Consider the following 115343-nt stretch of genomic DNA (forward strand, 5'->3'; position numbering starts at 1 on the left):
CCAGCCAACCAGACACCCGATCACAGGACCAACCGAAAGCAGCTGATCGTCCCTACACCGTCAAGTGCGAAGAGCCACTATGACCGGCTTTTCAACAACTCGCCGGGCCAGGCCGACAACGAGGAAGCCACGCGAACCGTCGACCATGCGACCCTTGCTGCCGCCGCGCAGATGTCTGCCTCCGCGGCCGCTGCCTCGGCTGCAGGGGCCGAATCGCCGTCGGGCCCGCCCGTTGCCGGCCAGCCACAGCAGCCGCCGGGCATGGTCCCGCCGCCGCGGCCGTCTGAAGTGACGACTCAAATGCCGCCTACGCCACCGCAATTCATGCAGAACGGCCTGATGCGCTCGCCGCAGGGCGCGCCGATGGCCGGCGCGCAGTACGAGCAGCCGCAGCACGCCCCGATGATGATGCCGCCCCCACCGCGGCACATGCAGCCGCCGCCACAGCACTACGCCATGGATCCCCAGGCCGACATGCAGTGGACCGAGCAGCACATGCCGGACCAGACGTCGGCCGCCACCATCGGCGACCACCGCGCCATCGACGCGCTGTCTCACGTCGGCGTGCGGGCCGGGGTGAAGATGCCGTCGCAGCGTGGTTGGCGCCACGTGCTGTACCTGCTCACGCGGATCAACCTGGGCCTGTCGCCCGACGAACTGTACGAGTTGGACCTCTACACCCGGATCCGACGTAATGCCCGCGACTCGTACCAGATCGGTGTGCTCGGGCTGAAGGGCGGCGTCGGCAAGACGGCTGTCACGGTCACTCTGGGATCTGTCATGGCGAAAGTCCGCGGTGACCGAATCCTGGCTGTCGACGCCGATCCGGACGGTGGCAACCTGGCCGACCGGGCCGGCCGGCAGTCGGCCGCGACCATCTCGGATCTGTTGTCCGACAAGGAACTTGCGCGCTACAACGACATCCGCGCGTACACCAGCATGAATGCCTCCAACCTCGAGGTGCTGTCGTCGGCCGAGTACAGCGTCGCGCGCCGCGACTTCAACGAAGAGGACTGGTCGGCCGCGGTCAAGATCGTCTCGCAGTACTACAACCTGGTGCTCGCCGACTGCGGCGCGGGTTTGTTCCACCAGGCATCGCGAGCCGTGTTGTCGACCGTGTCCGGTCTGGTGATCGTCGCTAGCGCCTCGATCGACGGTGCCCGCCAGGCAGCGGTGACCATGGACTGGTTGCGCCAGAACGGATATCAGGATCTGCTGGGCCGGGCGTGTGTGGTCATCAACCACGTGACACCGGGCAAGACCAACATCGACGTCGACGACCTGGTGCAGCAGTTCGAGCGGCACGTGCCGGCCGGCCGCGTCGTCGTACTGCCGTGGGACAAGCACATCGCCGCCGGTTCCGACATCCAGTTCGACCTGTTGGGCAAGACCTACCAGCGGCGCATCACCGAACTCGCCGCGGCGCTGTCCGACGACTTCGACAGGCTCGAGCGCCGGTGACCGCATCGGCCGGCCCCGCAACCGCCGCGCCCACCGCGGCAGCTGACAATCCGACAAGGCAGTCGACCACCCGGGTCACCATCCTGACGGGTCGACGCATGACCGATCTGGTCCTGCCGGCGTCGACGCCGATCGAGACCTACATCGACGAGACGGTCAACGTCCTCGCCGATCTGCTCGACGACACCCCGGCCGATGTGTTGGCCGGGTTCGACTTCAAGGCCCAGGGCGTCTGGGCGTTCGCGCGCCCGGGGTCGCCGCCGTTGAAGTCCACCGAGTCGCTCGACGACGCCGGGGTCGTCGACGGTGCCCTGCTGACCTTGGTGTCGGTGAGTCGGACCGAACGCTACCGGCCGCTGGTCGAGGACGTCATCGACGCCATGGCGGTGCTCGAAGAGTCCCCAGAGTTCGACGGCGCCGCGCTGAAACGGCTTGTCGGACTGGCCATCCCAGTCGCGACGCTCGCAGTTGCTGGTGCGTCGTTGTGGTCGTGGTCGCAGTCCGGCCACGGTTGGTGGTGGCCGGTCGCGCTCGGCCTGCTGGGCGCGCTGGTGTTGGGCGGCAGCTTCGTTGCCAAGAGCCGCTACGACAACGTCGATCTGTCCGAGAGTCTTCTCGTGGCCTCGTTGCCGCTGTTGGGTGGCGCGGCCGCATTGGCGGTTCCGCTCCCTCGGGGCATCAACGACATGGGTGCGCCGCAGCTCGCCGGGGCGGCGGCGGTGATTCTGATCGTCGTGCTGGCGACCCGCGGCGGGCCGCGCAAACGTGCTGCGGTGGCAGCTTTCCTGGCGGTCATCGCGGCCGCGGTGACCGGCGCCGCCATCGCTTACGGATATGGCGGAGCTTCGTGGGTTCCCGCCGGTGCCATCGCCCTCGGACTGATCGTCGTGACCAACGCGGCGAAGCTCACGGTCGCGGTGGCGCGGATCGCGCTGCCGCCGATCCCGGCCCCGGGTGAGGTGATCGCGAACGAGGAACTGCTGGATCCGGTTGCCGCGCACAGCAATGTCATCGACGAAGAGTCGGCGACATGGCGCGCGATCATCGATTCGGTGCCTGATTCCGCGGCCCGCCTGACAGAACGCAGCACGCTGGCACGACAGCTGTTGATCGGCTTCCTGAGCGCCGGTGTCACGGTGCTGACCTACGGTGCCATCGCGATCGTGGTGCAGGGACACTTCTTCGTGCACTCGCTGATCGTCGCGGGACTGGTGACGGTCGTCTGCGGCTTCCGGTCGCGGCTCTACGCAGAACGGTGGTGCGGCTGGGCACTGTTGGCGGCGACGGTGGCCATCCCGACCGGGGTGATGATCAAGTTGGTCTCGTGGGATGCCGACAGCGCCTGGCTGGTGATAGTGCTGTACGTCGCCCTTGCGCTGGTGGCGCTGATCACCGTCGGTGCGACGGACGGCGTCGGCCGCGTCTCGCCGGTGACGAAGAGGATCTTGGAGCTGACCGATGGAGCGGCGATTGCCGCGGTGATTCCGTTGCTGCTGTGGATCGCCGGGGTCTACGACAACATCCGGAACATCCGGTTCTGACGGGTCTTTCGGCCGCGCCCGGAGCGCGATACCGCTGCAGGACCGACATGTTGGCGCCCGTACCGTGTCTTGAGTAGTCAATTTTTAGGGAGACCACGATATGTCCGAAAATCACGAGGCCGGCCCGGCGAGTGAGCAGCCGCCGACGGCCGGTGATCTCGAGGAGAAGACCCAGTTCGTCGATCGGTCGGCGTTCCAGTCGCCGAGCGCAGCCTTGCCGGGGACGGGCGACCAGACCCAGGTCGTTCCCTCGACCGCAGCCGCCCCCGAGACGGGTGACCAGACTCAGGTCGTTCCGCCGACCGTCGCGGCCCCGCAGTGGCAGCCGCCGCAGCCTCCCGCCGCGCCGAACCCTTACGGCCAGCAGGTGCCGCCCGCGGCCCCGCAGTGGCAGCCGCCGCAGCCGGGCTATCAGCCGCCGCAGTCGCAGTTCGGCCAGCCCGGAGCACCGGTGCCACCGCAGCCTGAGCAGCCGTGGAACCCCGCGGGTGCGCCCGTGCCGCCGCCGCCCCCGCCCGGGTTCGGCGCTCCGACCTACGGTGCCCCCGGGTTCGGCGCTCCGGGTTTCGGCGCTCCGATCCCGCCGGGATTTGGTCCGGGCGGCGCCCAGCCTGGTTTCGGCGCGCCCCAACCCGGTGGCTACCCCGGCCCGGGTGCACCGCAGTTCGGCGGGCCGGCCGGTCCGCAGCAGACGCCGGTCGACATGGCCAAGTCGCTGCTCACCAAGGGTGATTCGTTCATCTTCCGGTTGATGACGCGCGGTGTCCGCGGCGAACTGATTCAGCAGCCGTGGTTCCAGAACATGCGGAACAACCCGCAGGGTTCCAACCAGTTCGTCTATCTCGGCTATGGCGGAGCGGTGCTGATCGGGCTGTTCCTCAGCCTGTTCGGTGGCATCGGTTCGCTCATCGCCAGTGTGGTCTGGCTCGGGTTGGCCTACTGCTTCCTGGCCCTCGGCACGAAGCTGGCAGCCCAGTTCGTGGCCTACGGGATTTGTGGTGTGGGTGCGGCCGCCAGCCTGCTGGGTCTGTTGATCGGCATCATCGGCCTGGCGGGAGTGAGCAGCAGCCCCTACATCAGCGGTAGCCTCACGGCAATGTTGATACTGGCTGTGGTGATCAACGGTGTCATCGCAGTTGTGCTGGGCTACATCGGAATTCAGGTCCACAAGGGTATTCAGAAGATCGCTGCCGGTCAGTTCTGACAGCCCGACCGATGAACGGTGCACCCTGACATCGGGGTGCACCGTTCGCTGTTCTGAAGCTGCCGGCAGGCCATAGTCTGAATCGAACGTCAGGGGGCACGATGACAGGCGGTTTCGGATTGCGGGTGATACGCGGAACGGCGCTGCGACGTTCGGTGGCGGTATGCGTGGTGACGCTGCTCGCCGGCTGTGCGCCGACCGTCGCCGGCACCGCGGTCTCGCCTGTCAACGACCCCTTCCACGTCGCCGACCTCCCGGCCAAGGATGGCCCGAGTGGGTTGCGCGACAACGCGCCCGCAGCGGTCGGCAAGGTGCAGAACACCAACAACAGCGACGTCGACCGGCTGGCGTTGCAGGCGATCAATGACATCGCCGAGTACTGGCAACACGACTACAGCGCATCGGGTTTGAAGGGCTCATTCAAACCGATCGAGAAATTCCTGTCGTATGACGCCCGCGATCGGAGCAGTCCGGAGGCGTGCGGCGAGGACACCGCCGGCCTGGTGAATGCCTTCTACTGCCCCAGCGAGAAGCTGATGGCGTGGGACCGCGGCATCATGGTGCCGACCGGGCGAAAGTACTTCGGCGACGTCTCAGTCGCGGGTCTGATCGGGCATGAATACGGCCACGCGATCCAGTACATGGCGAAACTGGTGACCCGCAGTACGCCGGTCATCGTCCGTGAACAGCAGGCCGACTGCTTCGCCGGCGCGTATCTGCACTATGTCGCGGCCGGTGATTCCAAGCGGTTCATGATGAGCACCGGTGACGGCCTCAACCATGTGCTCGCCGGATTGATCACCGTCCGGGATCCCACGCTGGGGCCGCACGACGACGACATGCTCACCGACGGCCACGGCACCGCGCTGGACCGGGTCAGCGCGTTCCAGCAGGGCTTCACCGTCGGGCCGCAGGCCTGCGCGGCCATCGATCTGAACGACATCAAGCAGCGCCGCAAGGGTCTGCCGATGGAGCTCGAAGATGAGCCGATGGACGACGATCACCGGTCCGCAGACCTGGCGATCGACAAGGACACGATCGGCACTCTGGTCGAGTTGCTCGGGGTGATCTACTCCCCGAAGCAGCCGCCGAAGTTGACCTACGAGCCGGCGAAATGTGATATCTCACAGGGTGATTCGCCTGCCTCGTACTGTCCGTCGACGAACACGATCTCGGTGAACCTGCCTACCCTGCAACAGATCGGCACACCGGCCGACATGGCCGAAAAGACGCTCATCCAGGGTGACAACACGGCGTTCTCGATCATCGTGTCGAGGTACATGATGGCGCTCGAGAACCAGCGTGGCGTCAAGCTGGACAATCCGACAGCCGCGCTACGCACGGCCTGCCTGACTGCGCAGGCCCAGCGCCAGATGGCCAAGCCGCATGACCTGCCCAGTGGTGCCAGCCTGCAGTTGACCGCAGGTGACCTGGACAAGGCCGTCGCCGGGCTGCTCACCAACGGTTACGTGGCCACGGCGGTCGACGGGCAGGGTGTTCCGGCGGCATTCACCCGGATCGCGGCGTTCCGGGCGGGGCTGGCCACCGACGACGAGGGCTGCTACAAGCGCTACCAGTGAGGAGAGTGCATTCGTGAGCTCCGTCCCGCCGCTGATCGTGACGCTCGGTGGCGCCATGTTCACCTTCCCGCCCGGCAAGGAGGTCACCGTCGGCCGCGGCGAGGCCTCGGACGTCAGGATCCCGGACGCCGGCCCCGGTGCCAAGCATGTGGTATCTCGGTTGCACCTGATCATCCGGGTAGACCCCGGTGTCGGTCAGTGGGTGGCAATCGACAAGTCCCGCAACGGAATCTTCGCCAATCGGATGCGCGTGCCGTCGGCCGTCATCAGTGACGACCTCGTGCTGGCCGTCGGAGCTCCGGACGGGCCGCAGCTCCACTTCCGTACGGCGACCCAGGTCATTCCGGTCGCCAAGTACCGGCAGCCACCGGCGCAGATGGCATCCCCGCGTCCGACGCAGCGGATCCCTCAAGCGCCACGGCCGGTTCCGCCGCAGCCGCCGCCTCCGCCGCCGCGCCCGCCTGCAGCCGCCCCACAACGCTCGTCGGGACCGCCCGCGGGCGCCGTCACCATCGGGCGGCATTCGACAGCGACCATCAGAGTCGACGATTCGCTGGCCTCCCGAATCCACGCCTACCTGATACCCGCCCCGACCGGAACCCAGCTGTACGACAACGGCTCGGGCAACGGTACTTTCGTCAACGGTCACCGCGTCGAGGCGGTCACGCTGCGCCCCGGGGACGTCATCACCGTCGGCAACACCGACCTGGTGTTCACCGGAGGTACCGCGGTCCAGTCGCGGCAGGCGGTCGCGACCGGTGGCATCGAGGTACGCCAGGTCGGCCTCGCCATCGAGGGCCACCAGCTGCTGACCAACGTGTCGTTCGACGCCCGGCCCGGCACTCTCACGGCGGTGATCGGCCCCTCGGGCGCAGGCAAGTCGACGCTGATCAGGCTGCTCGGCGGCGTCACCAAACCCACGTCCGGGCAGGTCACCTTCGACGGACACGACGTGCACGCCCACTATGCGTCGTTGCGGTCGCGGATCGGCATGGTGCCCCAGGACGACGTGGTCCATCGGCAATTGACCGTCAGTCAGGCGCTGAACTATGCCGCCGAACTCCGGTTGCCGCCCGACACGAGCAAGGATGACCGCCACGCTGTGGTGGAACGGGTGCTCGCTGAGCTCGAGCTCGCTGCGCACCGCGACAAGCGGGTGGACAAGCTTTCGGGCGGGCAGCGTAAGCGCGCTTCGGTGGCGCTTGAATTGCTTACCGGCCCATCGCTTTTGATCCTCGACGAGCCCACTTCCGGTTTGGACCCGGCGCTGGACCGACAGGTCATGCAGATGCTGCGCCGCCTGGCCGATGCCGGGCGCACGGTGCTGGTGGTGACGCACTCCCTGACGTACCTGAACATGTGCGATCAGGTGCTGCTGCTGGCGCCCGGCGGCAAGACGGTGTACGCGGGGCCCCCGCAAGCGGTCGGATCAGCGATGGGTACACAAGACTGGGCCGACATCTTCGCCTGGGTTTCGGCCAATCCCGACGCGGCGCATGCGGTGTTCCTGCAGAACAATCCGGCCGCCGACCGACCGGCGGCGCCGCCGGAGCCCGCGGGTCCGCTCGGTGCACCGGCCCGTACCAGCACCCGCCGTCAGCTGCTCACCGTTGCGCGCCGGCAGTTGCGGCTGATCTTCGCCGATCGGATCTACACCACCTTCCTGTTGCTACTGCCGTTCATCCTGGGCGCGATGTCGCTGATCGTGCCGGGGGACACCGGATTTGGGGTGGCGACTGTAGGCCACTCCCCCAACGAACCGAATCAACTGCTCATCGTCGCCAACATCGCGGCAGTGTTCATGGGGACCGCACTGACGATCCGTGATCTGGTCGGCGAGCGCACCATCTTCCGCAGGGAGCAGGCTGTCGGTTTGTCGGCCGCCGCCTACCTTTCCGCCAAAATCGTTGTCTACAGCGCATTTACTGCCATTCAGACAGCAATCGTGGTGGCGATCGTGGTGATCGGCAAAGGTGCACCCACCCAGGGTGCCTTGCTGTTGGGCAGCCCGACTCTCGACTTCTATGTGAGTCTGACTGTGGCAGCAATTGTTTCGGCGATCCTGGGTCTGCTGCTGTCCTCGGTGGCGCGGTCCAGTGAGCAGATTCTGCCGATGCTCGTCGTCGTCATCATGCTGTCGATCGTGTTCTCCGGCGGCATGATTCCTGTCACCGGACGTGTCGGTCTGGATCAGGCATCGTGGTTCCTGCCGGGGCGGTGGGGCTTCGCAGCGTCGGCGAGCGTGGTCGACCTGCTGAAGATTGCTCCGCTCATGTCGGTCGACGATCAGCTGTGGCACCACGAATTACGTTGGTGGGCGCTGGATATCGGGGTGCTGGTGCTGCTGGGCGCGGTTGCCGGATTCGTGGTGTACCGACGGCTGCGGCTGCCGAGCTGCGGCGCCGAATCAGGTGCGCCGAAAGCGGCGCTGATCGTGGGCGCCGTGGTCCTGGCCGCGGGATTTGTGGCCGGCATGACCTACGTGACCCGCGACTCCGGAAACCGGCCGACGCAACCGACGGCACCCACAGCACCACCCAAAGCTGTTGCGCCGCCGGGGCACCGCATCGACCTGGCGACCCTGCTCCCCGACGGCAAGGCGGTGAGCGCCGCCATGCAGTCGCCGCCGATGGCGACCGCGACCATCGTCACCGCGGAAACTCCGCGAGCAGGGACAGCCACTCCCCCGCCGTGCGCCGGTGTCGCGGACGCAGGTGGCGCCACAACCTTCGGCCCGGGGTTCACCGGGATGTCAGGTATGGAACTGCGTAACCCGGCGGACCCGAATACCTGGATGGTTGCTTATGCCGTGGGCTATCCAGGACCGCAAGCAGCGGAACGGATTCCGGCCGCCGCGACATGGTTGGGATGTGCGAATACAGGTGTGACGTTCACGGCCGACGGCCGACCGGCGCGGCAGCTGGCCGTCGGTGGGGTCACATCCGACGACGGCACCCTCACCGCGGAGTTCACCGAACCGGGGCGCAGCTGCCAGCACGTGCTGACCACCAAGGCCGATGTGGTGGTCGACGTGCTGGCGTGCAGCCCGGGCGGCGGCACGCAGGCGGCGGAGCTGGCCAAGCAGATCGCTGACAAAGTCAGCTGACGGAAGGATCAGATGAATCCCTGGCGTACTGGAATGCTCATCGGAGCGGTCGTCGTTGTGGCGGCGGGTTGTTCGGTCACTGACCGGAAAGTGTCGGGTACGGCCACGACGGCCACAGGTGCCGCTTCCCCGGCGACGTCGACATCAGCTGTAGCCAAACCGATCGATGATGCCGGCCTGCCGAGGCTGTTGGGCTCGCCCTCGGAGATCAGCGACCTGGTGGGCGTCGCGATGACGCCGGAGGCGATCTTCAGAAAACCGGATACGAAGCTGCGGGTGGAACCGATCCGCTGTCTCGAAGCGGTCATGCCGGCTCTCGACACCATTGGGTACTACGGCCGAACAGGTTTCGCAGGGCAGCTTCTTCACGGGGATCAGCATGCGCAAGTGGTGCAGGTGGTGGCCGCATTCTCGACGGACGCGGAGGCGGCGGGCTTTCGTGAGGCGACTACCGGACATTGGAGGTCGTGCCAGGACCAGCAGGCGACTGTCACGGGTGGTCGGGTGCCCCTGACGTATGCGTTGGAAAGAGTTGAATCGGTCGATTCCGTCGCGAGCGTTCCGGTGTCGGGGACAGCCAGCGACGGGACCCGGGTTCCATGTCAGCACGCATTGGGTTCGCGCAGGAACGTGATCATTGACGTGCGGGTATGTGCTCCGAACGTGGCAAACAAGGGGCGCGACCTAGTCGCGAAGATCGCCGCCGGCCTGTGAATCAGCGGATGACACTCATCAGCGGAACGAAGTTGGCGTTGAGATACTCGGTAGCCAGGTAGCCGCCGGGATCGGCAAGTGCTGCAACGCTATTAGGGTCATCCACGATGATCATCGATCCGCGGTAGGCGGCCAATTGGTAGGGAAGCCCCGCTGCCCCACCGTTACCGGCGGCTTTGTCGGTGCGGACCACGACCAGTACTTCGCTGTGAATCAAGAACAATTTTCCAAGGTCGGGCATCGAACGGGTTGAACTATTGTCGCCTGGCTTGCGACGCAATTCGGGGTCGTAGTTCAGGCCGAGCGAACTGAGATAGTCGGCCGCGTTGGACGGCGTCAGCGTCTGGCTGACGCCATCGTCCGACACGTGGATCACCTGGACGCTCTTCCCCGCGGCTCTCGGATTCTGATTCTTCAGGTCGGTCTGCTGGGACGACACCTGATCAATGAGGTTGTCGGCGTCCTTGTAGCGGCCGAGAATCTTGCCGATCCATTTGAGCTGGGTCTGCCAGTTCCATGCTCGGCTGGTGTCTTTTGGCTGAGTCACGGTCGGGGCGATCGCGGCGAGGCGCTGGTAGGTCGCGTCATCGATCTCGCCGGTCGCGATGATGACGTCGGGTTTGGCGGCCTGAATGGCGCTGGTGTCGATGAAACCGACGGTGTCCTTGACCGACGGGGTTCCGGTGATCTTGGACTGCAACCATGAGGGCAGGGAAGTGCCTGCGCCGGCAATGGCCACCGGTTGTAGGCCGAGCGACAGCACGGCGTCGGCGTCGCCGGGGCCCAAGGCGGCGACAGCTGTTGGCGCCTTTGTGATTTCGGTGGTGCCGTGGGCGTGCGTGAATGATTGCGCCGTGTACGCCGGGGCGTCGGGCTTGCCGATCAGCATGATGGAGGCGACGACCGCGATGACGGTGATCACGGCGGCGCCGGCGGCACCGATGACTATTCGACGCTTGCGTGGACTCTTTTGTCGAGCAGCCGGAGGTTGGGGTGCCGCCATCTGGCCAGGCAGCGGGCCGGGCGGGTAAGGACCGCTGAACTGTCCGCTCGGATAAGTCAATACGCCATCGGGCGGTGTTGGCTGACGCGGCGGCCATGACTGCGAACCCGGAGGCGGTAGCCGACTGGGCGGCTGTAGCGCAGGGCCCGGGTTCGCGACGGCCGCGGTGGCCGCGGCCGCGAGTTCGCGGGCAGTCTGGTAGCGCGCGTTGGGGTCCTTCGCCATGCCGCGGGCGATGACTTCGTTCAGCGCCCACGGAAGAGTAGGCACCCGATCCGTGACGCGCGGTATCTCTCCTGTCACGTGTGCTGCCGCGATCGCGGCGATGCCACCCGGCAGTCCTCCATACGGTGTCCGGCCGGTGAGTAGCACGAACAGGCTGCAGGCAAGCGAATAGATATCGGCTCGAGAGTCGACGTGCTGCCCACTGAGCGCTTCAGGTGGCGCATAGGCGATGGACGCCATGACCGAGCCGTCGGTGGTCAGGTGCGCAGCGTCATCAAAGGCGCGAGCAATCCCGAAGTCCGCCAGGAAGACTCGTTCGTCATCACCGGGATCTTCGGCGTTGGCCAGCAGAAAGTTGGCGGGCTTGACGTCGCGGTGCATGATGCCCCGCCGATGCGCGTAATCGAGAGCCTTGGCGACCTCGGTGATGATGCGGGCCGCCCGCGCGGGTGACATCCGCCCGGACCGGACTTCCTGGTCGGCGTCGGTGCCCGCGACGTATTGCATGGCGATCCACAGCTGACCCGCCTCGGTTTCGCCACGGGAGTAGACCGCGACGATATTGGGGTGGTCGAGCGTGGCGGCGACATTGGCTTCGCGGAGGAAGCGCTCCCTGAACTGGCCGTCGCCCTGGATGGAAGTGGTGAGAACCTTCAGCGCGTCGCTGCGGGGCAGCTGGGGATTCTTGGCCTTGTACACCACACCCATGCCACCGACACCCAGGACGGATTCGATGGTGTAACCGGCCACGATGTCGCCGGGGTTGAAGGTCGAGGTCATTGTGGTCCGATTATTTCGCAGTCAGCAGCAGATACTGGGACGCCATTCGTTGTGTGGCGTCGAATGGTTGCAATGATGCTGCCGTATAGACCCACCGGTCCAGCGCTGCCGCGCAGGAGTAGACCCGGGCTTTGACGTCAGCGACATCGGTTGCCTGGCACTTCGCTGAGGGCAGGCCGGGCACGGCGGGACCAGGTTCACTTGGGTTCTTGGCGTCAGGCTCGGCGAACTTTTGCGCCAGCTGCGTCGCTGCGGCGGCGTCTTTGGCCCGGTACAGATGGGTGCCGCGTACCGAAACGACGTCAACGCCGGCTGGTGTCAGGGCGGTGCTCGTGAGTAACGGGTCGTCACTGAAATGAAGGATGCCGCGTGGCCCCCATAGGCCCTGATTGCTCTTGTGTTCCTTCGTGGGAACTGTCCGGCTGAGTAGGCCTTCGGGATCGGTTTGCATGGTGGCGAACTGCGCTGGATCGGTTGGCTGGAACTTGTCGATGCGTGAAGTCTGCATATCCAGCACCTTTGCAACGAATTGTGTTGCGGTGTCGCGGTTTACGTCACTCGAAGCGTATTGATACAGCACGTATGGCCCGTGCGGAGTATAGGAGCTGACTGTGAAACTTCGCTCTGACGTGGTGGCTGCGTGCGCGAGCGCCTCGGGATGTCCTGGAATTGATATCGGTTGATTGGGTGAGGCTGGATCTATTGTCGGGGCCTGTGCCGCGAATTGGCGGGCAGCGTCGTTGGCCAGGTCGGCTGTTGGGAATCGCAGTACCAGAATCACTAACTGGTTGTCGTGATCCGCGCCGCGAATGGTGCCACGACCTGAGCCGAACCCGTTGATCAGCTGATGATCTTTGGCGATCTGCTTCATCGGGCCGGGCTCGACGCTGTTTAGGCGGTCGGCGTCGAGAAATACGCCCGTCACGTTCACCCCGATGCTGATCAGGGTGGGATCGACTTCCCACGGTCCGACGACAAATTCGCCAAGCCGTTCGGCATCGATGAGGCGTCCAGATTCGGCGCCTGGTTTCAGCGCGGGCCCGGGCTTGGGTGCCGTCGGATAGTTCCCGGGGTTCAACAGGCTGACGATGGCGTCACCAGGCCTGAACGAGGGGTCTTTCGTCGCGTCGCCGTTCGTTATCGTTGTGCAGGCGGCCAGCAGTGCCACTGCGACCGTCGCTACGGCCAACTTGGCGGTCTTCATGACGTTCCCCATCGTCTCCCGACTGCGCCGGCTCCCCGTTGCGTTGCGCAGTGACTCTCCGCGAACTGTACGCACTCGAGCGCCTGAGTGCCTCAGCCCGCCGCGGCAACGGCCGGACGGCCTGAAGGCGGCCGAACGCGAGTTGAACCAGGTGCCGCTATTTCGCGGTCAGCAGCAGGTATTGGGATGCCATTCGTTGTGTGGCGTCGAACGGCTGCAACGAGGAAGCCACGTACACCCACCTATCGAATGACGCGGTGCAGTCGTAGACAAGCGCTTTCACTTCCGCATAATTGATCGCCCGGCACTTGGCCGCGGGGAGTCCGGGTACGGTCGGGCCAGGTTCGCTGGGGCTGCTACCGCCAGGCTCGGCGAGCTTCTGCGCGAGCTGCGCCGCGGTCGTGGCGTCTTTGGCCCGGTAGAGGTAGGTACCGCGTACCGAGATGACGTCGACGCCGGCTGCCGTCAATGCCGCGGCGGTTTGGACTGGGTCGTCTTCGAAATGAAGGAGGCCGCGTGGCCCCCACAAGCCCTGGTTTGCCTTGTGTTCCTTGGTGGGCACCGTCCTGCTCAACAGTCCTTCTGGATCGGTCTGCATGGTGGCGAACTGACTGGGATCGGTGGGCTTGAAGTTGTCGATTCGACTTGCCTGAAGGTCTAACGACTTGGTCGCCAGTTGCAATGAAACGCCGGGGCTTTCCTGTGCTGTGCCGCTTTGAATCAACACATATGGGCCATGCGGGGAGATGATCGAGGTGGCGAACGTTCCATCAGGCATGGTGACTTGGAGCGCCTGCGATTCCGGATGTCCGGGTATCGGGAGATTGAGTTTCGTCGAGGGATCGTGGATGCCCGGGTGCCGTGTGTAGAAACCAGATGCTGCGGCAGCCGCTTCGTCGGGGCTTGGAAAGCGCAAAACGGTGTTCTGCAGTTTGCGGAGGTGGTCGGCGTCGACGTCCGTGTGGCGGCCGGAGCCGAATCCGTAGATCAAGTGGTGCTGTTGCGCCAGTTGGTCGAGCTCGGGCGACAGGAGCGATACGACACTGAACAACAGACCGGTCGAAGTGAAGCCGACGTGCAGTAGCTGCGGGTCAATCTCCCATGGCCCGACCACGTAGTCACCCATGCGTTCGCCGTCGATAATCCGGCCGCTCTCGGGCCCGGGTTTCATGGCTGGTCCGGGCTTCGGCACCGTCGGGTAGTTGCCCGGGTTCAGCAGGCTGACTATGGCGTCACCCGGCTTGAATGACGGGTCTTTCGTGGCATCGCCGGTCGTCACCGTGGTGCAGCCGGCCAACAGTGCCACGGCCGCGGTCGCCGCGGCCAGCTTGGCGATCTTCATTCAGTGACCGCTACGGCTGGGCGGGCGGATTACCGGCCGTGATCTCGGCGACGAGCTCGTTGAGGCGGGCCCGGTCGGCGTTGATGGACTCGGTGGCCTTCGCCGTCGCGTTGCCCAAGGCCTCGTTGATGCGGGCTTCGACGGTTTCCGCGCCGAGGCGCAGCAGGCCGTCCTCGATGAACAGGTCCGTCAGCCAGTGGTGGCCGTTGAGCGTGACCTCGACGGTCTTGGCCTCGTCGGTCGCGGTGAACGACTCGGTGTTCATCTTGGCGAGCTGCTCGTCCATGACCGACTGCAGACGCTGGGCCTGCTGGAGAACCGCAGCGACCTCGGGGTGCATCTCGATCATTTGGTGTCCTTCTTGTCATCGATCTTGGTGCGACGCCGGTGTCCGATGACGCCGTCGGTGAAGGCCCGGTCCTCCTTGTACAGGACCTCGTCGGGCGACAGGTTCGCGTTGCGCTTCTTCTCCTTGCCGCCTTCGCGGCCAGCGCCGTGGCCGCCCATGCCGCCACCCATGCCGCCACCCATACCGCCGCCGCCGACCGGAGGGCGGCCCGCGGCCTGGCTGGCGCCACCGGCTGCCGCACCACCGGCACCCACCGCGGGCGCGACGGCTGCCGGCTGCATGGGCTGGCCGCCCAGCCCACCGCCACCGCCTCCGGACCCGCCGCCCGCGCCGCCGCCCGCGGACGCCGGGCTCACGCCGGGGCCGTCGGGCAGACTCGGCATCTCCGGCTTGTCGCCGCCCAAGCCGCCGGGCATGCCACCGCTCGGTGAACCCTGTCCGGAGCCGCCTGACGGCGAGCCGCCACCGGAAGGTGAACCGCCAGAGGGTGATCCGCCGCCTGCGGGCTTCTGCTCACCGGCAGAAGCCGGGCTGACGCTCGGCGACTCCGGAATCGATGGCGTCGCACCACTCGGGGTGCCACCGCCGCCACCGGCCGATGGTCCACCTCCACCAGGTCCTTGGGGCGCGCCTGTGCCGTTGCCGTCTTTCTTCGCCACGTCTCCCGGCTTGACGGCCGGCCACGGGCTCGACCCGAAGTTGGGTGGTGGCGGGGTGACGAGGGATCGGATCGTCGCCTGCTGCGCGTACTTGGCTCGTACGGTGTCGGATTCTTGCTGCTTGGTGGCGTGGCCGGTGAAGAAGTCGTATGCCGCCTGACCGACTGTCGCGAGCACGCTGGCGTTCTCGTAGTCCGCCACGTCCTGCATGCTGGGATGCTCGGGTCGCCTGCCGCCATGGATCGTGGATAGTTCGATGGCCTGGACGGCCAGGTTGTTCGCTGCCGCGGTCATCGCCGTCAGCCACGTCGAGTAGTCCTTCAGCGCCGTCTCCGCGGCTTCGGCAGCGTCGCCTTCCCACTCGACGCCCGCCATGTTGAACTTGCCGTTCAGTTCAGCCAGTTTCGCTGCCACTGCAGTCATTTTCGCGCCGAACTCGATCATCGAGGCGCCCTGGTCGCCGCCGTTGATCTGCTTGGCGGCCACCTCCCAGTCCATGCCGGGATTGCTGGGGTGCGATTCGGCTCCGCCAAGCGATTCGAGCATCCAGGGCAAGCTGCCGACCGGGTCTGAAGGGGCTGGTGCCGGGGGCAGGTTGGGCGTGATCGGTGCACCACCGCCAGCGCCCAGCTCGGTGGCATTGATGCCGGATTTCCCGGCTGCGTCGGCAGCGTCGTAAGCCGCGGCGGCCGCCCGTAGGCAGGCCGCCAGTCGCCGATTCTGAGCCCGCCCAGCCTTGAGTGCGGCGTCGAGCTGCTGCAGGTTGTTCTTGAGGAAACCGGTGGCCTCTTGCGCGATGGTCAACTCGCATGGCGCATTGGGCGCCGGCGGCAAGGTCGGCAGGTCTACGTCGACTTCAGCGGCCTTGGCGTTCAGCGTCTCCGAGGAGACTTTCAGTTTTCCAGCCATCTACTTGCTCCCCCTCACTTCTCCAGCGCCATCTGGAACCGGCTCTCCTCGCGCGGGTTGATCAGCTGGATGGGCAGCTGACGGTGGCGCGGGGTATCGATGAAGTTGTGGCGCAACAGAATTCGTGAAATACCCGGGTGTGGACCGAGGTAGGTGGTGGCGTTGGGCCACACCACCTTCGGAACGTTCCCGATCCGGGCGTTGATGAACCCCGCGAATTCCTTGAACTGCGGCGCCAAGGTGACGACGGCCCCTGCCGCCGCCGAGCGGACCACGAACTGGGTGAACACGTGTGCGTCGCCGAGGTTGATCGTCGAGTCCACGTTGTCGAACGGCATGTACACCGGGTAGCGGTCGGCGGTCTCCCCCACGAGGACGCCGGCCGAGCCGATCGGCAGCTCGTAGTGCCGGTCGGTGATCGGGCTCAGCCCCTCCAGCGCGGCGCGTTGGCCACCGAACAGACACGAGAAACCGCGCGGCGTCGTCGGCGTGGCCAGCGTGGTCAGCAGCACGGTCGCCGTCGGCGCTTGACCCGGCTTGACCCGGACGCGGGTGATCGTGTGGTCGGCGCGCGCCGACCACCACATGTTGGGACCGCCGGGTGCCGAGTAGGCCGCGGTAAATGTGCTGCGGCCCTTGATGGTTGACCACGTCTCGCGCTCGAAGCTGATCGCGGTCGCGCGGTCGTACTCCTCGAAGCTGCGGGCGGGGCGGGCGTCGATGCCGTGGCTGGCCAATTGATCGGCGATGCGGGTGGTGGTCGCCACCAGGTAGCTGGCCAGGCCGGAGACCCCGGTGCCGCGGCGCAGGGCCGACCGGCGGGTCTCGTCGGGGTCGGCGCGCAACACGATCCAGGTCCGCCGGTTGGCGGGGGCGGCGTAGGGGCCGACCACCTGCTCGTACAGCGCGACGACACTCGAGGGCGCGGTCTTGCCGACGCGGTAGCCGGCCGAGACGATGTCCGCCTCGAGATCCGGTGCGTGCGCCGCGAGCAGCTGCTCCACCAGTCGGGTGTCGAGGTTGTCGTCGGTGAAGGCCTCGCCGTTGACGATGACGGTCGGGGTGAACGAGCGCGGCACCAGTTCGACAAGCGAGACCAGGTGGTCACCCAGCCAGCGCACCGCGACGTGGTCGCCGGGCATGACCGTCGCGCCGACGGCCGGTTCCGACGGTGCCGGCGGGGCGACCTTGCGTCGGCGCTGCCAGGCGAACATCGCGGCGATCCAGCCTGTCAGCCGCCGCCCGCGGATGGCGAGGACCGAGAACAGCGCGATCAGGACACCGAGGGTGATGCCCAGCCACAGCAGATTGAAATGCATGCACAGCAGCACGACCGCCGGCACCAGCGTTGCCGCCCACAGCAGGTGCCCCGTGGTGAAGCGGAGCCCGAAGTGCCTCATCGGCGCCTCAGCGCACGGCGGGTCACCGCACCCAGGCCGAGCAGCACGATCAGCGCGGCACCGGCCACGACGACCATCGTGATCGGCCCGCGGTCCGGCGGCGGGATGTACACCGGCGGCGGAATGCTCTTGACCTGGTAGGGCGCCTGCTTGGGGCCGGCGGGAACGTCCCACGTCAGCGCCGCCACCGGGTCGATGACACCGGCGCCGACGTAGTTGTCCACTCCCCCACCGGGATGGCGTGCCGTCGCGGTGATGCGGGTGACGATCTGTGCGGCGGTCAGGTCGGGGAAACGCTGCCGCAGCAGGGCCGCCAGGCCCGAGACGTACGCCGCGGCGAACGATGTGCCGTTGATGGGGATGGGGCCGTCCTGTCCGTTCAGCGCGTTGACGGGATTGCCGTCGTAGCCCAGTGCGGTGTCGCCTTCGGCGGGGGCGGCGGCACCGACCCAGGGGCCGGACATCGAGAAGTTGCTGGGCTGGCCCTGCGGCCCGATGCCGCCGACGGTCAGCACCAGCGGCGAGTACCAGGCCGGCGAGACGATGGTCTGCACCTGCTTCCAGCCCCGCGGGTCCGACGGCACACTGACGTCCGGCGGCGGGTTCTGGTTGCAGTCCTGGCCGGTGTTGCCGGCGGCCACGATGACCACGGCGTTCTTGACGTTCACCGCGTAGGCGATGGCGGAACCGACGCCGGTCTCGTTGATGGCCCGGGTCACCTTGTAGCAGGCGGCCTCGGAAATGTTGATGACCTGTGCACCCAGGTTCGCCGCGTGCACGATGGCGCGAGCGAGGCTGCGCAGCGACCCGGCGGTCTGGGTGGTGTTCGGATCGTTGGGATCGCTGCGGGAGTCTTTCGGCTGAAATGCCTCCGAGGTCTGGCGCAGCGATAGGATGCGGGCTTCGGGCGCGACGCCGATGAACGCGTCCGTCGGTGCCGGACGGCCGGCGATGATCGACGCGGTCAGGGTGCCGTGGGCATCGCAGTCCGACAGGCCGTTGCCGCCCTTGTCGACGAAGTCGCCGCCGGGCTCGGCGGGGACCCGCGGCGAGGCGTTCACGCCGGTGTCGATGACGGCGACGGTGACGCCTGCTCCCGTCGCAAACTTCTGTGCCTCGGCGAGGTGCAGATAGTCGGCCGCCCACGGCTTGTCGGCGAAGTTGGTGTTCGGCAGCACGGTCGGTGCGGAGCAGATCTTGCGCTGCTCCATCGGCTGATCGGGGCCGGTGTCGTCGGGCGGGACGGCGCCGGGGTCGATGGCCGGCGGTTCGATGGCGAGTGCGGGCGGGGCGCTGGCGACAGCCAGCAGCAACGCAGCAGCTACGGCGGCTAGACGACGCACGAGCAACCGCCCCCACCATGGGGACGACCGCTCGTGATGTTCCGAGTCCCCCGTGACATTTTTCCCGCTACGACACCGCCGCGAACCGCGATGCCCTCCCCATACGCATGTAGCACGAATTCATACTAGTGGTGCGTAGTGGGGGCTCTGTGCGCTTTCTGTGGCTGCTGGGAGTGACCCCGAGCCGTGCCCGTCAGGCGTCGAGGTCCTGTGCCACCAGGTCAGCGACGGTGGCCAGGGCGGTTTCGTCGTCGGAGGCCACCGTCACCTGCGCTCCGTTGCCTGCCCCGAGCGTCATGATCATCAGTGCCGAGCCGGCGTCCACGGGTTCCCCGCCGTCGACCGCGAGGGTGACCTGGGCACCGGAATTGATGACGGCCTCGGAGATGACGGCCGCCGGACGGGCGTGCAGGCCGATGGCGGATCCGACGGTGACGGTCTTGCTGGGCATTGCTTCTCCTTGTGATTGTTGGGTTTGTTGCTTGATCGGGACGTTCTAGCTGTTGGCCGGCTGCAGGGCCGCGGTGGTGTCGACCGGCGGGAGCGACCGGCCGGCGCTCTTGGCGGCGATCACCGCGAGCGCGCTGCAGACGGCGCCGACGACGACGGCCACCACGAACCAGATGAGGTTGCCGATGGCGAAGAAGACGAAGATGCCGCCGTGCGGTGCCTTGGAGGTCACGTCGAACGTCATGACCAGGGCGCCGGTCACCGCGCCGCCGAACATCATCGACGGGATGACCCGCAGCGGATCGGCGGCGGCGAACGGGATGGCGCCCTCGCTGATGAAGCATGCGCCGAGAAGCCATGCGGCCCGGCCGTTTTCGCGTTCGGGTTCGGTGAACAGCCGGGGCCGGACCGCCGAGGCCAACGCCATGGCCAGCGGCGGCACCATTCCGGCGGCCATGACGGCGGCCATGATCCGCAGCGACGCGACGTCGGTGATGTTCAGTCCGGCGGCGGCGAAGGAGTAGGCGGCCTTGTTGACCGGTCCGCCCAGGTCGAAGCACATCATCAGGCCGAGGATGACGCCCAGCAGGATCAGTGAACTGCCGGACATGCTGCCGAGCCAGTGGGTCAGCCCGGAGGTGACGGCGGCCAGCGGACGGCCCAGCAGCAGGAACATCGACAGGCCGACGATCAGCGAGGCGCCGAGTGGGATCACCACCACCGGCATCAGGCCGCGGAACCACTGGGGCACCTTGAACGAGCTGATCCACAGGGCGGCGAACCCGGCGATCAGGCCGCCGACGATGCCGCCGATGAATCCGCCGCCGACGGTGACGGCCACTGCGCCCGCGGTGAAACCCGGTGCGATACCGGGGCGGTCGGCGATGGCGAACGAGATGTACCCGGCGAGCGCGGGGACCAGGAAGCCGAAGGCCAGCCCGCCCAAGGTGAAGAGCACGGCACCGAGGTACTGCATGAGCCCGCCTGCGGGCAGGTTGGTCAGCGAGTTGGTGGTCGCGATGATGTGTGCGAGCGAATCCGATTGCCCGGCAGGCTTGTTGGCGATCTCATATCCCGCGAACAGGAAGCCGAGCGCGATCAGCAGACCGCCGGCCGCCACGAACGGGATCATGTAGCTGACGCCCGTCAGCAGGATCTGGCGCAGCCGGGTGCCCCAGCCCAGCCCGCCGCGAGTATCGGTGGTGGCGGCCCCGGCGGTCTCGCCCTGGACTCGGGGGGCCTGCGGATCCTTCGCCGCGGCAACGGCTTCGGCAATCATGGTGTCGGGTTCGTTGATGGCCCGCTTCACACCGGAGGCGACGACGGGCTTGCCGGCGAAGCGCTGCTTGTCCTTGACCCCGACATCGGTGGCGAAGATGACGGCGTCGGCCGCGGCGATGGTTTCGGGGGACAGTGGGGTGGACCCGGACGAGCCCTGGGTTTCGACGCTGAAGTGCACCCCGGCGCGGTCGGCGGCCAGTTTCAGGGCATCGGCGGCCATGTAGGTGTGGGCAATTCCGGTGGGACAGGCCGTGATCGCGATGATCGAGGCCGTGGGCGCCGGTTCGGCAGCAGGTGCGGCGGGGGTCGGCGCCGGGGGTGTGACCGCGGCTGCCGGTGTCGGGGCGACCACGCCTTCGACGAGTTCGACCACCTCATCGGCGGTGCCCGCGCCCCGCAGCTGTTCGACGAAGTCCTTGCGGACCAGGGCCCGGGCCAGGCTGGACAGCAGCTTCATGTGCTCGGCACCGCCGGAGTCCGGGGCGGCGATGAGGAAGGCGAGGTCGGCGGGGCCGTCGGGTGCGCCGAACGGGACCGCGGGCGCCAGGCGGGCAAACCCGATCGTCGGTTCGTCGACGTGGGGCGATCGGCAATGGGGGATGGCGATGCCGCCGGGAAGCCCGGTGGCGGACTGGGCTTCGCGCGCCAGGGCGGCTTCGACGAGTCCGTCTCCGTTGGTGGCGCGGCCTGTTTCGGCCATCCGGGCGGCCAGCAGTTCGATCACATTCTGCTTGTCGGGGCCGGCGTCGACGTCGAGTGCGACGAGGTCCGAGGTGATGATCGGCATGGGTGTTCCTTTTGAATAGAACGGATCAGAGGTGGGCGGAGGCGGACGTGACGGCGTGGACCTGAACGGCTTTCACGTCGATCTGGTCCGGGCCGGGCAGTGCGGAACCCGGCAGGGCGGCAGCGGCGCTGCCGTACGCGACGGCGGTCTGCAGCCGCTGCGCGGGTGCGGCACCGGCGATGGTGGCGGCGAGATAGCCCGCGAGCGACGCGTCACCCGCTCCGACGGTGCTGCGCGGCACGATCGACGGGGCCGTGGCGGCCCAGGTGCCGTCGCGGTCGACGAGGACGGCGCCCGCGCCGCCGAGGGTGACGAGCACGGTGCCGGCCCCGCGGTCGACGAGCTGCCGCGCGGCGGATACCACCGGCATCGGATCGCCCTGTGCGGCAGCGTCTTCCAGCTCCGATGCGGAGCGCCCGGTCAGCCAGGCCAGTTCCTCGGAGTTCGGTTTGATGAGGTCGGGCGCCGCGGATTCGAAGGCTTCTGCCAGGGCGGTGAGCGGACGTTCGGAGGTGTCCACCGCCACGCCGCATGGCAGTGCCGCCAGCCGGGCCGCGATGCCGGCGTACCAGTCGTCGGGCACCCCGGGGGGCAGCGATCCGGACAGCACGACCCAGGTGGCCCCCGCTGCGTGGTCGCAGACGGCGGCGGTCAGGGTCGCCAGTGCGGCGGCATCCAGGTGGGCCCCCGGCTCGTTGAGTTTGGTTGTGGTGCCGTCTTTTTCGGTGATGGTGAGGTTGCTGCGCACGGTGCCCGGGATGGTGATGTTGTGGAACGGCACGCCGCGCGTCGTCAGCCCTGTCAGGATCGGATCGTGGTCGGCTGCCGGCAGCAGCGCGAGGGTGTCGACACCGTTCTGGGTCAGTGCGCGAGATACGTTGACGCCCTTACCTCCTGGCTCGGTGGAGACGGGGGTGAGGCGGTGCACCGCTCCCCTGGTCAGCGGCTCGTCGAGCGTGACGGTGCGGTCGAGGCTCGGGTTCAGGGTGACGGTGACGATCATGATTCACTCTCCGCGCAGATGACGTCGACGCCGGCGTCGATGAGCTCTTGGCGCTCGTGGGGGCGGATATCGGTGTCGGTGACGACGGTGCGAACCGCCGACAGCGGCGCGAAACTGACGAGGTCTTCCCTGCCGAACTTGCTCGAATCCGCCGTCACCACAACATGGTTGGCGCAGTGGACCATGGCGCGCTTGATGGCGGCCTCGTCGCTGTCCGGGGTGGAGAAACCGTGTCGGACGCTGATGCCGTTGGTGCCGAGGAAGGCGACGTCGACGCGCAGTGAGTCGAGTGTCCGCAGGGCCTGCTCCCCCACCACGGCCTGGGTGAGGCTGCGGACGCGGCCGCCCAGCAATTGCAGGGACACCGTCGGGTTGGATGTCAGCTTTGCGGCGGCGGGAATGGAGTTGGTGATGACGACGAGGTCGCGGTCGGTGGGGATGAGCTCGGCGATGCGCGCGGTGGTGGTGCCGGCGTCGATCAGCACCGTCCCGCCGGTGGCGGGCAGGAAGGCGACGGCTGCGGCCGCGATGGCGGCCTTCTGCTGGGTCTGCGTGGAATCGCGCTGGACGACGCCCTGCTCGACCAGGTGCAGGGTGCGGGCGGGCACCGCTCCCCCGTGCACGCGCCGGATGACGCCGGCCTTGTCGAGGACGTCGAGATCGCGGCGGACGGTTTCGGTGGTGACGTCGTAGGCCTCGGCCAGGTCGTTGACCGAGGCGCGGCCGTCGGCGAGGACTCGCGCGGCGATGGCTTGCTGCCGCTCTTCCGCGTACATGACCCTCCAATTGTGTGGGAATCCATCCGGTTCGATCTTTGTATTGTTTGTTTTACGCTTGGATGTGTTGACTTGTCAACGGTTCGGAGTAATCTACATCACATGAGCCAGACATTTGTGAGCCCGTCGCCAAGGGTCGTCGACGTGGAAACCAGCAGTGCACCTGTAGTCCTGCGCGGCGTGCCCGCCGTCGGCGGAGTGCGGTACGCGCCGGTGCTGTGGCCGGGTCCCCGGCCCGCGCCGGAGGCCGATGACGGCGCCGCCGAGCTGGAAGAGCCGGAACGGGCGGGGGAGCGGGAGCGCTTCGCCGCGGCTTCGTCGGCGGTCGCGGACCGGCTCCGCAACCGCGCGGCGCGCGCGACCGGCGCGGCGGCCGAAGTCTTGGCCACGACGGCGACGCTCGCGCAGGACCGGGCCTGGGCGGCGGCGACGGAGAAGCGCATCGCCGACGGCATGTCCGCAGTCCGCGCCGTCGTCGCGACCGCGGACCAGTTCGTCGAGATGTTCACCCGCATGGGTGGATTGATGGCCGAGCGGGTCGCCGACCTCAGGGATATCCGGGATCGGGTGATCGCGGATCTGCGTGGCCTTCCTGAGCCGGGGGTGCCGGTGCCGGATGTGCCGTCGGTGCTGTGTGCCGAGGATCTGGCGCCTGCGGATACTGCCGGCCTGGACCCGAATCTGGTGGTCGCGTTGGTGACCAGCCTGGGTGGGCCGACCAGTCACACCGCGATCATCGCCCGTCAGCTCGGCATCCCGTGCGTCGTGGCCGTTTCCGGGCTGGAGAAGGTGCAGCCGGGAACGATGGTGCTGGTGGACGGCACCAACGGCACGGTGGAGATCGAGCCCGACGCGACCCTGGCGGCCGCGGCCGTGGCCCAGGCGCGCCGCGAGGCCGACCTCGCCGACAGCTGGCGTGGCCCGGGCGTCACTGCTGACGGCCATCGAGTCGCGGTGCTCGCCAACGTGCAGGACGGTGCCGCGGCGCATGCGGCGGCGCAGACGCCTGCGGAGGGCATCGGTCTGTTCCGCACCGAATTGTGCTTCCTGAACCGCGATCTCGAACCGACCGTCGACGAGCAGGCGCAGATCTACGGCGACGTGCTGGCGGCATTCCCGGACCGGAAAGTGGTGGTGCGCACGCTCGACGCGGGTTCGGACAAGCCGCTGCGTTTCGCCGGGCACGCCGATGAGGCCAATCCGGCGCTCGGTGTCCGCGGCATCCGCATCGCCCAGGGCAATCCGGAGCTGCTGACCCGCCAACTGCAGGCCATCGCGGCCGCGGCCGACGCCACCGGCCAGCGTCCGTGGGTGATGGCCCCGATGATCGCGACGCCCGCCGAAGCGAAAGCCTTTGCGGCACAGGTGCGGTCGTTCGGCCTGACGCCCGGAGTGATGATCGAGGTGCCCGCCGCGGCGTTGTTGGCGGATCGGATTCTGCGACACGTCGACTTTTTGTCGATCGGCACCAACGATCTGACGCAGTACACGATGGCGGCGGACCGGATGTCGGCCGACCTGGCCACGCTCAGCGACCCGTGGCAACCGGCGGTGCTGGCGTTGGTGGGTACGGCCGCCAAGGCGGGTGCCGAGCAGGGCAAGCCGGTCGGGGTGTGCGGGGAGGCCGCGGCCGATCCGGCGCTGGCGTGTGTGCTTGTCGGATTGGGCGTGACGTCACTGTCGACGGCGGCTGCTGCGGTGCGTGCGGTCGGCGCCGCGCTCGCCGGGGTGACGCTCGAGCAGTGCCGGGCGGCCGCGGAAGCGGCGCTGGCGGCCGAGTCGTCGGCGGACGCCCGCAGCGCGGCGCTCGCTGCGCTGGCAAGCCGCTGACCAGCGGTTATCGGATGCGCACAGCACCCGGAATTAATCGGACTGCAGTCCGGTTATAGGTGACATGCCTGCTATCACCGCTGACACGATCAGCTTGCCGCGTATTGCTTCCGCTGCGCCGAGTGACACAGAACGCCCGGTGCGGTCCATCACCACCGGCCCTCGTGGCTATGAGGGCGAGGGCTTCCCGGTGGTCCGAGCCTTCGCCGGGGTCAGCCCGGCCGACCTCGACCCGTTCGTCCACCTGGACCAGATGGGTGAGGTCGAGTACGAACCCGGTGAACCGAGGGGCACCGACTGGCACCCGCACCGCGGGTTCGAGACGGTGACCTACATGATCGACGGCCGCTTCGCCCACCAGGATTCCCACGGTGGCGGCGGTCTGATCACCGACGGTGCCACGCAGTGGATGACCGCCGGGTCGGGCATCCTGCACATCGAGACGCCGCCGGCCGAACTGGTCGAGAGCGGCGGACTGTTCCACGGCCTGCAGCTGTGGGTGAACCTGCCCAAGAAGGACAAGTTCGCTGCCCCCAGGTACCAGGCCATCGAGGGCCCCGACGTCACCCTGTTGTCGTCGGACGACGGCGGCGCGCTCGTGCGCGTCATCGCCGGCGAGATCGGCGACGCCAAGGGCCCGGGCGGTACGCACACACCGATCACCATGGCGCACGCGACGATTGCGCCCGGCGCGCGCCTCGACCTGCCGTGGAACCGCAACTTCAACGCGCTCGTCTACATCCTGTCCGGACGTGGCAGCGTCGGACCCGTCGGCCATCCCATCCACCAGGGTCAGCTGGCGGTGCTGGGGCCGGGCGACCGGATCACCGTCGCCGCCGACGAAGGCCAGGATTCCAACCGGCCCGCGCTCGAGGTGCTGTTGCTCGGCGGTCAGCCGATCCGGGAACCGGTCTTCCACTACGGCCCGTTCGTGATGAACTCCAAGTCGGAGCTCATCGAGGCGTTCGAGGACTTCCAATCCGGCAAGTTCGGCACGATTCCGCCGAACGCGTTGAAGCCGCACCGCCCCGGGCACTGATCACGCGGGCGCGGTCTCCGGGTAGAGGAGTTCGAGCTCGCCGAGGCTGGCGGCGACGGTCACCAGAGGCAGCGCGGCCTCGACCGACAAGTTTCCGCCGCCGGTCTCGGCGCGCAGGGCGAGCACGAAATCGTCACTGATGGGTGTGCGCGCTGCGGCGTCGGCGTCTTCGGTGCCCATGATCCGGGCGCAGATCGACGCGGTGTGCGCTTCGAGGACCTCGCGGGCGGCGCGATACGGGGCCAGGGGCGGTGGCACGACGTCAGCGATGAGGTCGGCCGCCGCCCGCAACCGGACCGTCTGATTGGCCGCCCGGACCACCGGCGCCCGCAGTTCTGTCGCCCCGCTGCTCTCCGAAAGGAAGTGGCGCACCGCATCATCCACGGTCCGGGAGGCCGTCAGCGCGTCGAAGCTCAGGGCGTGCACCCGGTCTGTGGCAGCCTCGGAGGCGCCGCGGGTCACTCGCCGCACGGCCGCGGTCAGATACCGGGTACCGGCGACGCGCGCCGCTTCCAGCGCGCGCTGAACGACCGCCGCCGACCCGCGCGGCCACAGCAGCAGCGACACCACGATGCCGACCGCGGCACCCACCAACACGTTCTCGAGCCGGATCAGCCCGACGCGCCAGCCGGCCGGGCTGATCAGGTTGTAGATGGTGAGCACCAGCATGGTGAACATCGCCTGGCCCGCCACGAACGAGAACACATCGGGCACATAGGCCGAACCGAACGCCACGATGGGCAGGACGAACCACAGCAGGACGGGGTTCGCGCCGATCAGGTGGATCACCACGGTGCCGAGGAGGAATCCGATCGCGGTGCCGCCAACGGCGCGCAACACGCGGGTCCCGGTGGTCAGCGCGCTGCTGCGCAGTACCGACAGCGATGCCATGGCGATCCAGAAACCGTGCTGCAGGGGAAACAGATGGACGACGGCCACCGCAACGGCCAGGCCGATGCCGGTACGAAGGCTGTTCTGAACCACCACCGCTCGTGTCGCGACGAATCCCGACGGGATGGCTGACACGGCCTGGGATTCGGACAGCACGCGGTCGAGGTTCCCGGCCGCCGGCAGTCGCCGACCCAGGACGCGGGCCCACACCGGCCGGGCGTCGGCGTCGGCTGCCAGTCCGATGACGCGTCCGGTCGCCCCGATACAGGCCGAGAACGTGCGCAGCCGCAACAGCTTTCGGCCCGTCGCGACGGCCAGCAGGTCGTCCGGTTCGGCGCGGATCAGCTCGATGTCCTCGCGGTAGCGCCCGCGCGTGGCGGCCCGATGCGCGGTCAGGGCGTCGGCCAGGTCGGCGCGGTAGCGATCGCGGCCCGCGGCGCGCGGTGTGCTCAGCACCCGGGCGCAGTCGTTCAGTACCCGGATGGCCGGTTCGCGGGTCTCGGCGAGCAGGGAGCCGGTGGCGTCCGTGGCACGGTCGCACAGCCAGCGCAGGTCGTCGACGACCCGCACCAGGGCGCGGCTGCCGGCGGTCAGACCGACCGGGCGGAAGTCGGCGCCGAGGAAGTTGTCGCCCAGCACCTCCATCGCATCGAAGAGCTCCTGCGCCGTCGCGGACCCCTCGAGCCGGGCGGCCAGCAGGCGGCACACCTGCGCGGCGTGCTTGCGCAGGTCGTCGTGATGCGTGGGTGGCAACAGGAACAGCGCGGCCGGGACGGCAATGGCCCAGGCCACGGCCCAGCCGAGCAGTCGATCGGGGACGGGTCCCGCCGGCGTGCACACCGGCAGCACGAACGTCATCAAGGTGGAGCGCTGCCCGGCGGCGATGATCTCGCTGAGGACACCCGAGAACGTCACGAGCAGCCCGATGGCGAACATCGCCGGCACCGCCAGCCACGGATGGGGGGACAGCAAGGTGCCCAGCGTGATCAGGACCGCGCCGTTGAAGCCGAGCCCGGCGTAGGCCAGCGCCCGCGCCGGCCGGTTGCCGGGGAAATCCACCACCACCAGCAGCGCGACGGCGCCGAAGATCGCGAACATGGTCGTCTGCGACCGGCTTCCGACGGCGGTACCGACGGCCAGTCCGACGATCGCGACGACCGGGAGCACCACACCTGCGCGGGTCGCGCGCCGGAGGGCGTCGTATTCGGGGTCCTTGTCGCGCAACCGGCTGACGAGCTGCTGCCGGCGCAACGCCGGCGACTCTCGCGACACCACGCCCGCCATGGCGCCCAACATTAATTTGGCTGACGTCGACATGCGCCGGCAACAACACGCCTGTGGCCGCGGTGTTTCGCAGGCGCCGGCACACCGGCGGTCGTTCCTGGCCGGGCTACCGATCGGCGCCGGCCCGCGGCCGGGAACCGCACGCCGTGCAGCTTTCGGTTGTTGACAGATCTGCAAGTTTGCTGGGAGCAGCAATTTCGACGGCTGTCCCGCGCATACGAGCAGGGTCGGGCCGAGATCTATGGCACAATTTGACGATGCCGTACATCGCCACCCGTGGCCCGGGTCGCCCTCCCGCGGCGAAGGCGGCCGAAACTCGTGAGCGCATCCTGCGCGCCGCACGCGAGGTTTTCAGTGAACTTGGTTATGACGCAGCAACATTCCAAGCCATTGCGATCCGTGCGGATCTGACGCGCCCAGCGATCAACCATTACTTCGCGAACAAGCGTGTGCTCTACGGCGAGGTCCTCGATCAGACCAACGCCATGGTCGTCGCTGCGGGCCGTCGCCGGGCCGAGGAAGAGACCACCTTCATCCGGCGCCTGTCGTCGTTTTTCGTCGCCGCCATCCAGGCCGATTCCGAGGACCGGTCCGCTGCGGCGTTCCTGGTGACCTCGATCCTCGAGGCACAGCGACATCCCGAATTGCGCCAGGAGGAACACGACGCGCTCGTGGCCTCCCGTGACTTCGTGACCTGGGCCGTCACCGACGCCGTCGAACGCGGCGAACTGGCCGTCGACACCGAGGTGTCCACGGTGGTGGAGATGCTCATCGCGGTGATGTGGGGCATGGGGTTCTACGCCGGCTATGTCGGCAGCCACCAGGAGCTGACCGCCGTCATCGAGCGGCTCGAACTATTGCTGGCCAACAAGCTGTGGCAGGTCACCGAATAGACCGGCATCAGCTGGTACACCTGGTACATGGGCAGCGAGCGCTCCGACGACGACACCTGGGATATCGCGAGCAGTGTGGGTGCGACGGCGGTGATGGTGGCCGCCGCGCGGGCCGGGGAAACCGAACGCGATGACGCGCTGATCCGCGATCCGTTCGCGAAGATCCTGGTGGCCGGCGCGGGTACCGGCGTGTGGGAGACGATCCTCGACGCCGATTTCAACAACCGGATGGCCGGCGCCGATCCCGAGGTGGCCGCGGTCCTCGAGCACATGGGCAACTACCAGGCGGTGCGCACGCACTTCTTCGATGCCTACTTCGCCGACGCCGCCGCGGCCGGTATCCGTCAGGTGGTGATCCTGGCGTCCGGGCTGGATTCGCGGGCCTACCGATTGGACTGGCCGGCCGGCACGACGGTGTTCGAGATCGATCAGCCGAAGGTGCTCGAGTACAAGGACGAGACCCTGAAGGCGCATGGCGCGACGCCGGCGGCGACGCTGCATCAGCTGCCGATCGACCTGCGTAACGACTGGCCGAAAGCATTGCGGGAAGCCGGGTTCGACGATTCGGCGCCGACTGCCTGGCTGGCGGAAGGGCTGCTGATGTACCTGCCGGCTGACGCGCAGGACCGCCTCTTCGAGAACATCACCGCGCTGAGCGCGCCGGGTAGCCGCATCTCGGTCGAGACGGTCGGCGAGCACGCCGCCGAACGACGCCAGCGGATGCGGGACCGGTTCGACAAGCTCGCCGGCCAGTTCGGCATGGGGCAGGTGATGAACGTGCAGGATTTGATGTACGAGGATCCCGATCGCGCCGACGTGGCCGAGTGGCTGGACGCGCACGGCTGGTCGTCGACGTCGGTCACCTCGCAGGAGGAGATGCGCCGGCTGAATCGTTGGGTGCAGGTCGATACCGTCGATGACAAGGCGTTTTCCACCTTCGTGACGGCGCGCAAGGGCTGATCGCCAGCAGTTGACCCTTCTGCCCAACCGGCTGGTTGGTTAGGATTCCGGTGTTGCCTGGCTCACGTAAGGACGTTCGTCATGACCACCGAATCTGTCGCACCCGTCGCGACCACTGATATTCCGGCTGTCGTGGCCGGTCTTCAAAAGACTTACGCCACCGGGCGCACCCGCGACCTGCAGTGGCGCAAGCGCCAGCTACTTGCGCTGGCCCAGGCGATGGAGGAGAACGAGACGGCCATCGCCAAGGCGCTGGAGGCCGATCTCGGCCGCAAGCCATTCGAGGCCTGGCTCGCGGACAGCGTCGGCACCATCGCCGAGGCCAAGGACGCCGCCAAGAACTTGCACAAGTGGGCGAAACGTCGCTACCGCCTGCTGGAGCGCTCGCAGCTGCCCGGCCGCGGCTGGGTCGAGTACGAGCCCTACGGCACGGTGCTGATCATCGGCGCCTGGAACTTCCCGTTCTACCTCACGCTGGGCCCGCTGGTCGGTGCCATCGCCGCGGGAAACACGGTGGTGCTCAAGCCATCTGAGTTCGCCCCGGCCTCGTCGCGGCTGATGGTGGAACTGGTCGAGAAGTACCTGGACACCTCGGCGATCGCGGTGGTCGAGGGCGACGGCATGGTCAGCCAGGAGCTGATCGCGCAGGGCCTGGACCGCATCATGTTCACCGGTGGCACCGAGATCGGCAAGAAGATCATGGCCGCCGCAGCCGAGCACCTGACGCCGGTGACGCTGGAGCTCGGTGGCAAGAGCCCGGTGATCGTCGCGGCCGACGCCGACATCGACGTCGCCGCCAAGCGCATCGCCTTCGCCAAGGTGATCAACTCGGGCCAGATCTGCGTCGCGCCGGATTACGTGGTGGCCGAGAAGCCCATCCGTGACGAGTTGGTCGCCAAGATCCGGGACGCCGTCGTGGCGTTCACCGCCGACGATGCCGACGGTCTGCCGATCGTCACAGAGCGGCAGTTCAACCGGCTCAGTAGCTACCTCGGCACGGGTGGCGAGGTCGTCACCGGTGGCGGCACGAACCCGGCCCGGCTCACCATCCAGCCGACCGTCGTGGTCGACCCGCCGCTCGACGCACCGGTCATGACCGAGGAGATCTTCGGGCCCATCCTGCCGGTGATCACCGTCGACTCGCTCGATGACGCCATCGCGTTCGTCAACGCCCGGCCCAAGCCGCTGGCGGCGTATCTGTTCACCAAGGCCAAGGCCGTCCGCGAGCGGTTCATCCGTGAGGTCCCGGCCGGCGGCATGCTGGTCAACCATCTGATCTTCCAGGTCTCGACGGCGCGCTTGCCGTTCGGCGGCGTCGGACCGTCCGGCATGGGCGCCTACCACGGTCGCTACGGCTTCCTGGAGTTCAGCCACGCGAAGTCGGTCATGACCAAGCCGACGCGGCCCGACCTGGGCAAGCTCATCTACCCGCCGTACACCGACAAGGCGTGGAAGATCGCGCGCAAGTTCTTCTAGAGATCGCAGACCCGGCGGCACGGCGGTCAGCCGGTCGCCGTATACACAAGGGGTGGCCCCACCCGAAAATAGATGGGGCGGGCTGTCCAATTTCTGTTCCATGAGAGGAAACCCATGCCCGGAGTGCAGGATCGCGTCATTGCCGTCACCGGAGCCGGAGGCGGCCTGGGTCGTGAATACGCGCTGACGCTGGCCCGCGAAGGCGCTTGTGTCGTGGTCAACGACCTCGGCGGCGCCCGCGACGGCACCGGCGCCGGCCACAACATGGCCGACCAGGTCGTCGAGGAGATCAAGGCCGCCGGCGGCCGCGCCGTCGCCAACTACGACTCGGTGGCCGAGGCCGAGGGCGCCGAGAACATCGTCAAGACCGCGATCGAGGCGTTCGGCAAGATCGACGGTGTGGTGTCCAACGCGGGCATCCTGCGCGACGGCACCTTCCACAAGATGACCGCCGAGCAGTGGGACATCGTGCTCAAGGTGCACCTCTACGGCGGCTACAACGTCATCCGTGCCGCCTGGCCGCACTTCCGCGAGAACGCCTACGGCCGCGTCGTGGTCGCCACCTCGACCAGTGGTCTGTTCGGCAACTTCGGTCAGGCCAACTACAGCGCCGCCAAGCTGGGCCTGGTCGGCCTGATCAACACGCTGGCCCAGGAAGGCGCCAAGTACAACATCAAGCTCAACGCCGTCGCGCCGATCGCCGCGACCCGCATGACCGAGGACATCGTGCCGCCGGAGGTCTTCGCCAAGCTGTCGCCGGAGTACGTGGCGCCGGTGGTGGCGCAGCTGTGCAGCGAGGAGCTGCCCGAGACGGGCTCGATCTTCATCGTCGGCGGCGGCAAGGTGCAGCGCACCGCGCTGTTCCAGAACGACGGTGTCACCTTCGACCACGTGCCCAGCGTTGACGAGGTGGCCGCCAAGTGGGGCGAGATCACCGACCTGTCGGCCGCCAAGGCTGCTTCGTTCGCGCTCGGCTGATAGGTGAAAGCGCTTGTCGCACAGTCGCTGACGGGTCCATCGGGCCTCGCCTACACCGATGTCGATGACGCCGCAGACCCCTCGGGCAATGCGGTCGTCATCGATGTCGGTGCGGCCGGCGTCTGCTTTCCCGACCTGCTGCTGATCCGCGGCGAGTACCAGCTCAAGCTCCCACCCGGGTTCACCCCCGGCATGGAGGTGGCAGGTACCGTCCGGTCGGCGCCGGAGAGTTCTGGTTTCGTTGCCGGCCAGCGGGTTTCGGCGTTCACCATGATGGGCGGCTACGCCGAGCGCGCGCTGGCGCTGCCGGATTCGGTGATCCCGACGCCCGACGGCTTGGACGACGCCACGGCGGTCTGCCTGCTCGGCAACTACTACACCATGTACTTCGCGCTCGCTCGCCGCGGCAAGCTGCTGGCGGGGGAGACGGTGCTGGTGCTGGGCTCGGCCGGTGGCGTCGGGGTCGCGGCCATCCAGATCGCAAAGGCCATGGGCGCCAAGGTGATCGCCATGGTGCACCGGGTCGAGGCGCTGGACTTCGTGGCCTCTGTCGGTGCCGACGTGGTGCTGCCATTGGCCGACGGCTGGCGCGAAGCCGCGCTGGCGGCGACCGACGGTCGGGGAGTGGACCTGGTGGTCGACCCGGTCGGCGGTGAGGCGTTCGATGAAGCGATTCGGGTGCTGGCGCCCGAGGGTCGCCTGCTGGTGCTGGGTTTCGCTGCCGGACAGGGCATCCCGTCGGTGAAGGTGAACCGGCTGCTGCTGCGCAACATCAGCGTCGTGGGTGTCGGGTACGGCGAGTTCATCCGCCAGGTGCCCGGTTCGGCCGCCGAGGTCGGGGCGGGCCTGGCGAAGCTGGTCGAGGCCGGGTTGCGGCCGCCGGAGCCGATGCGCTTCGCGTTGTCCGACGGTGCCGCCGCCCTGCAGGCGTTGGCAGACGGCAAGATTCACGGCAAGGCTGTCCTGGAGCCGTAAGTGAACACCTTGGGAACAGTGCTGGTGGCGCTGGTCATCGCGATCGGCCTGGTCGGCATCGTGGTGCCGGTACTGCCCGGTGGATTGCTCGTGTTCCTGGCGATCGCGGTGTGGGCGGTGGCCGTCCACACCGCGACGTCATGGGTGGTGCTCGGTGTGGCGGCGGCGTTGTTCCTGGCCGGTGAGGTCATCAAATATCTCTGGCCGATGCGCCGGATGCGTCGCGCCGACGTGTCCACCCGCAGCCTTGTCGTCGGCGGAATCCTCGGCGTCATCGGGTTTTTCGTGATCCCGGTGCTGGGCCTGGCCCTGGGCTTCGTACTGGGCGTCTACCTGTCCGAGTACTCGGCGCTGCGGGACACCAGCCGGGCCTGGACGTCGACCAAGCACGCCATCAAAGGTGTCGCACTGGCCATGGGGGTGGAGTTGACGGCCGCGCTGCTGGCCGCGGCGGCGTGGGTGACGGGATTGGTGGTCGGTAGTTGAGCGCAGAGAGACGGACTTTCGACGCGTCGGCCGGTGAGCTGCTCCTGCACACCGGCGTCACCGGCAGTGCGGCGCGGATGGGACACCGGTTGACCATCGCGATGCGATCGTGGGCGGCGACCGTGGACGTGGACGGAGACGAACCCGTTGCGGTCGAGGTGACCGTCGACCTGGACTCGCTGGACGTGCTGACGGGCGAGGGCGGTATGACGCCGCTGTCGGGTGCCGAGAAGACACTGGTTCGCAACAATGCGCTGAAGACGTTGCAGGCCAAGCGCTTTCCGCGGGCGACGTTCCGCTCGTCGTCGATCGAGCGGGATGGCGACTCGTGGCGGCTTGTCGGGACCCTGGACCTCAGCGGTCAGAGCCGCGAGCAGAGCGTCGTCGTCCACGCGGTGGGGGACGACGCGGACCTGCGGATCACCGGTGAGGCGGTGGTACGGCACAGCGACCATCGCATCAAGCAGTTCTCGATGTTGATGGGCGCGATGAAAGTGGCCGACGAGGTCCGAGTGACACTCACCGCGCAACAGGCGAACCCGACCTAGCCCCTCAGCACCGTCCGCAACCGCCTCACCTGCTCATCGGTAACACCAATGGCGGCAAGGTAATTCGATAGCGAACCATACTCGGCTTCGACGACGGCCAGGGCCGCGTCCAGGTACTCCTCGCGGACGCCGAGCACCTCTTCGGTGAGCCGGGCTTCGGCGAACGTCACGACCTCGGCAGTCTCACCGGCCCGGGTCCGGATGGTCTCGAGGATGCCTTCGCGCAGCTGCGGTACGGCGTCGTTGCTCCGCAGGAAGTCGGTGAGGATCGCGTCACGCTCGATGCCGACGGCCCCCAGCACCGTCGCCACCGTGAAGCCGGTGCGATCCTTGCCGGCGAAGCAGTGCGCGATCACCGGCCGCGAGTCGGCGAGCATCGAAATGACCTGGCGTATCGCAAGATGCGCGCCGGGCAGGGTGGGGAAGCGGCGGTACTCCTCGACCATGAAGCGACCGGCGGCGACGGCGACGTCCTCGTCATCGGGCTTCGCGGTCATCATCTTCTCGAAGGCGTTCTCGTGCGGTGCCTCGGCGGTATCGGTGCCTGCCGCGGCCAGCTCGTGGAACGGCAGCAGGTGGATCGCGACGCCGTCGGGCACCTGGCCTGGGCCGCGGCGCTCGACCTCACGCAGCGACCGGAGGTCGGCTACGTCGGTGATGCCGTAGTGCTGCAACGCTTTACGGCCGTCTTCGACGAGCCCGCTGAGCTCGCTGGAGCGGAACAGCCGGCCGGGGGCGATGCCCGTCTCTTCGGCGACGTCGCGGAAGTTCCAGGCGCCGGCGAGTTCCAGACCAGTGGACCGCATCACTGACCCAACACCGCGGCCGCCAGTGCGGACTTCTCGCGGCCCAGTTCGGCGCGCGCGATGGTGCGCATGTGCACCTCGTCCGGTCCGTCGAACAGCCGCATCGCGCGGTGCCAGGCGTAGAGCCGGGCCAGCGGGACGTCGTCGCAGATCCCGGCGGCGCCGTGCACCTGGATGGCGCGGTCGATCACATCGCACGCGACCTGCGGGGCCACCGATTTGATCTGTGACACCAGGACATGCGCGGCCTTGTTGCCCTGCTGGTCGATGGTCCAGGCGGCCTTCTCACACAGCAGCCGGGCCTGGTCGATCTCGTTGCGGGACTTGGCAATCGACTCGCGCACCACGCCCTGCTCGGCCAGCGGCTTGCCGAACGCCACGCGCTTCTGCACCCGGTCGATCATCAACGCCAGGGCCCGCTCGGCGGCGCCGAGGGCGCGCATGCAGTGGTGGATGCGGCCCGGCCCCAACCGGGCCTGCGCGATGGCGAAACCGGAGCCCTCTTCGTGCAACAGGTTCTCCGCCGGTACTCGGACGTTGTCGAAGACGATCTCGCAGTGCCCGTGCTGGTCCTGCCACCCGAACACCGGCAGCGACCGCTGGATGTCCACACCCGGGGTATCGGCCGGCACCAGGATCATCGACTGCTGGGCGTGCGACGCGGCGTCGGGATTGGTGCGGCCCATCACGATCAGGATTTTGCAGCGCGGGTCGGCGGCGCCGGTGATCCACCACTTGCGGCCATTGATGACGTAGTCGCCACCGTCGCGCAGCATCGTCGTCTCGATGTTGCGGGCGTCGGACGACGCGACGGCGGGCTCGGTCATGGCGAAGGCGCTGCGGATCTCACCACCCAGTAGCGGATCGAGCCACTGCTTGCGCTGCTGCTCGTTGGCGAACAGGTGCAGGGTCTCCATGTTGCCGGTGTCCGGCGCCGCGCAGTTGATGGCCTCGGGCGCGATTTCCATGCTCCAGCCGGAAATCTCGGCCAGCGGGGCGTACTCGAGATTGGTCAGCCCCGACTCCGACGGCAAGAACAGATTCCACAGGCCACGCTTGCGCGCCTCGATCTTGAGCTCCTCGACCACCGGCGGCACCGTGTGGTCCTGCGGGCCCTTCTCCTCGCGGTAGGCGTGGTAGGAGGCCTCGGCCGGCAGCACGCGCTCGGTCATGAACTCGGTGAGCCTGTGCTGGTAATCCTGCGCTTTTGCCGACAACGCGAAGTCCATGACCGCCACGATAAGCCACTTGGTTAGACATGTGGAAGCGCGGCCCACTCCTCGGGAACAACGCGGACGTCACTGAGGTCGATGGCCACCATGAGCTCGTCGGCCAGCGGTCGGCCGGCGGCGTCGCACCGGTAGGCGCGGCGCCGTGTCGGCACCATGATGCCGTCGGCTTCGACGATCTCACTGACATAATGGTGGGCGGCGAACCCGCCGGCGATCTCGACGCGGTAGTCATGGCGCCGGATGAGGAAATCGCTGCCGAAGAAGAAGTCCTCCTCCCGGCTGTGACTGGCGAAGCCATCGGGATAGCGCACCCGCAGGCCGCGCCACCGCTCGCCGTGATCGAGGACGGGTTCGATTTCGGTGACGTCCATGCCCGGCAGTGCCATGAAGAACGGCGTGGTCAGGTACATCCACAACGCGTAGCCGTTGAAGTAGGCCCGCTGTAACGGATTCCACGGTGTGCTCAGCTCGTGGTCGGCGAAAGTTGTTCGCGGATCCGTCTGCACGGCCACCACCCGGCCGTCGAGCTTCTCGATGGCGACGCGAGCCGGGGTGAAGTCGGTGCGCTGATCCGGTGCGCCGAACGGCCGCACCGACGCCCACTGGCGTTGCGTCGCAACGGACATCCGTCGTGGCGCCGGGTCCTGCGGCAGTCCCTTGATGCCGAACAGTTTGCCACCGGTGACGATGGTCGCCTCCACAGAGCTCAGACTGCGCCACCGGTCCAGCCCGCCGTGCGCTTCCAACACCGAGCTCAGCAGATCTGTTGTCATCTGAGGCCTTTCGCCGCCGTTGCCTCCTATGCAACACAACCCGTCGCGGCGTGGCGTCCGCCGAAGGTGGCCCTGTCACTACCAGGAGTCGCGGGGACGGACTGGCGGGCCGTGGGCCGGAATGGTGTCCGGGGTATCCGGCGCTGTGTGAGGCGAAATCTCCCCACCACGGAGCCCGCCGTGCCGCCGAGTGGCAACTGAATTCGATCAGAGGAAAACGAATGTCTACGTATCGCGCCTTTCAGGTGACTGGCCAGGCCCATTTCGAGCTGGTGGAGCGGCCCTTGCTCGAGCCACCTCCGGGTCAGGTGCGCTTCCGCGTACAGAGCTGCGGGGTGTGCCACAGCGACGTCCTCGCCGTCGAGGGCCAGCGGCCCGACCCGCACCTGCCTGTGATACCCGGTCATGAAGCCGTGGGCGTCATCGACGCCATCGGCGCCGACGTCACCGGTTGGCACGTCGGTGACCGCGTCGGCGTCGGCTTCCTCGGTGGCCACTGCGGCGTCTGTTCATCCTGCCGCCGTGGTGATTTCGTCAACTGCAACGATCAGCCCTGGTTCGGCACCAACACCGACGGTGGCTATGCCGAGGTGGCGTATGCCCGGGCCAGCGGACTGGTCCGCATCCCCGAGGGAATCGACTCCGTGGCCGCCTCGCCGCTGCTGTGCGCCGGCATCACGACCTACAACGCTGTGCAGCTGGTCCATGCGGCGCCGGATTCGCTTGTGGCCGTGCAGGGTATCGGCGGTCTGGGACATCTGGGCGTGCAGTACGCCCGCAAGCTCGGCTACCGGGTTGCGGCCATCGCCCGGGGCACCGACAAGGCCGCGCTGGCCGCCGAGCTCGGCGCCGACCACTACATCGACAGTGCGGCAACCGATCCCGCTGAGGCGTTGCAGGAACTCGGCGGCGCTGAAGCCGTCGTGGCCACGGCGTCGAGCGGCTCGTCGATGGCGCCGCTGCTGGCCGGACTGAAGCCGCGCGGCCAGCTGATCGTCGTGGGTGTCGCCGGAGACCCGATTCCGGTGAACACCGTGGATTTGGTCACCGCCAGCCGATCGATCGTCGGCAGCCTCACCGGCACCCCCGTCGAAAACGAGGACGGCATGAACTTCAGTGCCGCGCACGGGGTTGCCGCGATGACCGAGGTCCTGCCGTTCGACGAAGCACCGAAGGCCTACGCGCGCATGATGTCCGGGGACGCGCGTTTCCGCGTTGTGCTCGATATGCAGGACCGGTAGCGCCTGCGTGCTCAGGCAGCTGTCGCGCGGTCGAGGTACGGCGTGATATTGCGCAGTGCACGGGCGACGTAGTCGTCCTTCTCGCCAACGGGTGCCACGTAGCGCAGGGCTTCGACAGCGGCGTCGACGCCCTCGCTACGGGCGATGAGCCACCCCGCCAGATACGCGGACGACAGGCAGCCGCCGGCCGTCGCGACGTTGCCCTTGGCGAACAGCGGTTGGTCAAGAACGTCCACTCCGGCGGCCTGCACCCAGGGCTTGGTCGTCGAGTCGGTGCACGCCGGAACTCCGTCCAAGAGGCCGAGTTTGGCGAGGACCAACGTGCCCGAGCACTGTGCAGCCAACAGTTGCCGGGACGGGTCCAGTTTCAGGCGCGCCATCAAACACTGGTCGGCGACCACCTCGCGAGTCCGAATGCCACTGCCGACGATGACCGCATCGGCGGTGCACGCCTGTTCCAGATCGATGTGGGATTCGATGACGACGCCGTTCATCGAACCGACTCGAGGGCTTGGGCTGGCGATGGACACGCGCCAGTCCGCCTTGCGGACTCGGTTGAGAACGCCCAGTGCGATCAGCGAATCGAGTTCGTTGTAGCCGTCGAAGGTGAGGATGGCGATGTGCATGATCCGAGCCTAGGGTCGCCAATTCAATACGATCAACAAATTGTCATGCATACAATGCGGGCATGGGTCGGGCTCGGTACAAAGCCGTCGTGGACGCGCTGGCTGCCGACATCCGCGCCGGCGTGATCCCTCCCGGCGCAAGGCTGCCGACCCACCGCGAACTCGCCGCGCGTGAAGGGCTGGCGCTGGTCACCGCGACCCGCGTCTACGCCGAACTCGCCGAGATGGGACTGGTCAGCGGTGAAGCCGGCCGGGGCACTTTCGTCCGGGAATCGTCGCTCCCGCTCCGCGACGACGTTTCGGAGCGGGCATTCGCCGACGATGTCGTGGATCTGAACTTCAACTATCCCTCGGTTCCGGGACAGGCCGACCAGCTGCGAAATGCGTTGCGGGGCCTGGCCTCGTCGGGTGATCTCGACGCCCTGTTGCGGTACCAGCCGCACGCTGGGCGGCTGCACGAGCGGGCCTCGGCCGCACTGCATCTGGAGCGACGCGGCCTGAGCGTCCCGGCCGAACGCGTGTTGATCGTCAGTGGCGCACAGCACGGGCTGGCGGTCACCGCGTTGGCGATGCTGCAACCCGGCGACGTGGTGGCCGTCGATGCCCTGAGTTACCCCGGCTTCAAGGTGCTGGCCCAGGTGCTCCGGCTCGAGATGGCGCCACTTCCTGCCGGGAACGAGGGACCCGATCTCGATGCGTTCGAGGAGCTGTGCCGTACGCGGCCGGTCCGGGCGATCTACACCATGCCGACGCTGCACAACCCGCTCGGCTGGGTGACACCGGCACCGTGCCGCGAGACCCTCGTCGGGATCGCGCGCCGGCACGGTGTGACGATCATCGAGGACGCGTCGTACGCATATCTGGTCGATCGCCCGCCCGCACCGCTGGCGGTACTCGCCCCGGAACTGACCGTCTACGTGTCGGGGCTGTCGAAGAGTGTGGCCACCGGCCTGCGCATCGGATTCGTGGTTCCGCCAGCACAATTCATCGGTGCCTTCGAACGCGCGATCCGGGGGACGACGTGGAACACACCACCGTTGGTCACCGCGATTGCCGCCGGTTGGCTCAATGACGGCACCGTCACCCGGCTGGAAGCGGACAAGCGAGCCGACGCCCGGCATCGGCAGGTGGTCGCGCGCGAAGTGCTGTCCGGACTGGACGTCGTGGGGAATCCGTCTTCGTACTTCCTGTGGCTTCCGCTGCCCGGTGAGGCGCGCGCCGATCAAGTGGCGACCGATCTGCTGCGCGAAACGGTGTCGGTGTCCACCGCAGAACCCTTCGCCATGACCAAGAACCCGCCGCACGCGATCCGGGTGGCGTTGGGTTCGGTGCAGATCGACGTCCTGGCTCGATCACTCGCGACCGTGAAGCATGTCATCGACGCCCACACGTGGTGACAGGTCGGAGTCCGCGAAGTCCAGGATCATCGCCGCGACGGCGTCCGGGAATTCCACATGCAGCCAATGACCGCCGGACTCGATGGTGCGGACGTCTGGCCGACCAAAACGCGAGGCGATGGCGTCGGCAAGCTCGCCGGTGACGAAACCGTCTGCGCCGCCGCGAATCACGAGCACCGCGCCCGGGAATGCGCTGGCGGCGGGCGCGTCGGCCGCGCCGTCGTTCCACACGTCGACGTAATGGCCGGCGACGCCCGGCACCAGGTGCCTGCCGATGTCGGTGAGCCGGTCGAGCTGGGCGTCGGTGAGATGGGGGGAGATCGCCGCCCGCGAGAGGCGCTGCGCGGCACTGTCGCCGTCGATAGCGTGGAACTGCGCGACCACGCCGCCGGGTAAGCGGGTGCCGCCCAACGGAACTGGGGTGAGCAGCACCAAGCCCCAGACCCGATCGGGATGCGCGGCCGCGACCAGCTCGGCGATCTGCGAACCGAGGCTCTGGCCGACCACGATGACCGGTCCGGCGATGCTGTCGATGACGGCGCCCGCCTCGGCGGCGAGCGATTCCAACGTGATGGCGCTTGTGTCCCTGGCGGTTCCGGCGCGACGACCGAACTCCGGCAGGTCGTAGCGCACGGTCGCGACTTTGTCGCCCAGGCCGTCGATCACGCCATCCCACACGGTCAGGTCGTCGAGGAAACCGTGAATGAGAAGTACGGTCGGGGCATTCGGGTCGTGAGCCAACGTCCGGACGACAGGGAACTCGATAGGGCACCTGATCTGCATGTGCGGCGCTCCTTTCGTCTCGCTTCCGGCACAACATCCACGATGACGGCACTCGCCGGAGGTTTGGGTCACCGCGGTGATCCTGGTACCGGCAGGGTCAGCCAGCGAGGGCCGAACTCAGGCTGAAGCGTGAACCGTCAGCTCAGTCACATCGCAGATCAACAGCGGATTCCCTCCCCGCGACGACTTCGGGGAGGGAATCCGGGTTCAGGCGGTCAGCGGCCCTGCAGGGCTGAGACGCGGTAGATGCCGTGGTGCCAGAACACGCCGGGCAGCGGCATGCCGGCGGGCGGAGCCGTGATCGACGGGGTGGCGACGATGGCCGGCGGACGGACATCGGGCCCGAGGGTCGTGGCGCCGGCAGCACCGGCCAGGCCGAGTGCCGAGCCGCCGAGAACGCCGGCGGCGATGATCGAGAGGCCGAAGGTGCGGGCTGTGCTGCTCATGTGAATTCTCCTGTGTCAGTGGGTTTTTCGTGTCTTGCTCCGGTGTGTTCCGGTGATGACTCAAGAGTGCCTGGCTGCGGAGCCCGCGGGTATCGGGTAATCGGCCGAGTTGTCGGAGGATTCCCGTGTCCCCTGATCGGGGGACACGCGGCCGTCAATTTGCGATCGGAGTTACTTTTCGCTGGTTGCCGTGCGACGCTGACGGCATGAACGACGAACGGGTTCGCGTGGTGGTGGGTGACGACCACCCGATGTTTCGCGACGGCGTCGTCCGCGCCCTGACGGCGAGTGGCGCCATCGAGGTGCTGGCCGAAGCCGACGACGGCACGTCGGCGTTGGAGGCCATCCGCACCCACAAGCCTCAGGTCGCCCTCCTGGATTACCGCATGCCCGGCATGGACGGCACCGAGGTGGCGGCAGCGGTGCTGCGCGACGGCCTGCCGACACGGGTGCTGCTGCTCTCCGCGCATGACGAGGCGGAGATCGTCTACCGGGCCCTGCAGGAAGGCGCGGCCGGCTTCCTGCCGAAAGAGTCGACACGTAGCGAGCTGGTCAACGCGATCCTCGAATGCGCGAAGGGCCGCGACGTCGTCGCGCCGAGCCTGGCCGCCGGGCTCGCGGGTGAGATCCGTCGGCGGGCCGAGCCGGACGCCCCGGTGCTGAGCCCGCGCGAACGCGAGGTGCTGCAGCTGATCGCCAAGGGGGCGACCATTCCCGCCATGGCCAAGGAGCTGTACCTGGCGCCGTCGACGGTCAAGACCCATGTGCAGCGGCTCTACGAGAAGCTCGGCGTCGGGGACCGCGCGGCGGCCGTGGCCGAGGCGATGCGTCGAAAGCTACTGGACTGACGTGAGGCCGATGCTCAGCCGGATCGGGGAGTACCTGGCTGCCGAACCAGTGCGGATTTCGGCCGGGCTACGGCTCCCGCTGATCGCGCTGATCGGTGTCCTGGTGTGGATCTGGGAAGTCGACCACTGGCTGCCCGAGCTGTACGCCGTGATCCTGGGCCTGTATGCCGTCGCCGCGGTGATCTGGCTGGTGGCGGTGCTACGCGGACCCGTGCCGCGCTGGGCAGACTGGGCATCGACCGGCATCGACCTGGTGGTGATCCTGGCGCTGTGCCTGGTGTCCGGCGGCGCGACCGCGGCCCTGCTGCCCGTCTTCTTCCTGTTGCCGATCTCGGTGGCGTTCCAGGACCGTCCGCTGATGACCGCGGCGATCGGCACCCTCACTGCCACGGGCTATCTGGCGGTCTGGATCTTCTACTCCAAACACGACGACCGCATGGGCCTGCCGAACATGGTCTACACGCACTTCGGCTTTCTCGTGTGGCTGGCGGTGGCCACCACTGTGTTGTGCTGCGTGTTGGTGCGTCGACAGGAGCGCGTGCAGGCCCTACAAGAGGTGCGTCGCCAATTGGTTTCCGAGGCCATGCAGTCCGACGAGCGGCACAACCGGGAGGTCGCCGAAGGGCTGCACGACGGCCCGTTGCAGACGCTGCTGGCGGCCCGGCTGCAGCTCGATGAGGTCCGGGAGCGGACCCCCGGGCCGGAACTCGACGCGGTCTACGCCGCGCTGGAAGACACGGCGACGGCATTGCGGTCGACGGTCACCGAGTTGCATCCGCAGGTGCTCGCCCAGCTCGGGTTGACGCCGGCGGTGCGGGAACTGGTGCGGCAGTTCGAATCTCGCGGCCGGATCGAGGTGCGGGCCGACCTCGAGGAGGTAGGTATGCCGGATTCGCAGCAGCTGCTGTACCGGGCGGCCCGCGAGCTGCTGACCAACATCGGCAAGCATGCACAGGCCACGACGGTGTCGGTGCGGTTGGGCCGCATAGGCGATCGCGTCGTCCTGACCGTCGCTGACGACGGCGTCGGGTTCGACCCCGGTGTGGTGTCACGGTACGTGGCCGACGGGCACATCGGGCTGGGCTCGCTGCTGGCGCGGCTCGACGCGATGGGCGGCTCGATGCTCGTCGACTCCGCGGTCGGCGGCGGAACTCGGGTGACAGTGACGTCGCCCCCCGAGCGCGAGCTGGGTGGCACTAGATAATTCGTCGCTGGGAGGGGCCCGCGGCGGTAGCGTCACGCCATGAAACTGCGCATCCTGGTCGGTCTGCTGGCCGCAGCGGTGGTGGCCTTGGTCGTCAACGCCGTGGTGGCGGACCACACCGGTCGCGCTGCGGAACCATTCGCCGGGGGCCACGTGCTCACACTCGACGGCCCAGACCTGAACGTCCGCGAGTACGGGCCGCCCGGTGACCGGGCAATCGTTCTGCTGCACGGATATTCGGCGTCCATCGAATGGTGGGAGAAGGTCGCCCCGGCCCTGGCGGCCCATCAGCGGGTGATCGCCGTCGACCTCGTCGGGCATGGTGGCTCCGAGGCGCCGACCGATGCCGCGCCGTATCACGCCGACGGTCAGGCCGCGGCCGTCCATCGCGCGCTCGAGGCGCTGGGTGTCCGGCACGCCGAACTGGTGGGGCATTCGATGGGCGGCGAGGTGGCTGCCGCATTCGCCACCAAGTACCCGGAAATGGTTGAGCGCGTTGCGGTTTCCGATACTCCCGCCGGCGAAGATCTGGTCGAGATGCCGTTGCTCGGCAGGATGCTGTGCTGGCCCGTCATCGGGCCCGCGCTGGACCGCTTCCGCGGCGTCGATGCGATCAGCGAAAGCTCGCTGCAGACCGGGTTTGCCGCCGACTACCCCGTTCCGGCGCTGGCATTCCGGTCCCTGAAACAGCTCAACTACGCGGGGGTGTGCGACTCGAAAGACCCCGGCCGGCCCGTGGTGGAGACGTTGAAGGAGCTGGGCAAGCCGGTGCTGGTGCTGTGGGGCGACAAGGACGTCCTGACGCCGACGGCGTCGAACGTCGCGCGCTACACCGCCGCGGGCCTGCCGCCGCACCTCATTGCGGGTTCCGGCCACAGCCCGATGGTCGAGAAGCCGGACCAGTTCCTCGCGGCGATAGGCGATTTCGTCCGCTGACGAGTGCCCGGCGGCCCGCGCCGGCGCAAGGCGCGAACACAATGTGACGCTGTGAGCTTCGCCGTGTCGCTATTTTGCATCACGGCGCTCACAGCCGCACATTGTGTCCGGCACCGACACGAAAAAGCCTCCAATCCATCGGGATTGGAGGCATTTTCGTGTGTAGCGCTACAGCGCGGCGAGGATGTCGTTGACGCGGTCGCGGGCGTCGCCGAACAGCATCTGGGTGTTCTCACGGAAGAACAGCGGGTTCTGCACGCCGGCGTATCCCGAGGCCATGGAGCGCTTGAACACGATGACGTTGTCGGCGTTCCAGACGGTGAGCACCGGCATGCCGGCGATCGGGCTGCCCGGGTCCTCGGACGCGGCCGGGTTGACGGTGTCGTTGGCGCCGATGACGAGCACGACGGCGGTGTCGTCGAAGTCGTCGTTGATCTCGTCCATTTCCAGGACGATGTCGTAAGGCACCTTGGCCTCGGCGAGCAGCACGTTCATGTGGCCGGGCAGGCGGCCGGCGACGGGGTGGATACCGAAGCGGACGTTGACGCCCTTCTCGCGCAGCTTGCGGGTCAGGTCCGCGACGCCGTACTGGGCCTGGGCGACGGCCATGCCGTAGCCGGGGGTGATGATCACCGAGTCGGCCGAGCTGAGGAGTTCGGCGGCGCCTTCGGCGGTGATCTCGCGGTGCTCGCCGTAGTCCTTGTCCTCGGCGGGGCCGGCCTCGATACCGAAGCCACCGGCGATGACGGAGATGAAGGACCGGTTCATGGCCTTGCACATGATGTAGGACAGGTAGGCACCGGAGGAGCCGACGAGCGCGCCGGTGATGATCAGCAGGTCGTTGGACAGCAGGAAGCCCGAGGCGGCCGCGGCCCAGCCGGAGTAGCTGTTGAGCATCGAGACGACGACGGGCATGTCGCCACCGCCGATGGAGGCGACCAGGTGCCAACCGAGCAGCAGCGCCAGGACGGTGACGCCGACCAGCAGCCACAGGTTCGGGGAGATGACGAACCACACGGTCAGCGCCACGAACAGGACCAGCGAGCCGACGTTGAGGAAGTTCTTGCCGGGCAGCATCAGCGGCGCGGACTTGATCTTGGCCGACAGCTTCAGGTTGGCCACGATCGAACCGGTGAACGTGACGGCACCGATGAACACGCCGATGAAGACCTCGGCGGAGTGGATGCCGAGCATGCCTTCCTTGGCCAGCTCGAGGGCGCCCTGGCCGTCGAGTTCGTGCTCGACGTGCAGGTAGCCGGACCAGCCGACCAGCACGGCGGCCAGACCCACGAAGCTGTGCAGCAGGGCGATCAGCTCGGGCATGCCGGTCATCTCGACGATGCGGGCGCGCCACAGGCCGATGGCGGCACCGATGGCCATGGCGCCGACCAGCAGGGCCAGGCCCAGCGGCTCGATCTTGTTGTTGACGGCCAGCACGATGGTCGCGATCAGGGCGACGCCCATTCCGGCCATACCGAAGGCGTTACCGGCCTTGGAGGTCTCGTGCTTGGACAGCCCAGCCAGAGCGAGGATGAACAACAGGGCGGCGACGACGTAGGCCGCGTTCGCCACGTTGGTGATGGTTTCTGCGTTGAACATGAATCCGTTCCAAAGGTTCTTTAGGTCAGCAGGCTCTAGCTGCGGGAGAACATGGCCAGCATGCGGCGGGTCACCGCGAAGCCACCGAAGACGTTGATGCTGGCGAGCAGAATCGCCACGGCCGCCAGGGCGGTGATCGGGGTGTTGTGATGCCCGATCTGCAGCAGCGCGCCGACCACGATGATTCCGGAGATCGCGTTGGTCACCGACATCAGCGGGGTGTGCAGGGCGTGGTGCACGTGCCCGATCACGTAGTAGCCGATCACGATCGCCAGCGCGAACACCGTCAGGTGGACCTGCAGGGCGGCCGGGGAAGCGGCGATCAGCAAGAACAGCACCGCGGCGGCGGCGAAGGTGATGCCGAGGCGACGCTGCGTCGACATCGGCTCCTTGGCCTGCGAGACGGCGGGCGCTGCGGCGGCAGCGGCGGCGGCCGGCGCGGCGGAGACCTGCACCGGCGGCGGGGGCCAGGTGATCTCGCCATCGCGGACGACGGTCACGCCGCGCTGCACCACGTCGTCGAAGTCCAGGACGACCTGGCCGTCCTTCTCCGGGGTGAGCAGCTTGAGCAGGTTGACCAGGTTGGTGCCGTACAGCTGCGAGGCCTGCGCGGGCAGGCGGCCGGCCAGGTCGGTGTAGCCGATGATCGTCACACCGTTGTCGGTGACGATGGCCTGGTCCTTGACGGTGCCCTCGACGTTGCCGCCGTTGGCCGCGGCCATGTCGACGATCACCGAACCGGGCTTCATGGAGGCGACCATGTCGGCGGTGATGATGCGCGGTGCCGGGCGGCCCGGGATCAGCGCGGTGGTGATGATGATGTCGACGTCTTTGGCCAGCTCGGCGTAGAGCTCGGCTTCGCGGGCCTTGTAGTCGTCGCCCATTTCCTTGGCGTAGCCCGTGGCCGACACTTCACCCGCGTTGGGGTCGACGGACACGTACTCGCCGCCGAGGGAGGCGACCTGATCGGCGACCTCGGGGCGGGGGTCGGTGGCCTTGACGACGGCACCGAGCGAGCCGGCGGCGCCGATGGCGGCCAGACCGGCGACACCGGCACCGACGACGAGAACCTTGGCCGGCGGGACCTTGCCGGCGGCGGTGACCTGGCCGGTGAAGAACCGGCCGAAGGCGTGGGCGGCCTCGACGACGGCGCGATAGCCGGCGATGTTGGCCATCGACGACAGCACGTCCAGGGATTGGGCGCGCGAGATACGCGGCACCGCGTCCATGGCCAGCACCGTGATCGGGCGGGTGGCGAGCTTCTCGAGCAGTTCCGGCTTGAGGGCCGGGGAGATCAGCGAGACCAGGGTGGCGCCGTCCTTGAGGGACGCGATCTCGGCGTCGTCAGGGGCGTTGACCTTGAGCACGATGTCGGCGGCCCAGGGGGAGCCGATGTCGGCGCCGGCCTCTACATAGGCGGCGTCGGAGAAACTGGACGCGGCACCCGCGCCGGACTCAACCACTACCGAATAGCCGAGCTTGATCAGCTGCCCGACAGTTGCAGGAGTGGCGGCAACCCGTGTCTCACCAGCCAGAGACTCGCGGGGAATCCCGATGATCATCGAATCCGATCCGATCTGTGTTGGTTTGCTTGCAAGAGTCTCCCCCATCCACGTAGGGACGGTGCTCTTGCCCCCCTATACCAGTTAGCAATCGCTTATAAATTAGCAGTCGCTCATAATGCGACCAAAAGTCCGGTGCCGGGGCGTTGCCTGGATATGTCTACGTCATCAGCCCGGATTTGGGTACGCAGATTCCGACCGGTGGGATCTCCTGGACGGCAAACGTCCACTCAGTTCCGATGCGGCCGATCTCCGATCAGGGCTGGACGGTCAGGTGAGACGCGTCAACCCGCCGAAGAACTCGATGCTCGGGGCGTAGCGATCTTGGGGCAGGCGGCCTGCAATTTGTCCGTGGCCTCGGCTACTTTTTTGGAATTATCGACGAACCGCTGAAACCGGACGTCCTCGGGGCCTTTCCCGGTATCGCGCGCGATATTGGCGAATTCGTCGAATCCGGTGGCCCATGAAGCCAAATCGGATTTCAGGTCGGGCGCGGATACCGAATTTGCGGCCTGGCGGCTTTTATGTGCAAGAGCAGCCCAACGTTCGGGGTCCTCGGCAGCGCCCGGCTGCATGGCCGCGGCATTGCTGGCTTCGCCTACGGCCCGCCAGTCCTGCGCCACATCGGCCACGACGCCGCAATCGGATGCTGACGGAGTGCCAGCGTCGCGGCGCTGTGAAATCCACAGTGCCGCAGCGATTACCGATCCAACTACCGCGATAGCGACGAGTAGTGCCGCTCGGCGGCGCACGGGCGTGCGTAAAAGGGTTCTCATGGGGCTGACACTCCTGGGCGCTTGGGATTGAGCACTACCTGTCCGCCGCTCGGTGTGGGTACGTACATCGTGAGTCGTGGGTTATCGGCCTGCGCACGGTAGATATCTTTGATATCGATCGGATGCCATTCACCCAAACCGAAATTTGGAGTGAAAAACCCGGTTGAGCTTACGCCGCGACGCACGTGCTCGGCCTCGAAGTTATAGTCGACCCATTTTGCTTGATACCATTTTCCGTCGCGCTGCACCCATCGAGTGTGGTCGGGGGCGCCATTGAACGTTTCGCCCGTCAATCGGAATTTGTAATTCTCTTGCATCCGCCATGACGGGTCGACGCCCCATCCGTTCGGTGTTTTGCCGACGACGTCCTGGTAGCCGGTGGGTCCGCCTTCGATCGGGGGTTTGATGTCGCGGTGCCACGGCTTGGGCGGGGTAAACGGTCCAACCGGCGGTCCGCCGCCCGGCCCGCTCGGGTAGGGCTGCGGGTCGATGTCCCAGCGCCCGCCGCCGGGAGCGGAGTCGGCCGGCGGTGGCGGATCCCACGGATACTGCCACCCCTTGTCATCCATTAGCAGGTCCGGCTTGTTGCCGGGCGAATCGTCGGTCTTGTCGGTCGGCTCCTTGGAGCGGGGTCCTGCTTGCTTCTGCAGCGCTTCGGCGAGGAGGGCGTCGGCGTGGTCGGCTGATTGCCGAATCTTGTCGAGTGACTGCTGGGCGGTGTGCGTCAAATCCTGCACCAGCTTGCGGGTGGCCGCGGGCAGCGAAGACAGATTCGCCGGCGGCACCGCCCGACTGCTCTTTGCGTCGACAGTGATTCCGTACTGCCCCAGCGTCGACCTCAAATCGTTGAGCTGGTTCTTTGTCTGCCGAACTTCGTTGGCGGCGGTTTTGGCGGCCGATGCGACTGCCGCCGCGTCGCGGCTGTGCTGGTCCAGGCCGTCCGCTTCCACGTTGGTCCGCTGCCGCGCAGCGCTGGCGCTTGAGCCTTGCCAACTCTCGAACGCCGACAGATTGCCCAATCGCGAGCTGGCCTGAGACGCTGCGTCTGCCCGAGTTTTGCTCGCTGTGCCGACCGCATCGAGCGAGTCCGGGTTCCACTTATCGATGTCGGCTATCGATAGGCCCACAGGACATCCCCCAACCCCGTCAACTCCGCGGATACAGCCCCCGTTGACCTACCGTAACTCCCGTCGAAGGGCTCGACCTGCGCTAGTTGTTCGTGCGCACACACAATTCCGACCGGTGGGACGCAAGGCGCCAACACACCGGTCGGTGAGGTGAGATGCTCGGGTGGTTGGTTACACCGGGGGGTACGCCGGGGGCGGGTATACGCCGCGCAGGCCCCACGGGACCCAGTTGAAGAAGTACTCGACCTCGTCGCTCGCGTCGTAGTCCGGGCTCGGATCCATCAGGTACCTCCAACCGACAAGCTTGTTACTCGCGAGCTTAGCTGCTGAGGCCCGGATGCGAGTGGCAGATCGGCCGCCGAGATCCCACGGCATAGACTGGCCAACCAGTTGATTGGGTCCCGGGCCGCACGCCCGGCTGCATAGAGTGAGCTGACATGTCCACAGAGTCGTCGACAAAGGGTTCTGCCACGGGATCGCCCGCGGGGGCTTCGGCTGCGTCGAACGGGTCGAACGGCTCGTCGCGCCGTGAGGAGTTGCTGGCGGTGGCCGCGAAGTTGTTCGCGGCCCGCGGCTATCACGGGACCCGCATGGATGACGTCGCAGACGCGGTCGGCCTCAACAAGGCGACCGTGTACCACTACTACGCCAGCAAGTCGCTGATCCTCTGGGACATCTACAAGTCGACCGCCGACTTCACCGTCGATGCCCTGCACGACGACCCGACCGCTTCAGCGCGCGAGACCATCTTCAACTTCACCCGGCGGCTGCTGACCGGCATCGCCACCGACCTCGAATCCGCGGCGGTGTACTTCCAGGAGGGGCCGTACATCACCGAATGGTTCACCGAGGAGCAGGTCGCCTACATCCGCAAGGCGGAGACGACCGTCTATGAGCACGTCCGCGACGTCATCGATCGCGGCATCGCCAGCGGCGAGTTCAACGACTGCGACTCACATGTCCTCGCGCTGGGCTACATCGGGATGACACTGGGCGCCTACCGGTGGCTGCGGCCGCACGGCCGGCGCACGGCCTCCGAGATCGCCGTCGAATTCAGCACGGCACTGCTGCGCGGCCTGATCCGCGACGAAACGATCCGCACCGAGGACCCTCTCGGCGGCGGCGCCTGACACAGACCAGCGCGATCGAGAGGTGACCGAGGTCCGATGAAATCTCTTCTGCTGTCCCGCCGGGACCTCGACTTCCTGCTGTACGAGTGGCTGAAGGTCGACGAACTCACCAGCCGCAAGCGGTTCGCCGATCACTCGCGCGAGACCTTCGACGGGGTACTGGACCTCAGCGAGCAACTGGCCGAACGCTATTTCGCGCCGCACAACAAGAAGAGCGACGCCAACGAGCCGACCTTCGATGGGCAGACCGTCACGATGGTGCCGGAGGTCAAAGAGGCCTGGGATGCGTTCGTCGGCGCCGATCTGATCGGCATGTCGATGGACGAATCGGTGGGTGGCGCGCAGTTGCCCGCCGTCGTCGCGCAGGCGGCGTTCGCGTGGATCGCCGCGGCCAACGTGTCGACGTCGGGTTACCTGATGCTGACCATCGCCAACGCCAATCTGCTCACCAAGTTCGGTACGCCCGAGCAGATCGAGACCTACGTCAAACCCATGCTGGCAGGCCGCTTTTCGGGCACCATGGCGCTCTCGGAGACGCAGGCCGGATCGTCGCTCGCCGACGTGGCCACCCGCGCCGAACCGCGCGACGACGGCACCTACCGGCTGTTCGGGTCGAAGATGTGGATCTCGGGCGCCGAACACGAGATCACCGACAACATCGTCAACCTGGTGCTGGCCAAGCTGCCCGGCGGACCTCCCGGCACGAAGGGGATCTCGCTGTTCATCGTGCCCAAGTACCTGGTGAACCCCGACGGGTCGATCGGCGAGCGCAACGACGTCGCCATCGCGGGCCTGAACCACAAGATGGGGCAGCGCGGCGTCACCAACACGGTGCTGAATTTCGGTGACACGCAGTTCAATCCGGGCGGCGAGAACGGCGCGGTCGGCTATCTGGTCGGCGAGCCGCACCGCGGCATCGTCTACATGTTCCAGATGATGAACGAGGCGCGGATGGCCGTCGGCATGGGTGCCGTGGCGCTCGGCTACACCGGCTACCTGAAGTCCGTGCAGTACGCCCGGGAGCGGCCGCAGGGCCGTCCCCTGGACGTCAAGGACCCGACGACTCCGCAGGTGCCGATCGTCGAGCATCCCGATGTGCGACGAATGCTGTTGGCGCAGAAAGCCTATGCCGAAGGCGGCATGGCCCTCGGTCTGTACTGTGCGCGGTTGGTGGACGTGCAGCACAGCGCGGAGTCGGACGACGAAGCCGATGCGGCCGGCCTGCTGATCGACATCCTGACCCCGATCGCCAAGAGCTGGCCTTCGCAGTGGTGTCTGGAAGCCAACAACCTGGCGATCCAGGTGCACGGCGGGTACGGCTACACGCGCGAGTACGACGTCGAACAGCACTACCGCGACAACCGGCTGAACCCGATCCACGAGGGCACCAACGGTATCCAGAGCCTGGACCTGTTGGGCCGCAAGGTGACTCAGCGGGGCGGGGCGAGCCTGGCGGCGCTGGGACAGGTCATCGCGGAGACGGTGCGCGCGGCGGGCGAACTGGGTGGTGAGGGTGCCGAACTCGCGGGCGCCCTGGACGCGTCCTGGCAGCGACTGGTCGCCGTCACTGGCGGCATGTTCGGCTCGGGCGACATTCCCGCGGTGATGGCCAACAGCCACGTCTATCTGGAAGCGCTCGGGCACATCGTGGTGGCGTGGCTGTGGCTCGAACAGTTCGTGGCCGCCGCGGGCAAGGACGGCGACTTCTACGACGGCAAGCGGCAGGCGACCCGGTATTTCTTCCGGTTCGAATTGCCCAAGACCGCACCGCAATTGGACCTGCTCGAGTCGCTGGACCGCACGACGCTCGAGATGCGGGACTCCTGGTTCTAGCTCAGAACTGCACGATCTGCCGCACCGCGCGGCCGTCGGCGAGGGCGTCCATGCCGGTGTTGATGTCGTCCAGCGAGATGGTGTCTGACACCAGCTTCTCGACCGGCAGCCGACCCGACCGCCACAGCTCGACGAAACGCGGGATGTCCCGGGCCGGCACGGCCGACCCGAGATAGCTGCCGATCAGTGACCGGCCGTCGGCGACCAATGCCAAGGGCGACACCGAGATTCGCGCGTCGGGGTGCGGTAGCCCGACTGTGATGGTCTTGCCGCCGGGGGCCGTCATGCCGATGGCGGTCTCGAGGGCCGCGGGGTGGCCGGCCGCCTCGATCACCACATCGGCCTTGAGGTCTCCCGGATCGGTGACGGCGTCGTGCGCACCGAGCGCGCGGGCCTGCTCGAGCTTGTCTGGCAGCCGGTCCACGGCGACCACCCGCACGTCGTCGTGCGCCAGCGCCGTGAGCATCGCGGCCATGCCGACGCCGCCCATGCCGACGATGGCCACCGTCTGGCCGGGCTTCGGTTGTCCGGCGTTGAGCACCGCGCCGCCGCCGGTCAGCACCGCGCAGCCGAGAAGCGAGGCGACGACGGGTGGCACATCGGCGTCGACGGGCACCACCGAACGGCGGTCCACCACCGCGTGCGTCGCAAAGGCCGACACCCCCAGGTGATGGAGAACCGTTGTACCGCTTCGGGATAACCGCGTGTCGCCGCCGAGCAACGTGCCCGCGCCGTTGGCGGCGCTGCCGGGAATGCAGGGTGCCAGGCCGTCCGTCGCGCAGGACCGGCACTGGCCGCAGCGTGGCAGGAACGTCATGACGACGCGCTGCCCCACCGCCAAATCCGAAGTGCCGCCGACCTGTTCGACGATTCCGGCCGCTTCGTGACCGAGCAGCATCGGCACCGGGCGGACCCGGTTGCCGTCGACCACAGAAAGATCGGAATGACACAGCCCGGCCGCTTCGATACGCACCAGCAGCTCGCCGTCGCCCGGGGCCTCCAGGTCCAGCTCGCTGATGGTGAGCGGCTTCGATTCGGCGTAGGGGCGGGCGCGCCCGATCTCTTCGAGTACGGCACCGCGAATCAACATGGCACCAGCCTGACAGACTGGCCGACATGGAGTAGGCACTGACCACCGCGGAATTCCCGGTGCACTGGCCCGTGCAGACCCGGTGGACCGACAACGACATGTTCGGGCACCTCAACAACGCGGTCTATTACGAGCTCTTCGACACCGCGATCAACGCGTGGATCAACACCACGCGCGACGTCGACCCGGTGGCCGCGCCGTGGCTCGGGGTCGTCGCCGAATCGGGCTGCCGGTACTTCGCGGAACTGAAGTTCCCGTCGCAGCTGGTCGTCGGGCTCGCGGTGACCCGGCTGGGCAACAGCAGCGTCACCTACCGCACCGGGCTGTGGGCCGACGGTGACAGCACACCCGCGGCAGTCGGCAGCTGGGTGCACGTCTACGTCGACCGCGACACCCGTCGTCCCGTGCCGATCCCGGCGCCGATCCGGGAACTGCTGGAGACCGCCGTCGCCGGCTGACTCTGCACTGATGGCGAACAATCTCGAGTAACGGAGTGCGCCGGCTCAGGGTCAACGGCCGGACGGGCACCGGATGCGTTGAGCCGGTATCCAGGGCGAGAAATGTCGAGAGACATCCGCCGTCAGTTCACGATCAACGGACACACGCGCAAGATGTGCGGGACAGCGGCCTCGATATGCTCTGGGCCATGCCGATCGTGAGCAAGACCGTCGAGGTTGCCGCACCTGCAGCGCAGATCCTGGGGATCGTCGCCGACTTCGAGGCCTACCCGCAGTGGAACGAAGAGGTCACGGGCTGCTGGATCCTGCACCGCTACGACGACGGCCGGCCCAGCCAGCTCCGCCTGGACACCAAGATCCAGGGCATGGACGGCTCGTACATCCAGGCCGTCTACTACCCGGGCGACGGCCAGATTCAGACCGTCATGCAGCAGGGCAACCTGTTCTCCAAGCAGGAGCAGCTGTTCTCCGTGGTCGACCTCGGGTCCAGCGCCCTGCTGACCGTCGACATGGACGTCGAGGTCGACATGCCGGGTATCCCGTCGATGATGATCAAGAAGGTCGTCAACGACGCGCTGGACCACCTGGCCGGCAACCTCAAGACGCGCGCCGAGCAGCTCGCCGCGAACTAGCCGACTAGTCCGAAGAGGGCCACAGCCCGAGTTCGTCGAGCCGTCCGGTCAGCCGTTCGGCAGCATCGTCGAACTGGCGGCGGGTCTGCCGCACGACTTCATCGATATCCCTGTCCCGCAAGGCCGCAACCAATTCGCGGTGGTTGGCCACGGTCGCCGCACCCCACTGCGGGTCGGTGGCGTAGATCCGGACCGGCAGGTACCGGGCGGCGTGGAGCAGGAACCAGGCCAGCTTGGTCCGGCCCGCAGCGCGGTTGAACTCCTTGTGGAACAGGAACTCCGCCAGCGCGATCGCTTCGACATCACCCGCGGCGACGGCGTCGGCGAGTTCGTCGGTGAGCCGGTCGAGTTCGGCGATCGCCGGTTCGGTGATCCGCCGGGCCGCGTTCGCGGCGATCTCGGTCGCGATGGTCGCCTGCAGCCAGAAGATGTCGGCGATGTCGTCGCGGGTGAACGCGGACACCACGTGGCCGCGGTTCGGTTCGAGCTCCACCATGCCCTCACCGCGCAGCGTGCGCAGCGCCTCGCGGACCGGCGTGATGCTGACGCCGAGCGTGGCCGCGGTCTCGTCGAGCCGGACGAAGGTGCCCGGCCGCAGGGTGCCCGACATGATGGCTGCCCGGAGATGGGCCGCCACCTCGTCAGATAGCTGTTCCCGCCGGCGCAGGCCGGGTAGCGGTTTCGCCGAGACGTTCACGGCAGTCCTTCTTGTCGGCGGGGTAGGGGCACCCGGCGGTTGTCCGGATGGTGCGGGCGTCCTATTGTGACGGCGGCAACACTATATTTGATCAAATATCAGCATCGTTTGTCGCGATCACTTCACTTCCGCCGCGATGCCGATCGAGACACAGGAGCAGACCGTGTCATCCGCAGCACTCGAGCAGCCGTATCTGGCCCGTCGGCAGAACTGGACCACCCACCTCGCCCGGCACGCCCTCATGCAGCCGGAGGGGACCGCGCTGCGTTTCGTCGGGCAGACGGTCACCTGGGGTGAGCTGCAGTCACGCGTCACCAAGCTCGCGGGCGCACTGAGCAGTCGAGGGGTCGGCTTCGGTGACCGAGTGCTGATCCTGATGCTGAACCGCACCGAATACGTCGAGGCGTTCCTGGCCGCCAACGTCCTCGGCGCCATCGCGGTCCCGGTCAACTTCCGCATGACGCCGCCCGAAATCGCCTACCTGGTGCGGGACTGCGACCCGAAAGCCGTGATCACCGAGCAGGTGCTGGCCCCGGTCGCCATCGCGGTGCGGGAGCTGGAACCGTCGCTGGAGACTGTCATCGTCGCCGGCGGCACCACCGAGGGGAACGTCCTCGGCTACGAGGACGTGCTCGCCGAGGACGGCGCGCCACCCGCGCCTGTCGACATCCCCGAGGACTCCCCGGCGCTGATCATGTACACCTCGGGCACCACGGGATATCCGAAGGGCGCCGTGCTGACGCACGTCAACATCATGGGCCAGGCCATGACGAACCTGTTCACGATTGCGCCGGACATCAACAACGACGTCGGCTTCATCGGCGTCCCGTTCTTCCACATCGCCGGCATCGGCAACATGATCGGCGGCCTGCTGCTGGGTCTGCCGACGGTCATCTATCCGCTGGGCGCGTTCGATCCGGGTGCCCTGCTCGACGTGCTGGAGGCCGAGGGCGTCTCGTCGATCTTCCTGGTCCCGGCGCAGTGGCAGGCCGTGTGCGCGGCCCAGCAGGCGAAGCCGCGCAAGGTGGCTTTGCGCGTCCTTTCGTGGGGTGCGGCGCCCGCGTCGGACACTCTTCTGAGGGAGATGGCGTCGACGTTCCCCGGCACGCAGATCTTTGCTGCGTTCGGTCAGACCGAGATGTCGCCGGTGACGTGCATGCTGCTGAGCCAGGACGCGCTGCGCAAGCTCGGGTCGGTCGGCCGGGTCATCCCGACCGTGGCCGCCCGCGTCGTCGACGACAACATGAATGATGTGCCGGTGGGCGAGGTCGGGGAGATCGTCTACCGTGCACCCACCCTCATGGCGGGATATTGGAACAACCCGAAAGCGACGGCCGAGGCATTCGCCGGCGGTTGGTTCCATTCCGGCGACTTGGTTCGCCAAGACGAAGAGGGTTACATCTGGGTCGTCGATCGTAAAAAGGACATGATTATTTCCGGCGGCGAAAATATTTACTGCGCAGAAGTAGAGAACATTCTGGCCGCGCACCCCTCGATTACCGAAGTTGCGGTGATCGGGCGCCCGCATGAAAAGTGGGGCGAGGTCCCGGTGGCCGTCGTTGCTGTGACGCCCAATGCGAACGCCGATGGCGAAAGTGCCCTGACCCTGGCGGATCTCGACGATTTCCTGACCGAACGGCTGGCGCGCTACAAGCACCCGAAAGCGCTGGAAATTGTCGACGCACTCCCGCGAAATCCTTCTGGCAAGGTCCTTAAAACGGAACTCCGCGCGCGGTTCGGTGATACAAGTGTGTCGTAAGCGTGGCAAGTGACGTCGCGCTGAGAAATTCGACCACCTGAGTGGAGGGTGGATGGGCCCATGTCGCGTTTGCTGAAACTGAACGCAATTATCCCTCAGTTGGGTCACGGGGTACGCGGTGTATCGGGTACAGTCCTGTGGTCCGTCTTACTACTCGGGAGTAGCGAGACGGAAATCACTCAGTTTGTGCTAGTGGCTAAGGAGGGGACGTGCCACGCGTGACGCCGCGGAACGGCCGCTTTCCGGAAGGGAAGGCTGGTCTGTGACAGCCTCGGACAACTCCCTGGTCGGGTATCTCAAGGACCAGCTCGACAAGCCATTCACAAAAGTGGGTGGCTTCGTCAAGATGTGCATCCTCACCTTCAAGGCGCTGGTCTCGCGGCCATTCCAGTGGAAGGAGTTCATCCTTCAGTGCTGGTTCCTGATCCGGGTGGCGTTCCTGCCCACCCTGGCCGTCTCGATCCCGCTGACGGTGCTGATCATCTTCACACTGAACATCCTGCTCGGTGAATTCGGTGCGGCCGACGTGTCCGGCGCAGGCGCCGCCCTCGGTGCCGTCACCCAGCTGGGACCGCTGGTGACGGTGCTCGTGGTGGCCGGTGCCGGATCGACGGCCATCTGCGCCGACCTCGGCGCCCGGACCGTCCGCGAAGAGATCGACGCCATGGAGGTGCTCGGCATCGATCCGATCGAGCGCCTGGTCGTGCCCCGCGTGGTTGCCTCCACGTTCGTGGCCTTCATGCTCAACGGCGCGGTGATCATCATCGGTCTGGTCGGTGGCTACTTCTTCGGTGTGTACATCCAGAACGTCAACGCCGGCGCCTACGTGTCGACGCTGACGCTGCTGACGGGCTTCCCCGAGGTCGTGATCTCGGTGCTCAAGGCCACCGTCTTCGGCCTGATCGCCGGCCTGGTCGGCTGCTACCGCGGGCTCACCGTGGCGGGCGGCTCGAAAGGTGTGGGTACCGCGGTGAACGAAACACTGGTGCTCTGCGTCATCGCCCTGTTCGCGGTCAACGTCGTGCTCACCACCATCGGTATCAAGTTCGGAACGCAGGCCGGGTAGCGACATGAGCACATCGACAGTTCTGCAGGGCCGATTCCCGCGGCTCTTCTCCCGCGTCAGGGAATTCGGCGGCGCCCCGGGCCGCCTGCTCGCCAGCCTCGGCCACGTCGGCGTCTTCGTCGTGACGGCCGTCGGGCACATTCCGCACGCGCTGCGCTTCTACCGCAAAGAGGTCTTACGGCTGATCGCCGAGGTCGGCATGGGCACCGGCGCCATGGCCGTCATCGGCGGCACCGTCGCCATCATCGGCTTCGTCACCCTGGCGGCGGGCTCACTGATCGCCATTCAGGGTTTCGCCTCACTGGGCAACATCGGTGTCGCGGCGTTCACCGGCTTCTTCGCCGCACTCGCGAACATCCGCGTCGTCGCACCGGTCGTCACCGGTACGGCGCTGGCCGCGACCGTCGGCGCCGGCGCCACCGCCGAGCTGGGCGCCATGCGCATCAGTGAAGAGGTCGACGCCCTCGAGGTCATGGGCGTCAAGTCCCTGTCCTTCCTGGTGTCGACCCGCCTGATCGCCGGCATGGTCGTCATCATCCCGCTGTACGCGCTGGCCATCCTGCTGTCGTTCCTGTCGGCGCAGCTGGTCACCACGCTCTTCTACGGCCAGTCGGTCGGTACGTACGAGCACTACTTCCACACGTTCCTGCGGGTCGACGACGTCATGTGGTCGTTCCTCGAGGTCATCATCATGTCGATGGTGGTGCTGCTCAACCACGCGTACTTCGGTTACTACGCCAGCGGCGGTGCGGTCGGCGTGGGCGAGGCCGTGGGCCGCTCGATGCGCACGTCGCTGATCTCCAATGTCGTTGTCGTCCTGCTCTTCTCGTTGGCGCTGTACGGCACCGACCCGAACTTCAACCTGACGGTGTGACGCGATGACGAACCCACAGCCGAAGCCGCCCGTCGCCGAGGGGCAGGTCCACGCGCCGCTCAACACCGACCGCACGCCGCCGTACAAGGTCGTCGGCGTCATCCTTGCGGTGGTCTCCGCCCTCGTCCTGGTGGTGGTCTGGTTCCAGTTCCGCGGTTACTTCGACACCAAGGCCAAGCTGTATGTGGTGTCGCCCCGGTCCGGGCTGTCGATGGACCCGGGCTCGAAGGTCACCTACAACGGGGTCCCCATCGGCCGCGTGAAGGAGATCAACGTCGTCGGCAAGGAAGACGACACGAAGGCCCGTCTGCAGCTCGATGTCGACCCGAAGTACCTCGACCTGCTGCCCAAGAACGTCAACACCAAGCTGTTGGCCACCACGGTCTTCGGCAGCAAGTACGTCTCGTTCACCTCGCCGACCGATCCGGAGCACGCGCGGCTCAAGAGCGGCGACACCATCGACGTCTCCAAGTGCTCGCCCCCGACACCGGCCACGGCCTGCGTCACCACCGAGCTCAACACCCTGTTCGAGACGATCACGGCGATCTCCGAGCAGGTCGACCCGATCAAACTGAACGCCACGCTGACCGCCGCCGCGCAGGCGCTGGACGGGCTCGGTGACAAGTTCGGGCAGTCGCTGGTCAACGGCAACGTCATCCTGGCCGACCTGAACCAGCGCATGCCGACCATCCGGCACGACACCAAGGCCCTCGCCGACCTGTCCGAGGTGTACTCGAAGGCCTCGCCGGATCTGTGGGACGGCCTGAAGAACGCGGTGACCACCGAGCGCACGCTGAACGACCAGCGCGGCACCATCGACCAGGCCCTCATGTCGGCCGTCGGCCTCGGCAACACCGGTGGTGACATCCTCGAGCGCGGTGGCCCCTACCTGGTCCGCGGCGCCGAGGACCTGCTGCCGACCTCCCGGGTGCTCGACAAGTACGCCCCTGAGCTCGACTGCCTGTTCCGCGGATTCGCCGCCGGCGCGCCGGCCGCGGCCAAGGGCCTCGGTGGCAACGGCTACTCGCTGGTGACCCACACCGAGCTCGTCGGTGCGGCCAACCAGTACGTGTACCCGGACAACCTCCCACGGATCAACGCCTCCGGCGGTCCGATGGGACGCCCGGGCTGCTGGACGGTCACCAAGGACATCCTCCCGATGCCCTACATGGTGATGGACACCGGCGCATCGATCGCGCCGTACAACCACTTCGGTCTCGGATCGCCGTTCGCATCGGAGTACGTCTGGGGTCGTCAAGACGGGGAGAACACGATCAACCCATGAGCATCAAGGGCACGGCGATCAAACTCGCCATCTTCTCCGCGGTCCTGCTGGCCTTCACGGCAGGCATCTTCATCGTCTTCGGTCAGTTCCGGTTCAGCCGGACCAACGAGTTCTCGGCGATCTTCACCAACAGCAGCGGTCTGAAGGCCGACCAGTTCGTGCGCGCCAACGGCGTCGAGGTCGGCAAGGTCACCGACGTCGAACTGATCGACGGTGGCAGCAGGTCGCGGGTGCATTTCACCGTCGACAAGTCCCTGTCGCTCTACCAGGGGACCACGGCCCACATCCGTTACCTCGATCTGATCGGCAACCGGTTCCTGGACCTGCGCCGCGGCGACAGCAACCAGGTGCTGCCCCCGGGTGGCACCATCCCGGTCGACCGCACCGAGCCGGCCCTGGACCTGGATGCCCTGGTGGGCGGCTTCCGGCCGCTGTTCCGGTCGCTGGATCCGCAGAAGGTCAACACCATCGCCTCGTCGCTCGTCACGATCTTCCAGGGCGAGGGCGGCACCATCAACAACATCCTCGATCAGACGGCGTCGTTCTCCTCGACCATCGGCGAGCAGGACCAGGCCATCGGTGAGGTGATCAAGAACCTCAACACGGTGCTCGACACCACGGTCAAGCACCAGAAGCAGTTCGACGACACCATCAAGAACTTCGAGTCCCTGGTCACCGGGCTGAAGCAGCGCTCCGATCCGATCGCGGACTCGGTGGCGAACATCAGCAACGCGGCCGGCTCGCTCGCCGACCTGCTGGGCGACAACCGCGAGCTGCTGCACAGCACCCTCGGCTACCTCGAGACCACGCAGCAGTCGCTTGTCGACCAGAAGGAACAGCTCAACGACACGTTGCAGAAGGTGCCCCAGGCGCTGAAGATCCTGGGTCGTTCCGGTGGCGTATACGGCGACTTCTTCAACTTCTACGTCTGCGACATCGAGTTGAAGATGAACGGTCTGCAGCCGGGTGGACCCGTGCGCACAGTCAAGCTCACCAACCAGCCGTCCGGAAGGTGCACGCCGAAGTGAGGTCCATAGAAGGGTCCGACCGGGTCCGCAGAGGCGCGATGGGTCTGGCGGCCGTCGTGCTGGTCACGGCAGTGGGTGCGTCAGTCACCAAGGTGCCGATGCTGTTTGCGTCGCCCACGTACTACGGCCAGTTCAGCGACACCGGCGGTCTGATGGTCGGCGACTACGTCCGCATCGACGGTGTCAACGTCGGCACGGTCAAGGACATGGACATCGACCGCGACAAGGTGATCATCGGTTTCGACATCGGCACCAACACCATCGGCACGGACAGCCGGGCGCTGATCAAGACCGAGACCATCCTGGGCCGCAAGGCCATCGAGATCGAGGCCAAGGGCACCCACAAGCTGCCGCCGCGCGGCACCTTGCCACTGAGCCAGACCTCGACGCCGTACCAGATCTACGACGCGATCTTCGACGTCACCCGGGCCTCGCAAGGCTGGGACACCAAGGTGATCAAGGAATCGCTGAACGTCCTGTCCGAGACGGTGGATCAGACGTCGCCGCACCTGACCGCCGCACTCGAGGGCGTGCAGAAGCTGTCCGAGACCATCGGCAAGCGCGACGACCAGGTCCGCTCGCTGCTCGGTAACGCCAACAAGATCGCCACGATCCTCGGCGACCGCAGTGGCCAGGTGAATGCGCTGCTGGTCAACGCCCAGACGCTGCTGCACGCCCTGAACCAGCGCGGCGAAGCCATCAGCCTGCTGCTCGAGCGCGTGTCCCGGGTGTCGCACCAGCTGAAGGCGACCATCGACGAGAACCCGAACATCAACCACGTCCTGGAGCAGCTGCGGACCATCAGCGACATCCTCGTCGCCCGCAAGCAGGATCTGTCGGACACGCTGGTCTCGGCCGGTAAGTTCGTGGCCTCGCTGTCGGAGGCCATCGCTTCCGGTCCCTACTTCAAGGTCATGATCGAGAACATCCTGCCGCCGCAGCTGATGCAGCCGTTCGTGGACGCCGCGTTCAAGAAGCGCGGACTGAACCCCGAAGACTTCTGGCGCAGCGCCGGTCTGCCGGAGGCGCAGTGGCCGGATCCCAATGGCACGCGCTTCGCCAACGGTGCGCCGCCGCCGGCTCCGCCGAAGCTCGAAGGCACGCCGGAGCATCCCGGACCCGCGGTGCCTCCCGGTTCGCCGTGCTCGTACACGCCGGGAGCCGGTGCCGATCCGTCGCCGGCCGATCCGCTGCCGTGCTCGCACCTCAGCGTCGGTCCGTTCGGTGGACCCGACTACGCCCCGCCGAACGTCGTCCCGTCGGCGCCGAACCCGGCCGGGGTTCCCACCGGCCCGGGTGTGCCGTCGGCCGCGTTCCCGGGCCAACCGGCCGAGAACGTGCCCGGTACGCCGGTGCCGCTGCCGCCGGCACCCGTCGGTGCCCGGACGGTTCCGCTGACGCCGCAGCCCGGTGACAGCGACATCGCGCCCGGATTCGCTCCGATCCCCGGGCCGCTGATCGCGCCGCCGGCGCCGCCGGGACCAGGTCCCAGCGCCGGTCCGGCCGGCACCGCGCCGCTGCCGGGTAACCCGCCGTTCCTCCCGCCAGGGTCGCAAGGATAGGGCCGCCACGATGTCGACTGTTTTCAGCATCCGAAACATCAAGAAGCCGAACCTGTCCAAGGGGACGGTCATCGGTGGTGCGCTCGCGCTCGTGGCGATCGTGCTGCTCGGTTTCTTCGGTCTGCAGCTGTACCGCAAGATGACCACCACCACGGTGACGGCCTACTTCCCTGAGGTACTCGCGCTGTACCCGGGTGACAAGGTTCAGATCATGGGCGTCGAGGTCGGTGCCATCGATACCACCGAGCCGCACGGCGATCAGATGAAGGTCGTCTTCCACTACTCCAATCACTTCAAGGTGCCGCAGAACGCGTCGGCGTCGGTGTTGAACCCGAGCCTCGTCGCGTCCCGCGTAGTTCAGCTCTCTCCGCCGTACACCGGTGGGCCGACGATGGCTGACGGCGCCGTGATTCCGAAGGAACGCACCCAGATTCCGATCGAGTACGACGAGCTGCGCAATCAGCTGACGCGCATCCTCGCCGAACTGGGTCCGACCAAGGAGCAACCGAAGGGCCCGTTCGGCGACATCATCGAGTCGTTCGCCGACGGCTTCGAGGGCAAGGGCGCGCAGTTCAACAAGACCCTCAAGGGTCTGTCGGATGCGGTGAACACCCTGAACCAGGGACGCGGCGACTTCTTCCAGGTGATCAAGAGTCTGGCGGTGTTCGTCAACGCGCTGCACCAGAGCGATCAGCAGTTCGTGTCGCTGAACAACGACCTGGCGTCATTCACGAACAAGTTCACCAACACCGACCAGGAGCTGGCGTCGGCGCTCAAGGATTTGAACCAGGTCATGGCGACGACCCGGAGCTTCCTGGACAAGAACGGCAGCGTCCTGGCCCACGACATCAACAACGTGTCCGAGGCGACGACGGCCATCCTGCAGCCGGAGCCGCGGGACGGCCTGGAACGTGCGTTGCACGCCTACCCGAACTTCCTGGCCAACCTCGAGAACATCTACTCGCCGGCGACCGGCGGTCTGATCGCCTCCGGTGTGCTGCCGGGCGTGACCAACTTCTCGAACCCGTTGCAGTTCATCTGCAGCTCGATCCAGGCCGGTAGCCGGTTGGGTTACCAGGATTCTGCGGAGCTGTGCGCGCAGTACCTGGCCCCGGTGATGGACGCCATCAAGTTCAACTATCTGCCGTTCGGTATCAACATGGCGACCACCGCCATGACGCTGCCGAAGTTGGTCACGTACTCAGAGCCGCGCCTGCAGCCCCCGGGCGGATACAAGGACACGACCGTGCCGGGCGTGTTCTCGCCCGACACCCCGTGGTCACACGGCCAGCACGAGGCGGGCTGGATCACGGCACCGGGCATGCAGGGACTCAAGGTCGGACAGTCGACCCAGGACCTGCTGACGCCGGAGTCGCTGGACGAGCTCATGGGCGGCCCGGACATCATTCCGCCGACCGGTGGCGTCAACATGTCGGGTCCGCCGAACGCCTACAACGAGAGCAGCCCGCTGCCCCCGCCGTGGTACCCGCAGCCGGGACCGGTCTCGCCGCCGCGACCGGGTAATGATCCGAGCCCGATGAGTGCCATGGCACCTGGGCCCGCCCCAGGACCCGCTCCGGCGCCCGCGCCGGCCGGACCCGCACTTCCTGCCGAAGTTGGAGGCCAATGATGACCGGGTCCATGGGGCCGAAGTCACCCTCGGCATCGCGGCACCGCGGTGGGTGGGCGCGTAACGCCCGCCGGGTCGGCGTGCTGTCGGCAGCGGCGCTGGTCCTCAGCTCGTGCGGCTGGCGCGGTATCGCCAACGTGCCGCTGCCCGGTGGTCCGGGCACGGTGGCCGGCCATTCGACGATCTACGTCCAGATGCCGGAAACGTTGGGGCTCAACGCCAACAGCCGGGTCCGGGTGGCCGACGTGTTCGTCGGCCGGGTGCGAGCGATCGAGCTGAAGAACTGGGTGCCCACCCTCACGGTGGATCTGAACCCCGGTATCAACCTGCCGCGCAACGTGCAGGCCAAGATCGGGCAGACCAGCCTGCTGGGTGCCCAGCACCTCGAGCTGGACCCGCCGGCCGACCCGTCGTCCCAACCGCTGCGCAACGGCGACACCATCGAGTTGAAGAACTCGTCGGCGTACCCGACCATCGAGCGGACGTTGGCCGGTATCTCCGGAATCCTCAACGGCGGCGGTGTGCCCAACGTCGAGAAGATCCAGTCCGAGGTCTACAACATCCTCAACGGGCGCGCGGATCAGATCAAAGAGTTCCTGCACCGGTTGGACACGTTCACGGACGAGATCAATCAGCAGCGTGAGGACATTACGCGGGCCATCCGCTCCAGTGACACGTTGCTGAAGGTCGTCGCGGATCGCAACGACACCCTTGATCGGGTGCTGACCGAGACGCCGCCGCTGATCGAGCACTTCAACAAGACCCAGGACCTGTTCTCGAACGCGCTCTTGGCGCTGGGCCGGCTGTCGAAGGCGTCGGACACCACGCTGTCGAACAGCAACGCGAACCTCCACACCAACCTCGCAACGCTGCAGCGGGCGCTCAAGCAGATCGCCAAGACGTCGCCGAACCTGGTGCCGGCCATGAAGCTGCTGTTCACGCTGCCGTTCCCGATCGACAACATCCCGAAGGTCATCCGCGGCGACTACATGAACCTCTCGCTGCACCTCGACCTGACGCTGAGTGCCATCGACAACGGCATCCTGACCGGCACCGGGCTGTCGGGTATGGCTCGGGCGCTGGAACAGTCGTGGGGCCGTGACCCGGCGACGATGATCCCGGACGTTCGATTCACCCCGAACCCGGCCAACGCACCGGGCGGCCCGCGTGTGGAAAGGGGGGAGTGACCGATGCTGACCCGTTTTCTGAAGATTCAGCTGATCATCTTCAGCATCGTGACTGTGGCGGCGCTCGTCGGGCTGTCCCTGGTGTACCTCAAGCTGCCGACCTACCTCGGCGTGGGTATGCATCGGCTGTACGCCGAACTGCCCAACTCGGGCGGCCTGTACAAGACCGCCAACGTCACCTACCTGGGTAACCAGGTGGGCAAGGTGCTGGCCGTCGAGCCGACGGTAACCGGCGCGCGCGTGACCATGGACGTCAACAACGATGTGGACATCCCGGACAACGTGCAGGCGAACGTCCACTCGGTGTCCGCGGTCGGTGAGCAGTTCATCGATCTGGTGCCGCCGGAGAACCCGTCCAAGCGGTACCTCTCCGCTGGGCAGACGATCACCAAGGGCTCCGTCCCCAAGGAGGTCGGTCCGGCTCTCGACGCGACACAGAACGCGCTCGCCTCGCTGCCGAAGGAGAAGATCGGCGCGCTGCTGGACTACACCACGGAGGCGGTCGGCGGGCTCGGCCCGTCACTGCAGCACCTCGTCGACGGTACCCAGGCGCTAGCGGGGGACTTCAAGGACAACCTCGGTTCGGTCGACGACATCATTCAGAACTCGGCCCCGATCATCGACAGTCAGGTCAGGTCCGGTGACGCCATTTCACGGTGGGCCCGGAACCTGAATGTGCTGGCCTCGCAGTCGGCTCAGCAGGACGCGGCGCTGCGCAACGCCATCCAGCAGGGCGCGCCGACGGCCGATCAGCTCAACGCCGTGTTCGGTGAGGTCCGTGACGCGTTGCCGCAGTCGCTGGCCAACGTCGAGATCGTGCTCGACATGCTGAAGCGCTACAACAAGGGCCTCGAACAGGTGCTCGTGGTGCTGCCGATGGCCGGCCCGATCGTCGACTCGCTGACCGCGGTCTACGAGAAGGAACTCCCGATCAACCTGGCACTGGGCATCAACCAGCCGCCGCCGTGCCTCACCGGCTTCCTGCCGGCCTCGAAGTGGCGGTCCCCGGCGGACACGTCGACCGCCCCGCTGGAGTCGGGCCTGTACTGCAAGATCCCGAAGGACGCCCAGAACACGGTCCGTGGTTCGCGCAACCTGCCCTGTGTGGACAACCCGGCGAAGCGCGCGGCGAGCCCCATGGAGTGCCGCGACAACAAGCCGTACGAGCCGCTGGGCACCAACCCGTGGTACGGCACCCCGGACCAGATCGTGAACTGCCCGGCCCCCGCCGCGCGTTGTGATCAGCCGGTCGACCCGGGCAAGGTGATCCCGGCTCCGTCGATCAACAACGGGATGAACCCGCTGCCGGCCAACATGCTGCCGCCGCCGGAGCGTGCGTCGGCGCCGTCCAGTGACCCGATCAGCGCACCGGGGCAGGGCACGGTGGAGTGCAGCGGGCAGCAACCCAACAAGTGCCTCTACACTCCGGCAGCAGGACCAGAGGCCACCTACAACCCGCAGAGCGGTCAGGTGGTCGGACCGAACGGTGTGAAGTATTCGGTCAGTAACTCGAGCAACCCAGGAGACGACGGATGGAAGGAGATGCTGGCACCAGCCAGCTGAACCCCACCGATGAGCAGGACGTCACGTCCCAGGACGTGGTGACGACAGAGCCGTCTGCCGAGGAATCGATCGAGGCGCCGGGTGAAACCGGTGAATCAGAGGGTGCGCAGCGCCCCGCCCGGATCGGGCGGGGCATTGCCCTGACGGTGTGCCTGGCGCTTGTGGTGCTGGCCGCCGCGGTCGGCGCGGGCGGTTGGTTCGCGCTCAAATCGCATCGGGAGAGTCAGGCGCTCGCGGCGAACGAGACGGCCGCCATCGCGGCGGCCAAGGACTGCGTCACGGCCACCCAGGCACCCGACACGTCGGCCATGATCGCCGCGCAGACGAAGATCATCGAATGCGCCACCGGCGCGTACCAGACGCAGGCGTCGTTCATGAGCGGCATCACGCTCGAGGCGTACAAGGCCGCCAACGTGCAGGTGCAGATCTCGCAGATGCGCGCGGCCGTCGAGAAGCACAACGATGACGGGTCCATCGACGTCCTGGTGGCGGTGCGCGTGAAGATCAACAACAGCGCCGAGAAGGACAAGGAAGTCGGTTACCGGATGCGGGCGCAGATGGCACCGGTGGACGGGAAGTTCAAGGTGGCCAAGCTCGACCAGGTCACCTCGTGACGGTTGGTCAGGAGACGACGAGCGCCGAGGCAGTGAGCACGGGGTCGGAGTTCGAAGCGGCACCGGTGTTGGCCTCGTGGCCGGCGCGGGCCGGCGCTTTCGCGCTGGACGTGCTCCTGGGCGTGGCGATCATCGCCGTGATGGCCCTGCTGGGCTATGCCGCCCGGGCCGAATGGACGCTGTGGGCGTACGCCGCCGTGGCCACGCTGGCCGCGGCCGCGGTCCTGGTGAACCGGTGGCTGTTGCCGTCGATCACCGGATGGAGCCTGGGCCGCTCGCTGTTCGCCATCCGGGTGGAGCGGGTGCCGGCCGGCGTTCCCGCCGGTATGGGCCGACTGGTCCTGCGTGACCTCGCGCATCTGTTGGATACCGTTGCGGTGCTGCTGGGCTGGCTGTGGCCGCTCTGGGACCCGCGGCACCGCACTTTCGCAGATCTGTTGCTGCACCACGAAGTTCGCGTCGCCCCGGCGCCCGCGGCGGACCCCGGCCGGCGGGCCGGGCAGGTGCTCGTGGCCGGTGCTCTGGTCTGTGTGGCGGCGGTGGGACTGAGCTACGGCGTGCAGTTCCGGCACGACCGCGCGGTCGACGAGGCGCGGCACCAGATTTCCGAGCAGGGTCCCAAGATCGTCGAGCACGTCCTGAGCTACGGCATCGACACCTATCAGAACGACTTCAAGACCGCCCAGGCGTTGGTCACCGACGGTTACCGCGACCAGCTGATCAAGCAGCAGCAGGCGGTGAGCAAGAAACCGACGACCAACCAGTACTACGCGGTGAGCAGCGCGATCCTCAGCGCCGGAACCGATCAGGCCACCATGCTGCTCGCGCTGCAGGGGCAACGCGGCGTCGACGCCAACACCCTGCGGTTCATCACCGCGACCGTGCGGGTCGAGTTCGTGAAGTCAGGCGACGGCAAGTGGCAGTTGTCGAATCTGACGGTGCTCAAGAGCCCGCGGGGAGGACGCTGATGAGTCCGCGTCGCAAGATCGATGCTGCCGAGCGCTTCGTCGCCGGTGACTACTTCAAGGCTGTGGCCGCGGTGCCCCGCCGCGTGGCGTTGGCGGTGATCGCCTGCGTCACAACGGTTTTGGTGATCGCCGCGATCGCGGCCAGCACCTACCTGCTGGTCCAGCACGAGAAGGACGTGGCGAGTCAGGCCAAGTCGGCGGCCGTGCTGGGCTACGTCAAAGAATTCATGAGGGGCTTCACCGCGGTCGACCCGTTCCACGCCAACGCCTACGTCGAGAAGATCGCGGGGCAGTCCACCGGCGAGTTCGCCAAACAGTTCAAGGACAAGCACGACCAGATCCTCATGCAGGTGGCGCGCGCGCAACCGGCGGAGGGAACCGTCGAAGACGCCGGCGTACAACGGTGGAATGACGACGGCAGCGCCGACGTGCTGATCGCGATGAAGCTGACGACGACGACGCCGGACGGCAACGCGACCGTGGAAAGTGGCTCGCGTTGGGTGGTAACGGCTACGCAGGAAGGGCAGCAGTGGAAGATCAGCCGCATGAATCCGGTGATGTGACCCCCGGGGAGTCTGTGGCCGATGCTCCGCAGGGGACGGCCGACGCCCCGCAGGGCAAAGCGGCCAGGCGCAGGCACCGTCTGCCCCGGCATCAGACCGCCGGTGCCGCACCGGCTGACGACGCTGCCGCCGAACAGGCGGAAGAAACTGCCGCACAAGAAGATTCGGACGCCGACGCGACGGACGAGGTGGCCGCGGACGAGGCGGCCGCGGACGAGGCGGACGCCGACGCGACGGATGAGGTGGTCGCGGACGAGGTGGAAACGGCGCCGGTGACGCTGGTGCCGCACCGCCCTGCCGGGCGCAAGCTGCTGGCCGCCGGCGCGGTGGCGGCGGCGCTGTTCGTCGGGGCCTCGGCCTTTGCGGGCGCGGCGGTGCAGCCGTACCTGGCGGATCGTGCCCTGGTGCAGGCCAAGTTCGAGGTCGCCAAGACCGCTGCCGCGGCGGTGTCGACGCTGTGGTCGTACTCGCCGGACGACATGGACAAGCTGGCCGACCGGTCGCAGCAGTATCTGGCCGGCGGTTTCGCCGGGGAGTACCGCAAGTTCGTCGATTCGATCGTTGCGAGCAACAAGCAGGCTCAGGTCACCAACCAGACCAAGGTTATGGGCACAGCGGTGGAAAGTATCGGTGCAAATCAGGCCACGGCGCTCGTCTACACCAACTCGGTCGCGACCAGCCCGCTGACCAAGGGCATCCCGTCGCTCCGCTACCTGTCGTACCGGTTGACGCTGAAGCGCTCCGGGGCCGACTGGAAGGTCAGCCAGATGAGTGCCCTGACCAAATTGGATCTGACGCCCCAGCTGTAGCCGATGGGTCTGTGCAGCGCGTTTGCCTGAATTGATGCGTACTGCCTGTCAGCACACTGTGAATACCGGGCCTTTGCCTATGTTGCGAAGCTGCCGGCGACGGTCGGCGGCTGTCAACTATGGCCTGAATCACGTTTGGACCTGCATGAGTACGACGTCACAGCAACTGTCGCGTCAATATATGCCAAGGCGTGGAACTGCTGGGCGAGGGAAGTTTGAGCCGTCCAGCAAACTATATTTACGCGGCAAAAATTTGCTGCTGATGCGGCGACCCAAGGCCGATGTGAGCCTCCGGGAGCCGATTGCCAAATCTGGGAAAGCGGCTGGTCAAGATGCATGTTGGAGCTGCGATGCATTAATGTTACCGTCCGGTTGATAACCAATTGTGGTGGCTGAGGGGACGGGGCAAAATGGCAGTTTCGTATCGCGCTGGGCGCGTTCAAGCAAAGCGGGCGGCATTGCTGGGTGCGGCGGCCGCAACAGCTACCGCGATGACGGTCACGGCCTCGGTCCCGAACCCGCCGGCCCCCAAGGTGGTGCCGTCGTCGCACTCGGCCGTCCACCTGTCGGCGTTCACCACGCCGTTCCCGGAGCCGGGCGTGCTGCCGGATATCACGTTCGGTGTCGGCAACGCGGCGTACAACCTGGCCCAGGGCGGCATCGAGGCGCTCCTGCCGCCGCTCGTGCAGGCGCTCAGCGCCGCGGGCGGCCTCAGCGGGCTCAACCTCACGAACCTGATCAACCAGCTGCCGCCGAATCTGCTGTCGCAGATTCTCGACGTGATCCCGATCGGACTGGAGCCGCTGCTGCAGGCGGCGCTGGGGCCGATCCTCACGGGCGCGCTGGTCCCGCTGCTCAAGGCACTCAACATCATGGACGCCGACGGCAACGTGACCCTGAGCGGACTGCTGGACGTTCTGGGTATCAGCCTGGACAACATCCTGGACCTGAGTGGCCTGGACGTCCCGGGCGTCAACATCGTCACCGCCGGGCCGGTGTTCACGCTGCTGAAGATCGCCGGGCTCGACCTGGGCTGGACGCCGGGCACCGCGAACGCCGTGGCCAACGCGATCAACAACACCGATTACCTCGAGGTCGGCGCGCTGGGCCTCATCAACGAGGTGCTGGACCGGGCCGGGAACCTCGGTGGCCTCGGCCCGTTGATCACGGCTGTGCAGGTGGCGATCAACCTTGTCGGCGACGCCATCGGCCTGGACAACCTGGACCTGATCGATGTGCGGGTGCCGATCACCATCGGCTTCGGCCTCGGCGCGTTCTCTGCCGGACAGGCGTACTCGAAGGTGCTGGCAGATCTGTCCAACCAGCCGGGCGGTACCACCGATGGCGGCGCCAACCCGATCCTGGGCAGCCTGACCGTCCTGCCGCTGATCCTGCTGAACAACCTGGGCCGCGCCAACGGCGGTCTGCTGGCGCGCTTCTACCCGATCGGCGACCTGCTCGGCCTCAACCTGATCACCCCGGACGTCGCGGCCGCACACAGCGGCGGCATCCCGCTGCTGAACACCGGGCTGTCCATCGGCGGTGCGAGCCTGCTGCCCATCAAGGTCGACGCCACCCTCGAGTACCAGCCGTTCTCGGACCTGGCCGCGTGGCCCAACCCGTTCAGCCTGGCCAACAACCTGGTCGCCGGCACCCTGCCGACCTACCTGCTGCGCGGCATCTCCACCGCCACCCTGACCAACCAGCTGACCAGCCAGTTGGGCGACCTCACCGGTGGCCTGCTGTCCGGAAACCCGTTGGCCGTCAACATCTATCTGACGATCCCGACGAACACGCTGCCGTTGATGGAGCCGATGTACCTCACCGGTGACGTGCTGAACATGGTCAGCTTCGGCACGCTGGGCAGCCCCATCTACAAGTTGGCCAACGCGCTCGCGCCGGCCATGACCAGCCTGGTGAACCTGGGCTACACCGACGTCGTCCGCAACGCGGACGGCACCTACAGCCGCACCCTGGACGACGCCGCCACCCCGACGCCGTTCTTCTCGTTCCCGAACGTCAACTGGCAGAAGGTGCCGGCGGACATCATGAACTCGCTGGTCGCGGGCTTCAAGAAGGAGTTCTTCAGCGCCAACCCGACCGCTGCGCCGGACAACGCAGTCGAAGCGCTGATCAAGCTGCTGACCGGCGGCAAGCTCGGCAGCTTCAACCCGCTGGGCGGCCTGGCCGGCACGGTGCAGAACCTGCTCAACGGCGTGCTGGGCACGCTGGGCGGTCTGACGCAGGGCGCGACGGTCAACTCGCTGGCGGCGAAGGAGGGCGTCGTCAGCCCGACTGCCGCGACCGACATTCCGTCGACCACGCCGAAACTGGCGCCGCTGTCGGCGAGCCTCACCGGCCTCACCGGTACGAGCAAGAAGGACGGCAAGCAGGCCACTGATCAGACGGCCGGCGACAAGGACAAGACGGCCGAGGACACGACCGGCACCACTCCGGCCGCCGAAGATCCCAAGACCGACCCGAAGGCCGAGCCCAAGGCAGAGGACACCAAGACCGATCCGAAGGCCGACCCGAAGACCGACACCAAGACGGACACCGAGCAGTCGTCGGGCAAGCACGCCGCCGAGGAAGGCACCCCGTCCACGCCGGACAGCGGTAAGAAGCCGAAGCACGCCGCTGACGATGCGGACGGCACGTCCACCGCAGGCAAGGACAAGAAGGACAAGAAGGCCGACAAGCCCGCGAAGACCGACAAGGTCACCAAGGACACCAAGGCCGGCAAGGACAAGTCCGAGAAGGTCGCCAAGGACACCCCGAAGACCAAGCGGCAGAAGAAGGAAAGCGCCGCGAAGTCGACCGCCGCCACCGGCGGGGGCTCAGCCGCACACGCCGGCTGACACCGGCAACAGGAACACCCGACGTGAATTCACGTCGGGCGTTCTTGTCTTTGAGTGAGAACTGACGTCGTGAAAACCCGAGTGCGGGTGTGCGTAGGTTCGCAGTCGACGTTGTCGGGTCAGGCGGACCAGGCCTGACGCGCAGGCCGCCGGCGGACGACGGTGCCGCCGGCCCGGCGGCGGTGGCCTTGACCAGATCGGCCGCTCCGAATCCGGTGCCGCTGCAATTCAACTCGGCCGGCGTCACCGGCCCGCGCGCGAAGCCCCAGGGCCCTCACCAGTCGGCCGGTGACAACGACGACGCCGACGAGCAGCCGGCCCACGAGCCACAGGCACAGCCCGACACAGACCCCGACGCCGAGCCCGAGGCAGAAGAGCCCGAGACCGATACGGAGGCCGATCTTCAATCCGATCCGCAGGCACGCGGGGAAGCGTTCGATCTCCAGACCGGTGGCGGTGGGCCGCTGTGGGCGTCGCATGGCGAGGAGGACGAGCCGCGCCAGGCCGCGGGCGGATGCGGAACGTCCCCGGCGGGCTGCTCCGAGATCGAGCAGGAGTCGAAAAGCGCTGGCGCCAAGGCTGATTCCGGTGCCTGCGGCACCGGGGGAGCGACGGCCTGGCGCCTGACGCATCAGGCGAAGCCGAGCCAGCCGGGGAGTGCGCGTTCTCTGGAGTCGCACAGCACTGCCGGGGTGTCGCAGGAACCGCGCGGCGTACCGGATCCGGCCCAGCGGCCGCCGGTGTCGCGGCGCAGCACGATGGCGGAGGAACCGCCGCCGTCCAGGAGGATGGCGGTGTCGCTGCCGAGCGCCCGGAACAGGTCCTGGACTTGATCGGGCGTGTAGCTGCCGCCCTGGAAGATGTACATCTCGTCGCGGCTCCGCACGTATGCCAGTGCGGTGCGGGCGGCGCTGCGGCCACCGTCGTTCAACTGGCTGGTGTCGCCAGGTGCCAGCAGGCCGATGCCGCTGACCGCGACGAACCGGGCGCCCTGGTTCACCAGGTTGTTGATCGCCCCGGTTGCGGCGTTGAAATCGCTTGTGCTGCTTGGTGTTATCATGTACGGCGCGCCGTCGGACGGAATGACCATGGTGCTCAGCGCAGTCCACACCTCGTTACCGCCGGACAGTCCCTGCTTGCCGGCGTAGGGGATGGTGCCGGTGACGGCGGCGTTGGCGCGGCCCTGGCCGCGGGTGTTGTCGACGTAGGCGCCCAGCGGCGAACTGCACCCTGTCGAGGTCCACGACCCGCCCTGCTGGCCGCGGATGTCGAAGAAGTTGGCGTTCACCGCGATGGTGGGCCGGCCCAGCGCCTGCCACGCCTCCAGTGGTGTGAAGACCTCGGAGGCCTGCCACAGTCCCTCGGCGGTGCGGGCGCGGGGATCGCGTTCGCAGCGGGATTGGATGCCGCGGTGGGAGTCGACGAGCAGCCGCGGGTTCATGCGCTGCGACGCCGCTTTGATGACGAGCAGATGGCCGCCGTTGCCCGACTCGTACCAGTTGCCCGCGGCGTTGAGCAAAGGCGCGGGGTGGTCGCCGCCGAAGTTGTACACCAGGAAGCTGCCGCGGTAGTTCGTGATGGCGTTGACCAGTAGCGAGCGGCCGTCGGCGGCGTGCGCTGCCGGTGCCCCGGCGGTGCCGGCCAGCCCGGCTGCCAGGGTCAGAACCGTTGTGTGCGTGAGTAATTGCCGCAGGCGGTGGACGACGCCGCGTCGGGAACTCGACCCGAGAAACGACATTGTGGCCCTTTCCCCGGTCCGATACAACGACCTTCAGCGTAGCCACAGCAAACACTCTGTCAACTTTGGTCACGTCCGCATCACGGGGCGATGACGGATGAATCACCTTGGTGGACACAGCAATTGGCCCCGCTACCGACCGGAGTCGGAGCGGGGCCACGAGCGCAGGGTTACGAGCCGAGCAGATCGGTGTGCATTTCCCACACCAGAATCTCGGCCGGTGTGGTGGCGGTGACGCGTTGCCCGCCCGACGCCGTCAGCCGCACGGCATCGCCTTCCTGCAGTGGCCCGGCGCCCTCGAGAGCCACCTCTCCGCGTGCCACGAACAGGTGCAGGTACTTCGCCGACGGCAGTTCGACGCTGTCGCCGGGCTCCAGCCGCGCGCCGTGCAGCGCCGCGTTGCGCTGGCCGATGGTGATGGCGGTGTCGTTGGAATGTCCGGGCATGCCCGAGGCGATGGTGACCAGCTTGCCGCGCAACAGCTCGTCGTCGATCTCCAGCTGTTGGTAGCCCGGCGTCTTGCCGGACTCGTCGGGCACCACCCACATCTGCACGAAATGCACCGGCTCGCTGTGTGATTCGGCGCCGGTCAGGCGCCAGGAGTCGTTTTTCTCCGAGTGCAGGATGCCGCGTCCGGCGGACATCCGTTGGGCCAGTCCGGGGTAGATGACGCCCGAGTTGCCGGTGGAGTCCTGGTGCACGAGCGATCCGCGCAGCACCCACGTGACGATTTCCATGTCGCGGTGCGGATGGGTCTCGAAGCCCGAGCCGGGGGCGACGCGGTCGTCGTTGTTCACCAGCAGCAGGCCGTGGTGGGTGTTGGCCGGGTCGTAGTGGCCGCCGAACGAGAACGAATGTTTCGAGTCCAGCCACGAGATGCGGGTGGCGTCGCGGTCGGCCGCGCGACGGATGTCGACTGTTTCGGTCATGTCGTCCCCTGTCGTTGTCGGTGAGCTTAGGTGTCGCTACTGGACGGCACAACATAAATGATGTGTCATATATTTCGTGTGGCTGACCGACGACCAACAGGACCTCTGGCGCGCCTATCTGGCCATGAGTGGCCGCCTGCAGCTGGCGCTCAACCGGCAGCTGCAGCGCGATCACGGGTTGTCGCTGGCGGACTACGACATACTGGTCGCCCTCAGCGAGCTACCGGACTGCCGCATGGGTCAGCTCGGTACCCATCTCGGGTGGGAGCAGAGCCGGGTCTCGCATCAGCTGGCGCGCATGCGCTCGCGCGGGCTGATCGAGCGATCCGGGTCGAGCGATGACAGGCGCGCGGCCGTCGTCACCCTCACCTCAAAGGGGCGGGACGCCCTCGAGGCCGCCGCACCCGGGCATGCCGAGTTGGTGCGCTCGGTGGTGTTCGACGGCATGAACCGGTCGCAGGCGGACGCGCTGCGGCGGTGGACGGCGACGGTGCTCCAGCGATTGGACTGAACGGACCCGGGGAGCCGGGACGAAATCGCGGCTACAGTAGGGACCGTCGGGTTTGCGGGGAGGATTCACGTGAAACATTCGGTCGCCACGATTGCGACAGCGGGCGCACTGGTCGCCGGGCTGGCATGGCTGCCGGCTCCCCAGGCGCACGCGGAACGCTGCATTCCTTTGGATGGCACCCCGATGGTCCTCAAGCGCGAGAAGAGCTTCGGAATCGGCAAGGATCTGCAACTCCTTCGGACCTATACGTACACCGATGGCATGGTGAACTGGGCCATCGAGCAGGACGGTGGCGTGAAGTACAACACCGGTTTCGGTTTCGGAGCGCGAATCAACGCGGTCTACATCCCCGAACTGAATTCGAGCGGATCCGTCCCCGGCGCCCCCGGCGAATACGTGAACATCGACAGCTGGCATTTCCACGAGCAGGTGTTGGTCTGCCCGCAGTAGTCATGCGCTAGCAGGTTTGCTGGCCTGTCGGCTGCCCGTGCCGGCATATGACACAACCGTCAATTCACCGGAAATTGCTGGTACACCGGTGTTAGCGTCCTGTCGTCGCAGTCAATATTGCGGGATGGGGCGGGGCACATGGCTGGCAGTCATCGTGAAGTCGACGTACGCGGATCGCGTTTGGCATTACTGGGAGTCGTGGCGGCGACCGCAACGGCAACCGCCGTCGTCGCGCCCGCGCCGACGCCCACGGCGTTGCTGGCCCAGAGTCACCGCGCGGTGGACCTGACGGCCGCCACCACGCCCTACCAGGCGTTCCAGAACACCGTCGACGCGGTGCTGCCGGCGCTGGTCAATCAGTTCGGTCGCAAACCGACCGTGACGCTGCAGACGCTGCTGGCGCAGATCCCGCCCAGCCTGCTGGCCGATGTGCTCAACGCCAACGTGGGCAGCATCAACGTGCCGTCGCTGCTGAACATGCTGAGCCCCGATCTGGTCTCGGGTCTCACCTCGCAAGTGGGCGCCGGGACGACGTCGCAACTGAGCACGGCGATCAGCGCGGCCGTCAGCTCGGCACTGAACACCGCGCTGTCGGGTCTGACCGGCACGACCTTCCTGAGCACCTTGCAGACGGGATTGGTGAGCGCACTGGTCGGGCCGCTGCAAACGATGCTGGGCGGGCTGTCCATCACCGTTCCCATCGTGGGGATACCGCTGAGCCTCTCGGGTCTGCTCAACGTTTCGGGCCTGGCCACCACGGTGGCCAACCTCGTCGCCACCGACCTCATCGGGCAGCTGACCACCAGCATCACCAGCGGTCTGACGGGCAGCTTGTCCGGCGGCGCGCTGACCGACGGCCTCGGCGGCACGCTCACCGGTGCCTTGAGCGGCATCGTCACCGGCAACCTCGGCGATCTGGTCAACCCGCTGCTGCAGGCCGCGGGATTCCAGGACGCCGCGGGCAACATCGGCGTCGGCACCTTGCTCGACCTGGCCGGGCTGAACCTCGGCAGCCTCGTCGACAGTAATGCGATCTCCGTGACCACCGCAGGCCCGGCCTTCACGCTGGCCCGGCTGCTGGGTGTCGACATCGGCTGGACTCCGGGCACCGAGACCGCGATCGCCGACCGCGTCAACAACACCGCATACCTCACCCTCGGTACCGACACGCTGAAGGACGCGCTGGCGACCAACCTCACCAACGCGCTCAACACCGGCGCCCTGGCGACGAGCCTGACGCCCATCCTGACCAACGCACTCACCAGCACGCTGACGAGTTCGCTCACCACCTCGCTGACGACTGCGCTGACCAGCGCCCTGACCAGCACCGTGGACGGCACGGTCGGCAGCACCAGCACGCTGACGTCGGCGTTGACCACCGCGATCAGCACCGCCGTCGGCGACCTGGGCCTGAGCTACGTGCCGCTCGTGGGACTGCCGATCGACCTCACCAGCACCGTGGTGAACGCGCTGAATCCCCTCATCGGCGGCCTGGTCACCGGCCTGACCAATGGGACGAGCATCAGCACCCTGGTCAACAGCACCGTGAGCAGCACGGTCACGAGCGTCGTCGGCACCGTCGTCTCCGGCGCCACCAGTGGCCTGTCGGGCACGGTGTCGGGAGCGTTGACGGGAGTGCTGAGCAGCGCGGTGCTCGGCGTCGTCAACGCCATCCCGTCGCTGGACGTCGGGTCGGTTCGAGTGCCCATCGTGGTGGCCAGCGGCCTCGGCGCGTTCTCGGCCGGCGCGGCTTACCGGGACGTGCTGGCCAAGTTGTCGTCGCAGCCGGGCGGGCTCAACTACACAGGTGCCACGTCGATCGCCGGCAGTCTGACCCTGTTGCCGGAGATTCTGCTCAACAACGCGGGCCGCGCGAATGGCGGTGTGCTGGCGCGATTCTCGTCGTTCCTGCGGCTGCTGGGCGTCAACGCCGTCACCCCGGACGTCGCGATCACCAGCAGCGGCGGCACGGCACTCGGCGGCACCGGGCTGGCTCTCGGCGGCGCGAACCTGGTGCCCGTCAAGATCGACGCGACCGTCGAGTACCAGCCGCTGTCCGACTTCGCGGCCTGGGCGAACCCGGTGACGCTGCTGAACAACCTGGCGGCCGGGCTGATGCCGACGTACATCCTGCGCGGCGTCGACCAGGCCACGGCGGCCGGTCAGCTGATTACGCAGCTGGAGTCGATGGTCACCAATCTGGCGAGCGGCGGCTCGACCAACACCAACATCTATCTGACGGCCGCGGCGAACCACCTGCCCCTGCTGGAGCCGGTCTACCTCGCCGGTGATGCGTTGAACCTCGTCGGCCTGACGCCCGTCGGGAACGTCGCCTACCGGTTGGGCAACGCGCTGTCGCCGATCCTGACCAGTCTGGTCAACCTGGGCTACTCGGACGCGTACTGGGATCCCGCATCGGGCCAGTACCTGCGCACGCTGAACACCGCGGCCACCCCGGTGCAGTTCGGGACCCTGCCGCACATCGACTGGTCGAAGGTGGTTCCCCGCCTGATGACGTCACTCGTCACGGGGTTCGAGAAAGCGTTCACCGGCCCGGTGTCGGTGCCCAACGCCATCTCGGGTGCGATCTCGGTGATCAGCAAGGGCGGCAGTCTGTTGAGTCTGGGTGCGCTGCCGTCATCGGTCGCCGCAACCCCGACGCCCACCGCGGTGGCGGCGTCCGCCCCGGTCGCGACGACCAACAAGTCCAAGCCGCCGGCGGCCATCGCCGCGGCGACCACCGCCACCGGTGCGCAGACGACGGGCACGACAGCGACCGAGCCGGCGTCCACGACGCCCGCTGAGTCCCCGTCGGCTGAACCGACGACGAACGACCTCACGAAACCCAAACATGCCAAGGACGATGCCGCCGGGCCGACGGCGCCGACGGGTGCGGCGAACGAAACGGCGGCGCCGGACGGCAGCAAGCCCGCCGACGCGACCAAGAGCACGGACAAGGGCGAAGGCAAGGCGGGCAAGCCCAAGTCCACCAAGACCACCAAGACCACCAAGGCGCCGAAGCCCAAAGGCAATGCGGAGAGCGCGGATTCGTCCGCGGCGAAACCCGACGCCGACAACGCTGGAACGGGCCGGCACCGGGCGCCGTCGTCGAGCGGCGGCAAGCACCGCGCGCCGGAATCGGGCAGCGGCAAGCACGCCGCCTGAGCTTTGCCAGGTCCGTCCCGGTGAGCGGACGGTCTCGCATACGCTGTCGGCGTGGATATCAATGGAGCTAGCGCGGTCGTCACCGGCGGCGCGTCAGGAATCGGTGCGGCTGTTGCCCGTCAGTTGGCCGCCAAGGGTGCCCGGGTCGTCATTGCCGACCTCCAGGCCGAGAAGGGCGAGGCGCTCGCCAAGGAGATCGGCGGCGTTTTCGTCACCGTCGACGTCACCAACACCGAGCAGATCATCGACGCGGTCAAGACCGCCGCTGACCTCGGCCCGCTGCGCGCCCTGGTGAACTCGGCCGGTGTCGGCTGGGCCCAGCGCACCATCGGCAAGGACGGCGAGTTCGAGTCGGCGCACAACCTGGACCTGTACAAGAAGGTTCTCGACATCAACCTGGTCGGCACCTTCGACTGCATCCGCATCGCCGCCACCCAGATGAGCAAGAACGACTTCACCGAGGCCGGTGAGCGTGGTGCCATCGTCAACATGACCAGCGTCGCGGCGTTCGACGGCCAGATCGGCCAGGCCGCGTACTCGTCGTCCAAGGGTGGCGTCGTGGGCCTGACCCTGCCGGTCGCGCGCGACCTGTCGGCTGTCGGCATCCGCGTGAACACCGTGGCCCCCGGCCTGATCGACACCCCGATCTACGGCGAGGGCGAAGCCTCGGAGGCCTTCAAGGCCAAGCTCGGCGAGTCGGTGCTGTTCCCGCACCGCCTCGGCAAGCCCGAGGAGCTGGCCTCCATGGTCATCGAGCTGATCACCAACTCGTACATGAACGCCGAGGTCGTCCGCGTCGACGGCGGCATCCGGATGCCTCCGAAGTAGTTCTTTCGCGAACAGACACGAAACTGCCCCTTGTCTTCGGATGAGGGGCAGTTTTGTTGCGGGGTCGCCCCGCGGGACTGCGCGCGCCGACCCCGCACCGAATGTGCGCAGAGATTGCGGATCCAGCCGTCTTGGCGATCTGGCTGCACATTCGCCGCCGAATTCCTGTGAATCGCTCGGTACGCTCGGATGGCATGACGCGCACGCGGTTCCGGCCGGTCGTATTTCTCGCTCTGTCGATCGCCTCGTTGTGGTTGGTGGCCGGGTGCAGCGGCGGCAACTCGACGCGGCATTCCGAGTCGGCCCCGGCGGCACCGGCGCCGCTCAAGAGTGGCGCGGATTTCAAAGGCGGTGCCCCCGAGGCGCCGGCGCCGCCCGTCGAACAACCGCGGGACATCGTCAAGACCGCGTCGCTGATCCTCGTCACCGCCGACCCGGCGGCCGCCGCGGACAAGGCGACCACGATCGTCGACAAAGCGGGCGGACGCGTCGACGAGCGCTCGGACGACGCCGGGTCGACGTCCGGCCGCGCGAGCGTCCACTTGGTGCTGAGAGTGCCGGCCAACGGGCTCGACGCTGCTTTGGCGTCGCTCAAGGGGCTCGGTACGGTCCAGACCCTCGAGGTCAAGACCGACGACGTCACCGCACGCCGTGTCGACCTCGATGCCCGGATCACCGCGCTGAAGACGTCGGTGGATCGGTTGCTCGGGATCATGCGTGACTCGAAGGACCCCGATGCGTTGATCAAGGCCGAGGAGGCGTTGTCGTCGAGGCAGGCCGAGCTACAGAGCCTGCAGGCGCAGCGCGACACCCTCCGCGACCAGATCACCTACAGCTCGGTCGACGTCCAGATCACCGCCGAGCGTCGCGGTGGCCCAGCCCCGGAGCGCTATCACGGGTTCTTCGGGCAGATCGAACATGGCTGGGACACGTTGTGGGCCTTTGGTTCTCACCTCGTACTGGCGTTCGGATTCCTGCTGCCGTGGCTGATTCCGCTCGCGGTCCTCGGCGGGGTGCTCTACGCCTTCGTCAAGTGGACCGGCTCGCGGCACAAGCGCGCCGTGGCGGCAGAGCCCGCGACAGCCGCCTCCGACTCGGAGGAGTAGCTTCCGCACGTCGTGCGAAAGCCCCCGATCTCGAAAGGAATTGAGATCGCGGTTCGCTTTGGTTCAGTCGAGGAGGTCAGCTGTCACTGACCGGCCCAAAAAGTACGGACTGAACGGCAGATGTGCATTCACATTCTGTGGGGCTTTTCAAATATTCAAACCAGGCGAAGTTACTAGAAGGTAGGTTTGCAAAACCAGCCACGGTTTATCTCGGAAGGCCTAGCATTCCGCCGACCGTGTGATCGAAAATGATGTGCCAGTGGGGTTTCCGATGGGGATGAAGCCGTGGGACGGCGACCGCCCGCTTACGCCGCGAATAGTGTTGGAGCGCGAGGATGTTGCGGCGCGCGGGTTGTCGTTCGCCTTCTCCACGGAGCGCATCTCGGCGCCAACGGATTGGTGCAGCTTCAGTGACACGCATCATCTGGTGTACGTATATCGCGGTGGCGCCATGCATTCCATCCAGACCGCGCTGGACTGGGGACCATCGGGCCAGGTGCCGCCGACGGCGGGAGACGTCTGGTGGAAGCCGGCGGGCGTTCAATGTGCGGCGCTGGTCCAAGGCGATGTCGCCGGCATTTGTGAGATTGCCGTCCCGCGCGGGGTGATCGACGACACGGCACTGTTGCCCCGAATCAAGTACCGGGACAGGCTCATTCACCATTTGGTCGAGGAAATTTACAGCGTTGCCGACCGTGACGACGCCATGGCGCGATTACTCACCCACTCGTTGGCTGAAACCACCCGCCTGCTGATTTGCGAGAAGTACACCGCGACGGCACCGAGGAAACCAGGGCATCGGCACCTCGACGCCCAGACTCGTTCCAGGCTCGTCGACTTCCTCAGCGACGGAATGGATTCCGAGATTCATCTGGATGCACTGGCACAGTTGGCGGGGATGCCGGTGCACGCGTTCATCGGCGCGTTCCGGCGGGCCTTTCACACCACGCCGTACCAGTTCCTCCTGGACTTGAGGATCGACCGTGGCAAGATGCTGTTGATGTCCAGCGCGACGAGTATCGCCGAAATTGCCTCATCAGTTGGCTTTTCGACGCCGAACCACTTCGCCACCGCGTTCCGGAAGCGCGTCGGCGTATCGCCCAGTGCGTATCGGAACGCCCGGTGATCGTGACCAGGACACAAAACTGCCCCTTCTCCGCGGAAAAGGGGCAGCTTCGGCTGTTCGCGAGAACAATTACCAGTCGGACTCGTCGAAGGTGACGACACCGCGAATGTTGTTGCCGTCCAACATGTCCTGGTAGCCCTGGTTGATGTCCTCGAGCTTGTAGGTCCGCGTGATCATGTCGTCGATGTTCAGCAGACCGGACTTGTACAGCGCGGCCAGGCGCGGGGTCTCGATGTGCGAGCTGCCGCCACCGAAGATGTTGCCCTTCAACGTCTTCTGCAGCATGGTGAACAGGAACAGGTTGAGCTTGACGTCGGCGTCCATCATCGAGCCCATGCCGGTCACGACGCAGGTGCCGGTCTTGGCCGTCAGGATCATGGCCTCTTCGATGTACTCGCCCTTCATCTCGCCGACGGCGATGATGACCTTGTCGGCCATCAGGCCCCAGGTCAGGTCGATCATCGGCGCGATGGCCTCGGCCATCGACGGGTAGACATGCGTCGCACCGAACTTCATCGCCTGGTCGCGCTTCCACGGATTCGGGTCGATGGCGATGACGTGCTTGGCGCCGGAGATCACCGCACCCTGCAGCGCGCTCATGCCGATGCCGCCGACACCGACGATGGCGACGGTTTCACCGGGCTGGACCTGCGCCACGTTGGTGGCCGAGCCGAAGCCGGTCGGCACGGCGCAACCCATGATGGCCGCGGACTCGAACGGGATGTCCTTGTCGATCTTGACGACGGAATCCTTGTGGACCGTCATGTACGGCGCGAAGGTGCCCAGCAGGTTCATCGCCGCGACCTCTTTGCCGCCGGCGGTGTGGATGCGGTTGGTGCCGTCGGCGATCGACTTGCCACCCAGCAGGACGGCGCCGCGGTCGCACAGCGAGCGGAAGCCCTTCATGCACGGCGGGCAGGAGCCACAGGCCGGGATGAACGCGAGGATGACGTGGTCACCCTCTTCGATGCCGGTGACGTTCTTGCCGACCTTGGTGACGACGCCCGCGCCCTCGTGCCCGCCGAGACAGGGCAGCGGCATCGGGGTCGCGCCCGTGGTCAGGTGGTAGTCGGAGTGGCACATGCCCGCGGCATGCATCTGAATCTGGACTTCGTCGGCAACGGGGTCACCGAGGTCGATCTCCTCGACCTGGAACGGGGAGTTCACTTCCCACAGCAGAGCACCTTTGGTCTTCATGACGAAGATCATAGCCACAAAGTAAGAACACGTTCCAGAATGATGGTATAGAGGCGCCCTGACCTGCGTAGATGATAACTAAGAACCTACTCACCAGTCACTTGCAGACTAGGGTGGCTAGTGCCCTGGGGCCGCGGTTCGTGTGGTCTAACCGCCCGCGAAGTCGGGGCAGAGGTGAGTGGTCGAGGCGCTGACGAACAGCGCGCCCTGATTGAAGGCGTATGCCTTCTCGACGACCGTCATCTCGTCGAGAACCGTCACGCCGCCGCGCAGGTCCTTGCAGACGCCCTGGCCGGCGGCCACCATCTGGTCGGGCGTCTTGCCGGGCAGGGTGGCGCCGTTGATGCTGATCTCCTCCAGGAACGAGCCGGGGCTCGCGGTCGCCGGCGGGGCCGCCAAAACGGCAGAGGCGGCGGTGATCACGGCGGCGCCGAGCAGCACGGTCTTCATGATCGATCCCTTTCGTCAGCAGGTCACGAGGCTGTGCCACTGAACGTATCGGCGATCGACAGGTGGAGATATAAGGGAGATCCCTACCGTTTCGGTGGCCCTCAGAGGTGGGCCGGCAGTCCGAACTTCTCGAACAGCGTCGGGTCCATGAACGCGACGACGTGCGAGATGCCGTCGGGCTTGATGTCCAGCACGTGCAGCTGGAACGCCTCGTGCTGGCCGGTCTCGGCATTGCGCATGTACATGCCCGCGGCGGACTGCCCGTTGGCGGTGGTGGCGACGAACCGCATGTCGCCCGGGTGCTCGGCGGGGCACTTGAAACGGGACAGCTCGACGATGTCCCGCGGGCCGGAGTACCAGGTGTCGAACGGGGGCATCTCCCACACCGAGTCGGCGGTGAACAGCTTGACCAGCGCGTCCATGTCGTAGGACTCGAAGGCGTTGACGTACTTGGCCAGCAGGTCCTTGGCTTCGTCGGACTCCGGAGCGACCAGGACGTCGTCCTGGCTGGGGCCGACGGCATCGAGCTGGGCGCGGGCCCGTTGCAACAGGCTGTTGACGGCCGCGGTGGACGTGCCGACGGCCTCGCCGACCTCGGCGGCCTTCCACTGCAGCACGTCGCGCAGCACCAGCACCGCGCGCTGGCGAGGCGAAAGATGTTGCAGCGCAGCGATGAACGCCAGCCGCACCGACTCGCGTGAGCCGACGATGGTCTGCGGATCACCCGGTGCGTCGTGCACGTCGGGCAGCGGCTCGAGCCAGGCGGTCTCGGTGCGCTCGGTGATCTCGGCCTGCGGGTCGGCCGCCGGCTGGCCCAGCCCCGACGGCAACGGCCGGCGTTGACGGCCTTCCAGTGAGGTCAGGCAGGTGTTGGTGGCGATGCGGTACAGCCAGGTCCGCACCGACGACTTGCCCTCGAAGTTGTCGTAGGCCTTCCAGGCGCGCAGGTAGGTCTCCTGCACCAGGTCCTCGGCGTCGTGCAGAGAACCGGTCATGCGGTAACAGTGGGCCAGCAGCTCGCGCCGGTGCCGTTGGGCGTCGGCCAGGAACGCGTCCCTGGACTGTGCCGGTGTGGCTGCCGCGTCTTCTCTGAGGACACTCACGTGACCCAGGGTACGCAGGGGGTGTGACATCCGGCGGGAGTCGCGGCGGCGACGGACGCGCCGTGGGCCGACCCCAGATATTGTCTCTCCATGGCCACGACCCGCAGCGAACGCAGCTTCGACGGTATCGGTGGCACCAGGATCGTCTACGACGTCTGGGTGCCCGAGACCGATCCGACGGGCGTGGTGGTGCTGTCCCACGGTTTCGGCGAGCACGCCCGTCGCTATGACCATGTCGCGCAACGCTTCGGTGAGGCGGGGTTGATCACCTTCGCTCTCGATCACCGCGGCCATGGCCGCTCGGGTGGCAAGCGCGTGGTGGTCCGTGACATCTCCGAGTACACCGGGGACTTCCATCATCTGGTCGGCCTCGCGACCGCCGAATATCCCGAGCTGCCACGGGTCGTGCTCGGCCACAGCATGGGTGGCGGCATCGTGTTCGCGTACGGCGTCGAGCATCCCGACGACTACAAGCTGATGGTGCTGTCCGGCCCGGCGGTCGACGCTCGTTCCCAGGTCAGCCTGCCGTTGGCGCTGGCGGCGAAGGTGCTGGGTTCCATCCTTCCCGGGTTGCCCGCGGAGAGCCTGCCGTTCGACGCGGTGTCGCGTGATCCCGAGGTGGTCGCGGCCTACAACGCCGACCCGCTCGTGTACCACGGCAAGGTGCCCGCAGGGGTGGGCAAGGCGCTGATCGAGGTCGGCGAGACCATGCCGCAGCGCGCCGCCGCCCTCACCGCGCCGCTGTTGGTGGTGCACGGCGAGGACGACAAGCTGGTCCCGGTGGCCGGCAGCCGCAAGCTGGTGGAGTGCGTCGGCTCGTCCGACGTGGCGCTGAAGGTCTATCCGAAGCTGTACCACGAGGTGTTCAACGAGCCCGAGAAGGCAGTGGTGCTCGACGACGTCGTGAGCTGGATCGAAGTGCGGCTGTGACTGGGGTGCTCGCGTGAAATGGGCTGTGCGCCTGTTGGTTTGGCTGGCGGTGCTGGCGGTGGCGGCGTGCGGTTCGGACAAGCCGGGCGGTGGCAGCGACTGGGTCGATGAGGACGTCAGCTTCGTCGCCGACGGCCTGACCATCCACGGCAGCTACCGCCATGTGCCCGGAGCTGCCGCGGCGCCGTCGGTGTTGCTGATCTCCGAGAGCGGCCAGACCGACCGCAACGGTGACAACGCCGTCGCCGGCAAGGTCGGCAACATGCGGCAGCTCGCCGAGTACCTGTCCGACAAGAAGGTCGACAGCCTGCGGTACGACAAGGTCGGCACCGGCAAGACCGGGCTCGGGCCGCACGCCCAGAACCTGCGTGATGTGGGCAGCGCGGTGTATACCGCCGGCGCCAAGGCGGCCGTGAAGTTCCTGGCCGCGCAGAAGGGCACCGACACCGCGCGCATCTCGGTCTACGGGTTGGGCGAGGGCACCGTCCACGCGCTGGCGCTCGCCACCGACACCGGCCCGGATGCCCCGAAGATCCACTCCCTCGCGCTGCTGCAGCCGCTGGCCGGCCGGTATCTCGATGTCATCACCAACCGCGTGCGCGCCTCGGTCGACGCCGACGTGAAAGCCGGCGCCAAGACCCGGCAACAGGCCGACCAGGTGCTGGCGGACTGGGCAGCGGCCGTCGCGTCGACGCGCGCCACCGGCACGCCGCCGGCCAAACTGCCCGAAGGTCTGAGCGCGATCCTCAACCCCGCCAACGCCAAGGCGGTGCTGGAGGCAGACGCCATCGACCCGCTGGCGCTGGCCGCGAAGCTGCCGAACGGCATGCCGGTGCTGCTGACCTGCTCGGATTCGGACGTTCAGGCCTTCTGCGAGGCGGAGCAGCCGCTGATCGCCGCGCTGGCGCACACCGCGCTCACCGTGGTTCCGCTCAAGGGTGTCAGCCACGTGCTGCGCGACGATCCGACCGACAACGTCGCCAACTACGCGAACAAGGCGCCGCTGTCCCCGCAGCTGACGGGCGCGCTGGACGGCTTCGTCGGCAAGTAGTCACCACGGTTCGGGTTGGGCCGACTCAGGCGGCCGGCGGGGACCAGTGCACCACTTTCATCGCCGTCATCTCATCGAGCAGCTCAGGGCCGAAACCGAATCCGTTGCCGCTGGCGCGGCGCGGTTCGGCCGCACCACCCGGCGCGCCGCCGAACACCGAATTGATCTTCACAGTTCCCACCGGCAGCGCCCGCCAGGCCTCCTGGGCATGTCCCATGTCACCGGTCAACACCGTGGCGGCCAGGCCGTACCGGTCGTCGGCTGCCTCGGCCAGTGCCGTGTCGAAGTCGGGCACGCTGCGCACAGCGGCGACGGGCCCGAAGGTCTCCTCGCTGAACACGAGCATGTCCGGCGTACAGCCGGTCAGAACGGTCGGCGGGTAGAACGTGCCCGGCCCGTCCAGTGGTTCGCCGCCGATGAGTACACGCGCACCGCGCGAGACGGCGTCGGTGACGTGCTGGTGCACGTGAGTGCGGTGCCGCTCGTCGACGAGCGGCCCGATCCGGTGGGACCATTCGCGCGCTTCACCGAGCAGCGCCTCGACGAATGCCTCGAGCTGCGACTCCACCACGTAGATGCGTTCCACTGACACGCAGATCTGGCCGGCGTTGGCAAAGGCGCCCAGCGCTGCCTGCTGGGCGGCCCAGTCGGTCTGCACTCCCGCGTCGACGATCAGCGCGTCGTTGCCGCCGTTTTCCAGCAGTGCCTTGGCACCCCGCTCGGCGCAGGCCCGCGCGATCGACCTGCCGGTGGCGCTACTCCCGACATGCGCGACGACGTCAACCGCCTCGGCCGACGCCAACCGCGCACCCGTCGACCCATCTCCGTCGACGATTTCGAGGACGCCCTCGGGCAGGTGGCCCGCCAGTAGTTCGGCGAACCACCGGCCTGTGCCCGGGCACCGCTCACTCGGCTTGTGCACCACCGTGTTTCCGGTGGCCAGCGCAGCGCCCAGCAAGCCCGCCGCCACGGCCACCGGATCGTTCCACGGTGTCAGCACCGCGACGACTCCCCGCGGCTGCGGAATCATGAGATCGGTTGCGGCCCAATTTCCCTGCAAGCTGTGGCCGCGGTGAAGCGGTCCCAGCTGGGCGTATTGCAGCAGTGTGCCGATGCCGGCTTGTACGCCACCCAACGCATCGGGTGCGGGCTTGCCGGTCTCGCGTTCGTTCAGTTCGGCCAATCCGTCGGCGGCGTCGCGGATCGCAGCCGCCGCGGACTCCAGGCAGGCGGCCCGGTCGGCCGCCGGCGTGCGGGCCCACGCGGGATGGCTTTCGCGGGCCCGTTCGACTGCGCTGTCGCATTCCGGCGGGCCCGCGATCGGCACCCGCGACACGGTGTCGCCGGTGCGGGGATCCAGAACCGTCAATTCCATGGTTTGCACGCAACCTCGCTTACCCCGCCGAGCCCTGATCGAACCCGTCGGGAGCAGGAGGAGGTGTCCAACCTTCAGCGGTGGGTATATCGGCATCACGACCGACGAACAGGACGGACTGCCATGGACAAGGATGATCCCGGCTCCCGGGGCACATACACCGACGCCGACGTCGAGACCGGCGAGGCCAAGCGACCACTCAGTGCCGACGACGAACTTCGCCGCGCCAGCGCCACCGGCCGTGACGAGACGCCCGATGTCGACCAGGAATCGGGCGAAGCGCAGGAGCCGCCCGACTGACGACAGTTGCGGCGACGGCCACGACCCGTCGCGCGCGCGGAAACGTCGTACGCGTCCCATAATGTCGCGAGCATGAGTGACGACAAGATGCTCGCCCGGATCGCGGCGCTGCTGCGGCAGGCCGAGAACACCGACAACCCGCATGAGGCCGAGGCGTTCATGGCGACGGCCCAGCGCCTGGCCACCACGACGTCGATCGATCTGGCGGTGGCCCGGGCGCATTCGGCGACCCGGACCGCGGCCCAGGAGCCGGTGCAGCGCACGGTGACCATCGGGGAGGCAGGTACCCGGGGTCTGCGCACGTTCGTGCAGTTGTTCGTGCTGATCGCGCGGGCCAACGACGTGAAATGCGATATCGCGTCCAACTCGACTTTCGTCTATGCCTACGGGTTCGCCGAGGACATCGACGCCACCCACGCCCTGTATGCCAGCGTGGTGGTGCAGATGGTCAAGTCGTCGGACGCCTACATCTCGACGGGTGCGCACCGGCCGACGCCGACCATCACTGCCCGGCTCAACTTCCAGCTGGCATTCGGCGCCCGCGTCGGGCAGCGGCTGATCGACGCCCGCGAGGAGGCCCGGCAGGCGGCGACCGCCGAACGCGCCGACCAACCGGGGACCGCGCTTGCGTTGCGCAACAAGGACCTTGAGTTGGTGTCGTTCTACAAGAAGACGTCGCAGGCGCGGGGGAGTTGGCGGGCGACGAGTGCGTCGGCCGGCTATTCGTCGGCGGCGCGACGGGCCGGGGACCGGGCCGGGCGCCGGGCGCGGCTGGGGCCGAGCCCCGAACTATCCAGTGCGCGTACGGCTCTGGAGCGATGACCCGGGACGTTCAACGATCCGCGGTGTACGCCGCCGAGCAGTTCGTGCGCACGTTGTTCGACCGCGCCGGGGAACGCGGCAACCGGGCGGTCGAATTCTTCGGGACACAGTTGACGTTGCCGCCCGAGGCGCGCTTCGGGTCCGTCGACGCGGTGCGAAGCTACGTCGACCAGGTGCTGACCATGCCGGCAGTGGCGGCGCGGTGGCCCGATGCCGGCGCGGTGGCCGTGCGGGCGCGGCGAGGCATGACGGCCGCGCACTACGAATCCGGTGACGGCGGCGCGGTCATTGCGGTGCCCGAACGCCAATCCACCTGGGCCCTGAGGGAATTGGTGGTCCTGCACGAGGTGGCGCACCACCTGTCCGCTGCGGTACCGCCGCACGGTCCGGCGTTCACCGCGGCGTTCTGCGAGCTGGCCGACATCGTGATGGGACCGGAGGTGGGCCACGTCCTGCGGGTCGTCTACGCCAAGGAAGGCGTGCGCTAACTACACCCTTTCCCGCGTGCGCTGCCCCCTTTCCCGCGAGCGGCCGTGTTTGTACATGGACACGCCGCGTTCGGTGTGTATTACGCGCACGCTCGCGGCCGGCGAGCGTGCGTTTCCAGTGCTGTCCTAATGCGGCGGACCCAGATACGGGAAGACCTGCAGGGTGTCGGTGTGCGGGCTCAGGCCGGACGGTGGGCAATCGCCCTTGGTCAGCGAGGCCAGCCGGTAGTCGATCACGTCGTCGGTGAACACCCGCCCGTTCGGGTACTTGGCCGGCAGTGATGGGTTGAACGTCAGCATGTCGGGCAGGATGCCCTCAGCGTCGACGGCGGCGACGGCCTCCTCGTCGGTGTAACCGCCCGTGTGCCCCAGCAGGTGGACGAACATCGGCATCCAGCGGTCGCGGTCGTGGACCGGCTCGCTGGCGTTGTACTCCTCCTTGGTGTCGTCGGTGTTGAAGAAGCTGCTGACCGACGGATGCCCGGCCCGGTCGACGTGCAGCAGCGCACCGTCCCGGCGGACGCTGCAGCGGCCCCATATCCGGATGTCGGGCGCGGCTCCCAGGAGCGCGGTCGGCAGCTCCAGGACCATCGAGCACACATTGGCCTGCGTGTTGGAATCCACACCGGTCCAGGGGAATTCGCCACTGAGGTGCAGCGCGGTGAAGTTGCGGCCGCCCCTGATGTCGAACAGGTTCTTGATGCCGTCGAAATCGAAGAAGAAGGCATCGCTGCGGGCCCCGGCGAAGAACCGGTAACCATTGGACTCAGCGATCACCGGCTCCTTGCCGAACGACACTTCGACGCCCTCGAAGATCTTGTCGCCCACGGCTTCCGGTGACTCGGCGGCCTCGCCGGTGGCCAGGTACACATCGACGGTCTGGCGCCCGTCCACCGGCTCGGAGAACACGTAACTGAAGGCGATGTCGTTGCGGAGATCGCCGTCGTTGTCGATGGCGAGGCGGTAGATCGCATCGGGATGCAGGGCGTCGGCGTTCGGGTTGGCGTTGAGGATCAGCACCGTGCGGGCCGGGTCGGCCGGCGATTGGAAGGCGTACAGATCGCAGAGGTCCAGGCGCTGGTCGCCCAGCGGCGGGCCGAGGCTGAGGCCCGTGAAGTGATTTGACATAGCCGTCATTCAAGTGGCCGACGGGCCGCGCTGACGGCGAATCGGTCAATCTGGGCACCGGATTTTCGCGCGCTAGCCTGGGGCCATGACGCAACCCGAGCCGCAGGCAGTCGACGAGATGTTCAACCGGGTGTTGCACACCGAGGACGAGGCGCTGGCCGCCGCGCGCCAGTCCGCGGTGACGGCGGGCATGCCGGCCATCGAGGTCTCGGCGCAGCACGGAAAGCTGTTGTCGCTGTTGGCGACCATCAGCGGCGCCACCCGGGTGCTGGAGATCGGCACGCTGGCGGGCTACAGCACCATCAACCTCGCCCGCGGTATCGGAGCGGAGGGCCGCGTGACGACGTTGGAGTACTCCCCGGAACATGCCGCAGTCGCCCGGACCAACTTCGAGCGGGCCGGTGTCGCGGACCGCGTCGAGGTGCTGGTCGGCGCGGCGCTCGACACGTTGCCGCAGCTGGCGGAGCGGGGCGAGCAGTTCGACTTCTTCTTCATCGACGCGGACAAGGAGAACAACAGTGCCTACGTCGACTGGGCGGTGCGGCTGGCGGCGCCGGGCGCGGTGATCGTCGTCGACAACGTCACGCGCATGGGCCGGGTGCTCGATCCGGCCGCCGACGACCTGCAGGCGCAAGGTGTGCGCAACATGCTGGAGCTGGTGGGCAATCATCCGCGCCTGGAGGCCGCCGCCATCCAGACCGTCGGCGCCAAGGGCTGGGACGGTTTCGCAGTGGCGCGGGTGGCGACGTAGTGCTGCGCGTCGCCGCGGCGGGACTCGTGTTGGCCGTCGGCATGGCACCGACAGCCTGGGCTGACCCGACGGCACTGCCGGAGGTGCCGGTCTCGCCGGGAACGACGTTCGTCGACGATCCGGCGATCGTCGACCCCCACCCGCTGGCGGCGGAGTCCTGGAGCCGGCTGGACCCCGAACCTGCTGTGGCGCTGAATATTTCGCTCGGATCGCCGGACTGCTACGGAGTGCACGCCACGGTCCAGGAGACCGACCAGGCCGTGACGGTCACCTTGACGGCCGGCCGCAGGTCCGATCGCGAACGCATGGTCTGCACCATGATGATCATGCCGGGCAAGATCGTGGTGCCGTTGGCCAATCCTGTCGGGGCTCGGGCGGTGCTGACGGCCGAGTAGGCCCGCAACTCGAATTTGACGCAGCCGCTGATTCCCGGTGTTACGTTTCGGTGGGGCGTCGAGGCGTGAGGAGTTGCGGTGACAGCTTTGGCCGAGGTCCGACATTTTCGCCGCGGTGACGCGAGCTATGACGAGGCACGCTGCGCGACGGTGTGGAATGCGCTTGTGCCGCAGCGCTTTCCGGACGTCATCGTGCAGGCGTCGTGCACTGCCGATGTGGTGGTGGCAGTCCGCTACGCCCGCGCGAACAAGTTGGCCGTCGGTATCCGATCCGGCGGGCACAGTTGGTCGGCCAACCACCTGCGCGACGGCGGCCTGCTGCTCGACGTGAGCCGGCTCGATACGTGCCGGGTGGATCGCGACGCGATGACCGCCGTCGTCGGGCCCGGAAAAGGTGGCAGCGTGCTGGCCGCCGAACTGGAGCAGCAGGGCCTGTTCTTCCCGTCGGGACACTGCCGTGGCGTGCGACTCGGCGGGTATCTGCTGCAGGGCGGCTACGGGTGGAACAGCCGCGTGCTGGGGCCGGCGTGCGAAAGCGTGCTGGCGCTCGACGTGGTCACCGCCGATGGTGAGCAGATTCGGTGCGACGCCGAGCATCACTCCGATTTGTATTGGGCGGCACGGGGATCCGGCCCGGGATTCTTCGGCGTCGTGACGGCGTTCCACCTACGCCTCTATCCGCAGCCGTCGGTCTGCGGCAGCAGCCTGTACGTCTACCCTTTCGAGGCCGCCGACGAGATCTATACGTGGGCCCGCGCGATCAGCGCCGACGTGGACCGCCGGGTGGAGCTGCAGATCGTCGCTTCGCGGGCCATGCCGAGCTCGGGTCTGGATACGCCGGGCATCGTGCTGGCCTCCCCAGTGTTCGCCGACAGCGACGACGAAGCGAAAGCTGCAGTCGCACTGCTGGATACGTGTCCGGCGCGGCCCCATGCCCTGATGGCCGTGCCGTTCGCACCGACGAATCTGCCCACCTGGTACGACGCCGTGATGAGCAACTATCTCAGCGACCACCGCTACGCCGCGGACAACATGTGGACGTCGGCGTCGACGGCCGAGTTGTTGCCGGGCGTGCGCAACATCCTCGAGACCATGCCACCGCATCCGTCGCATTTCCTGTGGCTGAACTGGGGGCCGTCGCCCGCCCGTCAGGACATGGCCTACAGCCTGGAAGACGAGGTGTACCTGGCGCTCTACGCCGGCTGGCAGGACGCAGCCGATGACGAAAAATACGGCGATTGGGCCCGATCGAACATGGCGGCGATGTCCCACCTGGCCACCGGGATACAGCTGGCCGACGAGAACCTCGGTGCCCGGCCGGCCCGGTTCGCCACCGACGCGGCCATGGCGCGACTGGATGCGGTGCGCGCACAATATGACCCGGAGGGTCGCTTCTACGCCTGGATGGGACGGACATGAGCTACCTGGGTTACCGCGGTGACGACGCGGACACACCGTTCGGCAGGTTCTTCAATCCGGAGATGGCGGCGCTGCCACGCCATGTGGTGGAGGCGCTCGAGCACGGGCCGCAGGCCGGCCCGGTGCTGCCGGACTTCGACGAACCGCTCGCCGCCGACGGTTATCAGCAGACCGAGAACGGCTACGGCACCCTGTCGGACGGCGGGTACACCGTTGCCGTGCGCACCGACATGCCGGGCGTGACGCCGCAGATGTGGGACTGGTGGTTCGGCTGGCACGGCTGCGACGCGCGCCGCTACAAGCTGTGGCATCCGCGGGCGCATGTATCGGCGCAGTGGCGCGACGGCCGTGACGACGTGGCCTATGTCGGTCGGACCTCGCTGGTCGAGGAGTATCTCGGCTCGGCGCTCAGTTCGGTGGCGATCCAGTTCGTCGACCCCGAGTCACAAGGGCACGCGGGGCTGGCCATCGTCGCCCGCCTCGGCTCGCCGGACATCCCGGTCGACATCGGTTGGCTTGTTCATCAGGTGCGGCCGACACCCGACGGCGCCGAGATGCGCTCCCGATTCTGGATGGGCGGGCAGCACGTCAGCTTCCGTGCCGGTAAGTCGTTGGCGGACCATGCTTTTCGGGTTCTTGCCGCGCGTCAGCTGCCGCACCCGCAGGATCTGCTGGTGCACTGCGCGCAGGAGATGAACCACCTGGCCGGCTTCTTGCCGGAGCTCCACGCGCAGTTCGGTTAGCCCGCGAGCGAGGAGTCTCCGCAGTCCGAGTGGCTGACGCCACTCTCGATTAACTATCACTTAGGCTACGATCGTGGAATGAATGATAGTTCTGCCATCGGTCGTCACCGTCCTGCCTGGGTGCGTCGCACGCTGATCGCATGGGGTTGTGTCGTCGCGGTCGTGGTTCCGGCGGGCGGCTGGGTGCTGTACGCCAACGACTTCGCCATTCGCGAGCAGCGCGTCACCATCCCTGCGCCGGCGCAGCCCCTTGACGGTGTGCTGGCCCTGCCCAAGACGGGGAAGGGACCGTTCGGCCTGGTGGTGTTCGTGCACGGCGACGGGCCCGCCGATGCCAGCCGCGACGCGTTCTACCGGCCCATCTGGGAGTCCTTCGCCGAGGCCGGCTATGCGTCGTTGTCGTGGAACAAGCCCGGCGTCGACGGCGCGCCCGGCAACTGGCTGAACCAGAGCCTGGCCGACCGGGCCGACGAGACGAGCGCCGCGATCGACTGGGCCCGCACCCGGGCCGACATCGATCCGCACCGCATCGGCATCTGGGCCATCAGTCAGGGCGGCTGGGTGGCGCCCGAGGTGGCAGTGCGCAAACCCGACCTGCAGTTCATGATTCTCGTTGGGCCGGCGATCAATTGGATGCGGCAGGGTGAGTACAACCTGCGGGCCGAGCTGCGGGCACGCGCGGCGCCGCAGTCGGAACTGGCAGCGGCCCTGGCCCGACGGGAGCGGACGAATCAGCTGCTGCGCAATGGCGCGACCTATCACGAGTACCGCATGGCGGACATCGACGCGTCGCCGATGTCCGCGGACCGCTGGGGATTCGTCGCGCGAAACTACCGTGCGGACGTCAGCGCGACGTTGCCGCGTCTCGCGGTCCCGGTGCTGCTGGAGCTCGGCGAGGACGACCGGAACGTCGACGTGGCCGAAACCGAACGCGTCTATCGCGCGCTGGTGCGACCCGATCTGCTCACGGTCCAGACCTATCCCCACGCTTCGCACAGCCTCGCCAAGGAGGACCTGGAAAGCAATCCTGACAGCGTAAAAGCCTATGTGATAGGAACTTTCGCGCCCCGGCAGATCTATGCGCCCAGCTACCTCGACAATCTGCGGCGCTACGTTCAGGAACTGCCCGCCGCCAAGGAGGCCCGATGAGGATCCTCGCGTTGGGTGGCCCCGGCGCGATGGGTGCCGTAGCTGTCCGGCTCGCCGCGCGGCTGCCCGGGGTCGACGAGATCGTCATCGCCGACCGGGACGGTGCCGCCGCACACCGCCTGTGCGGACAACTCGCCGAGGCGCCGGTGCGGGTCAGTGCCGCCCAGGTTGACGTCACGGATGAGGTGGCCCTGTGCCGGCTCCTGGACCAGGCGGATCTCGTCGTCAACACCGTCGGGCCGTACTACCGCTTCGGAGTCCCGGTGCTGCGCGCCGCGATCGCGACGGGCACGCACTACGTCGACATCTGCGACGACTGGGAACCGACGGTGCAGATGCTCGAACTCGACGAAACCGCCCGTGCCGCAGACGTTTGCGCTGTCATCGGAATGGGGGCCAGCCCGGGTGTGAGCAACCTGCTCGTCGCCACGGCGGCCGCCGAACTCGACACGGTGCGCGACGCCTACACCGCATGGCCGGTCGACGTGTCCGGGACGGGCGGCGATGGGGGCGAGGTGCTGTTGGGCCCAGACGGCCGGCCGTCGGCCGCGGCCGTGCACTGGATGCTGCAGAGCAGCGGCAAAATCTGCACCGTCCGGGGTGGACAGCTGACGTTCGAGCGTCCGCTGCGCGCGGTCGGGTTGACCCTGCCGGGTGGCCGTCGCGGCACCGCGTACACGGTGGGCCATCCCGAGCCCATCACGTTGCGGCGCACGCTCGGACTCACCGGCGAGGCCGTCAACCTCATGGTGATGCGGCCGCAGACCCTGGCCTACCTCGATGTGCTGCGTCGCGACACCGACCGGCGCCGACTGACCCACGAGACGGCAGCACTGCAGTTCGCGAAACCGAACCTGTTGCACTACTTACGATCTGTGCCGTTGTCGTGGCGAAGCAAAGGTCCGGGCACGCTACCGCCGTTCTTCGCCGCGGTGTCCGGCACCCGCGCCGGACGCGACCGCACGGTGCTGACCCACCTCGACCTGTCCGGGAGCGCGGCTGGATTGTTCGGGGACATGGCCCGGGCCACGGGCATCCCGCTGGTGTTGGGGCTGGCGCAGATCGTCGACGGCACCGCGCGGCGCCCGGGAGTGCACCCGCCCGACGCCGTCATCGACGCGCCGCGATTCTTCGCCGACCTGGCTAACCAACTCGATCAGCCCGACGGCCGGCCGCTCGTCATCGTCGAACAGGACGAGCGTGCCTAGACTTGGGTGCCCCGCGCGTCGTACCGCCGGCACAAGGAGCTGACCGTTGGACGCACCCATCGAAGTGCCGACCCGCACTCTCGTCGAGAGCATGCTGCGGGACGACGCCACCATCGACGCCGGTGCGCTGTACGACGTCGCGGGCGAACTCGGGATGACGGACCAGCAGGTGCGGTTGTGCATCAAGCGACTGGTCGCCGACGGGCAGTTCGTCCAAGACGGACGCGGGCGGAAAGCGGTGCTGCGGGCGACCGATGAGCTGCGCAGCAGCATCACCCCGGACCTCGACTACCTCCGGCTCATGTACGCCCAGGACCGGGGCGACGCCCCGTGGGACGGGCGCTGGCACGTCGTGGCGTTCGCCGTTCCGGAGTCGATCCGGTCGGCGCGTGACGCCATGCGTGACGCGATCGTGCGCCTCGGTGGCGCCGCGATTCAAGGTGGTCTGTACGTCTCCCCGAACGACTGGGACAGCGAGATAGCTGCCGCGGCAGAACAATTGGCGATCACCGATCACGTCACCACGCTCACGACCGCGGATTTGGCCGTCGGAGGCACCGATGAGCCGCGAGCCGTCGCGGGCCTCCTGTGGCCCCTGGACGACATCGCCGAACGTCACCGGCGACTGCTCTCCGTCGCCGAACGCGCACTGTCCGCCTTGCCGGGCGCCGCCCCGACCGCGCAGCTCACCACTGCCATCGAGCTGGCCGCCGAATTCAGTCGCGCGCTCGAGCCCGACCCGCTGCTGCCGCCAGAGTTGTTGCCACAGCCGTGGATCGGCGTCGCAGCCCGCGCGAAGGTCGCGGAATGCTGGGCAGAACTGCTCAAAAGCGATGCCCCGCAACGCATCAAGCTGTTTCAGTGGTACTCGGAAGTGGTGTCCGAAGTCGCGGCGCGCAGCAGTTCCGCCGCCTCCGTCTGATAGGCGTGCTCGGCCCACTGCAACGGCGTCGAGCCGAACCGTCCGTCGGTGATGGACGGTTCGGCGCCCGCCTCCAGCAGCCGCCGGATCAGCGACAGATCGCCCTCCCACGCGGCGTGGTGCAGCGGCGTCGCGCCCTCATCGTCACGGGCGTTGGGATCATCCGGAAAGGTCGGCGCGACGAGTTCGACGCCCGACACGTCGATGCCGTGCCGGGCGAGCAGGTCGAGACGATCACGGAACCCGTGCTCGGCGGCCCAGCGAATCTGCCGCTGCCACAGCTGCTCTCGGGTCTCCATCGCCTCGCCCAGCCGTCGCTCCCACGGGCTGGGCCCGGCGTCGGCGAGACCGTGGGCGAACAGCAGCTCCAGGTGCGAATCGTCCGGGCGGAACATCCGGTTGTAGAGCGTCTGCTGATCAAGCGGATGGGCCCCGCGGCGCAGGAGCAGCGTCGCGAGCTCGGTGGCATGCGGATGCCGGGGCTGCCGTCGCGGCCCTTGCTCGCCTTCGCCGAACACCCCTGTCAACAGCGTGAACGGCGTCGACATGCCGCACCACAGGTAACCGCCGTTCGGATCGGCTCCGGCGTCGAGCAGGAGCGTCGCGGCGGCCAGGACGTCATTTATGCTGCGGCCCAAGGGAATCCGCGAGTAGCAGAGGTACATCATGGGCACCCAGCCGAACGGACCGCCGCCGGTGCCGGCCAGTGTCGGGCGACGGGCGAGATGCTCCGCGAGCGCGACCGGATCACTGGCCGCGGCCGCGGCCCAGACACTGCGGGAAACCACATCAGGTTCGGCGGCGAGCAGCTCGACAGCGGACTGCCGGCGCGGCGGGGCGTCGGATTCGTCGTACCGCAACACCGCCCACGAACAGAACCGGTCAGCGGGGTCGAGGGCGTTTTCGTCGACGGCGCCCGGGTCGACGCTCAGATCCGCGGCCAGCCGCAGGTAGTGCACCAGTGCGGGCCAGCCGGTGAAGCCATACCGACGGGCGACGGCGAGCTGGGCGGCGTGTAGCGCGATGCCGTTCGCCCGCTGCAGCGTGCGTGCTTCGACGCGCAGTTTGTCCAGGGACGGATTGGTGGGCAGTGTGCTGGCCATGACGGCCTCCTCTCATGCGCCCGCGTCCGCGAATCGGGCCGAGAAGAGGTCGGTCACAAGGTGAAGCAATCAGCAGGGAGGCTGAGCCTCTTCGAGCGGACGTCGGGCGGTCCTGCGCGCCCGACCTCACGCTATCACCGAGCCCGCCCACCGGGTGTTTTGTGCACGATTTTCCGCGCCTACCGCGGAAAATCGTGCACAAATCCCGGCTAGGTGCAGACGGCGCCGACGGCGGCGGACTGGACCAGCTTGGTGTACTTGGCCAGCACGCCGGTCTTGTAGCGCGGCGGCAGCGGCTCGAAACCTTCACGGCGCGAAGCCAATTCGGCCTCGTCGACGAGCAGGTCCAGCTTGCCGTTGGCGACGTCGAGGCGGATGCGGTCACCGTCGCGCACGAACGCGATGGGGCCGCCGTCGACGGCCTCCGGCGCGATGTGCCCGACGCACAGGCCCGTCGTCCCACCCGAGAAGCGGCCGTCGGTCATCAGCAGCACGTCCTTGCCCAGGCCGGCGCCCTTGATGGCGCCGGTGATGGCCAGCATCTCGCGCATACCCGGGCCGCCCTTGGGGCCCTCATAGCGGATGACGACGACGTCGCCGTGCGTGATGGTGCCGTCCTCCAGCGCGTCGAGGGCGGCCCGCTCGCGCTCGAAAACCCTTGCGGTGCCCTCGAAAACGTCGGACTCGAAGCCGGCCGACTTCACGACGGCGCCCTCGGGGGCCAGCGAGCCGTGCAGGATGGTGATGCCGCCCGTCGGGTGGATCGGGTTGTTCATCGCGCGCAGCACCTTGCCGTCCGGGTCGGGCGGCGCGATGTGGGCGAGGTTCTCGGCCATGGTCTTGCCGGTGACGGTGAGGCAATCACCGTGCAGCAGACCGGCATCCAGCAGGGCGCGCATGACGACGGGCACGCCGCCGATCTCGTCGACGTCCTTCATCACGTGGCGGCCGAAGGGTTTCACGTCGGCCAGGTGCGGCACCTTGTTGCCGATGCGGGTGAAGTCGGCGAGGGTCAGTTCGACCTCGGCCTCGCGGGCGATGGCCAGCAGGTGCAGCACCGCGTTGGTGGAGCCGCCGAACGCCATGACGACGGCGATGGCGTTCTCGAACGCCTCCTTGGTCAGGATGTCGCGCGCGGTGATGCCGCGGCGCAGCATCTCGACGACGGCCTCGCCGGACTTGCGGGCGAACTCGTCGCGGCGCTTGTCGATGGCGACGGGAGAAGCGCTGCCCGGCAACGACATACCGAGGGCCTCGGCCGCCGACGCCATGGTGTTGGCGGTGTACATACCGCCACAGGCGCCCTCGCCCGGACAGATGGCGCGTTCGATGATGTCGACGTCCTCGCGGGACATCAGCCCGCGGGCGCACGCACCGACCGCCTCGAAGGCGTCGATGATGGTGACTTCCTTCTCGGTGCCGTCGGTCAGCTTCGCGACGCCCGGCATGATCGAGCCGTTGTAGAAGAAGACGCTCGCGAGATTCAGCCGGGCGGCCGCCATCAGCATGCCGGGGATCGACTTGTCGCAACCGGCGAGCAGCACCGAGCCGTCCAGGCGCTCGGCCTGCATGACCGTCTCGACGCTGTCGGCGATGACCTCGCGCGACACCAGCGAGAAGTGCATGCCCTCATGGCCCATCGAGATGCCGTCGGAGACGGAGATGGTGCCGAACTCCAGCGGGTAACCGCCGGCGGCGTGCACGCCCTCCTTGACCGACTGCGCCAGCCGCTGCAGCGACATGTTGCAGGGGGTGATCTCGTTCCACGACGACCCGACGCCGATCTGCGGCTTGCCCCAGTCGTCGTCACCCATGCCTACCGCGCGCAGCATGCCGCGGGCTGCGGTTTTCTCGAGACCGTCGGTGACGTCGCGACTGCGGGGCTTGATATCGGGCTGATCAGCAGACATGCAGGTAAGTATGCCCGCCGCCACCAAGCGAAATTGCATTGGATACCCCTAAGGGGTATGCGGTACGCTGGGGTTATGACGGCAGACGAGTCGGACGTTGCGGTGGCGGGTCACCCTGAGGCCCAACACGGCTATTCGCCGAACAAGGACAACTACGCCAAGCGGCTGCGGCGCGTCGAGGGACAGGTCCGCGGCATCGCCAAGATGATCGACGAGGACAAGTACTGCATCGATGTGTTGACGCAGATCAGCGCGGTGAACAGCGCGCTGCAGTCGGTCGCGCTGGCGCTGCTCGATGAGCACCTGGGGCACTGCGTGAGCCACGCGGTGGCTGTCGGCGGCGACGAGGCCGAGCAGAAGCTGGCCGAGGCCTCCGCGGCGATCGCGCGGCTCGTCCGGTCCTGACGCAATGTGACTCCACGAGCGTTGTCATGGAGTCATTTGCGATGGCGCCGCTGTCAGGGGCACATTGTGATCGCGCCGTCTCCTAGTGCCCGGCGACGACGTCCGACTCGTCGACCGTGACCGGTTGATCGGCGCCGGGTAACCGCGAGTACGCGGCGCACACCAGGCCGAAGAACAGATAGCCCAGGGCGACCTGTGGATTGGCCGCCCACGCCACCTCGGGTGCGTGGATCAGACCGATGAAGGACAACGCCGCACCGACGACCGACGCAATGGCCGCGTAGAGGAACTTCTTCTCCAGGATGAAGGTCACCATGGTGCCCAGGATCAGGCCGACCAGCACCGCGCCCTCGCCGAGCGTCTGGAGCCCCTGGTAGACCACGCCCGCGCCGTTGAGTTTGTCCAGACCCACCGCCGCGGCCGACGTGCCGGCGGCGTTGAGCGCGTTGTCGACGAGGCCGCCGGCCCATTGCGCGAGGTTGGGCAGCAGCGCCGCGACGACAGCGACGGCATGCAGGCGCGGCACGGCCTGGAAGGCCTGCGCGCCGATCAGCAGACCGATGTAGAGCAGGATCGGCACGATCGCGGGCACCGGCAACAGCGCGTCGAGCACGCCGAACAGGCCCAGGAAGCAGAAGGCCCCGATCAGCACGCCACTGGCCAGCGAATACCCGGCGCGGCCGCCGGCGTCCTTCCAGCCGGGGTGGCCGATGTAGACGGCAGGCGGGAACGGAGAGCCGAAGGCCGAGCCGATCACCGCGCCCGCGCCGTCGGCCAGCAGCACGCTGCGCAGGTTGTAGTTGTCGCCGGCGGCGGCCGCGCTCTCCACGTTGCTCATCGCCTCGGTGAAGTTGTAGACGCCGAGCGGTATGGCGGTCCCCAGCAGCGGGGCCAGATGCGACAGGCCCGAGAGCAGCATGCCGATCCGCAGATCGGGGAGTCCGATCGCGATGTCGGACACCGCCTTGGCGACATCGGGTGCGGACATGAACCCGCCGATCCAGCCGATGGCGGTACCGACGAGCAGTGCGGCCAGTCCGGTCGGGATGCCGAACGGCAGCTTCACGTCGGTGAAGAACCCGATCAGGATGATCGCCAGCACCGGCAGCCCGATCCAGGCCGCCTCCCACATCTGGGCCGCCGGCCGCATCGAGATGAAGGTGATGGAGATGCCGGCCAGCGTCCCGAGCATGGCCGCCCGCGGTGTCAGTTCGCGGATGTAGGGGCCGACGAACGCGCCGATCATCACGATGATGCCGATCATGAAGGCCCACGCCAGCCCCGCCTGCCAGGCCTGCATCGCATCCTTGGTGTGCAGGTAGACCGGCAGCATCACCACGAACACCACGATGAACATGTGCGGCACGCTCGGGCCGTACGGCAAAGCCGTGACGTCCGTGCGGTTTTCGCGCCGCGCGAGGCGGCGGGCCAGGAATGTGTAGTAGAGGTTGCCGAGGATCAGCGCCACCCCGAGCGCGGGCAGGATGGTGCCGAGTACGTCACCGGCGGGGACCTTGACGACGCCGATCATGAGACCCGTCAGCGTCAGGACGTTGACCAGGATGTTGAACCCCAGCCCGAAGAACGCGTTGGTGTCGCCGCGCGTCCACCACGGTAGGGACAGGGCCGGTTTGGGGGTGCCGGCGGCCGGGGGATCGGAGACGTCGGTGGACATGGGCAGGTCCTCTCTAGACCGCAGAAGGTGACGGGGCGCCGAGTTGTTGCAGCGCGGGAATGACCGCCGCGGTGTCCGCAACCCAGCCGAAAATGCCGCCCTGCGCTGCGATCATCTCCAGGCCCACCTGCTGGAACTCCGGGAAATATGAACCGACGCAATCGGATACGACCAGGCACTCGTAGCCACGGTCATTGGCTTCGCGGGTGGTGGTGTGCACGCACACCTCGGTGGTGACGCCGGTGACGAGCAGCTGCGTGATGCCCGCAGCGGTCAGCGCGTCCTGCAGCCCGGTGGCGTAGAACGCGCCCTTGCCCGGCTTGTCGATCACCAGCTCCCCGTCGATCGGGGCCAGCTCGTCGACGATGTCGTGGCCGTACTCACCGCGGATCAGGATGCGGCCGTACTTGCCGGGATCCCCGATCCGTTTCGACGGCGCACCGCGATTGAGCTTGGCGGGCGGGCAGTCCGACAGGTCTGGTTCGTGGCCCTCGCGGGTGTGGACGACCATGACCCCGGCGGCACGGGCCGCGGCGAGCAACGCCGCCAGCGGTGGCACCACCTTGAGCAGCTGGTCGACGTCGTTGCCGAGGCTCTCGCCGAAGCCGCCGGGCAGCAGGAAATCGCGTTGCATGTCGATGACGATCAGCGCGGTCCGCCCGGCGGTGAGGGTGAACGGGGTCGGTTCGGCCGGGACCTCGACGGACGTCATGCGAGCTCCTCGACGGGCGCCGCGGCGACCTCGGTTGTCGTGCGGGGTTCGTCGAGGATGCGCGCGGCCAGCGTCAGCGCGGTGTCGTCCGACAGGGCGTTGCCCAGCAGCATCGCGCTGTACGGACGGCCGTCACCGGTCACGCCGAGCGGGACCGCGACGCCCAGGAGATCGAGCAGATTGCCGAAGTGCGTGTAGTGGCCCAGCATCGTGTTGCACTCGATCGGGTTGGCCTGCACCTGCTCGACGGTGAAGGTGGTCCCGATGGTCGGCACCACGAGGACGTCCATGGTCTGCCAGAGTCGGCCCACCTCGGCCTTGAGCTCCTGCAGCTTCTGCAGGGCGGCGAACGCGTCCACCGCGGTGTAGTTCAGGCCGCTGCGGAAGATGTCGCGCACCACGGGGTGGATCGAATCAGGTTGTCGGGCAAGGAAATCACCGAACTCGACGAGCCGCTCGGCCACCCACGGGCCCTGATAGAGCAGGGCTCCCGCGGCGAGGAACGGCGCCAGTGACACCTCGACGATGACGGCCAGGCGCTCGAGGTGTTCGCGGAAACTCAGATGCGCTGCGCGCATGGCATCGTCGCCGAAGAACTCCAGCTCGGCGATCGGCGGCAGTCCGACCCGGATCGGCCCGCCGCCGTGGCGCGGTCCCCGGTCGCGCGACCACGCGTCGGCGTCGTCGCGGCCGGCCATCACGTCGAACACCCGGTCCACGTCGTCGATGCAGCCCGCCATCACGCTGAGGCAGTCCAGCGACTTGCACGCCGGTACCAGTCCGACGGTGCTGATCAGTCCCCGGGACGGTTTGAAACCGACCACGCCGTTGAGGGCGGCGGGGACCCGGCCGGACCCGGCGGTGTCGGTGGCCACCGCGAACGGCACCTGGCCCAGCGCGACCGCCAGCGCGGAGCCCGAGCTGGACCCGCCCGAGATGAGACCACCGCCGTAGACGCTGCGCGGCACCGTATAGGGCGTCCGGGTGCCGTTGAGACCCGTCGCGAACTGGTCGAGGTTGGTCTTGCCGACATAGAGCGCGCCCGCGTCGAGCAGGCGTTGCACGGCCGGTGCGGTTCGCTCGGCGACGTACGCGTAGTCGGGGCAGGACAGGGTCGTGGGCACGCCGGCGACGTCGATGCTGTCCTTCACACCGAACGGCACGCCGTACAGCGGCAGTGTGCGGGCGCCGGGCCGGTTCTCGATCTCCGCCGCGGCCGCCAACAGCTCCTCGCGCGGCACGACGGACAGCCAGGTGCCGTCGTCCCCGCGGGCGGCGATGGCGTCGGCCACGCGGGCCGCGGTCTTGACCGGAGAGCCGGTGCCGGCGGCGTGCGAATCGAGGATTTCGGCCACCGACGGGCCGATGGTCGGACCAGCGGCGAACCCGTGCACATCAGAACCCATGCCTGACCATTGTCGGCAGCATGATGGCGCCGGCAGTACGGGCGTGTGTCGATCGTGTTAGGGGTCGACGGCCGCGTTGCGGCTACGTGCCGAGTTCGTCCTCGATGCGCTGGACCTTCGCGGTCAGCTGGCCGGTGTAGCCGGGCCGGATGTCGGCCTTGAGGACCAGGCTGACCCGCGGGGACACCGCAGCCACGGCGTCCACGGCCCGTTTGACGACGGCCATCACCTCGTCCCACTCACCTTCGATGTTCGTGAACATCGCGTTGGTCTCGTTGGGCAGGCCGGACTCGCGCACCACCCGCACGGCTGCGGCGACGGCCGCGGCGACGCCGCCGGACTCGTCACCACCCATCGGGCTGACGCTGAAGGCAACAATCACATGGTCGATTGTGCGCGGATTCCGCGGCTTCGACAGCCGTCCGCCGTGTTTCCCGGGTGTCGCGTGTGACCGGTGAGAGTAACGCTCGACATATCTGAGGCGATCAACTGTGCAGTTCAGCCGCCTTCGACGGGGCCGAAATCGCGGTACGACGGGCTTTCGCGGCAGGGGCCGGTCAGCGCGCTATGAGAGACTGGGGACGTTGTGAACTGGAGGTGGCGGATGCCGCAGTGGAACAAGAGCAAGCTTCTGACCGCGGTCGTGGCGGCCGGACTGGTCGCCGGAATGACCGTCGCAACCCCGTCGGCACTGGCCGACCCGGATGCGCCGGACCCCGATGTGGCGGCGGCGCCCATCGATCCGGGTCTTCCCACTGAGGCACCCTTGCCACCGCCGATCCCGCCGGCTGCTGAACCGGTGCCGGCGCCTGCGCCCGTCATCCCGGGCGCCCCGATCCCCGGCGAACCCCAGCCGATCCCGCCAGGTACTCCGGCAGGCCAGAACCCGACCCCGTTCGTCGGTCAGCCGCCGTTCAACCCGCCGACCTTCAACCCGGTGAATGGGTCCATGGTGGGTGTGGCCAAGCCGATCTACATCAACTTCCCGCGGCCCATCGCCAACAAGCAGATGGCGCAGGACGCCGTGCACATCTCGTCGAACCCGCCGGTGCCCGGCATGTTCTATTGGGTGACCGACACCCAGCTGCGCTGGCGGCCCATCGCCTTCTGGCCGGCCAACACCGTCGTCAACATCGACGCCGCGGGCACCAAGTCCAGCTTCCGCACCGGTGACGCGCTGGTCGCCACCGCCGACAACGCGACGCACCAGATGACCATCAGCCGTAACGGCAAGGTCGAGAAGACGTTCCCGATGTCCATGGGCAAGACCGGCGACGAGACCAAGAACGGCACCTACTACGTGCTGGAGAAGTTCCCGGACATCGTGATGGACTCGTCGACCTACGGCGTCCCCGTCAACTCCCCCGAGGGCTACAAGCTGAAGGTGCAGTGGGCCGTCCGCATCGACAACAGCGGCGCGTTCGTGCACAGCGCCCCGTGGTCGGTGTCCGACCAGGGCAAGCGCAACGTCAGCCACGGCTGCATCAACCTGGCGCCCGACAACGCCAAGTGGTTCTACGACCAGTTCGGCAGCGGTGACCCGATCGTCGTGAAGAACTCGGTCGGTCTCTACAACTACTCCGACGGCGCGGGCGACTGGCAGTGGGGCATGCAGACCCCGGCCGCGACGCCGACCACGGGCAGCGGCTCGGGTTCGGGTTCGGGTTCGGGCGCCAGCACGCGCTGACCCGTCAACAACGCGAACAACGAAATAGGGGGTTTTCGCGTGGTATGGCTAATTCCAGATGCGCACGCGCTCGGCGGGGTCCAGGTACAGCTCGTCGGTCGTGGTGACGTCGAACGCCTCGTAGAACGAGTCGATGTTCCGGATCACGCCGTTGCACCGGAACTCCGGCGGCGAATGCGGGTCGACGGCCAGGCGCCGAATGGCTTCCGCGTCACGGGATTTGGTGCGCCACACCTGCGCCCAGCCGAAGTAGACGCGCTGGACACCGGTCAGCCCGTCGATGACGGGCGCCTCCTTGCCGCCCAGTGACAGCTCGTAGGCCAGCAGCGCGATGGACAGCCCACCCAGATCGCCGATGTTCTCGCCGACGGTGAAGGCACCGTTGACGTGGTGGCCCGCGTCCAGCGCCCGCGGCGTGAAGGCCTCGTACTGCTCGATGAGAGCCTTTGTCCGCAAACCGAATTCGGCGCGGTCGGAGTCGGTCCACCAGTCGACGAGGTTGCCGTCGCCGTCGTACTTGGCGCCCTGGTCGTCGAAGCCGTGCCCGATCTCGTGCCCGATCACCGCGCCGATACCGCCGTAGTTGGCGGCGTCGTCGGCCTCGGCGTCGAAGAACGGCGGCTGCAGAATGGCCGCGGGGAAGACGATCTCGTTCATGCCCGGGTTGTAGTAGGCGTTCACCGTCTGCGGCGTCATGAACCACTCGTCGCGGTCCACTTCGCTGCCCAGCTTGGCCAGCTCGCGATCGTGCTCGACGGCCTGGCCCCGCAGGTAGTTGCCGTACAGGTCGCCGGCGTCGATCACCAGATTCGAGTAGTCCCGCCAGCGTGCCGGGTAGCCGATCTTCGGGGTGAACTTGTCCAGCTTGGCCAGCGCGCGCTGCCGGGTCTCGGGCGTCATCCACTCGAGGTTGGTGATGCTGACGCGGTAGGCCTCGCGCAGATTGGCCACCAGCTCATCCATCCGCGCCTTGTGGGACGGCGGGAAGTGCCGGTCCACGTAGAGCTTGCCGACGGCGTCACCCATCAGGCTCTCGACCAGGCCGACGCCGCGCTTCCAGCGGTCCCGGATCGCCTCGGTGCCCGACAGGGTGCGGCCGTAGAAGTCGAAGTTCTCCGCCACCAGGTCGTCGGTCAGGATCGGGGCGCGGCCGCTGATCACGCGCCAGCTCAACCACGCCTTCCAGTCCTCGAGCGGCTCGGACGCCCACAGCGCCGCGAAGGCGACGAGGAAATCGGGTTGCCGCACCACGACTTCGGTGACCACATCGGCCGACGCGCCGACCGCCGCCAGCCAGCCGTCCCAGTCGAAACCGGGCGCTTCGTCGGCCAGATCGGCGAACCGCCGCAGGTTGTAGCTCAGGTCCGCGTCGCGGCGCTTGACCACATCCCAGTGCGCCGCGGCCAGCTTGGTCTCCAGCGCGACGATGCGGGCCGCGGTCTCGGTCTGGTCGCCGCCGAAGACCAGGCTCAGCATGCGGGCGATGTGCTGCGGGTAGGCCGCCAGCACCGCCGCGTGTGCCGGCTCGCGGTAGTAGGACTCGTCGGGCAGGCCGAGCCCGGACTGCGTGAAGTGCAGCAGGTACCGCGTCGAATCCTTGGAGTCGGTGTCGACGTACGCGCCGGCGCCCCCGCCGACGCCGGTGCGCTGCAGCCCGCCGAGCACGGTGGCCAGCGCTTCTGGGGTAGCAGCGTCGGCGATGAGAGCCAGCTCGGCCCGCAGCGGCGCCAGGCCCACGGCGGCCACCCGCTCGGTGTCCATGAAGCTCGCGTAGAGGTCGCCGATGCGCTGTGCATCGGTGTTCGGCGCGCCGGATGCGTTGGTGATGATGTCGCGCACCTGCTCCTCGGCACGGTCGGCCAGCAGGCGGAAGGCGCCGTCGGTGGCGCGGTCGGCCGGGATGTCGTAGTCGGTGAGCCAGCGGCCGTTGACGTGACCGAACAGGTCGTCCTGCGGGCGGGCGTCGGGGTCGAGGTAGCTCAGGTCGATACCGGATCGGGGCGAGGTAGCTTCGAGAGTCACCTCGCCATCCTGCCATCGCCGCTGCAGTGCCGGTGGGCGCTGCGGGTAGCCTCACGCCCATGCCCGACGAGCGCAGCGGAGACTCCGCCGAAAAAGACGCTGCGAAAGACACAGCGAAAGACACCGGATCAGCCGGCGCGGCCACCGCCGCCAAGCCCGCCGCCAAGGCTGCCGCGCCGAGCGATCAGGCTGAGGGAATCTTCAGCCGCTACGGCATCGTCTCCGCGGTGCTGGGTGTCGTCGCGGCCGTCGCCGTCGTCGTCGCGACGTGGGTCTACCTGGGGCACCGGGCCGACGACAAGGAACGCGTGCACGAGGCGCAGGCCATGAAGGCCGCCGCCGAGTGGGCCGGCCTGCTGATCAACATGACCAAGGACAACGTCGCCGTCAACGTGCCGAAGCTGCACGAGGGCACCGTCGGCCAGCTCAACGCCGATTTCGATGCCACCGTCGCGCCGTTCACCCAGCTGGTGCAGAAGCTGCAGAGCCAGACCACGGGGCAGATCGAGTCCGTCGCGCTGGAGACGCTGCACCACGCACCGCCGGGCGAGCAGGGCAAACCGGCCGTCCAGCCCGAGCTGGCGGCCATCTCCTCGGATACGACGACGGTGCTCGTGATCGCGACGTCCGTGAGCCAGAACGCCGGCGCCAAGCCGCAGACCGTGCGCTGGCGGTTGCGCCTCGGAGTGTCCGACATCGGCGGCAAGTTGCTGATCTCGCGATTGGAGACGCTGCGATGAGGAACGCGTGGCGGGTACTGGTCTTCGACATCCTGGCGCCGCTCGCGGTGCTGGCGAGCCTCGTCTACATCGGGCTGGCCCTGGAGCGGCCGCTGTGGTGGGTCGTGGTGGGCACCATCATCGGGCTGCTGGTGCTGCAGGCGTCGATCGTCAACTTCGTGCTGTTCCGCCGTGACGGCGTCACCATGGGCACCGATGACGACGCGCCCAGGTTGCGGCTCGCGGTCGTCGGGCTGACGACGGTCGCCGTGGTCGCGGCCGCCATCGTCGGCTACACCAAGTGGACGGTGCCGGATCGCACCACGAGCGCCGACATGTCCATGGTGGTCGGCATCGCCAGCAGCGTCGCGGAGGCGTCGGCGACCTTCACGCCCGGCGCGCCGAACGTGTCGATCGACCGCGCCACGGCGTTGATGGCGCCGCAGCGCGCGGAGGCCTACCGCAACGAGTTCAACGCGGTCGCCAAGGATCTGACCAGCCGTGGGGTGGCCGGGCAGGCCAGCACCATCTCGGCCGGTATCGAGACCATCGGCCCCAATTTCGCCAGTGTCGCCGTGGTCATGCGCGCCACGCAGAACACCCCCAACAAACCCGCACAGGCGACGGTGTTGGGTCTGCGGGTCACGCTGACGAAGCAGGACGGACGCTGGCTGGTCATGGACGTGACCCCGATCGCGTCGCGGTAGGGGTGGTAGCCGCTCGAGAGGGACCAAATGGTCGTCTCGGCGCGCGAGAAGCGACCATTTGGTCCTTCTCGGCGGGTGGCTACGAGCGGGCGGAACGCATCCGGGCGAACCGGTCCGAGAGCCGGCGCATGCGCACCAGCAGCGCGGCCGACGGGCTGGTGGTGCCGGCGGTGTAGGCCGAAAGTTCTTGTGCGCCAACGCCGATGCGGGACGCGAACTCGGTCTCGCTGAGACCGGAACGCTCCATCAGCAGCCGGATCTGGCGGGCCACCTCGGCGCATTCGTTGGCTTCGAGCTGTGTGCGGGCGCGGGCCAGCACCTCGGCCAGCGCCTTGGAGATGCCGTACGGGTTGCTCGTGGCCAGAATCTCTTCGACCTGACGGGCGGTGCGGCCGAAGGGGTCGCGCTTGATGGCGACGACGATGCGCTGCCACACCGCGAGGTCGTCGTTCTCCAGCGCGGCGCGGATGGCGGACGTCGACCAGAACTCGACGGGCTTCTCGCCGGGGGCCTGTGCCGGGAACGCGACGGTGGGCGCCCCGTTGGTGCCGGCGGCGGTGGACTTACCGGGACCGTCGGCACCAGAAGGGGTGTCCCTCACTTCGGATGTCAACGTCACCTCGCCTCCTCCAACATGGCCACCGCCACCGCCAGACAACGCTGTTTGACGTCGGGCCAATCTGCCGATTCGTGGTCGTCGAACGGGTGCGGGTCGGCCAACCTGCGGACCAACTGGGTGGCCACCCACTGGTTCTTCGACCGTTCTCCACAGTAATACCCGTCAATTCCGGCCAGAACCGCGGCTGCGGTCCGGATATCCATGCAGGAGACCAAATCGACGAAGTCGGTGTAGTCCTGGACGCTGTTGCGCGACATGATCAGGTAGCCCTTCAGTCGCAGCGTCTCGGCGCCCGTCGGGATCTCGAGGCGGTCGCCGGTGGGCAACAGCACCGTCGTCGTCTCCACGGGGCTGCGGCGCTCGATGGCGGGGCCGTCGGTCTCGTCGAGTGACAGGGCGTCGAGCGCGACCGACAGCCGGCCGCCCCACATGGTGACGGGGTGCACGTCGGGGTTGTCCGACGCGGACCGGGACTGGCCGTGCGCGCGCCGCCGCAGCAGCGCCAGCCCGGTGCGCGAGCGGTCCTTGCGCGGGGGCGCCGCCGCGATCCGGCGGGGCACGGCGCGGGGCACGTACTGCTGCTCGCCGGGCTCGCAGCCGCTGAACGCCAGCGGGTCGGCGACGGTGACGGTCTGTGCGGCAAGGTTTTTCAGCTTGGCCGCCGACTTGACGACGCTGCGCAGTTCGGCGCCGGACGGGCCCAGTGCGGAGATGTCGTCGGGGATGATGACGAGGCTGCCGGTATCGGTGGCGGGCAACGGCTTTTCGAAATCCACCGACGGCAGCAGGCGGTCCAGCCACTTGGGCAGCCACCAGTTCCACTGGTCGAACATCGCCATCAGCGCCGGCACCAGGACCAGCCGCACCACCGTGGCGTCGACCGCGATGGCCACGGCGCAGGCCACACCCATCTGGGCCACCAGCGGCATGCCGGCGAACGCGAACCCGATGAAGACGGCGATCATGATCAGCGCGGCACTGGTGATGGTGCGGGCGCTGGTGCTGACGCCGTACGCGACAGCGTCGCGGGTGTTGCCGGTCTGCAGGAAGCGTTCCCGGATGCGTGTCAGCAGGAAGATCTCGTAGTCCATGGACAAGCCGAACGTCATCGCCAGCACCAGCGGCGGGATGGTGGTGTCCAGTGATTCCAGTGGCTTGAACCCGAGCGCCTTGAACCAGCCCCATTCGAAGACGATCACCAGGCTGCCGTAGGCCGCGGCGACCGACAGCACCGTCATGAGGACGCCCTTGAGTGCCAGCACGATCGAGCGGATCGAGATCAGCAGCATCACGAACGCGATGAGCGACACGAAGACGAAGACCAGGATCTCGGTGTTCGCGACGCGGTGGTCGAAGTCCATGATCAGCGCCGTCGGCCCACCGACGGCGATGGCGACGTTCGGGCCGGCGACACCCGGTAGGTGTTGTCGCAGCCACGTGATGGAGTCCCGCGCGACGAGGTCTTCGGGGTCCACCGCGAGCACCACCGAGAACAGGGCGCTGCGGTTGTCGTTGCTGAACACCGGCGGCGCCACCTGGGCGACGTCCGGCGCCTGCGTCATGGTCTGGTGCAGCGCGTCGAGCGTCGCGGTGTTCTGCGGGTCGGACGCCGTCGCGTCGGGGAACGTCGCCAATACCCGGATGGGGCCGAGAGCGCCGGGGCCCAGCGCTTCCGCCGCCGCGGCCACGCCGCTGCGGATTTCGTGGGACGGCTCGAACTGGCGCAGCATGCTGTTGCCCAGTTGCATGCCGAACGACGGTGCGGCCAGGGCGACCAGGAAGACGGTGGCCAGCAGCGCCGACAGCCACGGGCACCGCATGGTCCGTTCGGTCCACTGGGTCCAGAACGGTGACTGCGTGGCGTCCGGGCGGCGCGAGACGTGCAGCCACGACGAGCGTTTGGCGACCCGCTTGCCGAACGTGGCCAGCACCGCCGGGATCAGCGTGGTCGACGTCAGCACCGCGACGGCGACGGCCAGGATGGCGCCGGTGGCCATCGACGACAGCACCGGCGTGCCGATCAGATAGATGCCGGTGATCGACGCGATCACCGTCAGCCCGGACAGCAGCACGGCCAGACCGGACGTCGCCATCGACGCGTCGACGGCCTGCTCCGGGTCGCGGCCGGCCCGCAGCTCCTCGCGGAATCTCATGAGGATGAACAGCGAATAGTCGACGGCCAGCGCGATGCCGAACATCGACAGCGTCGTCGTCACGAAGACGCTCATGGTGACCCAGATGGACAGGAGGTAGACCACCCCCATCGTCACGATCACCGTGCAGGCGCCGAGCAGCATCGGCATGGCCGCGGCGGCCAGGGAGCCGAACACCGCCAGCAGCACGATCAGCACGATCGGCAGGTTCCACTTCTCGGCCTCGGCGACGTCGTGCTTGGTGGTCTCACTGGCGGCTGCGCCGAGTGCGCCCTGCCCGATGACGTACAGCCGGACCTTGCCGTCGGCGGTCTGGCCGGGCTTGCCGTCCTTGATGCCGATCGCGGTGCGGAGCTTCTTGGCGATGTCGACGGCGCCGCTGTTGTTGAAGTCGAGGCGCAACGTCACGACGTAGGGTTTGCCGGCCTGCGGCTCGGCCTGCGTGGGGTCGGGGACGACCTTGACGCTGGAGACGCCGGCCGCGATGCGTTTGAGCTCGTCGACGGCGGCCGTCATGTCTTCCTGCGTGGCGTTGGCGTTGGGGGCCGCGACCAGGGCCAGCGGCGAGGCGCCCTCGTCGGGGAAATGGTCCTCGAGTTCGCGCTGGACGTGCAGCGATTGGGAGCCGGCGACCTCGAAGCCGCCGCCGCTGAGGTTGCTGGACTGGGTCGCCGCGAGATACAGGGACGGCACCATGAGCAACAGCCAGGTGGCGAAGACCACCCAGCGCCAGCGCCGCAGCAGACCGCTCAGCCGCATCATCAACTGCTGGATGGCGAACCCTCTTCCTGCGGTCGTCCCGGTTGCCACCGGAGTGTTTTGATCGGCGTTTCGTGCCGCCGACCCTACCCCAGTATGGGGTAGGGTGACCGGCTCGCGAGCGGCGATGAGGCGCCTGACGGGAACCTTGATCCAACTGCAACCGGGCCACTGCCGGCCCCGCCGGCAACGGTGTCGGAGGCCGATGGCGGGCTGCGACGCCAGGTTTGAACACCGCAGTGACCTGGATGTTTGCTGTGTGGATTGGTCACCGGCCGCGCCGCGATGGCAAGATGGCGGGAGCCGAATCCCGGATGAGGCCGGCGCTGCCATTGACGCCACCCCGGGAAAACAGTGTTTGCCGAGTGTTTACATGGCCGTCTCTGGTCCGTAAACCGGTGAGGAGATTTGCCATGAAGACGACCAGTGTGGCGGTTCGCCGCGGACTTGCCGGGGCGTTCGCTGTAACTGCAGTCGGCGGCGTGATGGTGACGTCGTTCGGGGCTCCGTCGGCCGGTGCGGGCCAGGATCCGTGCGCGGCCAGCCAGGTCGCCAAGACCATCGGCATGGTGGCCACCTCGACGGGCACCTACCTGGATGCGCACCCCACCGCGAACCAGACGCTGACGAACATCTCGCAGCAGCAGCCCGGCCCGCAGTCGCTGGCAGCGCTGAAGACCTACTTCGATGCCAACCCGCAGGAGGGCGCCGCGCTGCAGAACCTGCAGGCGCCGCTGGTGACG

The 115343-nt window shown here is 67.5% G+C and carries 103 protein-coding genes (1 of these 103 running past the window's edge); 61 read left to right on the forward strand and 42 right to left on the reverse strand.

The genetic code is table 11. The annotated features are described in order from the left end of the window. Positions 1 to 45: 45 nt before the first annotated feature. From ACJH6H_RS09575 to ACJH6H_RS09600, 6 genes are all read left to right on the forward strand, one after another. Positions 46 to 1461 carry a MinD/ParA family protein gene (locus ACJH6H_RS09575; protein ID WP_406774806.1) on the forward strand — a complete coding sequence of 472 codons (1416 nt, stop codon included), beginning with the start codon at positions 46 to 48 and terminating at the stop codon, positions 1459 to 1461. Further along, complete coding sequence (gene eccD, locus ACJH6H_RS09580; RefSeq protein WP_212807853.1) at positions 1458 to 3002, forward strand: type VII secretion integral membrane protein EccD; 1545 nt, start codon at positions 1458 to 1460, stop codon at positions 3000 to 3002. The genes ACJH6H_RS09575 and eccD overlap by 4 nt, the downstream gene beginning before the upstream one ends. Before the next feature lie 100 nt (positions 3003 to 3102). Further along, a complete protein-coding gene (locus tag ACJH6H_RS09585; protein ID WP_212807854.1) occupies positions 3103 to 4206 on the forward strand; it encodes a hypothetical protein in 1104 nt (367 codons plus the stop codon). 101 nt (positions 4207 to 4307) lie between these two features. Beyond that, a complete protein-coding gene (locus tag ACJH6H_RS09590; protein ID WP_212807855.1) occupies positions 4308 to 5786 on the forward strand; it encodes a neutral zinc metallopeptidase in 1479 nt (492 codons plus the stop codon). Positions 5787 to 5841: 55 nt separating this feature from the next. After that, a complete protein-coding gene (locus ACJH6H_RS09595) occupies positions 5842 to 8892 on the forward strand; it encodes an ATP-binding cassette domain-containing protein (protein ID WP_212814468.1) in 3051 nt (1016 codons plus the stop codon). 33 nt (positions 8893 to 8925) lie between these two features. After that, entirely contained in the window at positions 8926 to 9606 is a 681-nt protein-coding gene (locus tag ACJH6H_RS09600; RefSeq protein WP_212807856.1) for a sensor domain-containing protein, read from the forward strand. Between the two features lies 1 nt (position 9607). Here ACJH6H_RS09600 and ACJH6H_RS09605 read toward each other — a convergent pair whose 3' ends face one another. From ACJH6H_RS09605 to ACJH6H_RS09655, 11 genes are all read right to left on the reverse strand, one after another. Then, positions 9608 to 11614, reverse strand: a complete 2007-nt coding sequence (locus ACJH6H_RS09605) for a serine/threonine-protein kinase (RefSeq protein ID WP_212807857.1) — start codon at positions 11612 to 11614, stop codon at positions 9608 to 9610. A gap of 10 nt (positions 11615 to 11624) precedes the next feature. After that, on the reverse strand, positions 11625 to 12818 hold the full coding sequence (locus ACJH6H_RS09610; protein WP_244872715.1) for a hypothetical protein: 1194 nt from the start codon (positions 12816 to 12818) through the stop codon (positions 11625 to 11627). 157 nt (positions 12819 to 12975) lie between these two features. Further along, positions 12976 to 14160 carry a hypothetical protein gene (locus ACJH6H_RS09615; protein ID WP_212807859.1) on the reverse strand — a complete coding sequence of 395 codons (1185 nt, stop codon included), beginning with the start codon at positions 14158 to 14160 and terminating at the stop codon, positions 12976 to 12978. Positions 14161 to 14170: 10 nt separating this feature from the next. Then, positions 14171 to 14509: a YbaB/EbfC family nucleoid-associated protein gene (locus ACJH6H_RS09620; RefSeq protein WP_212807860.1), complete on the reverse strand. Its 339-nt coding sequence runs from the start codon at positions 14507 to 14509 to the stop codon at positions 14171 to 14173. Then, on the reverse strand, positions 14506 to 16077 hold the full coding sequence (locus tag ACJH6H_RS09625) for a PPE domain-containing protein (protein ID WP_212807861.1): 1572 nt from the start codon (positions 16075 to 16077) through the stop codon (positions 14506 to 14508). The genes ACJH6H_RS09620 and ACJH6H_RS09625 overlap by 4 nt, the downstream gene beginning before the upstream one ends. Positions 16078 to 16091: 14 nt before the next feature. Next, positions 16092 to 17477 carry a type VII secretion protein EccE gene (eccE, locus tag ACJH6H_RS09630; protein ID WP_212807862.1) on the reverse strand — a complete coding sequence of 462 codons (1386 nt, stop codon included), beginning with the start codon at positions 17475 to 17477 and terminating at the stop codon, positions 16092 to 16094. Then, positions 17474 to 18820, reverse strand: a complete 1347-nt coding sequence (gene mycP / locus ACJH6H_RS09635) for a type VII secretion-associated serine protease mycosin (RefSeq protein WP_212807863.1) — start codon at positions 18818 to 18820, stop codon at positions 17474 to 17476. The genes eccE and mycP overlap by 4 nt, the downstream gene beginning before the upstream one ends. Positions 18821 to 19013: 193 nt before the next feature. Next, the gene (locus ACJH6H_RS09640) at positions 19014 to 19271 is read right to left on the reverse strand and encodes an HPr family phosphocarrier protein (RefSeq protein WP_020099974.1); all 258 of its coding nucleotides are present in this window, start codon (positions 19269 to 19271) and stop codon (positions 19014 to 19016) included. 45 nt (positions 19272 to 19316) lie between these two features. Further along, entirely contained in the window at positions 19317 to 21338 is a 2022-nt protein-coding gene (locus ACJH6H_RS09645) for a fructose-specific PTS transporter subunit EIIC (RefSeq protein ID WP_212807864.1), read from the reverse strand. A 25-nt stretch (positions 21339 to 21363) separates the two neighbouring features. After that, a complete protein-coding gene (gene pfkB, locus ACJH6H_RS09650; RefSeq protein WP_406774755.1) occupies positions 21364 to 22341 on the reverse strand; it encodes a 1-phosphofructokinase in 978 nt (325 codons plus the stop codon). Next, the gene (locus ACJH6H_RS09655; protein WP_212807866.1) at positions 22338 to 23117 is read right to left on the reverse strand and encodes a DeoR/GlpR family DNA-binding transcription regulator; all 780 of its coding nucleotides are present in this window, start codon (positions 23115 to 23117) and stop codon (positions 22338 to 22340) included. Before ACJH6H_RS09655 ends, pfkB begins: the two co-directional genes overlap by 4 nt. Positions 23118 to 23219: 102 nt before the next feature. Here ACJH6H_RS09655 and ptsP point away from each other — a divergent pair, with 102 nt between their 5' ends. Continuing rightward, positions 23220 to 24947: a phosphoenolpyruvate--protein phosphotransferase gene (gene ptsP / locus ACJH6H_RS09660; protein ID WP_406774756.1), complete on the forward strand. Its 1728-nt coding sequence runs from the start codon at positions 23220 to 23222 to the stop codon at positions 24945 to 24947. 64 nt (positions 24948 to 25011) lie between these two features. Then, complete coding sequence (locus tag ACJH6H_RS09665; protein ID WP_406774757.1) at positions 25012 to 25986, forward strand: pirin family protein; 975 nt, start codon at positions 25012 to 25014, stop codon at positions 25984 to 25986. Here the strand turns inward: ACJH6H_RS09665 and ACJH6H_RS09670 are convergent, their stop codons facing one another. Beyond that, positions 25987 to 28161: an FUSC family protein gene (locus tag ACJH6H_RS09670; RefSeq protein ID WP_406774758.1), complete on the reverse strand. Its 2175-nt coding sequence runs from the start codon at positions 28159 to 28161 to the stop codon at positions 25987 to 25989. A gap of 257 nt (positions 28162 to 28418) precedes the next feature. Between ACJH6H_RS09670 and ACJH6H_RS09675 the strand changes: the two genes are divergently transcribed. From ACJH6H_RS09675 to ACJH6H_RS09705, 7 genes are all read left to right on the forward strand, one after another. Continuing rightward, positions 28419 to 29054: a TetR/AcrR family transcriptional regulator gene (locus ACJH6H_RS09675; RefSeq protein WP_406774759.1), complete on the forward strand. Its 636-nt coding sequence runs from the start codon at positions 28419 to 28421 to the stop codon at positions 29052 to 29054. A 27-nt stretch (positions 29055 to 29081) separates the two neighbouring features. Beyond that, on the forward strand, positions 29082 to 30014 hold the full coding sequence (locus ACJH6H_RS09680; protein ID WP_406774760.1) for a class I SAM-dependent methyltransferase: 933 nt from the start codon (positions 29082 to 29084) through the stop codon (positions 30012 to 30014). A gap of 81 nt (positions 30015 to 30095) precedes the next feature. Then, complete coding sequence (locus tag ACJH6H_RS09685; protein ID WP_406774761.1) at positions 30096 to 31490, forward strand: aldehyde dehydrogenase family protein; 1395 nt, start codon at positions 30096 to 30098, stop codon at positions 31488 to 31490. A 114-nt stretch (positions 31491 to 31604) separates the two neighbouring features. Continuing rightward, positions 31605 to 32468: an SDR family oxidoreductase gene (locus ACJH6H_RS09690; RefSeq protein ID WP_212807872.1), complete on the forward strand. Its 864-nt coding sequence runs from the start codon at positions 31605 to 31607 to the stop codon at positions 32466 to 32468. Between the two features lie 3 nt (positions 32469 to 32471). Next, positions 32472 to 33443 carry an NADPH:quinone oxidoreductase family protein gene (locus ACJH6H_RS09695; RefSeq protein ID WP_212807873.1) on the forward strand — a complete coding sequence of 324 codons (972 nt, stop codon included), beginning with the start codon at positions 32472 to 32474 and terminating at the stop codon, positions 33441 to 33443. After that, the gene (locus ACJH6H_RS09700; protein WP_212807874.1) at positions 33444 to 33929 is read left to right on the forward strand and encodes a DUF456 domain-containing protein; all 486 of its coding nucleotides are present in this window, start codon (positions 33444 to 33446) and stop codon (positions 33927 to 33929) included. Further along, positions 33926 to 34477, forward strand: coding sequence for a YceI family protein (locus ACJH6H_RS09705; RefSeq protein ID WP_212807875.1), 552 nt, complete (start codon positions 33926 to 33928; stop codon positions 34475 to 34477). Before ACJH6H_RS09700 ends, ACJH6H_RS09705 begins: the two co-directional genes overlap by 4 nt. Here ACJH6H_RS09705 and ACJH6H_RS09710 read toward each other — a convergent pair. From ACJH6H_RS09710 to ACJH6H_RS09720, 3 genes are read right to left on the reverse strand one after another with little or no spacing between them, the layout of a single operon-like run. Continuing rightward, the gene (locus ACJH6H_RS09710) at positions 34474 to 35283 is read right to left on the reverse strand and encodes a tyrosine-protein phosphatase (RefSeq protein WP_212807876.1); all 810 of its coding nucleotides are present in this window, start codon (positions 35281 to 35283) and stop codon (positions 34474 to 34476) included. The two genes, ACJH6H_RS09705 and ACJH6H_RS09710, sit on opposite strands and share 4 nt — an antisense overlap. Next, entirely contained in the window at positions 35283 to 36500 is a 1218-nt protein-coding gene (locus ACJH6H_RS09715; protein WP_406774807.1) for an acyl-CoA dehydrogenase family protein, read from the reverse strand. The genes ACJH6H_RS09710 and ACJH6H_RS09715 overlap by 1 nt, the downstream gene beginning before the upstream one ends. 35 nt (positions 36501 to 36535) lie before the next feature. Next, positions 36536 to 37288, reverse strand: a complete 753-nt coding sequence (locus ACJH6H_RS09720; protein WP_212807878.1) for a hypothetical protein — start codon at positions 37286 to 37288, stop codon at positions 36536 to 36538. Between the two features lie 221 nt (positions 37289 to 37509). Between ACJH6H_RS09720 and ACJH6H_RS09725 the strand changes: the two genes are divergently transcribed. Continuing rightward, positions 37510 to 38529, forward strand: coding sequence for an alcohol dehydrogenase catalytic domain-containing protein (locus tag ACJH6H_RS09725; protein WP_212807879.1), 1020 nt, complete (start codon positions 37510 to 37512; stop codon positions 38527 to 38529). Between the two features lie 11 nt (positions 38530 to 38540). Here the strand turns inward: ACJH6H_RS09725 and ACJH6H_RS09730 are convergent, their stop codons facing one another. Next, the gene (locus tag ACJH6H_RS09730) at positions 38541 to 39155 is read right to left on the reverse strand and encodes a DJ-1/PfpI family protein (RefSeq protein ID WP_212807880.1); all 615 of its coding nucleotides are present in this window, start codon (positions 39153 to 39155) and stop codon (positions 38541 to 38543) included. A 62-nt stretch (positions 39156 to 39217) separates the two neighbouring features. Here ACJH6H_RS09730 and ACJH6H_RS09735 point away from each other — a divergent pair, with 62 nt between their 5' ends. Further along, entirely contained in the window at positions 39218 to 40552 is a 1335-nt protein-coding gene (locus tag ACJH6H_RS09735; protein ID WP_212807881.1) for a PLP-dependent aminotransferase family protein, read from the forward strand. Here the strand turns inward: ACJH6H_RS09735 and ACJH6H_RS09740 are convergent. Then, a complete protein-coding gene (locus ACJH6H_RS09740; RefSeq protein ID WP_212807882.1) occupies positions 40508 to 41335 on the reverse strand; it encodes an alpha/beta fold hydrolase in 828 nt (275 codons plus the stop codon). The two genes, ACJH6H_RS09735 and ACJH6H_RS09740, sit on opposite strands and share 45 nt — an antisense overlap. A gap of 215 nt (positions 41336 to 41550) precedes the next feature. After that, the gene (locus tag ACJH6H_RS09745; RefSeq protein ID WP_212807883.1) at positions 41551 to 41781 is read right to left on the reverse strand and encodes a hypothetical protein; all 231 of its coding nucleotides are present in this window, start codon (positions 41779 to 41781) and stop codon (positions 41551 to 41553) included. A gap of 206 nt (positions 41782 to 41987) precedes the next feature. On the opposite strand from ACJH6H_RS09745, the gene ACJH6H_RS09750 reads away from it, so the two are divergent. From ACJH6H_RS09750 to ACJH6H_RS09760, 3 genes are read left to right on the forward strand one after another with little or no spacing between them, the layout of a single operon-like run. Continuing rightward, on the forward strand, positions 41988 to 42629 hold the full coding sequence (locus ACJH6H_RS09750) for a response regulator transcription factor (protein ID WP_212807884.1): 642 nt from the start codon (positions 41988 to 41990) through the stop codon (positions 42627 to 42629). Positions 42630 to 42639: 10 nt separating this feature from the next. Further along, the gene (locus tag ACJH6H_RS09755) at positions 42640 to 43833 is read left to right on the forward strand and encodes a sensor histidine kinase (protein WP_212807885.1); all 1194 of its coding nucleotides are present in this window, start codon (positions 42640 to 42642) and stop codon (positions 43831 to 43833) included. 39 nt (positions 43834 to 43872) lie between these two features. Beyond that, positions 43873 to 44769: an alpha/beta fold hydrolase gene (locus ACJH6H_RS09760; protein WP_212807886.1), complete on the forward strand. Its 897-nt coding sequence runs from the start codon at positions 43873 to 43875 to the stop codon at positions 44767 to 44769. A gap of 168 nt (positions 44770 to 44937) precedes the next feature. On the opposite strand, the gene pntB is transcribed toward ACJH6H_RS09760, so the two are convergent. The 5 genes from pntB to ACJH6H_RS09785 all read right to left on the reverse strand — a co-directional run bounded on the left by pntB (position 44938) and on the right by ACJH6H_RS09785 (position 50118). After that, positions 44938 to 46368 (reverse strand): Re/Si-specific NAD(P)(+) transhydrogenase subunit beta, encoded by a 1431-nt coding sequence (gene pntB, locus ACJH6H_RS09765; protein WP_212807887.1) that lies wholly within the window; start codon positions 46366 to 46368, stop codon positions 44938 to 44940. A gap of 35 nt (positions 46369 to 46403) precedes the next feature. Continuing rightward, on the reverse strand, positions 46404 to 47930 hold the full coding sequence (locus ACJH6H_RS09770) for a Re/Si-specific NAD(P)(+) transhydrogenase subunit alpha (RefSeq protein WP_212807888.1): 1527 nt from the start codon (positions 47928 to 47930) through the stop codon (positions 46404 to 46406). 284 nt (positions 47931 to 48214) lie between these two features. Further along, entirely contained in the window at positions 48215 to 48562 is a 348-nt protein-coding gene (locus ACJH6H_RS09775; RefSeq protein ID WP_061000463.1) for a hypothetical protein, read from the reverse strand. 140 nt (positions 48563 to 48702) lie between these two features. Then, positions 48703 to 49833, reverse strand: coding sequence for a hypothetical protein (locus tag ACJH6H_RS09780; RefSeq protein ID WP_212807889.1), 1131 nt, complete (start codon positions 49831 to 49833; stop codon positions 48703 to 48705). Between the two features lie 171 nt (positions 49834 to 50004). Then, a complete protein-coding gene (locus ACJH6H_RS09785; protein WP_177127396.1) occupies positions 50005 to 50118 on the reverse strand; it encodes a hypothetical protein in 114 nt (37 codons plus the stop codon). Between the two features lie 152 nt (positions 50119 to 50270). Between ACJH6H_RS09785 and ACJH6H_RS09790 the strand changes: the two genes are divergently transcribed. Continuing rightward, positions 50271 to 50963 carry a TetR/AcrR family transcriptional regulator gene (locus ACJH6H_RS09790; RefSeq protein WP_244872714.1) on the forward strand — a complete coding sequence of 231 codons (693 nt, stop codon included), beginning with the start codon at positions 50271 to 50273 and terminating at the stop codon, positions 50961 to 50963. A 36-nt stretch (positions 50964 to 50999) separates the two neighbouring features. Further along, positions 51000 to 52796: an acyl-CoA dehydrogenase gene (locus ACJH6H_RS09795; protein WP_406774762.1), complete on the forward strand. Its 1797-nt coding sequence runs from the start codon at positions 51000 to 51002 to the stop codon at positions 52794 to 52796. Position 52797: 1 nt separating this feature from the next. Here the strand turns inward: ACJH6H_RS09795 and ACJH6H_RS09800 are convergent, their stop codons facing one another. Then, entirely contained in the window at positions 52798 to 53886 is a 1089-nt protein-coding gene (locus ACJH6H_RS09800; protein ID WP_406774763.1) for an alcohol dehydrogenase catalytic domain-containing protein, read from the reverse strand. A gap of 59 nt (positions 53887 to 53945) precedes the next feature. Between ACJH6H_RS09800 and ACJH6H_RS09805 the strand changes: the two genes are divergently transcribed. Continuing rightward, positions 53946 to 54344 carry an acyl-CoA thioesterase gene (locus ACJH6H_RS09805; protein ID WP_406774764.1) on the forward strand — a complete coding sequence of 133 codons (399 nt, stop codon included), beginning with the start codon at positions 53946 to 53948 and terminating at the stop codon, positions 54342 to 54344. 188 nt (positions 54345 to 54532) lie between these two features. Then, a complete protein-coding gene (locus ACJH6H_RS09810; protein ID WP_212807893.1) occupies positions 54533 to 54976 on the forward strand; it encodes an SRPBCC family protein in 444 nt (147 codons plus the stop codon). Between the two features lie 4 nt (positions 54977 to 54980). On the opposite strand, the gene ACJH6H_RS09815 is transcribed toward ACJH6H_RS09810, so the two are convergent. After that, on the reverse strand, positions 54981 to 55673 hold the full coding sequence (locus ACJH6H_RS09815; protein WP_212807894.1) for a GntR family transcriptional regulator: 693 nt from the start codon (positions 55671 to 55673) through the stop codon (positions 54981 to 54983). Positions 55674 to 55809: 136 nt separating this feature from the next. On the opposite strand from ACJH6H_RS09815, the gene fadD5 reads away from it, so the two are divergent. From fadD5 to ACJH6H_RS09885, 14 genes are all read left to right on the forward strand, one after another. Next, positions 55810 to 57432, forward strand: coding sequence for a fatty-acid--CoA ligase FadD5 (gene fadD5, locus ACJH6H_RS09820; protein WP_406774765.1), 1623 nt, complete (start codon positions 55810 to 55812; stop codon positions 57430 to 57432). Between the two features lie 262 nt (positions 57433 to 57694). Continuing rightward, complete coding sequence (locus ACJH6H_RS09825; protein WP_020103356.1) at positions 57695 to 58498, forward strand: ABC transporter permease; 804 nt, start codon at positions 57695 to 57697, stop codon at positions 58496 to 58498. Between the two features lie 4 nt (positions 58499 to 58502). Then, positions 58503 to 59372 (forward strand): ABC transporter permease, encoded by an 870-nt coding sequence (locus tag ACJH6H_RS09830; RefSeq protein ID WP_133425772.1) that lies wholly within the window; start codon positions 58503 to 58505, stop codon positions 59370 to 59372. A gap of 4 nt (positions 59373 to 59376) precedes the next feature. Beyond that, on the forward strand, positions 59377 to 60657 hold the full coding sequence (locus tag ACJH6H_RS09835) for an MCE family protein (protein WP_406774766.1): 1281 nt from the start codon (positions 59377 to 59379) through the stop codon (positions 60655 to 60657). Continuing rightward, a complete protein-coding gene (locus ACJH6H_RS09840; protein ID WP_133425774.1) occupies positions 60654 to 61685 on the forward strand; it encodes a virulence factor Mce family protein in 1032 nt (343 codons plus the stop codon). The genes ACJH6H_RS09835 and ACJH6H_RS09840 overlap by 4 nt, the downstream gene beginning before the upstream one ends. Continuing rightward, positions 61682 to 63247 carry an MCE family protein gene (locus ACJH6H_RS09845; protein WP_226520318.1) on the forward strand — a complete coding sequence of 522 codons (1566 nt, stop codon included), beginning with the start codon at positions 61682 to 61684 and terminating at the stop codon, positions 63245 to 63247. The genes ACJH6H_RS09840 and ACJH6H_RS09845 overlap by 4 nt, the downstream gene beginning before the upstream one ends. Before the next feature lie 10 nt (positions 63248 to 63257). Continuing rightward, complete coding sequence (locus tag ACJH6H_RS09850; protein WP_226520319.1) at positions 63258 to 64877, forward strand: virulence factor Mce family protein; 1620 nt, start codon at positions 63258 to 63260, stop codon at positions 64875 to 64877. Further along, positions 64877 to 66064, forward strand: a complete 1188-nt coding sequence (locus ACJH6H_RS09855; RefSeq protein WP_377041979.1) for a virulence factor Mce family protein — start codon at positions 64877 to 64879, stop codon at positions 66062 to 66064. Before ACJH6H_RS09850 ends, ACJH6H_RS09855 begins: the two co-directional genes overlap by 1 nt. A gap of 3 nt (positions 66065 to 66067) precedes the next feature. Continuing rightward, on the forward strand, positions 66068 to 67627 hold the full coding sequence (locus ACJH6H_RS09860; protein WP_226520320.1) for a virulence factor Mce family protein: 1560 nt from the start codon (positions 66068 to 66070) through the stop codon (positions 67625 to 67627). Further along, positions 67597 to 68241 carry a hypothetical protein gene (locus ACJH6H_RS09865; RefSeq protein WP_260934518.1) on the forward strand — a complete coding sequence of 215 codons (645 nt, stop codon included), beginning with the start codon at positions 67597 to 67599 and terminating at the stop codon, positions 68239 to 68241. Before ACJH6H_RS09860 ends, ACJH6H_RS09865 begins: the two co-directional genes overlap by 31 nt. Next, positions 68238 to 69209, forward strand: coding sequence for an RDD family protein (locus ACJH6H_RS09870; protein WP_260934516.1), 972 nt, complete (start codon positions 68238 to 68240; stop codon positions 69207 to 69209). Before ACJH6H_RS09865 ends, ACJH6H_RS09870 begins: the two co-directional genes overlap by 4 nt. Next, the gene (locus ACJH6H_RS09875; protein WP_133425779.1) at positions 69209 to 69772 is read left to right on the forward strand and encodes a mammalian cell entry protein; all 564 of its coding nucleotides are present in this window, start codon (positions 69209 to 69211) and stop codon (positions 69770 to 69772) included. The genes ACJH6H_RS09870 and ACJH6H_RS09875 overlap by 1 nt, the downstream gene beginning before the upstream one ends. Beyond that, the gene (locus ACJH6H_RS09880) at positions 69739 to 70581 is read left to right on the forward strand and encodes a mammalian cell entry protein (RefSeq protein ID WP_244602390.1); all 843 of its coding nucleotides are present in this window, start codon (positions 69739 to 69741) and stop codon (positions 70579 to 70581) included. Before ACJH6H_RS09875 ends, ACJH6H_RS09880 begins: the two co-directional genes overlap by 34 nt. Positions 70582 to 70991: 410 nt before the next feature. After that, positions 70992 to 73439, forward strand: coding sequence for a hypothetical protein (locus tag ACJH6H_RS09885; RefSeq protein ID WP_318984827.1), 2448 nt, complete (start codon positions 70992 to 70994; stop codon positions 73437 to 73439). A gap of 119 nt (positions 73440 to 73558) precedes the next feature. Here the strand turns inward: ACJH6H_RS09885 and ACJH6H_RS09890 are convergent, their stop codons facing one another. The 3 genes from ACJH6H_RS09890 to ACJH6H_RS09900 all read right to left on the reverse strand — a co-directional run bounded on the left by ACJH6H_RS09890 (position 73559) and on the right by ACJH6H_RS09900 (position 76106). After that, positions 73559 to 74071, reverse strand: a complete 513-nt coding sequence (locus ACJH6H_RS09890; RefSeq protein ID WP_133425781.1) for a hypothetical protein — start codon at positions 74069 to 74071, stop codon at positions 73559 to 73561. Continuing rightward, the gene (locus ACJH6H_RS09895) at positions 74071 to 75177 is read right to left on the reverse strand and encodes a phosphodiester glycosidase family protein (protein WP_318984826.1); all 1107 of its coding nucleotides are present in this window, start codon (positions 75175 to 75177) and stop codon (positions 74071 to 74073) included. Before ACJH6H_RS09895 ends, ACJH6H_RS09890 begins: the two co-directional genes overlap by 1 nt. Positions 75178 to 75347: 170 nt before the next feature. Then, the gene (locus ACJH6H_RS09900; protein WP_061003827.1) at positions 75348 to 76106 is read right to left on the reverse strand and encodes a pirin-like bicupin family protein; all 759 of its coding nucleotides are present in this window, start codon (positions 76104 to 76106) and stop codon (positions 75348 to 75350) included. A 67-nt stretch (positions 76107 to 76173) separates the two neighbouring features. Here ACJH6H_RS09900 and ACJH6H_RS09905 point away from each other — a divergent pair, with 67 nt between their 5' ends. The 6 genes from ACJH6H_RS09905 to ACJH6H_RS09930 all read left to right on the forward strand — a co-directional run bounded on the left by ACJH6H_RS09905 (position 76174) and on the right by ACJH6H_RS09930 (position 83292). Then, positions 76174 to 76617, forward strand: a complete 444-nt coding sequence (locus tag ACJH6H_RS09905) for a MarR family winged helix-turn-helix transcriptional regulator (protein ID WP_318984824.1) — start codon at positions 76174 to 76176, stop codon at positions 76615 to 76617. A 69-nt stretch (positions 76618 to 76686) separates the two neighbouring features. After that, positions 76687 to 77067 carry a hypothetical protein gene (locus ACJH6H_RS09910; RefSeq protein ID WP_138247588.1) on the forward strand — a complete coding sequence of 127 codons (381 nt, stop codon included), beginning with the start codon at positions 76687 to 76689 and terminating at the stop codon, positions 77065 to 77067. Between the two features lie 180 nt (positions 77068 to 77247). Continuing rightward, positions 77248 to 80232 carry a hypothetical protein gene (locus ACJH6H_RS09915; protein WP_318984823.1) on the forward strand — a complete coding sequence of 995 codons (2985 nt, stop codon included), beginning with the start codon at positions 77248 to 77250 and terminating at the stop codon, positions 80230 to 80232. A 51-nt stretch (positions 80233 to 80283) separates the two neighbouring features. Further along, positions 80284 to 81060 (forward strand): SDR family NAD(P)-dependent oxidoreductase, encoded by a 777-nt coding sequence (locus tag ACJH6H_RS09920; protein ID WP_064978891.1) that lies wholly within the window; start codon positions 80284 to 80286, stop codon positions 81058 to 81060. Positions 81061 to 81254: 194 nt separating this feature from the next. Continuing rightward, a complete protein-coding gene (locus ACJH6H_RS09925; protein WP_318984822.1) occupies positions 81255 to 82166 on the forward strand; it encodes a DUF4349 domain-containing protein in 912 nt (303 codons plus the stop codon). Positions 82167 to 82404: 238 nt separating this feature from the next. Beyond that, positions 82405 to 83292 (forward strand): AraC family transcriptional regulator, encoded by an 888-nt coding sequence (locus ACJH6H_RS09930; protein WP_231388117.1) that lies wholly within the window; start codon positions 82405 to 82407, stop codon positions 83290 to 83292. Positions 83293 to 83361: 69 nt separating this feature from the next. On the opposite strand, the gene ACJH6H_RS09935 is transcribed toward ACJH6H_RS09930, so the two are convergent. From ACJH6H_RS09935 to ACJH6H_RS09945, 3 genes are all read right to left on the reverse strand, one after another. Beyond that, a complete protein-coding gene (locus ACJH6H_RS09935; protein WP_212807908.1) occupies positions 83362 to 84489 on the reverse strand; it encodes an NDMA-dependent alcohol dehydrogenase in 1128 nt (375 codons plus the stop codon). 147 nt (positions 84490 to 84636) lie between these two features. Continuing rightward, complete coding sequence (locus ACJH6H_RS09940) at positions 84637 to 84939, reverse strand: DUF732 domain-containing protein (protein WP_212807909.1); 303 nt, start codon at positions 84937 to 84939, stop codon at positions 84637 to 84639. Between the two features lie 101 nt (positions 84940 to 85040). Then, positions 85041 to 86072 carry a sigma-70 family RNA polymerase sigma factor gene (locus ACJH6H_RS09945; protein WP_212807910.1) on the reverse strand — a complete coding sequence of 344 codons (1032 nt, stop codon included), beginning with the start codon at positions 86070 to 86072 and terminating at the stop codon, positions 85041 to 85043. 60 nt (positions 86073 to 86132) lie between these two features. On the opposite strand from ACJH6H_RS09945, the gene ACJH6H_RS09950 reads away from it, so the two are divergent. Both ACJH6H_RS09950 and ACJH6H_RS09955 read left to right on the forward strand, forming a co-directional pair. After that, a complete protein-coding gene (locus ACJH6H_RS09950; protein WP_318984821.1) occupies positions 86133 to 86972 on the forward strand; it encodes an alpha/beta hydrolase in 840 nt (279 codons plus the stop codon). 13 nt (positions 86973 to 86985) lie between these two features. Further along, positions 86986 to 88023 carry a hypothetical protein gene (locus ACJH6H_RS09955; RefSeq protein ID WP_212807912.1) on the forward strand — a complete coding sequence of 346 codons (1038 nt, stop codon included), beginning with the start codon at positions 86986 to 86988 and terminating at the stop codon, positions 88021 to 88023. 25 nt (positions 88024 to 88048) lie between these two features. On the opposite strand, the gene ACJH6H_RS09960 is transcribed toward ACJH6H_RS09955, so the two are convergent. Then, a complete protein-coding gene (locus tag ACJH6H_RS09960) occupies positions 88049 to 89398 on the reverse strand; it encodes an aldehyde dehydrogenase (protein WP_212807913.1) in 1350 nt (449 codons plus the stop codon). Between the two features lie 123 nt (positions 89399 to 89521). Here ACJH6H_RS09960 and ACJH6H_RS09965 point away from each other — a divergent pair, with 123 nt between their 5' ends. The 3 genes from ACJH6H_RS09965 to ACJH6H_RS09975 all read left to right on the forward strand — a co-directional run bounded on the left by ACJH6H_RS09965 (position 89522) and on the right by ACJH6H_RS09975 (position 91008). After that, positions 89522 to 89698 carry a hypothetical protein gene (locus ACJH6H_RS09965; RefSeq protein WP_212807914.1) on the forward strand — a complete coding sequence of 59 codons (177 nt, stop codon included), beginning with the start codon at positions 89522 to 89524 and terminating at the stop codon, positions 89696 to 89698. Positions 89699 to 89770: 72 nt separating this feature from the next. Beyond that, the gene (locus ACJH6H_RS09970) at positions 89771 to 90520 is read left to right on the forward strand and encodes a DUF2786 domain-containing protein (RefSeq protein WP_212807915.1); all 750 of its coding nucleotides are present in this window, start codon (positions 89771 to 89773) and stop codon (positions 90518 to 90520) included. Then, positions 90517 to 91008 (forward strand): TIGR04338 family metallohydrolase, encoded by a 492-nt coding sequence (locus ACJH6H_RS09975; RefSeq protein ID WP_212807916.1) that lies wholly within the window; start codon positions 90517 to 90519, stop codon positions 91006 to 91008. The genes ACJH6H_RS09970 and ACJH6H_RS09975 overlap by 4 nt, the downstream gene beginning before the upstream one ends. Before the next feature lie 126 nt (positions 91009 to 91134). On the opposite strand, the gene ACJH6H_RS09980 is transcribed toward ACJH6H_RS09975, so the two are convergent. After that, the gene (locus tag ACJH6H_RS09980; RefSeq protein WP_212807917.1) at positions 91135 to 92136 is read right to left on the reverse strand and encodes a DUF4331 family protein; all 1002 of its coding nucleotides are present in this window, start codon (positions 92134 to 92136) and stop codon (positions 91135 to 91137) included. 85 nt (positions 92137 to 92221) lie between these two features. Here ACJH6H_RS09980 and ACJH6H_RS09985 point away from each other — a divergent pair, with 85 nt between their 5' ends. The 7 genes from ACJH6H_RS09985 to ACJH6H_RS10015 all read left to right on the forward strand — a co-directional run bounded on the left by ACJH6H_RS09985 (position 92222) and on the right by ACJH6H_RS10015 (position 98723). Next, positions 92222 to 92887 carry an O-methyltransferase gene (locus tag ACJH6H_RS09985; RefSeq protein WP_212807918.1) on the forward strand — a complete coding sequence of 222 codons (666 nt, stop codon included), beginning with the start codon at positions 92222 to 92224 and terminating at the stop codon, positions 92885 to 92887. Next, the gene (locus ACJH6H_RS09990; protein WP_212807919.1) at positions 92887 to 93282 is read left to right on the forward strand and encodes a hypothetical protein; all 396 of its coding nucleotides are present in this window, start codon (positions 92887 to 92889) and stop codon (positions 93280 to 93282) included. Before ACJH6H_RS09985 ends, ACJH6H_RS09990 begins: the two co-directional genes overlap by 1 nt. Before the next feature lie 78 nt (positions 93283 to 93360). Further along, the gene (locus tag ACJH6H_RS09995) at positions 93361 to 94701 is read left to right on the forward strand and encodes an FAD-binding oxidoreductase (protein ID WP_212807920.1); all 1341 of its coding nucleotides are present in this window, start codon (positions 93361 to 93363) and stop codon (positions 94699 to 94701) included. Next, positions 94698 to 95444: a DAPG hydrolase family protein gene (locus tag ACJH6H_RS10000; protein WP_212807921.1), complete on the forward strand. Its 747-nt coding sequence runs from the start codon at positions 94698 to 94700 to the stop codon at positions 95442 to 95444. The genes ACJH6H_RS09995 and ACJH6H_RS10000 overlap by 4 nt, the downstream gene beginning before the upstream one ends. Before the next feature lie 78 nt (positions 95445 to 95522). Then, positions 95523 to 96593: a S9 family peptidase gene (locus tag ACJH6H_RS10005; RefSeq protein WP_212807922.1), complete on the forward strand. Its 1071-nt coding sequence runs from the start codon at positions 95523 to 95525 to the stop codon at positions 96591 to 96593. Then, entirely contained in the window at positions 96590 to 97801 is a 1212-nt protein-coding gene (locus ACJH6H_RS10010) for a saccharopine dehydrogenase family protein (RefSeq protein WP_212807923.1), read from the forward strand. The genes ACJH6H_RS10005 and ACJH6H_RS10010 overlap by 4 nt, the downstream gene beginning before the upstream one ends. Before the next feature lie 91 nt (positions 97802 to 97892). Further along, positions 97893 to 98723 (forward strand): PaaX family transcriptional regulator C-terminal domain-containing protein, encoded by an 831-nt coding sequence (locus tag ACJH6H_RS10015; RefSeq protein WP_212814464.1) that lies wholly within the window; start codon positions 97893 to 97895, stop codon positions 98721 to 98723. Here ACJH6H_RS10015 and ACJH6H_RS10020 read toward each other — a convergent pair. Both ACJH6H_RS10020 and ilvD read right to left on the reverse strand, forming a co-directional pair. Then, the gene (locus ACJH6H_RS10020; RefSeq protein ID WP_318984820.1) at positions 98660 to 99826 is read right to left on the reverse strand and encodes an ankyrin repeat domain-containing protein; all 1167 of its coding nucleotides are present in this window, start codon (positions 99824 to 99826) and stop codon (positions 98660 to 98662) included. The genes ACJH6H_RS10015 and ACJH6H_RS10020 overlap by 64 nt on opposite strands. Positions 99827 to 100035: 209 nt before the next feature. Continuing rightward, complete coding sequence (ilvD, locus tag ACJH6H_RS10025; protein WP_212807924.1) at positions 100036 to 101736, reverse strand: dihydroxy-acid dehydratase; 1701 nt, start codon at positions 101734 to 101736, stop codon at positions 100036 to 100038. 75 nt (positions 101737 to 101811) lie between these two features. Between ilvD and ACJH6H_RS10030 the strand changes: the two genes are divergently transcribed. Beyond that, a complete protein-coding gene (locus ACJH6H_RS10030) occupies positions 101812 to 102141 on the forward strand; it encodes a metal-sensitive transcriptional regulator (RefSeq protein WP_212807925.1) in 330 nt (109 codons plus the stop codon). Between the two features lie 82 nt (positions 102142 to 102223). On the opposite strand, the gene ACJH6H_RS10035 is transcribed toward ACJH6H_RS10030, so the two are convergent. The 4 genes from ACJH6H_RS10035 to ACJH6H_RS10050 all read right to left on the reverse strand — a co-directional run bounded on the left by ACJH6H_RS10035 (position 102224) and on the right by ACJH6H_RS10050 (position 106316). Beyond that, a complete protein-coding gene (locus tag ACJH6H_RS10035) occupies positions 102224 to 103816 on the reverse strand; it encodes a regulator (protein ID WP_318984819.1) in 1593 nt (530 codons plus the stop codon). 13 nt (positions 103817 to 103829) lie between these two features. Beyond that, complete coding sequence (locus ACJH6H_RS10040) at positions 103830 to 104528, reverse strand: cysteine hydrolase (protein WP_318984818.1); 699 nt, start codon at positions 104526 to 104528, stop codon at positions 103830 to 103832. Next, positions 104525 to 105934: an allophanate hydrolase gene (locus tag ACJH6H_RS10045; protein WP_406774767.1), complete on the reverse strand. Its 1410-nt coding sequence runs from the start codon at positions 105932 to 105934 to the stop codon at positions 104525 to 104527. Before ACJH6H_RS10045 ends, ACJH6H_RS10040 begins: the two co-directional genes overlap by 4 nt. Before the next feature lie 82 nt (positions 105935 to 106016). Further along, complete coding sequence (locus tag ACJH6H_RS10050; RefSeq protein ID WP_064978907.1) at positions 106017 to 106316, reverse strand: thiamine-binding protein; 300 nt, start codon at positions 106314 to 106316, stop codon at positions 106017 to 106019. A gap of 222 nt (positions 106317 to 106538) precedes the next feature. Between ACJH6H_RS10050 and ACJH6H_RS10055 the strand changes: the two genes are divergently transcribed. After that, complete coding sequence (locus tag ACJH6H_RS10055; protein ID WP_406774768.1) at positions 106539 to 107621, forward strand: L,D-transpeptidase family protein; 1083 nt, start codon at positions 106539 to 106541, stop codon at positions 107619 to 107621. A gap of 48 nt (positions 107622 to 107669) precedes the next feature. Here the strand turns inward: ACJH6H_RS10055 and ACJH6H_RS10060 are convergent, their stop codons facing one another. After that, positions 107670 to 109643 carry a M13 family metallopeptidase gene (locus tag ACJH6H_RS10060; protein WP_212807929.1) on the reverse strand — a complete coding sequence of 658 codons (1974 nt, stop codon included), beginning with the start codon at positions 109641 to 109643 and terminating at the stop codon, positions 107670 to 107672. 59 nt (positions 109644 to 109702) lie between these two features. Between ACJH6H_RS10060 and ACJH6H_RS10065 the strand changes: the two genes are divergently transcribed. Both ACJH6H_RS10065 and ACJH6H_RS10070 read left to right on the forward strand, forming a co-directional pair. Next, positions 109703 to 110383, forward strand: a complete 681-nt coding sequence (locus ACJH6H_RS10065; RefSeq protein ID WP_135357930.1) for a hypothetical protein — start codon at positions 109703 to 109705, stop codon at positions 110381 to 110383. After that, positions 110380 to 111069 (forward strand): hypothetical protein, encoded by a 690-nt coding sequence (locus ACJH6H_RS10070; RefSeq protein ID WP_406774769.1) that lies wholly within the window; start codon positions 110380 to 110382, stop codon positions 111067 to 111069. Before ACJH6H_RS10065 ends, ACJH6H_RS10070 begins: the two co-directional genes overlap by 4 nt. A 79-nt stretch (positions 111070 to 111148) precedes the next feature. Here ACJH6H_RS10070 and ACJH6H_RS10075 read toward each other — a convergent pair whose 3' ends face one another. Both ACJH6H_RS10075 and ACJH6H_RS10080 read right to left on the reverse strand, forming a co-directional pair. Further along, on the reverse strand, positions 111149 to 111688 hold the full coding sequence (locus ACJH6H_RS10075; RefSeq protein WP_135357928.1) for a helix-turn-helix transcriptional regulator: 540 nt from the start codon (positions 111686 to 111688) through the stop codon (positions 111149 to 111151). Beyond that, a complete protein-coding gene (locus tag ACJH6H_RS10080; RefSeq protein ID WP_406774808.1) occupies positions 111685 to 114603 on the reverse strand; it encodes an MMPL family transporter in 2919 nt (972 codons plus the stop codon). The genes ACJH6H_RS10075 and ACJH6H_RS10080 overlap by 4 nt, the downstream gene beginning before the upstream one ends. Positions 114604 to 115013: 410 nt before the next feature. Here ACJH6H_RS10080 and ACJH6H_RS10085 point away from each other — a divergent pair, with 410 nt between their 5' ends. After that, a protein-coding gene (locus tag ACJH6H_RS10085) for a hemophore (RefSeq protein ID WP_406774770.1) crosses the window boundary here: on the forward strand, positions 115014 to 115343 show its 5' portion. Its footprint extends 216 nt past the window's final position; only the first 330 of its 546 coding nucleotides appear in the window; its start codon is at positions 115014 to 115016; its stop codon lies off the right edge, out of view.

The sequence above is a fragment of the Mycobacterium sp. SMC-21 genome, assembly GCF_045310825.1.
Lineage (GTDB): Bacteria > Actinomycetota > Actinomycetes > Mycobacteriales > Mycobacteriaceae > Mycobacterium.

Coding starts and splice junctions, on each gene's coding strand:
- ACJH6H_RS09670 (WP_406774758.1), bottom strand. CDS start 28,161: ATGGCGGGCGTGGTGTCGCGAGAGTCGCCGGCGTTGCGCCGGCAGCAG.
- ACJH6H_RS09770 (WP_212807888.1), bottom strand. CDS start 47,930: ATGATCATCGGGATTCCCCGCGAGTCTCTGGCTGGTGAGACACGGGTT.
- ACJH6H_RS09835 (WP_406774766.1), top strand. CDS start 59,377: ATGACGAACCCACAGCCGAAGCCGCCCGTCGCCGAGGGGCAGGTCCAC.
- ACJH6H_RS10065 (WP_135357930.1), top strand. CDS start 109,703: ATGCCCGACGAGCGCAGCGGAGACTCCGCCGAAAAAGACGCTGCGAAA.
- ACJH6H_RS09925 (WP_318984822.1), top strand. CDS start 81,255: ATGACGCGCACGCGGTTCCGGCCGGTCGTATTTCTCGCTCTGTCGATC.
- ACJH6H_RS10080 (WP_406774808.1), bottom strand. CDS start 114,603: ATGATGCGGCTGAGCGGTCTGCTGCGGCGCTGGCGCTGGGTGGTCTTC.
- ACJH6H_RS09810 (WP_212807893.1), top strand. CDS start 54,533: ATGCCGATCGTGAGCAAGACCGTCGAGGTTGCCGCACCTGCAGCGCAG.
- ACJH6H_RS09610 (WP_244872715.1), bottom strand. CDS start 12,818: ATGAAGACCGCCAAGTTGGCCGTAGCGACGGTCGCAGTGGCACTGCTG.
- ACJH6H_RS09830 (WP_133425772.1), top strand. CDS start 58,503: ATGAGCACATCGACAGTTCTGCAGGGCCGATTCCCGCGGCTCTTCTCC.
- ACJH6H_RS09795 (WP_406774762.1), top strand. CDS start 51,000: ATGAAATCTCTTCTGCTGTCCCGCCGGGACCTCGACTTCCTGCTGTAC.
- pfkB (WP_406774755.1), bottom strand. CDS start 22,341: ATGATCGTCACCGTCACCCTGAACCCGAGCCTCGACCGCACCGTCACG.
- ACJH6H_RS09950 (WP_318984821.1), top strand. CDS start 86,133: ATGGCCACGACCCGCAGCGAACGCAGCTTCGACGGTATCGGTGGCACC.
- ACJH6H_RS09605 (WP_212807857.1), bottom strand. CDS start 11,614: ATGACCTCGACCTTCAACCCCGGCGACATCGTGGCCGGTTACACCATC.
- ACJH6H_RS09720 (WP_212807878.1), bottom strand. CDS start 37,288: ATGACAACAGATCTGCTGAGCTCGGTGTTGGAAGCGCACGGCGGGCTG.
- ACJH6H_RS09615 (WP_212807859.1), bottom strand. CDS start 14,160: ATGAAGATCGCCAAGCTGGCCGCGGCGACCGCGGCCGTGGCACTGTTG.
- ACJH6H_RS09970 (WP_212807915.1), top strand. CDS start 89,771: ATGAGTGACGACAAGATGCTCGCCCGGATCGCGGCGCTGCTGCGGCAG.
- ACJH6H_RS09850 (WP_226520319.1), top strand. CDS start 63,258: ATGTCGACTGTTTTCAGCATCCGAAACATCAAGAAGCCGAACCTGTCC.
- ACJH6H_RS09840 (WP_133425774.1), top strand. CDS start 60,654: ATGAGCATCAAGGGCACGGCGATCAAACTCGCCATCTTCTCCGCGGTC.
- ACJH6H_RS09600 (WP_212807856.1), top strand. CDS start 8,926: ATGCTCATCGGAGCGGTCGTCGTTGTGGCGGCGGGTTGTTCGGTCACT.
- ACJH6H_RS10005 (WP_212807922.1), top strand. CDS start 95,523: ATGAATGATAGTTCTGCCATCGGTCGTCACCGTCCTGCCTGGGTGCGT.
- ACJH6H_RS10030 (WP_212807925.1), top strand. CDS start 101,812: ATGACGGCAGACGAGTCGGACGTTGCGGTGGCGGGTCACCCTGAGGCC.
- pntB (WP_212807887.1), bottom strand. CDS start 46,368: ATGTTCAACGCAGAAACCATCACCAACGTGGCGAACGCGGCCTACGTC.
- ACJH6H_RS09745 (WP_212807883.1), bottom strand. CDS start 41,781: ATGAGCAGCACAGCCCGCACCTTCGGCCTCTCGATCATCGCCGCCGGC.
- ACJH6H_RS09690 (WP_212807872.1), top strand. CDS start 31,605: ATGCCCGGAGTGCAGGATCGCGTCATTGCCGTCACCGGAGCCGGAGGC.
- ACJH6H_RS09855 (WP_377041979.1), top strand. CDS start 64,877: ATGACCGGGTCCATGGGGCCGAAGTCACCCTCGGCATCGCGGCACCGC.
- ACJH6H_RS09885 (WP_318984827.1), top strand. CDS start 70,992: ATGGCAGTTTCGTATCGCGCTGGGCGCGTTCAAGCAAAGCGGGCGGCA.
- ACJH6H_RS10015 (WP_212814464.1), top strand. CDS start 97,893: ATGCTGCGGGACGACGCCACCATCGACGCCGGTGCGCTGTACGACGTC.
- ACJH6H_RS09665 (WP_406774757.1), top strand. CDS start 25,012: ATGCCTGCTATCACCGCTGACACGATCAGCTTGCCGCGTATTGCTTCC.
- ACJH6H_RS09985 (WP_212807918.1), top strand. CDS start 92,222: ATGACGCAACCCGAGCCGCAGGCAGTCGACGAGATGTTCAACCGGGTG.
- ACJH6H_RS09965 (WP_212807914.1), top strand. CDS start 89,522: ATGGACAAGGATGATCCCGGCTCCCGGGGCACATACACCGACGCCGAC.
- ACJH6H_RS10055 (WP_406774768.1), top strand. CDS start 106,539: ATGCCGCAGTGGAACAAGAGCAAGCTTCTGACCGCGGTCGTGGCGGCC.
- ACJH6H_RS09945 (WP_212807910.1), bottom strand. CDS start 86,072: ATGTCACACCCCCTGCGTACCCTGGGTCACGTGAGTGTCCTCAGAGAA.
- ACJH6H_RS10020 (WP_318984820.1), bottom strand. CDS start 99,826: ATGGCCAGCACACTGCCCACCAATCCGTCCCTGGACAAACTGCGCGTC.
- ACJH6H_RS09740 (WP_212807882.1), bottom strand. CDS start 41,335: ATGCAGATCAGGTGCCCTATCGAGTTCCCTGTCGTCCGGACGTTGGCT.
- ACJH6H_RS09860 (WP_226520320.1), top strand. CDS start 66,068: ATGCTGACCCGTTTTCTGAAGATTCAGCTGATCATCTTCAGCATCGTG.
- ACJH6H_RS09590 (WP_212807855.1), top strand. CDS start 4,308: ATGACAGGCGGTTTCGGATTGCGGGTGATACGCGGAACGGCGCTGCGA.
- ACJH6H_RS09675 (WP_406774759.1), top strand. CDS start 28,419: ATGCCGTACATCGCCACCCGTGGCCCGGGTCGCCCTCCCGCGGCGAAG.
- ACJH6H_RS09865 (WP_260934518.1), top strand. CDS start 67,597: ATGGAAGGAGATGCTGGCACCAGCCAGCTGAACCCCACCGATGAGCAG.
- ACJH6H_RS09725 (WP_212807879.1), top strand. CDS start 37,510: ATGTCTACGTATCGCGCCTTTCAGGTGACTGGCCAGGCCCATTTCGAG.
- ACJH6H_RS09890 (WP_133425781.1), bottom strand. CDS start 74,071: ATGCGTCAGGCGCCAGGCCGTCGCTCCCCCGGTGCCGCAGGCACCGGA.
- fadD5 (WP_406774765.1), top strand. CDS start 55,810: ATGCCGATCGAGACACAGGAGCAGACCGTGTCATCCGCAGCACTCGAG.
- ACJH6H_RS10010 (WP_212807923.1), top strand. CDS start 96,590: ATGAGGATCCTCGCGTTGGGTGGCCCCGGCGCGATGGGTGCCGTAGCT.
- ACJH6H_RS10045 (WP_406774767.1), bottom strand. CDS start 105,934: ATGGGTTCTGATGTGCACGGGTTCGCCGCTGGTCCGACCATCGGCCCG.
- ACJH6H_RS09680 (WP_406774760.1), top strand. CDS start 29,082: ATGGGCAGCGAGCGCTCCGACGACGACACCTGGGATATCGCGAGCAGT.
- ACJH6H_RS10000 (WP_212807921.1), top strand. CDS start 94,698: ATGAGCTACCTGGGTTACCGCGGTGACGACGCGGACACACCGTTCGGC.
- ACJH6H_RS09755 (WP_212807885.1), top strand. CDS start 42,640: ATGCTCAGCCGGATCGGGGAGTACCTGGCTGCCGAACCAGTGCGGATT.
- ACJH6H_RS09960 (WP_212807913.1), bottom strand. CDS start 89,398: ATGGAATTGACGGTTCTGGATCCCCGCACCGGCGACACCGTGTCGCGG.
- ACJH6H_RS09645 (WP_212807864.1), bottom strand. CDS start 21,338: ATGCCGATCATCACCTCGGACCTCGTCGCACTCGACGTCGACGCCGGC.
- ACJH6H_RS09900 (WP_061003827.1), bottom strand. CDS start 76,106: ATGACCGAAACAGTCGACATCCGTCGCGCGGCCGACCGCGACGCCACC.
- ACJH6H_RS09735 (WP_212807881.1), top strand. CDS start 39,218: ATGGGTCGGGCTCGGTACAAAGCCGTCGTGGACGCGCTGGCTGCCGAC.
- ACJH6H_RS10035 (WP_318984819.1), bottom strand. CDS start 103,816: ATGTCCACCGACGTCTCCGATCCCCCGGCCGCCGGCACCCCCAAACCG.
- ACJH6H_RS09625 (WP_212807861.1), bottom strand. CDS start 16,077: ATGGCTGGAAAACTGAAAGTCTCCTCGGAGACGCTGAACGCCAAGGCC.
- ACJH6H_RS09895 (WP_318984826.1), bottom strand. CDS start 75,177: ATGTCGTTTCTCGGGTCGAGTTCCCGACGCGGCGTCGTCCACCGCCTG.
- ptsP (WP_406774756.1), top strand. CDS start 23,220: ATGAGCCAGACATTTGTGAGCCCGTCGCCAAGGGTCGTCGACGTGGAA.
- eccE (WP_212807862.1), bottom strand. CDS start 17,477: ATGAGGCACTTCGGGCTCCGCTTCACCACGGGGCACCTGCTGTGGGCG.
- ACJH6H_RS09685 (WP_406774761.1), top strand. CDS start 30,096: ATGACCACCGAATCTGTCGCACCCGTCGCGACCACTGATATTCCGGCT.
- ACJH6H_RS09710 (WP_212807876.1), bottom strand. CDS start 35,283: ATGCGGTCCACTGGTCTGGAACTCGCCGGCGCCTGGAACTTCCGCGAC.
- ACJH6H_RS09940 (WP_212807909.1), bottom strand. CDS start 84,939: ATGAAGACCGTGCTGCTCGGCGCCGCCGTGATCACCGCCGCCTCTGCC.
- ACJH6H_RS10070 (WP_406774769.1), top strand. CDS start 110,380: ATGAGGAACGCGTGGCGGGTACTGGTCTTCGACATCCTGGCGCCGCTC.
- ACJH6H_RS09750 (WP_212807884.1), top strand. CDS start 41,988: ATGAACGACGAACGGGTTCGCGTGGTGGTGGGTGACGACCACCCGATG.
- ACJH6H_RS09790 (WP_244872714.1), top strand. CDS start 50,271: ATGTCCACAGAGTCGTCGACAAAGGGTTCTGCCACGGGATCGCCCGCG.
- ACJH6H_RS09620 (WP_212807860.1), bottom strand. CDS start 14,509: ATGATCGAGATGCACCCCGAGGTCGCTGCGGTTCTCCAGCAGGCCCAG.
- ACJH6H_RS09655 (WP_212807866.1), bottom strand. CDS start 23,117: ATGTACGCGGAAGAGCGGCAGCAAGCCATCGCCGCGCGAGTCCTCGCC.
- ACJH6H_RS09760 (WP_212807886.1), top strand. CDS start 43,873: ATGAAACTGCGCATCCTGGTCGGTCTGCTGGCCGCAGCGGTGGTGGCC.
- ACJH6H_RS09875 (WP_133425779.1), top strand. CDS start 69,209: ATGAGTCCGCGTCGCAAGATCGATGCTGCCGAGCGCTTCGTCGCCGGT.
- ACJH6H_RS10040 (WP_318984818.1), bottom strand. CDS start 104,528: ATGACGTCCGTCGAGGTCCCGGCCGAACCGACCCCGTTCACCCTCACC.
- ilvD (WP_212807924.1), bottom strand. CDS start 101,736: ATGTCTGCTGATCAGCCCGATATCAAGCCCCGCAGTCGCGACGTCACC.
- ACJH6H_RS09730 (WP_212807880.1), bottom strand. CDS start 39,155: ATGCACATCGCCATCCTCACCTTCGACGGCTACAACGAACTCGATTCG.
- ACJH6H_RS09935 (WP_212807908.1), bottom strand. CDS start 84,489: ATGAAGACCAAAGGTGCTCTGCTGTGGGAAGTGAACTCCCCGTTCCAG.
- ACJH6H_RS09585 (WP_212807854.1), top strand. CDS start 3,103: ATGTCCGAAAATCACGAGGCCGGCCCGGCGAGTGAGCAGCCGCCGACG.
- ACJH6H_RS09595 (WP_212814468.1), top strand. CDS start 5,842: ATGTTCACCTTCCCGCCCGGCAAGGAGGTCACCGTCGGCCGCGGCGAG.
- ACJH6H_RS09980 (WP_212807917.1), bottom strand. CDS start 92,136: ATGTCAAATCACTTCACGGGCCTCAGCCTCGGCCCGCCGCTGGGCGAC.
- ACJH6H_RS09640 (WP_020099974.1), bottom strand. CDS start 19,271: ATGCCCAGCAAGACCGTCACCGTCGGATCCGCCATCGGCCTGCACGCC.
- ACJH6H_RS09800 (WP_406774763.1), bottom strand. CDS start 53,886: ATGTTGATTCGCGGTGCCGTACTCGAAGAGATCGGGCGCGCCCGCCCC.
- ACJH6H_RS09975 (WP_212807916.1), top strand. CDS start 90,517: ATGACCCGGGACGTTCAACGATCCGCGGTGTACGCCGCCGAGCAGTTC.